The 113,692-nt window shown below is 70.6% G+C and carries 107 protein-coding genes, 3 tRNA genes and 1 pseudogene (2 of these 111 running past the window's edge); 65 read left to right on the top strand and 46 right to left on the bottom strand.

The features are described from left to right. Positions 1-88: the 3' end of a hypothetical protein gene (locus tag ACQY0Z_RS07205; protein ID WP_439811985.1), read on the top strand. It extends 995 nt beyond the left edge of the window; the window shows 88 of its 1,083 coding nt (coding positions 996-1,083); its start codon lies beyond the left edge, outside the window; the stop codon is at positions 86-88. Between the two features lie 62 nt (positions 89-150). On the opposite strand, the gene thiC is transcribed toward ACQY0Z_RS07205, so the two are convergent. After that, positions 151-1,947 carry a phosphomethylpyrimidine synthase ThiC gene (thiC, locus tag ACQY0Z_RS07200; RefSeq protein ID WP_189897132.1) on the bottom strand — a complete coding sequence of 599 codons (1,797 nt, stop codon included), beginning with the start codon at positions 1,945-1,947 and terminating at the stop codon, positions 151-153. Between the two features lie 254 nt (positions 1,948-2,201). On the opposite strand from thiC, the gene ACQY0Z_RS07195 reads away from it, so the two are divergent. Next, complete coding sequence (locus ACQY0Z_RS07195; RefSeq protein WP_439811984.1) at positions 2,202-3,773, top strand: YibE/F family protein; 1,572 nt, start codon at positions 2,202-2,204, stop codon at positions 3,771-3,773. 74 nt (positions 3,774-3,847) lie between these two features. Here the strand turns inward: ACQY0Z_RS07195 and ACQY0Z_RS07190 are convergent, their stop codons facing one another. The 4 genes from ACQY0Z_RS07190 to ACQY0Z_RS07175 all read right to left on the bottom strand — a co-directional run bounded on the left by ACQY0Z_RS07190 (position 3,848) and on the right by ACQY0Z_RS07175 (position 6,081). Then, on the bottom strand, positions 3,848-4,282 hold the full coding sequence (locus ACQY0Z_RS07190; protein ID WP_189897129.1) for an SsgA family sporulation/cell division regulator: 435 nt from the start codon (positions 4,280-4,282) through the stop codon (positions 3,848-3,850). Between the two features lie 98 nt (positions 4,283-4,380). Continuing rightward, complete coding sequence (locus tag ACQY0Z_RS07185; RefSeq protein ID WP_381727682.1) at positions 4,381-5,211, bottom strand: IclR family transcriptional regulator; 831 nt, start codon at positions 5,209-5,211, stop codon at positions 4,381-4,383. Between the two features lie 195 nt (positions 5,212-5,406). Beyond that, a complete protein-coding gene (locus ACQY0Z_RS07180) occupies positions 5,407-5,616 on the bottom strand; it encodes a DUF5326 family protein (RefSeq protein ID WP_019525342.1) in 210 nt (69 codons plus the stop codon). Between the two features lie 147 nt (positions 5,617-5,763). Then, positions 5,764-6,081 (bottom strand): cupin domain-containing protein, encoded by a 318-nt coding sequence (locus ACQY0Z_RS07175; protein ID WP_019525343.1) that lies wholly within the window; start codon positions 6,079-6,081, stop codon positions 5,764-5,766. Between the two features lie 57 nt (positions 6,082-6,138). Here ACQY0Z_RS07175 and ACQY0Z_RS07170 point away from each other — a divergent pair, with 57 nt between their 5' ends. The 6 genes from ACQY0Z_RS07170 (at position 6,139) to ACQY0Z_RS07145 (ending at position 10,853) form a co-directional block, all read left to right on the top strand. After that, a complete protein-coding gene (locus tag ACQY0Z_RS07170) occupies positions 6,139-6,516 on the top strand; it encodes a phage holin family protein (RefSeq protein ID WP_189897125.1) in 378 nt (125 codons plus the stop codon). Between the two features lie 5 nt (positions 6,517-6,521). Then, positions 6,522-7,013, top strand: coding sequence for a low molecular weight protein-tyrosine-phosphatase (locus tag ACQY0Z_RS07165; RefSeq protein ID WP_189897124.1), 492 nt, complete (start codon positions 6,522-6,524; stop codon positions 7,011-7,013). Then, entirely contained in the window at positions 7,010-8,158 is a 1,149-nt protein-coding gene (locus ACQY0Z_RS07160) for a cystathionine gamma-lyase (protein WP_254585705.1), read from the top strand. The genes ACQY0Z_RS07165 and ACQY0Z_RS07160 overlap by 4 nt, the downstream gene beginning before the upstream one ends. 216 nt (positions 8,159-8,374) lie before the next feature. After that, on the top strand, positions 8,375-9,280 hold the full coding sequence (locus ACQY0Z_RS07155) for a LysR family transcriptional regulator (RefSeq protein ID WP_254585706.1): 906 nt from the start codon (positions 8,375-8,377) through the stop codon (positions 9,278-9,280). A 138-nt stretch (positions 9,281-9,418) separates the two neighbouring features. Next, entirely contained in the window at positions 9,419-9,901 is a 483-nt protein-coding gene (locus ACQY0Z_RS07150) for an NUDIX domain-containing protein (protein ID WP_189897118.1), read from the top strand. Between the two features lie 88 nt (positions 9,902-9,989). Further along, positions 9,990-10,853, top strand: coding sequence for a GNAT family N-acetyltransferase (locus ACQY0Z_RS07145; RefSeq protein WP_254585707.1), 864 nt, complete (start codon positions 9,990-9,992; stop codon positions 10,851-10,853). A gap of 116 nt (positions 10,854-10,969) precedes the next feature. On the opposite strand, the gene ACQY0Z_RS07140 is transcribed toward ACQY0Z_RS07145, so the two are convergent. Next, entirely contained in the window at positions 10,970-11,389 is a 420-nt protein-coding gene (locus ACQY0Z_RS07140; protein WP_189897115.1) for a GlcG/HbpS family heme-binding protein, read from the bottom strand. A gap of 104 nt (positions 11,390-11,493) precedes the next feature. Then, positions 11,494-12,702 carry an MFS transporter gene (locus ACQY0Z_RS07135; protein ID WP_254585708.1) on the bottom strand — a complete coding sequence of 403 codons (1,209 nt, stop codon included), beginning with the start codon at positions 12,700-12,702 and terminating at the stop codon, positions 11,494-11,496. 140 nt (positions 12,703-12,842) lie between these two features. Here ACQY0Z_RS07135 and ACQY0Z_RS07130 point away from each other — a divergent pair, with 140 nt between their 5' ends. Both ACQY0Z_RS07130 and ACQY0Z_RS07125 read left to right on the top strand, forming a co-directional pair. Then, a complete protein-coding gene (locus ACQY0Z_RS07130) occupies positions 12,843-13,307 on the top strand; it encodes a MarR family winged helix-turn-helix transcriptional regulator (protein WP_189897112.1) in 465 nt (154 codons plus the stop codon). A gap of 10 nt (positions 13,308-13,317) precedes the next feature. Beyond that, entirely contained in the window at positions 13,318-13,770 is a 453-nt protein-coding gene (locus ACQY0Z_RS07125) for a GNAT family N-acetyltransferase (protein ID WP_439811983.1), read from the top strand. A gap of 66 nt (positions 13,771-13,836) precedes the next feature. Here ACQY0Z_RS07125 and ACQY0Z_RS07120 read toward each other — a convergent pair whose 3' ends face one another. Next, positions 13,837-15,231, bottom strand: coding sequence for a serine hydrolase domain-containing protein (locus ACQY0Z_RS07120; protein WP_439811982.1), 1,395 nt, complete (start codon positions 15,229-15,231; stop codon positions 13,837-13,839). 55 nt (positions 15,232-15,286) lie between these two features. Next, on the bottom strand, positions 15,287-16,765 hold the full coding sequence (gene dnaB / locus ACQY0Z_RS07115) for a replicative DNA helicase (RefSeq protein ID WP_026243900.1): 1,479 nt from the start codon (positions 16,763-16,765) through the stop codon (positions 15,287-15,289). 461 nt (positions 16,766-17,226) lie between these two features. Between dnaB and ACQY0Z_RS07110 the strand changes: the two genes are divergently transcribed. Then, positions 17,227-18,564 (top strand): MATE family efflux transporter, encoded by a 1,338-nt coding sequence (locus ACQY0Z_RS07110; RefSeq protein WP_189897107.1) that lies wholly within the window; start codon positions 17,227-17,229, stop codon positions 18,562-18,564. Between the two features lie 126 nt (positions 18,565-18,690). On the opposite strand, the gene rplI is transcribed toward ACQY0Z_RS07110, so the two are convergent. The 4 genes from rplI to rpsF form a co-directional block, all read right to left on the bottom strand. Then, positions 18,691-19,137, bottom strand: a complete 447-nt coding sequence (gene rplI, locus ACQY0Z_RS07105) for a 50S ribosomal protein L9 (protein ID WP_019525358.1) — start codon at positions 19,135-19,137, stop codon at positions 18,691-18,693. Between the two features lie 18 nt (positions 19,138-19,155). Beyond that, positions 19,156-19,392: a 30S ribosomal protein S18 gene (gene rpsR / locus ACQY0Z_RS07100; RefSeq protein WP_003949403.1), complete on the bottom strand. Its 237-nt coding sequence runs from the start codon at positions 19,390-19,392 to the stop codon at positions 19,156-19,158. A gap of 43 nt (positions 19,393-19,435) precedes the next feature. Further along, entirely contained in the window at positions 19,436-20,017 is a 582-nt protein-coding gene (locus ACQY0Z_RS07095) for a single-stranded DNA-binding protein (RefSeq protein ID WP_189897105.1), read from the bottom strand. Positions 20,018-20,091: 74 nt separating this feature from the next. Further along, on the bottom strand, positions 20,092-20,382 hold the full coding sequence (gene rpsF / locus ACQY0Z_RS07090; RefSeq protein WP_004985983.1) for a 30S ribosomal protein S6: 291 nt from the start codon (positions 20,380-20,382) through the stop codon (positions 20,092-20,094). Between the two features lie 313 nt (positions 20,383-20,695). Between rpsF and ACQY0Z_RS07085 the strand changes: the two genes are divergently transcribed. From ACQY0Z_RS07085 to ACQY0Z_RS07075, 3 genes are all read left to right on the top strand, one after another. Further along, positions 20,696-21,010, top strand: a complete 315-nt coding sequence (locus ACQY0Z_RS07085; protein ID WP_189897103.1) for a hypothetical protein — start codon at positions 20,696-20,698, stop codon at positions 21,008-21,010. Positions 21,011-21,180: 170 nt separating this feature from the next. Continuing rightward, positions 21,181-22,302 (top strand): peptidoglycan bridge formation glycyltransferase FemX, encoded by a 1,122-nt coding sequence (gene femX / locus ACQY0Z_RS07080; protein WP_189897102.1) that lies wholly within the window; start codon positions 21,181-21,183, stop codon positions 22,300-22,302. 101 nt (positions 22,303-22,403) lie between these two features. Then, positions 22,404-23,435 (top strand): alanine racemase, encoded by a 1,032-nt coding sequence (locus ACQY0Z_RS07075; protein WP_019525362.1) that lies wholly within the window; start codon positions 22,404-22,406, stop codon positions 23,433-23,435. Positions 23,436-23,529: 94 nt separating this feature from the next. Here the strand turns inward: ACQY0Z_RS07075 and ACQY0Z_RS07070 are convergent, their stop codons facing one another. Together ACQY0Z_RS07070 and ACQY0Z_RS07065 are read right to left on the bottom strand one after the other, a co-directional pair. Beyond that, positions 23,530-25,032: a glycosyltransferase family 87 protein gene (locus tag ACQY0Z_RS07070; RefSeq protein ID WP_439811981.1), complete on the bottom strand. Its 1,503-nt coding sequence runs from the start codon at positions 25,030-25,032 to the stop codon at positions 23,530-23,532. 99 nt (positions 25,033-25,131) lie between these two features. Continuing rightward, positions 25,132-27,414: a transglycosylase domain-containing protein gene (locus ACQY0Z_RS07065; RefSeq protein WP_189897099.1), complete on the bottom strand. Its 2,283-nt coding sequence runs from the start codon at positions 27,412-27,414 to the stop codon at positions 25,132-25,134. Positions 27,415-28,137: 723 nt separating this feature from the next. On the opposite strand from ACQY0Z_RS07065, the gene ACQY0Z_RS07060 reads away from it, so the two are divergent. The 4 genes from ACQY0Z_RS07060 to ACQY0Z_RS07045 all read left to right on the top strand — a co-directional run bounded on the left by ACQY0Z_RS07060 (position 28,138) and on the right by ACQY0Z_RS07045 (position 31,896). Further along, entirely contained in the window at positions 28,138-28,821 is a 684-nt protein-coding gene (locus ACQY0Z_RS07060) for a PadR family transcriptional regulator (protein ID WP_093764272.1), read from the top strand. 43 nt (positions 28,822-28,864) lie between these two features. Next, on the top strand, positions 28,865-29,947 hold the full coding sequence (locus ACQY0Z_RS07055) for an inositol-3-phosphate synthase (RefSeq protein WP_006134057.1): 1,083 nt from the start codon (positions 28,865-28,867) through the stop codon (positions 29,945-29,947). Positions 29,948-30,024: 77 nt separating this feature from the next. Then, entirely contained in the window at positions 30,025-31,287 is a 1,263-nt protein-coding gene (locus tag ACQY0Z_RS07050) for an MFS transporter (RefSeq protein WP_189897097.1), read from the top strand. A 123-nt stretch (positions 31,288-31,410) separates the two neighbouring features. Then, positions 31,411-31,896, top strand: a complete 486-nt coding sequence (locus ACQY0Z_RS07045) for an LppU/SCO3897 family protein (protein ID WP_189897095.1) — start codon at positions 31,411-31,413, stop codon at positions 31,894-31,896. A gap of 93 nt (positions 31,897-31,989) precedes the next feature. On the opposite strand, the gene ACQY0Z_RS07040 is transcribed toward ACQY0Z_RS07045, so the two are convergent. Then, positions 31,990-33,456, bottom strand: coding sequence for a CCA tRNA nucleotidyltransferase (locus tag ACQY0Z_RS07040; RefSeq protein WP_439811980.1), 1,467 nt, complete (start codon positions 33,454-33,456; stop codon positions 31,990-31,992). Positions 33,457-33,657: 201 nt separating this feature from the next. Here ACQY0Z_RS07040 and ACQY0Z_RS07035 point away from each other — a divergent pair, with 201 nt between their 5' ends. The 7 genes from ACQY0Z_RS07035 (at position 33,658) to trxA (ending at position 43,471) form a co-directional block, all read left to right on the top strand. Further along, positions 33,658-36,060, top strand: a complete 2,403-nt coding sequence (locus tag ACQY0Z_RS07035; RefSeq protein ID WP_439811979.1) for a DUF6049 family protein — start codon at positions 33,658-33,660, stop codon at positions 36,058-36,060. Between the two features lie 44 nt (positions 36,061-36,104). Continuing rightward, the gene (gene murJ / locus ACQY0Z_RS07030) at positions 36,105-38,420 is read left to right on the top strand and encodes a murein biosynthesis integral membrane protein MurJ (protein ID WP_189897092.1); all 2,316 of its coding nucleotides are present in this window, start codon (positions 36,105-36,107) and stop codon (positions 38,418-38,420) included. A gap of 142 nt (positions 38,421-38,562) precedes the next feature. Beyond that, complete coding sequence (locus ACQY0Z_RS07025) at positions 38,563-40,263, top strand: serine/threonine protein kinase (RefSeq protein ID WP_254585715.1); 1,701 nt, start codon at positions 38,563-38,565, stop codon at positions 40,261-40,263. A 28-nt stretch (positions 40,264-40,291) separates the two neighbouring features. Continuing rightward, entirely contained in the window at positions 40,292-41,017 is a 726-nt protein-coding gene (sigM, locus tag ACQY0Z_RS07020; protein WP_189897089.1) for an RNA polymerase sigma factor SigM, read from the top strand. Further along, positions 41,014-41,931: a hypothetical protein gene (locus ACQY0Z_RS07015; protein ID WP_439811978.1), complete on the top strand. Its 918-nt coding sequence runs from the start codon at positions 41,014-41,016 to the stop codon at positions 41,929-41,931. Before sigM ends, ACQY0Z_RS07015 begins: the two co-directional genes overlap by 4 nt. Positions 41,932-42,126: 195 nt before the next feature. Beyond that, positions 42,127-43,095 carry a thioredoxin-disulfide reductase gene (gene trxB / locus ACQY0Z_RS07010; RefSeq protein WP_189897085.1) on the top strand — a complete coding sequence of 323 codons (969 nt, stop codon included), beginning with the start codon at positions 42,127-42,129 and terminating at the stop codon, positions 43,093-43,095. A 43-nt stretch (positions 43,096-43,138) separates the two neighbouring features. After that, complete coding sequence (trxA, locus tag ACQY0Z_RS07005; RefSeq protein WP_003991504.1) at positions 43,139-43,471, top strand: thioredoxin; 333 nt, start codon at positions 43,139-43,141, stop codon at positions 43,469-43,471. Positions 43,472-43,560: 89 nt separating this feature from the next. Here the strand turns inward: trxA and ACQY0Z_RS07000 are convergent, their stop codons facing one another. From ACQY0Z_RS07000 to rpmH, 9 genes are all read right to left on the bottom strand, one after another. Beyond that, positions 43,561-44,178: a GNAT family N-acetyltransferase gene (locus ACQY0Z_RS07000; protein WP_189897083.1), complete on the bottom strand. Its 618-nt coding sequence runs from the start codon at positions 44,176-44,178 to the stop codon at positions 43,561-43,563. Positions 44,179-44,495: 317 nt separating this feature from the next. Next, positions 44,496-45,599, bottom strand: coding sequence for a ParB/RepB/Spo0J family partition protein (locus ACQY0Z_RS06995; RefSeq protein WP_189897081.1), 1,104 nt, complete (start codon positions 45,597-45,599; stop codon positions 44,496-44,498). Continuing rightward, positions 45,596-46,672, bottom strand: coding sequence for an AAA family ATPase (locus tag ACQY0Z_RS06990; RefSeq protein ID WP_189897348.1), 1,077 nt, complete (start codon positions 46,670-46,672; stop codon positions 45,596-45,598). The genes ACQY0Z_RS06995 and ACQY0Z_RS06990 overlap by 4 nt, the downstream gene beginning before the upstream one ends. Positions 46,673-47,040: 368 nt before the next feature. Further along, on the bottom strand, positions 47,041-47,760 hold the full coding sequence (rsmG, locus tag ACQY0Z_RS06985; protein WP_189897080.1) for a 16S rRNA (guanine(527)-N(7))-methyltransferase RsmG: 720 nt from the start codon (positions 47,758-47,760) through the stop codon (positions 47,041-47,043). Between the two features lie 121 nt (positions 47,761-47,881). Then, entirely contained in the window at positions 47,882-48,394 is a 513-nt protein-coding gene (locus ACQY0Z_RS06980) for a Jag family protein (RefSeq protein WP_189897078.1), read from the bottom strand. 15 nt (positions 48,395-48,409) lie between these two features. Next, positions 48,410-49,681 (bottom strand): membrane protein insertase YidC, encoded by a 1,272-nt coding sequence (gene yidC / locus ACQY0Z_RS06975; RefSeq protein ID WP_137208684.1) that lies wholly within the window; start codon positions 49,679-49,681, stop codon positions 48,410-48,412. Positions 49,682-49,684: 3 nt separating this feature from the next. Continuing rightward, positions 49,685-50,059, bottom strand: coding sequence for a membrane protein insertion efficiency factor YidD (gene yidD, locus ACQY0Z_RS06970; protein WP_078504598.1), 375 nt, complete (start codon positions 50,057-50,059; stop codon positions 49,685-49,687). Then, entirely contained in the window at positions 50,056-50,427 is a 372-nt protein-coding gene (rnpA, locus tag ACQY0Z_RS06965) for a ribonuclease P protein component (RefSeq protein ID WP_137208685.1), read from the bottom strand. The genes yidD and rnpA overlap by 4 nt, the downstream gene beginning before the upstream one ends. A 21-nt stretch (positions 50,428-50,448) precedes the next feature. Then, a complete protein-coding gene (rpmH, locus tag ACQY0Z_RS06960; RefSeq protein ID WP_003956500.1) occupies positions 50,449-50,586 on the bottom strand; it encodes a 50S ribosomal protein L34 in 138 nt (45 codons plus the stop codon). A 117-nt stretch (positions 50,587-50,703) separates the two neighbouring features. Here rpmH and dnaA point away from each other — a divergent pair, with 117 nt between their 5' ends. The 9 genes from dnaA (at position 50,704) to ACQY0Z_RS06915 (ending at position 63,890) form a co-directional block, all read left to right on the top strand. Beyond that, the gene (gene dnaA / locus ACQY0Z_RS06955; protein WP_439811977.1) at positions 50,704-52,959 is read left to right on the top strand and encodes a chromosomal replication initiator protein DnaA; all 2,256 of its coding nucleotides are present in this window, start codon (positions 50,704-50,706) and stop codon (positions 52,957-52,959) included. Between the two features lie 941 nt (positions 52,960-53,900). Continuing rightward, positions 53,901-55,031, top strand: coding sequence for a DNA polymerase III subunit beta (gene dnaN, locus ACQY0Z_RS06950; RefSeq protein ID WP_028960852.1), 1,131 nt, complete (start codon positions 53,901-53,903; stop codon positions 55,029-55,031). Between the two features lie 144 nt (positions 55,032-55,175). Continuing rightward, a complete protein-coding gene (gene gnd, locus ACQY0Z_RS06945; RefSeq protein ID WP_189897072.1) occupies positions 55,176-56,051 on the top strand; it encodes a phosphogluconate dehydrogenase (NAD(+)-dependent, decarboxylating) in 876 nt (291 codons plus the stop codon). Positions 56,052-56,138: 87 nt separating this feature from the next. Next, the gene (recF, locus tag ACQY0Z_RS06940; protein WP_189897070.1) at positions 56,139-57,260 is read left to right on the top strand and encodes a DNA replication/repair protein RecF; all 1,122 of its coding nucleotides are present in this window, start codon (positions 56,139-56,141) and stop codon (positions 57,258-57,260) included. Then, positions 57,257-57,799, top strand: a complete 543-nt coding sequence (locus ACQY0Z_RS06935) for a DUF721 domain-containing protein (RefSeq protein WP_439811976.1) — start codon at positions 57,257-57,259, stop codon at positions 57,797-57,799. The genes recF and ACQY0Z_RS06935 overlap by 4 nt, the downstream gene beginning before the upstream one ends. 433 nt (positions 57,800-58,232) lie before the next feature. After that, the gene (gene gyrB, locus ACQY0Z_RS06930) at positions 58,233-60,290 is read left to right on the top strand and encodes a DNA topoisomerase (ATP-hydrolyzing) subunit B (RefSeq protein WP_189897067.1); all 2,058 of its coding nucleotides are present in this window, start codon (positions 58,233-58,235) and stop codon (positions 60,288-60,290) included. Positions 60,291-60,332: 42 nt separating this feature from the next. Then, the gene (gene gyrA / locus ACQY0Z_RS06925; RefSeq protein WP_189897066.1) at positions 60,333-62,930 is read left to right on the top strand and encodes a DNA gyrase subunit A; all 2,598 of its coding nucleotides are present in this window, start codon (positions 60,333-60,335) and stop codon (positions 62,928-62,930) included. Positions 62,931-62,948: 18 nt separating this feature from the next. Next, a complete protein-coding gene (locus ACQY0Z_RS06920) occupies positions 62,949-63,692 on the top strand; it encodes a DUF3566 domain-containing protein (RefSeq protein WP_189897064.1) in 744 nt (247 codons plus the stop codon). Positions 63,693-63,813: 121 nt separating this feature from the next. Beyond that, positions 63,814-63,890, top strand: a tRNA-Ile gene (locus ACQY0Z_RS06915). 55 nt (positions 63,891-63,945) lie between these two features. Here the strand turns inward: ACQY0Z_RS06915 and ACQY0Z_RS06910 are convergent. Next, positions 63,946-64,356, bottom strand: a complete 411-nt coding sequence (locus ACQY0Z_RS06910) for a tyrosine-type recombinase/integrase (RefSeq protein ID WP_439811975.1) — start codon at positions 64,354-64,356, stop codon at positions 63,946-63,948. 96 nt (positions 64,357-64,452) lie between these two features. Between ACQY0Z_RS06910 and ACQY0Z_RS06905 the strand changes: the two genes are divergently transcribed. From ACQY0Z_RS06905 to ACQY0Z_RS06885, 5 genes and pseudogenes are all read left to right on the top strand, one after another. Further along, a complete protein-coding gene (locus ACQY0Z_RS06905) occupies positions 64,453-65,247 on the top strand; it encodes a GntR family transcriptional regulator (RefSeq protein ID WP_439811974.1) in 795 nt (264 codons plus the stop codon). After that, positions 65,244-65,909, top strand: a complete 666-nt coding sequence (locus ACQY0Z_RS06900; RefSeq protein ID WP_254585724.1) for a YdcF family protein — start codon at positions 65,244-65,246, stop codon at positions 65,907-65,909. The genes ACQY0Z_RS06905 and ACQY0Z_RS06900 overlap by 4 nt, the downstream gene beginning before the upstream one ends. 382 nt (positions 65,910-66,291) lie before the next feature. Then, the gene (locus ACQY0Z_RS06895) at positions 66,292-66,951 is read left to right on the top strand and encodes a DUF6461 domain-containing protein (RefSeq protein WP_347225621.1); all 660 of its coding nucleotides are present in this window, start codon (positions 66,292-66,294) and stop codon (positions 66,949-66,951) included. A 283-nt stretch (positions 66,952-67,234) separates the two neighbouring features. Continuing rightward, positions 67,235-67,693 (top strand): ASCH domain-containing protein, encoded by a 459-nt coding sequence (locus ACQY0Z_RS06890; protein WP_189897063.1) that lies wholly within the window; start codon positions 67,235-67,237, stop codon positions 67,691-67,693. A 78-nt stretch (positions 67,694-67,771) separates the two neighbouring features. Next, positions 67,772-68,150: pseudogene (locus ACQY0Z_RS06885) on the top strand (VOC family protein). A 240-nt stretch (positions 68,151-68,390) separates the two neighbouring features. On the opposite strand, the gene ACQY0Z_RS06880 reads toward ACQY0Z_RS06885, so the two are convergent. Continuing rightward, positions 68,391-68,816: a DUF6344 domain-containing protein gene (locus ACQY0Z_RS06880; protein ID WP_189897060.1), complete on the bottom strand. Its 426-nt coding sequence runs from the start codon at positions 68,814-68,816 to the stop codon at positions 68,391-68,393. A gap of 338 nt (positions 68,817-69,154) precedes the next feature. Here ACQY0Z_RS06880 and ACQY0Z_RS06875 point away from each other — a divergent pair, with 338 nt between their 5' ends. After that, complete coding sequence (locus ACQY0Z_RS06875; protein ID WP_003999697.1) at positions 69,155-69,283, top strand: DLW-39 family protein; 129 nt, start codon at positions 69,155-69,157, stop codon at positions 69,281-69,283. A 193-nt stretch (positions 69,284-69,476) separates the two neighbouring features. Further along, positions 69,477-70,766 carry a hypothetical protein gene (locus ACQY0Z_RS06870; RefSeq protein WP_439811973.1) on the top strand — a complete coding sequence of 430 codons (1,290 nt, stop codon included), beginning with the start codon at positions 69,477-69,479 and terminating at the stop codon, positions 70,764-70,766. 72 nt (positions 70,767-70,838) lie between these two features. Here the strand turns inward: ACQY0Z_RS06870 and ACQY0Z_RS06865 are convergent, their stop codons facing one another. After that, entirely contained in the window at positions 70,839-72,311 is a 1,473-nt protein-coding gene (locus tag ACQY0Z_RS06865; RefSeq protein ID WP_439811972.1) for a protein kinase domain-containing protein, read from the bottom strand. A 150-nt stretch (positions 72,312-72,461) separates the two neighbouring features. Then, the gene (locus ACQY0Z_RS06860) at positions 72,462-73,010 is read right to left on the bottom strand and encodes a helix-turn-helix domain-containing protein (RefSeq protein ID WP_019526636.1); all 549 of its coding nucleotides are present in this window, start codon (positions 73,008-73,010) and stop codon (positions 72,462-72,464) included. Between the two features lie 182 nt (positions 73,011-73,192). Here ACQY0Z_RS06860 and ACQY0Z_RS06855 point away from each other — a divergent pair. After that, positions 73,193-73,265 (top strand) — tRNA-Ala (locus ACQY0Z_RS06855). Positions 73,266-73,406: 141 nt separating this feature from the next. Here ACQY0Z_RS06855 and ACQY0Z_RS06850 read toward each other — a convergent pair. Next, the gene (locus tag ACQY0Z_RS06850) at positions 73,407-74,129 is read right to left on the bottom strand and encodes a DUF5324 family protein (protein WP_189897055.1); all 723 of its coding nucleotides are present in this window, start codon (positions 74,127-74,129) and stop codon (positions 73,407-73,409) included. 337 nt (positions 74,130-74,466) lie between these two features. Here ACQY0Z_RS06850 and ACQY0Z_RS06845 point away from each other — a divergent pair, with 337 nt between their 5' ends. Next, the gene (locus tag ACQY0Z_RS06845; protein WP_189897053.1) at positions 74,467-74,994 is read left to right on the top strand and encodes a peptidylprolyl isomerase; all 528 of its coding nucleotides are present in this window, start codon (positions 74,467-74,469) and stop codon (positions 74,992-74,994) included. Between the two features lie 103 nt (positions 74,995-75,097). After that, positions 75,098-75,985: a rhomboid family intramembrane serine protease gene (locus tag ACQY0Z_RS06840; protein WP_254585190.1), complete on the top strand. Its 888-nt coding sequence runs from the start codon at positions 75,098-75,100 to the stop codon at positions 75,983-75,985. Between the two features lie 301 nt (positions 75,986-76,286). On the opposite strand, the gene crgA is transcribed toward ACQY0Z_RS06840, so the two are convergent. Next, the gene (gene crgA, locus ACQY0Z_RS06835; protein WP_189897050.1) at positions 76,287-76,541 is read right to left on the bottom strand and encodes a cell division protein CrgA; all 255 of its coding nucleotides are present in this window, start codon (positions 76,539-76,541) and stop codon (positions 76,287-76,289) included. 140 nt (positions 76,542-76,681) lie between these two features. Between crgA and ACQY0Z_RS06830 the strand changes: the two genes are divergently transcribed. The 5 genes from ACQY0Z_RS06830 to ACQY0Z_RS06810 all read left to right on the top strand — a co-directional run bounded on the left by ACQY0Z_RS06830 (position 76,682) and on the right by ACQY0Z_RS06810 (position 80,401). Beyond that, the gene (locus tag ACQY0Z_RS06830) at positions 76,682-77,464 is read left to right on the top strand and encodes a DUF881 domain-containing protein (protein WP_189897049.1); all 783 of its coding nucleotides are present in this window, start codon (positions 76,682-76,684) and stop codon (positions 77,462-77,464) included. Positions 77,465-77,663: 199 nt separating this feature from the next. Next, on the top strand, positions 77,664-77,825 hold the full coding sequence (locus ACQY0Z_RS06825; protein WP_189897047.1) for a hypothetical protein: 162 nt from the start codon (positions 77,664-77,666) through the stop codon (positions 77,823-77,825). After that, positions 77,822-78,460 (top strand): aminodeoxychorismate/anthranilate synthase component II, encoded by a 639-nt coding sequence (locus ACQY0Z_RS06820; RefSeq protein WP_189897046.1) that lies wholly within the window; start codon positions 77,822-77,824, stop codon positions 78,458-78,460. The genes ACQY0Z_RS06825 and ACQY0Z_RS06820 overlap by 4 nt, the downstream gene beginning before the upstream one ends. Beyond that, positions 78,457-79,629 carry a class E sortase gene (locus tag ACQY0Z_RS06815; protein WP_189897044.1) on the top strand — a complete coding sequence of 391 codons (1,173 nt, stop codon included), beginning with the start codon at positions 78,457-78,459 and terminating at the stop codon, positions 79,627-79,629. The genes ACQY0Z_RS06820 and ACQY0Z_RS06815 overlap by 4 nt, the downstream gene beginning before the upstream one ends. 13 nt (positions 79,630-79,642) lie before the next feature. Further along, positions 79,643-80,401, top strand: coding sequence for a class E sortase (locus ACQY0Z_RS06810; RefSeq protein ID WP_189897043.1), 759 nt, complete (start codon positions 79,643-79,645; stop codon positions 80,399-80,401). 87 nt (positions 80,402-80,488) lie between these two features. Here ACQY0Z_RS06810 and pknB read toward each other — a convergent pair whose 3' ends face one another. The 6 genes from pknB to ACQY0Z_RS06780 all read right to left on the bottom strand — a co-directional run bounded on the left by pknB (position 80,489) and on the right by ACQY0Z_RS06780 (position 88,604). Further along, a complete protein-coding gene (gene pknB, locus ACQY0Z_RS06805; protein WP_189897041.1) occupies positions 80,489-82,459 on the bottom strand; it encodes a Stk1 family PASTA domain-containing Ser/Thr kinase in 1,971 nt (656 codons plus the stop codon). 169 nt (positions 82,460-82,628) lie between these two features. Beyond that, a complete protein-coding gene (locus ACQY0Z_RS06800; protein ID WP_189897040.1) occupies positions 82,629-84,104 on the bottom strand; it encodes a peptidoglycan D,D-transpeptidase FtsI family protein in 1,476 nt (491 codons plus the stop codon). Continuing rightward, positions 84,101-85,549: an FtsW/RodA/SpoVE family cell cycle protein gene (locus tag ACQY0Z_RS06795; RefSeq protein ID WP_189897038.1), complete on the bottom strand. Its 1,449-nt coding sequence runs from the start codon at positions 85,547-85,549 to the stop codon at positions 84,101-84,103. The genes ACQY0Z_RS06800 and ACQY0Z_RS06795 overlap by 4 nt, the downstream gene beginning before the upstream one ends. A gap of 27 nt (positions 85,550-85,576) precedes the next feature. Next, complete coding sequence (locus tag ACQY0Z_RS06790) at positions 85,577-87,118, bottom strand: Stp1/IreP family PP2C-type Ser/Thr phosphatase (RefSeq protein ID WP_254585219.1); 1,542 nt, start codon at positions 87,116-87,118, stop codon at positions 85,577-85,579. Between the two features lie 132 nt (positions 87,119-87,250). Beyond that, the gene (locus ACQY0Z_RS06785) at positions 87,251-87,754 is read right to left on the bottom strand and encodes an FHA domain-containing protein FhaB/FipA (protein ID WP_189897037.1); all 504 of its coding nucleotides are present in this window, start codon (positions 87,752-87,754) and stop codon (positions 87,251-87,253) included. A 10-nt stretch (positions 87,755-87,764) separates the two neighbouring features. Next, a complete protein-coding gene (locus ACQY0Z_RS06780) occupies positions 87,765-88,604 on the bottom strand; it encodes an FhaA domain-containing protein (protein ID WP_381725819.1) in 840 nt (279 codons plus the stop codon). Positions 88,605-89,181: 577 nt separating this feature from the next. On the opposite strand from ACQY0Z_RS06780, the gene ACQY0Z_RS06775 reads away from it, so the two are divergent. From ACQY0Z_RS06775 to ACQY0Z_RS06760, 4 genes are all read left to right on the top strand, one after another. After that, positions 89,182-89,265 (top strand) — tRNA-Leu (locus tag ACQY0Z_RS06775). A 364-nt stretch (positions 89,266-89,629) separates the two neighbouring features. Further along, positions 89,630-91,099, top strand: a complete 1,470-nt coding sequence (locus ACQY0Z_RS06770; protein WP_439811971.1) for a DUF2252 domain-containing protein — start codon at positions 89,630-89,632, stop codon at positions 91,097-91,099. Between the two features lie 167 nt (positions 91,100-91,266). Beyond that, the gene (locus ACQY0Z_RS06765) at positions 91,267-92,106 is read left to right on the top strand and encodes a J domain-containing protein (RefSeq protein ID WP_189897031.1); all 840 of its coding nucleotides are present in this window, start codon (positions 91,267-91,269) and stop codon (positions 92,104-92,106) included. Positions 92,107-92,179: 73 nt separating this feature from the next. Continuing rightward, positions 92,180-92,509, top strand: a complete 330-nt coding sequence (locus ACQY0Z_RS06760) for a rhodanese-like domain-containing protein (protein ID WP_189897344.1) — start codon at positions 92,180-92,182, stop codon at positions 92,507-92,509. A 94-nt stretch (positions 92,510-92,603) separates the two neighbouring features. Here the strand turns inward: ACQY0Z_RS06760 and paaE are convergent, their stop codons facing one another. Genes paaE through paaA form a run of 5 tightly spaced genes read right to left on the bottom strand, consistent with a single transcriptional unit; the run spans position 92,604 to position 96,235 of the window. After that, positions 92,604-93,665, bottom strand: coding sequence for a 1,2-phenylacetyl-CoA epoxidase subunit PaaE (gene paaE, locus ACQY0Z_RS06755; RefSeq protein ID WP_439811970.1), 1,062 nt, complete (start codon positions 93,663-93,665; stop codon positions 92,604-92,606). After that, a complete protein-coding gene (gene paaD, locus ACQY0Z_RS06750; RefSeq protein WP_189897028.1) occupies positions 93,665-94,207 on the bottom strand; it encodes a 1,2-phenylacetyl-CoA epoxidase subunit PaaD in 543 nt (180 codons plus the stop codon). Before paaD ends, paaE begins: the two co-directional genes overlap by 1 nt. Continuing rightward, positions 94,201-94,938 carry a 1,2-phenylacetyl-CoA epoxidase subunit PaaC gene (paaC, locus tag ACQY0Z_RS06745; RefSeq protein ID WP_019526616.1) on the bottom strand — a complete coding sequence of 246 codons (738 nt, stop codon included), beginning with the start codon at positions 94,936-94,938 and terminating at the stop codon, positions 94,201-94,203. The genes paaD and paaC overlap by 7 nt, the downstream gene beginning before the upstream one ends. Next, the gene (gene paaB, locus ACQY0Z_RS06740) at positions 94,935-95,222 is read right to left on the bottom strand and encodes a 1,2-phenylacetyl-CoA epoxidase subunit PaaB (RefSeq protein ID WP_028960834.1); all 288 of its coding nucleotides are present in this window, start codon (positions 95,220-95,222) and stop codon (positions 94,935-94,937) included. Before paaB ends, paaC begins: the two co-directional genes overlap by 4 nt. Continuing rightward, positions 95,219-96,235 carry a 1,2-phenylacetyl-CoA epoxidase subunit PaaA gene (gene paaA / locus ACQY0Z_RS06735; RefSeq protein ID WP_439811969.1) on the bottom strand — a complete coding sequence of 339 codons (1,017 nt, stop codon included), beginning with the start codon at positions 96,233-96,235 and terminating at the stop codon, positions 95,219-95,221. The genes paaB and paaA overlap by 4 nt, the downstream gene beginning before the upstream one ends. Before the next feature lie 312 nt (positions 96,236-96,547). On the opposite strand from paaA, the gene ACQY0Z_RS06730 reads away from it, so the two are divergent. The 3 genes from ACQY0Z_RS06730 to ACQY0Z_RS06720 are packed head-to-tail and all read left to right on the top strand — an operon-like array spanning position 96,548 to position 99,454. Next, complete coding sequence (locus ACQY0Z_RS06730; protein ID WP_254585198.1) at positions 96,548-97,381, top strand: DUF5819 family protein; 834 nt, start codon at positions 96,548-96,550, stop codon at positions 97,379-97,381. Further along, a complete protein-coding gene (locus ACQY0Z_RS06725; protein ID WP_439811968.1) occupies positions 97,378-98,640 on the top strand; it encodes an HTTM domain-containing protein in 1,263 nt (420 codons plus the stop codon). The genes ACQY0Z_RS06730 and ACQY0Z_RS06725 overlap by 4 nt, the downstream gene beginning before the upstream one ends. Before the next feature lie 10 nt (positions 98,641-98,650). Continuing rightward, the gene (locus tag ACQY0Z_RS06720) at positions 98,651-99,454 is read left to right on the top strand and encodes a TrmH family RNA methyltransferase (protein ID WP_439811967.1); all 804 of its coding nucleotides are present in this window, start codon (positions 98,651-98,653) and stop codon (positions 99,452-99,454) included. A 6-nt stretch (positions 99,455-99,460) separates the two neighbouring features. On the opposite strand, the gene paaN is transcribed toward ACQY0Z_RS06720, so the two are convergent. Next, a complete protein-coding gene (gene paaN, locus ACQY0Z_RS06715; RefSeq protein WP_439811966.1) occupies positions 99,461-101,152 on the bottom strand; it encodes a phenylacetic acid degradation protein PaaN in 1,692 nt (563 codons plus the stop codon). A gap of 161 nt (positions 101,153-101,313) precedes the next feature. Between paaN and ACQY0Z_RS06710 the strand changes: the two genes are divergently transcribed. The 3 genes from ACQY0Z_RS06710 to ACQY0Z_RS06700 are packed head-to-tail and all read left to right on the top strand — an operon-like array spanning position 101,314 to position 103,950. Beyond that, a complete protein-coding gene (locus tag ACQY0Z_RS06710) occupies positions 101,314-102,828 on the top strand; it encodes a 3-hydroxyacyl-CoA dehydrogenase (protein WP_439811965.1) in 1,515 nt (504 codons plus the stop codon). Next, positions 102,825-103,427, top strand: a complete 603-nt coding sequence (locus ACQY0Z_RS06705) for a TetR/AcrR family transcriptional regulator (RefSeq protein ID WP_189897015.1) — start codon at positions 102,825-102,827, stop codon at positions 103,425-103,427. The genes ACQY0Z_RS06710 and ACQY0Z_RS06705 overlap by 4 nt, the downstream gene beginning before the upstream one ends. 52 nt (positions 103,428-103,479) lie before the next feature. Then, a complete protein-coding gene (locus ACQY0Z_RS06700) occupies positions 103,480-103,950 on the top strand; it encodes a hypothetical protein (RefSeq protein ID WP_439811964.1) in 471 nt (156 codons plus the stop codon). Between the two features lie 20 nt (positions 103,951-103,970). On the opposite strand, the gene ACQY0Z_RS06695 is transcribed toward ACQY0Z_RS06700, so the two are convergent. Further along, entirely contained in the window at positions 103,971-104,456 is a 486-nt protein-coding gene (locus tag ACQY0Z_RS06695) for an Lrp/AsnC family transcriptional regulator (RefSeq protein WP_019525931.1), read from the bottom strand. A 189-nt stretch (positions 104,457-104,645) separates the two neighbouring features. On the opposite strand from ACQY0Z_RS06695, the gene pdhA reads away from it, so the two are divergent. From pdhA to ACQY0Z_RS06665, 6 genes are all read left to right on the top strand, one after another. Further along, a complete protein-coding gene (gene pdhA, locus ACQY0Z_RS06690; protein ID WP_439811963.1) occupies positions 104,646-105,788 on the top strand; it encodes a pyruvate dehydrogenase (acetyl-transferring) E1 component subunit alpha in 1,143 nt (380 codons plus the stop codon). After that, positions 105,785-106,789 (top strand): alpha-ketoacid dehydrogenase subunit beta, encoded by a 1,005-nt coding sequence (locus tag ACQY0Z_RS06685; RefSeq protein WP_189897010.1) that lies wholly within the window; start codon positions 105,785-105,787, stop codon positions 106,787-106,789. The genes pdhA and ACQY0Z_RS06685 overlap by 4 nt, the downstream gene beginning before the upstream one ends. Continuing rightward, positions 106,789-108,207 (top strand): dihydrolipoamide acetyltransferase family protein, encoded by a 1,419-nt coding sequence (locus ACQY0Z_RS06680; protein ID WP_439811962.1) that lies wholly within the window; start codon positions 106,789-106,791, stop codon positions 108,205-108,207. The genes ACQY0Z_RS06685 and ACQY0Z_RS06680 overlap by 1 nt, the downstream gene beginning before the upstream one ends. A 100-nt stretch (positions 108,208-108,307) precedes the next feature. Continuing rightward, positions 108,308-109,279 (top strand): NTP transferase domain-containing protein, encoded by a 972-nt coding sequence (locus ACQY0Z_RS06675; protein WP_439811961.1) that lies wholly within the window; start codon positions 108,308-108,310, stop codon positions 109,277-109,279. Further along, on the top strand, positions 109,276-110,709 hold the full coding sequence (locus ACQY0Z_RS06670; protein WP_439811960.1) for a molybdopterin molybdotransferase MoeA: 1,434 nt from the start codon (positions 109,276-109,278) through the stop codon (positions 110,707-110,709). Before ACQY0Z_RS06675 ends, ACQY0Z_RS06670 begins: the two co-directional genes overlap by 4 nt. Then, positions 110,706-111,797, top strand: coding sequence for an NAD-binding protein (locus ACQY0Z_RS06665; protein WP_189897004.1), 1,092 nt, complete (start codon positions 110,706-110,708; stop codon positions 111,795-111,797). Before ACQY0Z_RS06670 ends, ACQY0Z_RS06665 begins: the two co-directional genes overlap by 4 nt. Positions 111,798-111,906: 109 nt before the next feature. On the opposite strand, the gene ACQY0Z_RS06660 is transcribed toward ACQY0Z_RS06665, so the two are convergent. Beyond that, entirely contained in the window at positions 111,907-112,755 is an 849-nt protein-coding gene (locus tag ACQY0Z_RS06660) for an ABC transporter permease (RefSeq protein WP_189897003.1), read from the bottom strand. Further along, positions 112,752-113,692: the 3' portion of an ATP-binding cassette domain-containing protein gene (locus ACQY0Z_RS06655; protein ID WP_189897001.1), read on the bottom strand. Its footprint extends 94 nt past the window's final position; only the last 941 of its 1,035 coding nucleotides appear in the window; its start codon lies beyond the right edge, outside the window — the gene reads right to left on this strand; its stop codon occupies positions 112,752-112,754. Before ACQY0Z_RS06655 ends, ACQY0Z_RS06660 begins: the two co-directional genes overlap by 4 nt.

Genomic DNA, 113,692 nt, shown 5'->3' with positions numbered 1-113,692 from the left:
GACCGGTGAGGGTCAGAAGCCGTTCGCGGTGGGCTTCGACCAGGTGGATCGGGCGGGTCTGGTGGCCTGGAGAGCCGAAGGTCTCTGAGGCCTCCGGAACGGGGACGGCGCCGGCAGCCGTGTGGGCGCCGGCCGCCGCCTCCCCCTCGGTCAGTCCGCGATCGGCAGATACACCCGGTTGCCCGCCGCCGCGAATTCCCGCGACTTCTGGGCCATCCCCTCCTCGATCTCCGTGCGGCTGCCGCCGTGTTCGCGGCGGATGTCCTGGGAGATCTTCATCGAGCAGAACTTCGGCCCGCACATCGAGCAGAAGTGCGCCGTCTTCGCCGGCTCCGCCGGAAGCGTCTCGTCGTGGAACTCGCGGGCCGTGTCCGGGTCGAGGGCCAGGTTGAACTGGTCCTCCCACCGGAACTCGAACCGCGCGTCGGACAGCGCGTCGTCCCATTCCTGGGCTCCGGGGTGGCCCTTGGCGAGGTCGGCCGCATGGGCGGCGATCTTGTAGGTGATCACGCCGGTCTTCACGTCGTCCCTGTTGGGCAGACCCAGGTGCTCCTTCGGCGTGACGTAGCAGAGCATCGCCGTGCCCCACCAGGCGATCATCGCGGCGCCGATGCCCGAGGTGATGTGGTCGTACGCGGGCGCGACGTCCGTGGTGAGCGGGCCGAGCGTGTAGAACGGCGCCTCCTCGCAGATCTCCTGCTGGAGGTCGATGTTCTCCTTGATCTTGTGCATCGGGACGTGTCCCGGCCCCTCGATCATGGTCTGCACGTTGTGCCGCTTGGCGATGCTGTTGAGCTCACCCAGCGTCCGCAGCTCCGCGAACTGCGCCTCGTCGTTGGCGTCCGCGATGGACCCGGGCCGCAGACCGTCGCCCAGCGAGTACGTCACGTCGTACGCGGCGAGGATCTCGCACAGTTCCTCGAAGTGCTCGTAGAGGAACGACTCCCTGTGGTGCGCCAGGCACCACGCCGCCATGATCGACCCGCCGCGCGAGACGATCCCGGTCTTGCGGTTCGCGGTGAGCGGCACGTATGCGAGCCGGACGCCCGCGTGGACCGTCATGTAGTCCACGCCCTGCTCGGCCTGCTCGATGACCGTGTCCTTGTAGATCTCCCAGGTCAGCTCCTCGGCCTTGCCGTCGACCTTCTCCAGCGCCTGGTAGAGCGGCACGGTGCCGATGGGGACGGGGGAGTTGCGCAGCACCCACTCGCGGGTGGTGTGGATGTTGCGGCCGGTGGAGAGGTCCATGACCGTGTCGGCGCCCCAGCGGGTCGCCCAGGTCATCTTCTCCACCTCCTCCTCGATGGAGGAGGTGACCGCCGAGTTGCCGATGTTGGCGTTGACCTTCACCAGGAACCGCTTGCCGATGATCATCGGCTCGCTCTCCGGGTGGTTGACGTTGGCGGGCAGCACCGCGCGACCCGCCGCGATCTCCTCGCGGACCACCTCGGGGGAGACGTTCTCCCGGATCGCCACGAACTCCATCTCGGGCGTGATCTCGCCCCGGCGCGCGTACGCCAGCTGCGTGACGGCCTTCCCCTCCCGGCCCCGGCGCGGCAGCCGTGGCCGGCCGGGGAAGACCGCGTCGAGGTTGCGCAGTCCCCCGCGCGGCGAGGTGTGCTTGATCCCGTCGTCCTCGGGACGGACGGGACGGCCCGCGTACTCCTCCGTGTCGCCGCGGGCGACGATCCAGTTCTCGCGCAGCGGGGCCAGTCCCCGGCGGACGTCGGTGTCGACGAGTGGATCGGTGTACGGGCCCGATGTGTCGTACAGGGTGACCGACTGCCCGTTGGTGAGGTGCACCTGACGGACCGGCACCCGCAGGTCGGGGCGGCTGCCCTCGACGTACGCCTTGTGCCAGCCGATGGACTTCCCGGCCTCCACGGCCTCCGACGTCTCCGTCGGGTTCTGCGTGGAGGCAGGCGTGCGTGCGTCCTTGTTGGTCATGAGACCTACTCCCTACGCCGGCATTACCCGGTAACAGGTTCGGCGGTCGACGCAGCGGTTTCCGTCTGCCGACGTCCCGTGTGAAACATCACCCGCTGTCGGTGATGTTTCACGTGGAACATCGCTGAGACGGAGGTCAGCGCCCTCTCAGCCCGGTGCTCCGAGCTCCCGCGTGTACAAAAGGTGCCTCCACGCTAGCGTCATTTCTGGCGCGGTGAACAGAGGGCCCCCTTCCTTCTTGCGATGATCGGTCGGTGACTCCGAACTCTCCGCCTCCGTACCCGCCGTCCGAGCCACCGCGCGGTGCCGACGCCCCGCACGGGCACGGTCCCGGGCAGCCGCACGGGCACGGTCCCGGGCAGGGACGCACGGGCTCGCACGAACACACCGGCTCCCACCGGCGCTTGAGCCCGCCGGGGACGCCGGCTGATGCCCCGTCTCCGACGAGCGGGCAAGACCACGGGCACGGCCCCGCTCAGATCCACAGCCACGGGCACAGCCACAGTCACGGCCCCGCCGCCCCCGTCTCCCGCCACCTCCGCAAGGTCATCGCCGCGGTCCTCATCCCCTTCACCGCAGCGGTCCTCGTCGGCCTGGCCGTGTTGTGGCCGGGCGGCGCCCCCGCGCACGAGCGCACCGGCGTCGGCTTCGACCGCCAGACGCAGCAGGGCACGGTCACCGAGGTGGTCGCGATGGACTGCGCCTCGGCCAACCCCTCCGCCGGCGTCCCGACCGGTGACACCTCCACCGCCGAGGGTTCCTCGGCCCAGCAGCAGGCGAACGGCACCTGCAAGAAGGCGACGATCCGGGTCGACACCGGCAAGGACAAGGGCCGGACGTTCACGGAGATCGTGCAGCCGGACCAGTCACGGCAGTTGAGCGAGGGCCAGGGGGTCGTCGTCGCCTACGAGCCGTCGGCCCCGGAGGACCTCCAGTACTCGGTCGCCGACGTGAACCGCCGCTTCCCGCTCGCCCTGCTGGCCGGTGTCTTCGCGCTCGCCGTGGTGGCCGTGGGCCGTCTGCGGGGCGTCATGGCGCTGGTCGCGCTGGCGGTCAGCTTCCTGGTGCTCAACTTCTTCATCCTGCCGGCGATCCTGCAGGGCTCGAACCCGCTGGTCGTGGCGGTGGTGGGAGCGAGCCTGATCATGCTGCTCGCGCTGTACCTCTGTCACGGGCTGTCGGCCCGCACCTCGGTGGCGGTGCTGGGCACCCTGGTCTCGCTGTTGCTGATCGGCATCCTGGGGTCGGTGTTCATCGGCTGGTCGGCCCTCACCGGCAACACCGACGACAACACCGGCCTCATCCACGGCCTCTACCCGGACATCGACATGAGCGGCCTGCTGCTCGCGGGCGTCATCATCGGCTCGCTAGGCGTCCTGGACGACGTGACGGTCACCCAGACGTCCGCCGTGTGGGAGCTGCACGAGGCCAACCCTGCGATGGGCCGCCGCACGCTGTACCGCGCGGGCATCCGCATCGGCCGTGACCACATCGCGTCCGTGGTCAACACCCTCGTCCTCGCCTACGCGGGCGCCGCGCTGCCGCTGCTGCTGCTGTTCTCGGTGGCGCAGAGCAGCGTGGGGACCGTCGCCAACAGCGAGCTGGTCGCGGAGGAGATCGTGCGCACGCTGATCGGGTCGATCGGCCTGGTGGCCTCGGTGCCGGTGACCACGGCCCTGGCCGCGCTGGTCGTCTCGGCGGACCGCCCGGCGGACCGCGCCCCGGTGCCCGGACAGCCGGTGGCGCACGACCAGGCCGTCGGCCACGCACCGGAACCGCGGCCTGCCATGGCTCGGGGCGGGCGGGGCAGGCGCCGCAAGCGCTGACCACGCCGCCGCGAGAGGACGTCCGGAGCGCGCTGAAGCGTTACGCCACCGGCTCACCCGGTCGGCTCAACGCGTCAGCCGGCGCTCTGCTCCGCGAGGATGCGGTCGAGCGCGTCGTCGAGGTGGGCGTCGAAGTCGGCGAGCGCCCCTTCCTGCCCCAGCGGCACCAGTTTGTCGGTGCGGTCGAGGAAGGCCACGATCGGGGCGGTCGACGAGCGGAACAGGGCCTGGTCGCTGCCGACCTGGAGCCGGATCAGCACCTCGCCCAGGGTGTCGGGGTCGACCGGCGCGACCCGCACATCGCCCTCGCCGCAGGGCCTGCCCACGCCGTCGACCAGCAGCTCCCTGCCGAACGCCCAGGTCACGGGGGCGTCTCCGGGCAGATGGAAGGTCAGCCGCACCGCGTAGGGATCGCAGGTGTCATAACGCAGCTCCACCGGAATGCGGAAGGAAAGCTCCTCCGACACGAGAAAGCTCATCATGACCTCTGCCTGTACGGATTCGCGCATCGCCTACCCCGTCATTCGCCGCGGACTGGCCGGGCATGGACCCTGACTCTAGAGGGAATCTTGCTGAACGTACACAGCAGATCACAAGGAGTGAGTTTTCAAATACTGATAGACAGTGCGAGCGAGCCGAGCAGGCAGCGCATTTCGGCCTGCAGCCGCTGGACCGTCGGAAGGAGCCGGTCGCCCTGGTGCACAGGCAGTGAGACGGCCACAGTGGCCGCCGTCGCGCCGACCTTGAGGGGGATCGCGGCGCACACCGTCCCCAGCGCGTACTCCTGACGTTCGATCACCAGGTCCGTCTCCCGCACCCGTTCCAGGCGCCGCAGCAGGCTCGCGGCGTCGCGAACCGTGTACGGGGTGACCGGGCGCACCGGGTAGCGGCCGAGGTGGTCGCGCCGGGCCGCGTCGTCCAGCTGCGCGAGGAGACACTGGCCGAGGGCGTGGGCGTGGGCGGTCTCCCGGAAGTCGGTCCACTCCTCGACGGCCGGATTGCCCGGGGTGTCGGCGACGCCGATCAGGCCGATCTCGCCGTCGCGGTAGGCCGCGTAGTAGACGGGGACGCCGACCGCGTCCCGCCAGCGGGCGAGGGTGTCGGCCACCGTGCTGCGACGTTTCTGCCGGGCTCCGCTGCCGCCGAGCCGCTCGGCGGCCTCCCCGAGGTAGAACATCCCGCGGTCACGCCGCAGATAGCCCTCGTGCACCAGGGTGCGCAGCAGGTGGTAGGCCGTGGGGAGCGCCAGCCCGGTCTCTCGGGCGAGCTGCTTGGCGGGGGCGCCGTGCTCATGGGCGGCGACGGTCTCCAGCAGGCGCATGGCGCGCTGGACCGAGCCGATGAGGGTCGTGCCGGGGGGAGACGTGGGCGGGGCCGGCGAACGGGGCTGCGGGGGGACCGCGGTCCGAGATGCGGGGGCGGTGCCAGTCGTGGCCAAGGGTCACTCCCGTAGCGCGAGGGGGCAGCCCGTGCGGGGAACACGGGTGGTGGGGTCGCCGTTCGCGGGGACCGGCCCCGCGTCGAGTTCCGGACTCTAACCGTCCGTCACCGCACGCAGGAGGCCCTGTACGGAAACTTCCCCCACCCGAGGGAACCGGCGTATCCCGTTACCGCCCCGCCGGTTCCCGCCGGCTCACCAGTCGCGCGAGGAGGAGCTCGCCGTGAACTTCCGCACCACGTAGATGAGTCCGCCGACCAGGGCGACGAAGACCAGCGCCTTGAAGAGCAGGCCGATGACGAAGCCGACCACGCTCGCTATCAGGCCGCCGAACACCACCAGGGCGATGACCGGCACCGCGATCCACTTCACCCACCACGGCAGTCCCGTGAAGATCTCTCGCATGGCCTCGTCCTTACCTCTCCGCCCGCTGCCTGCCGGGTCCTGTCGATGACGTCCGCTCCCGATGCTAGGGCGGCCGGGGACCGGACGGGGCTCCCGGATCCCTTGTCCTCCCCTGACCCGTCCCCTAGGGAACCCCGGGGCCCGCCCTCAGCTCTCCGGCGGAGAGAACACCACGACGACCCGCAGGTCCTCGCTGATGTGGTGGAACTTGTGCGCCACCCCGGCCGGCACGTAGACGACGCTGCCGCGCGCGACCTCGGTGGTCTCCATGCCGACGGTGATCGAGGCACGGCCGCTGACCACGAGGTACACCTCGTCCTGGTGGTGCGGCTGCTGCGGGTCCTGGGCGCCCGCGTCCAGGGCGTAGAGACCGACCGACATGTTCCGTTCCCGCAGGAACTGCAGGTACGCCCCGTCGTTCGCGGCGCGCTCCGCTTCGAGTTCGTCCAGCCTGAATGCTTTCACGGGTCCCGCCCCTGCCCTCACTGCCCGATCACGATGCTGTCTGCCACGATCAGACACATGAAGAATTTCCTAGTCAAGACGATCGCCAACGCGGGAGCCCTCGCGGTCGCGGTCTGGCTCCTCGACAAGATCACCCTGACCGGGGACAGCACCGGCAAGGAGATAGGCACGCTGTTCCTGGTGGCGCTGATCTTCGGCGTGGTGAACTTCCTGGTCAAGCCGGTGGTCAAGCTGCTGAGCCTGCCGCTGCTCATCCTGACCCTGGGCCTGTTCACCCTGGTCGTGAACGCCCTGATGCTGCTGCTCACCTCCTGGCTCGCCGACCAGTTCGACCTGAGTTTCCACGTGGACGGCTTCTGGACGGCCGTGGTGGGCGGTCTCATCATCTCCGTGGTCTCCTGGGCCCTGAACGTGATCCTGCCCGACGGGGACTGACCACCATGACCTACCGCGTCTGCTTCGTGTGCACCGGCAACATCTGCCGCTCTCCGATGGCCGAGTTCGTCTTCCGCGCGCGCGTGGCCGAGGCCGGTCTGGAAGACCTGGTCGAGGTCGACAGCGCCGGCACCGGCGGCTGGCACGAGGGCGAGGGCGCGGACCCCCGCACCGTCGCCGTGCTGCGGGAGAACGGCTACGACGCCGAGCACACGGCCCGGCAGTTCGACCCGTCCTGGTTCGGCCGGCTCGATCTCGTCGTCGCCCTGGACGCGGGTCATCTCAGGGCGCTGCGCCGCCTCGCACCCACGGAGCGGGACGCGGAGAAGGTGCGGCTGCTGCGGTCGTACGACCCGGCGGCCGGCGACGACCTCGACGTGCCCGACCCGTACTACGGGGGTCCCGAGGGTTTCGACGCGTGTCTTGAGATGGTGGAGGCGGCGAGCCACGGGCTGCTCGCCGCGGTACGTGAGCAGGTGGAAGGACGGGCGGCATGAACGACGCGACGAGAGGCACGGGCGGGCCGGGCGACGGCACCCGTGCGGTGCGGGCCGGGCTGCCCGAGCCGGTGAAGCACGAGCCGACCCTGCCCGGGCCGGTGTTCGCGGCCCACTTCCATCTGCCGGGCGACCCCACCGGCCCGTACACCTACGGCCGGGACGAGAACCCGACGTGGACCCTGCTGGAGCGGGCGATCGGCGAGCTGGAGGGCCCGGGGCGGGACGGCGTCGAGACGCTGGTGTTCGCCTCGGGCATGGCCGCCATCTCCGCGGTGCTGTTCTCGCAGCTCCGCGCGGGGGACGCGGTCGTCCTGCCCGACGACGGCTACCAGGCGCTGCCGCTGGCGCGCGCCCAGCTGGAGGCGTACGGCATCGAGGTGCGCACCGCGCCGACCGGCGGGGACGCCCAGCTGGAGGTGCTGGACGGCGCGAAGCTGCTGTGGATCGAGACGCCCTCGAACCCGGGTCTCGACGTGTGCGACGTGCGGCGGCTCGCCGACGCGGCCCACGCGCAGGGGGCCCTGGTCGCCGTCGACAACACCCTGGCGACGCCGCTGGGCCAGCGTCCACTGGAGCTCGGCGCGGACTTCGCGGTGGCCAGCGGCACCAAGCAGCTGACCGGACACGGTGACGTGCTCCTCGGGTACGTCGTCGGCCGGGACGCCGAGGCGATGGCCGCGGTCCGGCGCTGGCGGAAGATCGTCGGCGCCATCCCGGGGCCGATGGAGGCGTGGCTCGCGCACCGGTCGATCGCCACGCTGCAGCTGCGGGTCGAGCGGCAGAACGCGACCGCGCTGCGGCTCGCCGAGGCGCTGCGGGAACGGCCGGAGGTCACGGGTCTGCGCTATCCGGGGCTGCCGGACGACCCGTCGCACAAGATCGCGTCGCAGCAGATGCGCCGCTACGGGTGCGTGGTGTCCTTCACGCTGCCGTCCCGCGAGCGTGCGGACGGCTTCCTGGACGCCCTGCGTCTCGTGGACGACGCGACGAGCTTCGGCGGTGTGCGGTCCACGGCGGAACGGCGCGGCCGCTGGGGCGGGGACGCCGTTCCGGAGGGCTTCGTCCGCTTCTCCGTCGGGGCCGAGGACCCGGAGGACCTGATCGCCGACGTACTGCGGGCTCTGGACGCGACAGCGGGCTGACCTGCGCACATCTGACGGACGACACCCCCTGCGGACGGTCCGAGCCTCCCCCCTCGTGGCTCGGACCGTCCTCGGTTCCGCGCGCGAAGAACCGCGCGACTCAGGCTAGTTGACTCAGTGTCAGTGTCCAATCACAGTAGCGACAGCGACCTATCGACAAATTTATAGTTGGCTCCGTCCGGTCTGCGGCGGGCCGACGAGGGAGGGGTGCGTGCCGTGGATCTGGCCTTGCTGCGGACCTTCGTGACCGTGCACCGGGCCGGTTCCTTCACGCGCGCGGCCGCCCTGCTGGGCCTCTCGCAGCCGGCCGTCACCTCGCAGATCAGAACCCTGGAGCGGCAGGTCGGACGGCCCCTGTTCCTGCGGCAGGCCCGCGGGGTGACGCCGACGACGATCGGCGACGAGCTCGCCCACAAGGCGGCGCCCCACCTGGACGCGCTGGTGGAGATAGCCGAGTCCGGGCTGGAGGAGGACTCCTCCTTACGCACCCTGCATCTCGCCGGGCCTCCCGAGTTCACCGCCGAGCGGGCGCTGCCCGCGCTCACGGAGCTGACCGGCGAGGACGGCCAGGGCTTCGCGCTCCGCGCCTCCTTCGGCACCGCCGACGAGGTCCTCGAAGGGCTCGCCGCCGGCCACCAGGACCTGGCCATCAGCACCGTCCGCCCGCGCGGCGCGCTGCTCTCGGCGACCGCGCTCTGCGACGAGGAGCACGTCCTGGTCGCCGCCCCGCGGTGGGCCGAGCGGATCGGCACCGGGACGCTGCGCCGGTCCGGTCCGGGCGCCCTCGAACGGGTCCCGGTCGTGGAGGTGCACGAGTCGCTGCCCTTCGTCGCCCGCTACTGGGCCTCCGTGTTCGACTCCCGTCCGGTCTGTCCGGGAACGGTGATCGTCCCGGACCTGCGCGCCGTGCTGGCGTGCGCTACGGCCGGGGCGGGTCTCGCCGTGCTGCCGCGCTATCTGTGCGCGGGCGCGCTGGAACGCGGCGAGGTGGTGGCCCTGCACGAACCGACGGTGCCTCCGCTGCGCACCTACTTCCTCGCCGTCCGTACCGGCACGCTGGCGATGCCGCACATCGCACGGGCCCATGAGTGGCTGGAGCGGGCGGCCGTCGGCTGGAGCTGACGAAGATGCCGCCGACCGGTCTGACGGGGGTACCGCCGACCGGTGCTGACGGGGGTGCCGTCGGCCCGGTGTCCCGGCGGCCGGAGCAAGGGCGTCCGGCGATGTTTCACGTGGAACCAGCTGGGCCACATTCCCCCCATGACCGTCCGACCCGTGGTCAAGCGCACCGCCCGAGCCGTTCTGCTGGACGGCGATCACCTGATCCTGATCAAGCGCACCAAACCTGGTGTGGACCCGTACTGGGTCACCCCCGGCGGCGGGGTCGAGCCGGAGGACCCGACCGTCGTCCACGCCCTGCACCGCGAGGTGTACGAGGAGCTCGGCGCCAAGATCACGGATGTGGTGCCGTGCTTCGTGGACACCGTGGAGCACATCGGCGAGGACGAGAGCTCCACCGGCGTGAAGGTGCAGCACTTCTTCGTCTGCCGTCTGGAGTCCATGGACCCGTCCCTGCGGCACGGCCCGGAGGTCGAGGAACCCGCCGGCGAGTACGAGATCGTGCGCGTGCCCTTCACCCGGGTCGGCATCGCCTCCGTCCACCTCGTACCGCTGTCCCTGCGGCACTACCTCGACGGCAACATCGAGGGCGTGCGTGCGCTGCACGCCTCCGACCTGGGCTGATCCCGGCCTGGACGGGATGGCCAAAAGCACGTACGCATCTGCGGAAACAGGTGGACGCCGAAGGCTCCGGTCGGACAGCCTGACCTGCGTGCCGACACCTTCTCTCGACTCCCTGCCCATCCGTCGTCTGACGCTCCGCGATCTCACCGCCTGCGCCGACCTGTCCGAGGACCGGGGGTGGCCCCGGGAGGAGCACAAGTGGGGACTCCTGCTCGCGGCCGGACGCGGCCACGGCGTCGACGCCCCTGACGGCGGTCTGGCAGCCGCCTGCGTCGTCACCGAGTACGGGCCCCGCGAGCGGCCCTCCCTGGCGGCCGTGGGCATGGTGCTCGTCGCGGAGCGCCACTCGCGTCAGGGCCTCGGACGCCGGCTGATGCGCCATGTCGTCGAGGAGGCGGGCATCACCCCCCTCACCCTGCACGCCACGCCTCTGGGCCGGCCGCTGTACGAGGAGCTCGGTTTCAAGGCCACCGGGCAGGCCGAGATGGTGCGCGGCCGCTTCGTCCCGTCCGGCCGGCCGGACGTCCTGACCCGCACGGCCACCGCCGACGACCTTCCGGCGATCCTGCGGCTCGACGAGGAGGTCTTCGGCACCGACCGGACCCACATCGTGACCCGCCTGCCCGCCTTCGCGGACCAGCTTCGGGTGGCCGAGGAGGACGGACGGATCATCGGCTACGCCGCCGCCTGGCCCAACATGGACACCCATGTCGTGGGCCCGCTGATCGCCCGGGACACCGCGACCGCCCAGGCACTCATCGTTTCTCTGGCCGCCCACACCAACCGGCCGCTGCGCACCGACATCGACGTCCGGCACCGTGAGCTGCTCGACTGGGTGAAGGAGCACGGCCTCGAACCGGTCGCGTTCAACGCCGTCATGACGCACGGGATCACGGAGCTGCCGGGGGACTGGAGCAGGCGGTTCGCCCCGGTGACGGTCGCGGCCGCCTGACGGTGTGCACGAACGGCGACGCCGGTCCCGCGTGTGCTGCGGGACCGGCGTCACTGTGCGGTGCGCCGTACAGGCGCGCTGTGCCACGTCGTACGGGGTTGGCGGCCCGTGCGCCGTCAGGCGAGGGACTCCACGGCGGCGGTGGCGAAGCCGTGGTCCTGTTCCGGGGCGCCGCCGCCGACGCCGACGGCGCCGATGAGCCGGCCGTCACGCCGTACGGGCACGCCGCCCGCGATGAAGAGCAGCGGCCGGTCGAGGGCGGTGGGCAGGGTGTGGAAGAGGCCGCCGGGCTGCACGGCGTCCACCAGGTCGGCGGTGGGCGTGTTCAGCTGCAGAGCGGTGTAGGCCTTGCGCGTGCTGGTCTCACCGGAGATCAGCACGGCCCGGTCGTCCCGGCGGAAGGCGAGCAGGTGCCCGCCCGCGTCGAGGACGGTGACGCTGACGGTGACACCGGCCTTCTCAGCGGCCTCGACGGCGGCGGTGACGAGGGCTTCGGCGTCCGCGGTGGTCAGCGGGGCGACGGCGGTGGTGGTCATGAGGCGGTTCTCCTTGCGGTTCGTGCGGTGTCCGACGTGACGGACGGAAGGGGGATCGGCGGGCGCGGGGACGGCCCTGGCCCCGCGCCCGGAGGCGCCGGGGGTCAGTGCATGACGACGGTCGGGTGCTCCGCGAGGACCGTGCCGGCGACCGGGGCGCCGGCCGCCCGCTCACGGCGCTCGAGGCCGGCCGAGAGGACGGCGAGCGCCAGGGCGGCCGCGGCGAGGACGGCGCCGACCCAGTTGGGGGCGGTGTAGCCGAGTCCGGCGGCGATCACGAGGCCGCCGAGCCAGGCGGACAGCGCGTTGCCCAGGTTGAAGGCGCCGATGTTGAGTGCCGAGGCCAGGGTGGGCGCGCCGTGCGCGTGGTCCAGGACTCGCTTCTGCAGCGGCGGGACGGTGGCGAAGCCGAGCGCGCCGACGAGGGCGATGGTGACGGCCGCGGCGATCTTGTTGTGGGCGGTCAGGGTGAACAGCGCCAGGACGGCGGCGAGGGCACCGAGGGACACGTACAGCATCGGCATCAGGGCGCGGTCGGCGTACTTGCCGCCGACGAGGTTGCCGCCGACCATGCCGAGGCCGAACAGCACCAGCAGCCAGGTGACGGAGCCGTCGGCGAAGCCCGCGACGTGCGTCATCATCGGCGCGATGTAGGTGATCGCCGCGAAGACGCCGCCGAAGCCGAGCACGGTCATCGCCATGGCGAGCAGGACCTGCACGTTCTTCAGCGCGGCCAGCTCGTGGCGCAGCCGCACGCCCTCGGGCTTGGGCATGTCGGGCACCAGCTTGGCGACGCCCAGCAGGCCGACCACGCCGAGCGCGGCGACGATGCCGAAGGTGACGCGCCAGCCCAGGGACTGGCCGACCAGGGTGCCCAGCGGCACACCGACGACGTTGGCGACGGTGAGGCCGGTGAACATCAGCGAGATGGCGCCGGCCCGCTTGTCGGGGGCGACCAGGTCGGCGGCGACCACGGAACCGATGCCGAAGAAGGCGCCGTGGGCCAGGGAGGCGACCACCCGTCCGGTCAGCATGAGGCCGAAGGTGGGGGCCAGCGCCGACAGCAGGTTCCCGACGACGAAGAGGCCCATCAGCAGCATCAGCATGCGCTTACGGGAGATCTTGGTGCCGAGCACGGTCATCAGGGGGGCGCCGAACATGACACCCAGGGCGTAGCCGGTCACGAGGTAACCGGCGGTGGGGATGGAGACACCGAAGTCGCCCGCGACCTCGGGCAGCAAGCCCATGATCACGAATTCGGTGGTGCCGATCCCGAAGGCCCCGATCGCGAGGGCCAGAAGCGCGAGAGGCATGAGGGAACAGACCTTCCGGAGATTGCGGGAGCACTTAACGAGACTCGACAATAATTGCAGACGCGGGATATTTGCAAGCGCGGGATATTTCGTTCGTGCTCTACCCTGGTGTCAGACCCTGCTGGACGGAGGACCACCCCATGACAGCCACGGATCCCGCACTCACCGCCCTCACCCAGGGCTGGTGCGCTCTCTCGCTGCTGCACGGGAGGATCGAGGCGCACATCGAGCGCGCCCTGCAGGCCAAGCACGATCTGAGCGTGCGGGAGTACTCGCTGCTCGACGTGTTGAGCCGGCAGCACTCCGGTGAGGGTGGACATCTGCAGATGAAGCAGGTCGCCGACGCGGTCGTACTCAGCCAGAGCGCCACCACCCGGCTGGTCACCCGGCTCGAGGACCGCGGTCTGCTGGAGCGCTACCTCTGCCCCACCGACCGGCGAGGCATCTACACCGACGTCACCGAGGCCGGCCTCAAGCTGCTGGAGGAGGCGCGGCCCACCAACGACACCGCGCTGCGCGAGGCGCTCGACGAGGCGGCGAAGAACCCCGACCTCGCCCCGCTGGTCCGCGTCGTGGAGACACTGAAGGCGCCTGTGCCCGCATAGGGTGCGCGGCATGGGAGATTTCGAGATACGGCCCGCGACCGCCGACGACGTCCCGGCGATCGTCGCCCTGCTCGCGGACGACCCGCTGGGTGCGCAGCGCGAGTCACCGGAGGACCTCGCGCCCTACCTGACCGCGCTGGAACGGCTGCGCGCCGACCCGAACCAGCACCTTGTCGTCGCCGTCCGGGAAGGACGCGTCGTCGGGACGCTTCAGCTCACGATCATTCCGGGACTGTCCCGGCGCGGCGCCACGCGGTCGGTCATCGAGGGCGTACGCATCCACGCGGACGAACGCGGCGGCGGTCTGGGCACCCGGATGATCGAGTGGGCGATCGACACCTCTCACCGCGAGGGCTGCCAACTGGTCCAGCTGACCTCGGACAACACCCGCACCGACGCCCGCCGCTTCTACGAGCGGCTCGGTTTCACGGCGTCGCACGTGGGCTTCAAGCTGGTGTTGTGAGGAAGCGGCCGTGTTTCACGTGAAACACGGCCGCTCTGCGTACGTCGGTGTCGCGCCCCGTCGGACCTACTGCAGGCCCCGCCACCCCTCCGCGTCCACGCCACCGGGCACCGGGGCGCCCTCCTCGTACGGCTGCCGGGTGAACACGAACGAGCCGAGGTCGAGGTGGCTGACCGTGCCGTCCGGGCGCCGTACGGGCTTCAGCACCTCCCCCGCGTAGTAGCCCTCGAGCCCCACCCAGCCGCCGTCACCGTCCGCCCGGAAGCGTGAGCGCCGCCCCTTCCCGGAGAGCGGCTCCAGCGCGAGCACCCCGTCGGCCGACAGCCGCAGCCCGAAGGCGTAGGTCCCCCAGTACCACTGGCCCACGAGGTCGAGCACGGCGGATTCCTCCTCCTGGACCTGCCGGAGCGGCCGCCACGGCGCGGGGATACGCGGCTCCGCCTCCGCGACGATCCGCACCAGGTCCGCGGCGACGGTGAACGGCGCGGGTCCGGAGGTGCAGTTGGCGAGGACCACCGCGCTGACGTCGTCCGCGAGGCCCATGGTCAGGCAGGCCAGGAACCCCGGGAGCGAGCCGGTGTGCCCGACGAGCGCCCTCCCTGCCTGATGGCGCAGCTCGAGCCCCAGGCCGTACGCGTACCCGTCGGTCACGTCCGCCGCCTCGGCCGGCGCCGCCGGTGTCCGCATCTCCCGGACCGACTCGGCGCTCAGCACCCGCTCGTCCCCCGCCGCCAGGAAGGCCGCGAAGCGCGCCAGGTCCCCGGTGGTGGACCACAGCTGCCCGGCGGGAGCCATCACGCCCAGGTTCTCCAACGGCTCGGGCTGCATCACGTCGGCCCACGGATGCACGGCCCAGCCGCCCGCGTGCGGCGCCACGGGCTCCACGGTCGTGCGGCGCAGTCCCAGAGGTTCGAGCACCTCGCGCCGCAGGACGTCCGGCCACGGCGCCCCGCGCAGCTCCTCGACCAGGGCGCCGAGGAGCGCGTAGCCGGGGTTGGAGTAGTGGAAGCGCCGGCCCACGGGATGGACGAAGGGACGGTCCCCCAGGATGTCGGCGAGTCCGGGACGCAGGGATCCGGGGGTCCGCTCCCACCAGGGGCCGGGCGTCTCAGCGGCCAGCCCGGCGCGGTGCGCGAGCAGATCGACGACGGTCACCTCGCCCACGCCGGTGCCGGGCAGGTGCTTCTCCAGCGGGTCGGCGAGGTCGAGCAGCCCCTCGTCGCGCAGCCGCATCATCAGGACGGCGGTGAAGGTCTTGGTGATCGACCCGATCCGGTACTGGACGTCGCCGTCCGGGACCTCCCCCTCCACCGAGCTCCTGGACCCGCTCCACACGGTCCTCCCGCCCCGCACGACAGCCGCGACGAGCGACGGAGCCCGCCCTTCCCTCTGCGCGACGGCGATCCGGTGCAGCAACGCCCGCCGGGTACCGGGCAGCAGTTCTTCCTGAGGTGACGTCATGCCACCAGTTCAGCAGGTGAGCCAGGCCGACGCGCCCAGCAGGTGGCGGGACGCCTCAGGTCTGCGCCATGTCCACGAAGCGCGAGTAGTGACCCTGGAACGCGACCGTGATCGTGGCCGTCGGGCCGTTGCGGTGCTTGGCGACGATCAGGTCGGCCTCGCCGGCGCGCGGGGACTCCTTCTCGTAGGCGTCCTCGCGGTGCAGCAGGATGACCATGTCGGCGTCCTGCTCGATGGAGCCCGATTCACGCAGGTCGGAGACCATCGGCTTCTTGTCCGTGCGCTGCTCGGGACCACGGTTCAGCTGGGACAGCGCGATGACCGGGATCTCCAGCTCCTTGGCGAGCAGCTTGAGGTTTCGGGACATGTCCGAGACCTCCTGCTGGCGGCTCTCGGCGCGCTTGGAGCCGCCCGACTGCATCAGCTGGAGGTAGTCGATGACCACCAGCTTCAGGTCGTTGCGCTGCTTCAGCCGACGGCACTTGGCGCGGATCTCCATCATCGACAGGTTCGGCGAGTCGTCGATGTAGAGCGGGGCGGCCGAGACGTCCGGCATCCGGCGCGCCAGGCGGGTCCAGTCCTCGTCGGTCATCGTGCCGGACCGCATGTGGTGCAGGGCGACGCGGGCCTCAGCCGACAGCAGACGCATCGCGATCTCGTTGCGGCCCATTTCGAGCGAGAAGATGACGCTGGGCAGGTTGTTCTTGATGGAGGCCGCCCGCGCGAAGTCCAGCGCGAGCGTCGACTTGCCCATCGCGGGACGAGCGGCGATGACGATCATCTGACCGGGGTGCAGTCCGTTGGTGAGCGAGTCGAAGTCGGTGAACCCGGTGGGCACACCCGTCATCTCGCCGCTGCGCGACCCGATCGCCTCGATCTCGTCGAGGGCGCCCTCCATGATGTCGCCGAGCGGCAGGTAGTCCTCGCTGGTGCGCTGCTCGGTGACGGCGTAGATCTCCGCCTGGGCGCGGTTGACGATCTCGTCGACGTCGTCGTCGGCCGCGTATCCCATCTGGGTGATGCGCGTCCCCGCCTCGACCAGGCGGCGCAGCACCGCCCGTTCGTGCACGATCTCCGCGTAGTACGCGGCGTTGGCCGCCGTCGGCACCGTCTGCACGAGGGTGTGCAGGTACGACGCCCCGCCCACCTTGTTGATCTCGCCGCGCTTGGTCAGTTCCGCGGCGATGGTGATCGGGTCGGCCGGCTCGCCCTTGGCATAGACGTCGAGGATGGCGGTGTAGATCGTCTCGTGGGCCGGCTTGTAGAAGTCGTGGCCCTTGAGGATCTCGACGACGTCGGCGATGGCGTCCTTGGACAGCAGCATGCCGCCCAGTACGGACTGCTCCGCCTCCAGGTCCTGGGGAGGAACCCGCTCGAAGGCCGAGCCTCCGCCGTCCCACACACCCCGGTCCGGGCCGCGGTCGTGCTGCTCGTCCCTGCCTCGGCCGTGATCACCCGTACGGCGGGAGGCGGGCAGACGATCACTGGGACCGCTGTCGGCCCACGGGTCGTCCAAGGGCTCGGAAATGCTCACCGAGCCACCTCCTCCCGTCCGCCGGAGCGGATCTCGCCGTGCCACTCAGTTCTACGGCACGACACTGACAAATAAGGGGGCCCAACTCCGCTTGACGGACGCCGGTTTTGTGACGTTTCCGAAACCGATGGACGGAGCAGGCGCCGGACCACCGTAGGCCCGTCGGCACCGTCAGCCAATCTGGTTATCCACAGGCCGTGTGGACAGCAGCCCCAGAGCTGTGGAGAACTCCGCGAAACCTGTGCACGAGCCGGTGGACAGCGCTGTGAACAAGCCCGTGAACACCCTGTGAAGAAGCACCTGACCTGCTGCTTTGCCGTCCACGGGCTGTGCAGAAGAAAAACTTCCCCCCGGGGATCACAATCCGTTCGACAGGTGTACGCAACCCCACACCCTGAGCCACAAAGTAAGGGGCACAAAGTGCTGGCATCTCTTACCTGTGGATGATTAGATTGGTGCACATGACACAGGCCCCCGCGCGCCCCAAGGCCGCCCGCCGCCGGCATGACCGAGAGATCGTCATGCTGGCCGTCCCGGCCTTCGGCGCCCTCGTCGCCGAGCCCCTGTTCGTGATGGCGGACAGTGCCATCGTCGGCCATCTCGGCACGGCACAGCTCGCCGGACTCGGCGTCGCGTCGGCCCTCCTGGTGACCTCGGTGAGCGTCTTCGTCTTCCTCGCCTACGCCACCACGGCGGCCGTCGCCCGTCGGGTCGGCGCCGGTGACCTCCCCGCCGCCATCCGCCAGGGCATGGACGGCATCTGGCTGGCGCTGCTGCTCGGCGCCGCCGTCATGGCCGTCGTCCTCCCCACCGCGCCCGCACTCGTGGACCTTTTCGGCGCCTCCGAGACCGCCGCCCCGTATGCCGTCACCTATCTGCGCATCTCGTCGCTCGGCATCCCGGCGATGCTGATCGTGCTCGCGGCGACCGGAGTGCTCCGCGGACTGCAGAACACCCGGACACCCCTCTACGTGGCGGTTGCCGGCTTCGTCGCCAACGGCATCCTCAACGTCGTCCTGGTCTACGGCGCCGGCCTCGGTATCGCCGGGTCCGCATGGGGCACCGTGATCGCGCAGTGCGGCATGGCCGCGGTCTATCTCGCCGTGGTGCTGCGCGGCGCACACACGCATGGCGCCTCTCTGCGACCTGACGTCGCCGGTATCCGGGCGTCGGCGCAGGCGGGTGCGCCGCTGCTGGTGAGAACCCTCTCGCTACGGGCGATCCTGATGATCGCGACGGCGGTGGCCGCCCGGCTGGGTGACTCCGACATCGCGGCCCACCAGATCATCCTTTCCCTGTGGAGCCTGCTCGCCTTCGCCCTCGACGCCATCGCGATCGCGGGGCAGGCCATCATCGGGCGCTACCTCGGAGCCGGTGACGCGCAAGGGGCACGGGACGTGTGCCGCCGCATGGTCGAGTGGGGCGTGGCCGTGGGTGTCGTCCTGGGCGTGCTGGTCGTCCTGGCACGGCCGGTGTTCCTGCCGCTCTTCACCAGCGACTCGGCCGTGAAGGACGCGGCGCTGCCCGCCCTGATCATCGTGGCGCTGTCCCAGCCGATCTGCGGCATCGTCTTCGTGCTGGACGGCGTCCTGATGGGCGCGGGCGACGGGCCGTATCTGGCCTGGGCCATGCTCGTGACCCTCGCCGTCTTCACCCCGGCCGCCCTGCTGGTGCCCGCCCTCGGGGGCGGACTCACCGCACTGTGGGCGACGATGACGCTGATGATGGCCGTGCGGATGCTGACCCTGTGGCTGCGGTCGCGCTCCGGCCGCTGGGTCGTGACGGGCGCGGCACGCTGAACGTTTCACGTGAAACATCGCGCTCATGCCGGTTTCATGCGAAACACCCTCCACGAGGAACAGCGATGGGGGCCGCACCCTCACGGGTACGGCCCCCATTGCTCACTGCTTCAGCGAGCGCTGCCCTCAGGCGGCGACGACCTCGATGTTGACCGTGGCGGCAACCTCGGGGTGCAGACGCACCGACGTCTCGTGGGCGCCCAGCGTCTTGATCGGCGCACCGAGCTCGATGCGGCGCTTGTCGACCTCGGGGCCACCGGAAGCCTTGATCGCCGAAGCGATGTCGGCCGGGGTGACAGAACCGAAGAGACGGCCGGCGTCGCCGGAGCGGACGGCCAGGCGGACCTTGACGCCCTCGAGCTGAGCCTTGACCTGGTTGGCCTGCTCGATGGTGTGGATCTCGTGGATCTTGCGAGCGCGACGGATCTGCTCGACGTCCTTCTCGCCACCCTTGGTCCAGCGGATCGCGAGCTTCCGCGGGATCAGGTAGTTGCGAGCGTAGCCGTCCTTGACGTCGACGACGTCGCCCGCGGCACCGAGGCCGGAGACCTCGTGGGTAAGGATGATCTTCATGAGTGGGTCACCCTTCCCTTATCGCGCGGTGGAGGTGTAGGGCAGCAGCGCCATCTCACGGCTGTTCTTCACGGCCGTGGCGACGTCACGCTGGTGCTGCGTGCAGTTGCCGGTCACGCGGCGGGCACGGATCTTGCCGCGGTCGGAAATGAACTTCCGCAGCATGTTCGTGTCCTTGTAGTCCACGTACGTGACCTTGTCCTTGCAGAATGCGCAGACCTTCTTCTTCGGCTTGCGCACAGGCGGCTTCGCCATGGTGATTCTCCTGTGTGATCAAGAAGTGTGGGTACGGCCCGCCCTAGAAGGGGGGCTCGTCCGAGTAGCCGCCGCCGCTGCCGCCGGAGCCACCGCCCCAGCCGCCGCCACCGCCCTGCTGGCCACCGGCGGGAGCACCGGTCGCCCACGGGTCGTCGGCAGGAGCGCCGCCGCCCTGCTGGCCGCCGCCGGGGCCGCCGCCCCAGCCGCCGCCCTGCTGGCCGCCGCCACCGCCGCCGTAGCCGCCCTGGCCACCGCGGCCGGTGGTCTTGGTGACCTTGGCCGTGGCGTTGCGCAGGCTGGCGCCGACTTCCTCGACGTCCAGCTCGTAGACCGTGCGCTTGACGCCCTCACGGTCCTCGTAGGACCGCTGCTTCAGCCGGCCCTGCACGATGACGCGCATGCCTCGCTGGAGCGACTCGGCGACGTTCTCCGCCGCCTGACGCCAGACGGAGCAGGTCAGGAACAGGCTCTCGCCGTCCTTCCACTCGTTCGTCTGACGGTCGAAGGTGCGGGGGGTCGACGCGACACGGAACTTCGCGACGGCCGCACCGGACGGGGTGAAGCGCAGCTCGGGGTCGTCGACAAGATTGCCGACGACCGTGATGACGGTCTCGCCTGCCATGGGGGAACCTCTCGGCGGGTTTGCTGCTGGCTGCTTGTGCTGCTACTCGGATCCCGGGATCAGCTGAGCGGAGCTCAGTGGGTCTCGGGACGGAGGACCTTGGTCCGGAGGACCGACTCGTTCAGGTTCATCTGGCGGTCGAGCTCCTTGACGACCGCAGGCTCGGCCTGCAGGTCGATGACCGAGTAGATGCCCTCGGGCTTCTTCTTGATCTCGTACGAGAGACGACGACGGCCCCAGGTGTCGACCTTCTCGACCTTTCCGCCGCCGTCACGGACGACAGAGAGGAAGTTCTCGATCAGCGGGGAGACAGCGCGCTCCTCGAGATCGGGGTCGAGGATGACCATCACCTCGTAGTGACGCATGTGGAACCCACCTCCTTTGGACTCAGCGGCCACGGTCGTTCCGTGGCAGGAGGGTCGTGATGCGTTGCGCAACGTTGCCTGTCAGTAGAACAGCCGCCACTGACAACGGGGTCGGGCGGCGGGTTTCCGGGCCGGACGGAGGGGCCGTGGCCCTCCCTGTTCCCGCCTGGCTCTGTCCGGACAGACACCGGTGCAGACGCTACAGAGTACCCGCACAGCGGCTTCCGGTTGAAATCCGGCCGTGAGGACCGTCAATCTGGACACATCGGGTGTGTACGGCGCTACGATGCGCCGCCCTTCGCAGGAGGTGCCCATGGCACAGGCAATGCGACCCAACACCGCCGGCGGACTCTTCGCCACCGACGGCAAGCCCCATCCGCTCCAGGACACCCTGCTGGCGGTGACCCTGGTGCTGGGGCTCACCGCCTTCATCTCGGCGCAGTTCCACCACCTGCACCTGCTCAGCTCCTGGACCGGCCTGATCGGCATCCTCACCGGGGCGTACGGCCAGTGGATCTCCGTCACGACGCGCGAGCGTTTCGGCCTGATCCTGGGCCTCGGCCTGTCGGCGGTCGGTTTCTTCCTGGGCATGGCGCACGGTGGACTGTTCGGCGGAGTCGTCGACTGACGCCGCCACCACCCGCGCACACCACACATCGTCGTGACGCCCCGGTCGGCCCCCGGCCGGGGCGAAGGTCCCGTGCGCCCAGACGGGCCGCACCCCGGGCGCAGTAGGCTTCGCGCGAGAGCCGGAGCCCCTGTACCCATGGGGACACACCAGCCCGAGGAGCGCCCCGAATGAGCCTGACCCTGAGGACCATCAGTCGCGAGCAGCATCTGGCATACATCCAGAGCCTGCCGTCGGCGAGCCACATGCAGGTCCCGGCCTGGGCAGACGTGAAGGCGGAGTGGCGCTCCGAGAACCTCGGCTGGTTCGACGAGCGCACGGGCGAGATGGTCGGCGCGGGTCTGGTGCTCTACCGGCAGCTGCCCAAGATCAAGCGGTACCTCGCCTACCTGCCCGAGGGCCCGGTCATCAACTGGTTCGCCCCGAACCTGCAGGAGTGGATCGAGCCGATGCTCGCCCACCTGAAGCAGCAGGGCGCCTTCTCCGTGAAGATGGGCCCGCCGGTGATCATCCGCCGCTGGGAGGCCTCGACCATCAAGCGCGGCATCCAGGACCAGGACGTGAAGCGCCTGCGTGACCTGGAGGCCGACTTCATCGAGCCCCGCGCCTTCGAGGTCGCGGACAAGCTGCGCCGCATGGGCTGGCAGCAGGGCGAGGACGGCGGCGCCGGCTTCGGCGACGTCCAGCCGCGCTATGTCTACCAGGTGCCGCTGGCGAACCGCTCGCTCGAAGAGGTCCACAAGAACTTCAACCAGCTGTGGCGCCGCAACATCAAGAAGGCCGAGAAGGCCGGCGTCGAGGTCGTGCAGGGCGGCTACGAGGACCTGGCCGAGTGGCAGCGGCTGTACGAGATCACCGCCGTGCGCGACCACTTCCGGCCGCGCCCGCTGTCGTACTTCCAGCGGATGTGGACGGCCCTCAACACCGAGGACCCCAACCGCATGCGGCTGTATTTCGCGCGGCACAACGGCGTGAACCTGTCCGCGGCGACCATGCTGATCGTCGGCGGGCACGTCTGGTACTCCTACGGCGCCTCCGACAACATCGGCCGTGAGGTCCGCCCCTCGAACGCGATGCAGTGGCGGATGCTGCGCGACGCCTACGCGCTCGGCGCCACCGTCTACGACCTGCGCGGCATCTCCGACTCGCTGGACGAGACCGACCACCTCTTCGGCCTGATCCAGTTCAAGGTCGGCACCGGCGGGCAGGCGGCCGAGTACCTCGGCGAGTGGGACTTCCCGCTCAACAAGCTGCTCCACAAGGCGCTCGACATCTACATGTCCCGCCGCTGACCCGCGCTTCGGCGCGGTATCCGTCTTCGTAGCCCGACGGGCTTCGTCGCCTCCCATACCTTTGTTACACCGCAGCCACGAGAAAGGTTCCAGGTCCGGCCATGGCGCTCACGCTCTACGTCGACACCGCGCGCTGGCGGGCGCATCACAAGCACGTGCAGGAGCAGTTCCCGGGACTCGTCCCCGTCTGCAAGGGCAACGGCTACGGCTTCGGCCACGAGCGGCTCGCCGAGGAGGCCACACGGCTGGGCACGGACGTCCTGGCCGTCGGCACGACGTACGAGGCCGCGCGGATCAAGGACTGGTTCGGCGGTGACCTGCTGGTGCTGACGCCGTACCGGCGGGGCGAGGAGCCGGTGCCGCTGCCCGACCGGGTCATCCGCTCGGTGTCGTCGGTCGACGGCGTGTACGGCCTGGTCGGCGCCCGAGTCGTCATCGAGGTGATGTCCTCGATGAAGCGCCACGGCATCAGCGAGCAGGACCTGCCCCAGCTGCACGCCGCGATAGAGAACGTCCGGCTGGAGGGCTTCGCCATCCACCTCCCGCTGGACCGCACCGATGGCTCCGACGCCGTCGAGGAGGTCATCGGCTGGATGGACCGGCTGCGGGCGGCACGTCTGCCGCTGCACACGATGTTCGTCAGCCACCTCAAGGCCGACGAGCTGGCCCGTCTCCAGCAGCAGTTCCCGCAGACCCGTTTCCGCGCCCGGATCGGCACCCGGCTCTGGCTGGGGGACCACGAGGCAACCGAGTACCGCGGTGCGGTCCTGGACGTCACCCGGGTCGCCAAGGGGGACCGGTTCGGCTACCGGCAGCAGAAGGCCGCCTCCGACGGCTTCCTGGTGGTCGTGGCGGGCGGAACGTCCCACGGGGTGGGTCTGGAGGCACCCAAGGCCCTGCACGGCGTCATGCCGCGCGCCAAGGGCGTCGCCCGGGCGGGCCTCGCGACCGTCAACCGGAACCTCTCGCCGTTCGTGTGGGCCGGCAAGCAGCGCTGGTTCGCCGAGCCTCCGCACATGCAGGTGTCCATCCTGTTCGTGCCGTCCGACGCCCCCGAGCCTCAGGTCGGCGAGGAACTGGTGGCGCATCTGCGGCACACCACGACCCAGTTCGACCGGCTCGTCGACCGCTGAGGCGGCACCGGGACCCCCACGCGAAGGGCCGTGCACGGACGTTGCCGTGCACGGCCCTTCGCGTGGTCCAGGGCTGCGCCTCCAGGCGGTTCGCTCAGAGCGAACCGCCCCTGGCCTCCGTCCTGCCCCAGTCGACCTGAAGCGTCTCGAACTGGGCCGCGTGCCGCGCGGGACGCGCCGCGGGGCCGAGCACGAAGACGTCCTCAGCGCTGTCCAGCACACCTCCTGAGGGGTCGTCATCGCCGGAGCGGCGCACCGGGTCCCGCTCGGGCATCAGGATGTCGCGGACGACCATGACGCACAGGAAGAGCGTCCCCGCCAGGTGCGCGCCGATGGCCCAGTGGTAGCCGTCGGTGGGCAGGCCCTTGTGGGCGTCCCCGCTGGTCGTGTAGGCGAGGTACATCCAGATGCCCAGGAAGTACGTCACCTCGCAGGCCTGCCAGATCAGGAAGTCACGCCACTTGGGCCGGGCCAGCGCCGCGAGCGGCACCAGCCACAGCACGTACTGCGGCGAGTAGACCTTGTTGGTGAGGATGAACGCCGCGACGATCATGAAGGCGAGTTGGGCGAAGCGCGGCCGACGTGGCGCCGTGAGCGTCAGGGCCGCCACGCCCACGCAGCACAGCAGCATCAGCAGCGTCGCGAGCGTGTTGACCGTATCGGTGGCGATCGGGTCGTCCGAGTTCTGCGCCAGGATCAGCCAGAAGGACCCGAAGTCGACGCCGCGTTCCTGGCTGAACGTGTAGAACTTCGACCAGCCGTCGAAGGCGAACAGCATCACGGGGCCGTTCACGACGATCCAGGCGACGGCAGCCCCGCCGAGCGCCGTGCCGTACTCCCGCCACCGGCCGGCGCGCCAGCACAGCACGAGCAGGGGACCGAGGAGCAGCACGGGATAGAGCTTGGCGGCCGTGGCCAGGCCCAGCAGGACGCCGAAGGCGAGGGCGCGGCCCCGCGACCACATCAGCATCGCGGCGGCCGTCAGAGCGACCGCCAGCAGGTCCCAGTTGATGGTGGCGGTCAGCGCGAAGGCCGGGGCGAGGGCAAGGAGCAGTCCGTCCCAGGGCCGCCGGGCGTGGGTCCGCGTGACGCACACGGCGATGACCGCCGCGCACGCCATGAGCATCCCGGCGTTGACCATCCAGTACCACTGCTCCTGGTGCTGGATGGAGCCGCTGCCCGGGGTCAGCCAGGCGGCGACCTCCATGAACACGCCCGTCAGAACCGGATACTCGAGGTACTCCATGTCCCCGGGGAGCCGGTCGAAGTACGGCACCAGCCCGTCGGCGAAGCCGCGTCCCTGGTACAGGTGCGGAATGTCCGAGTAGCAGGCGTGTGTGTACTGCGAGCTGGCGCCGAAGAACCAGGCGCCGTTGTAGCAGGGCGCCTTCTGCACCAGCCCGAGGGCGAACACACCGATCGCCACGAGCGCGATCACCCGCACCGGGGTCCACCAGGATCTGCCGAGCAGGGCACGCCGCCCGATCGGTCCCCCGATCAGTTCGCTGCCGGCCGCTGCGACCCGGTCCTCCTCCGTCGGCCGCACCGGCTCCGGCTCGTGGACGCTCGTCGTTTTTCCACTGGGCATGCCGCACATCCTGCCGTACCTGGCCGGTGATACGGCGAGGGCCGCCGTACCCGTCGGGTACGGCGGCCCATGTTTCACGTGAAACACCCACATCGGGCAGGGGACGGCTCAGCCGCTGCCTCCGAAGAGACCACCGCCGTTGCCGCCGCCCCGGGTGCCTCCGGGGTCCTCCGTCTCGGTGGGATCGGGCGACGTGGTCACGCCTCCGTCGGTGCCGCCGTTGTCGGCGCCCCCGTTCCCGGTTCCGCCGTCCTCTTCTTCCTCGTCCCGGCAACGGAAGTCGAAGGGACCACAGGTCTCGGTCTCCGTGGGCGACGGCGGAGCGGTCACCGTCTCGGTCGGCGTCGGAGTGGCCGACGGCGACGCCTCCTCGGTCTCCGTCTCGGTCGGGGTCGGCGACGGTGCGCCGACGCCGTCGGCGACCTCGCCGATCTTCTCGGCCTTGGGGAAGCCGGGGTCGGACTCCCCCTTCAGCGCGGCCTTCATGAATTCGGTCCAGACCTGGGTGGGGATGTCACCACCGTGGATCGAGTCCTTGCCCGCCGTTCCGTTCATGGAGAGCAGCTTGTGACTCTTGGGGTCCTCACGGAACATCGCGACCGAGGTCGACAGCTGTTGGGTGTAGCCGACGAACCAGGCGGACTTGTTCTCGTCGGTGGTACCCGTCTTGCCGGCCGCCCGGCGCCCCAGCTCCTTGGCGTGCTGGGCCGTACCGTTCTCGATCACGTTCTCGAGCACGTCGGTGACGTTGTTCGCCACGTTCTCGGGCATCGCCTGCTTGACCCGCGGCTTCTCGAAGCCGGGCAGCTCCGAGCCCCGGTACTTGACCTCGGTCACCGAGTACGGGTCGGCCTGCTTGCCCGAGGCCGCGAAGGTCGCGTACGCGTCCGCCATGCGGATCGCGCTGGGCGTGGACGTACCGAGCGCGAACGAGGCGTTCAGGCCGGCGAAGCTGGTCTTGAGGATGCCGGACTTCTGTGCGACGTCCGCCACCCTCGCCATCCCGACGTCCATACCGAGCTGCACGAACGGGGTGTTGACCGACTGCTCCATCGCCTTCCGCAGGGTGATGTAGCCCCACGGCTTGTCGCTCTCGTTCTCCTGGAAGAACGGCGTGTTGTCCTTCTTGAGAACGTAGGAGCCGTCGTTGTCCAGGATCTTCAGGTGGTCGTTGCCGTTGTACTTACTGGCCGGCGAGACGCCCACACCGTTGGTCTTGTACGTGCCGTGCTGCATCGCGGCGGCGAGCACGAAGGGCTTCCACGTCGAACCGACCGGGACGCCGGAGGTGTCGGCGTTGTTGTTGAAGTGGCCGTTCTCGTAGCCGGCGCCGCCGTACAGGGCGACGATCGCGCCGTCCTTGGGCTTGACCGTGGCCGCGCCGAACTGGACGTGCTGGTCCAGCTCGCGCTTCGGGTCGATGTTCTCCTTCTCGACCTTCTGCACGGCCTTGGCCAGCGCCTCGACCTTTTCCTTCTCGAAGGTCGTGTAGATCTGGTAGCCGCCCTGGTCGAACTGCGCCTCGGTGATGTCGGAGTTCTTCAGGACGTACCGCTTGGCCGTGTCGACCAGGTAGCTGATCTGGCCGGTCATGCCCTTGGTCGCCTTGCGGCCCTGGGGCATCGGGTACCTCTTGATCGCCTCCTGGTACTCGGCGGTCGAGAGGTGCTCGTCCTTGTGCATCTGCTCGAGGATCCAGGCCCAGCGCTCCTCGGAACGCTTGCGGTTGGCCTCGGGGGTGGCCGAGCTGTCGATGCTCGCGTTGCCGGCCGGGTCGTAGTACGTCGGGCCCTTGAGGAGGGCGGCGAGGAAGGCGCACTCGCTCGGCGTGAGGTCGACCGCGTCCTTGCCGTAGTACGTCTGGGCGGCGGCCTGGATGCCGTAGGCGCCGCGCCCGTAGTAGGAGGTGTTCAGATAGCCTTGGAGGATCTCGTCCTTGGAGAGCTTGGTGCCCACCTTGATCGAGATGAACATCTCCTTGAACTTCCGGGAGAGCGTCTGCTCCTGGCTCAGGTAGGTGTTCTTCACGAACTGCTGGGTGATCGTCGAACCACCCTGGGTGTCACCGCCGCGCGCCATGTTGCCGAGCGCGCGGGCGATACCCATGGGGTCGATGCCCGAGTCGCTGTAGAAGCTCTTGTTCTCGGCCGAGATCACCGCCCAGCGCATGGCCTCGGGGATCCGGTCGAAGCTGATGTTCTGCCGGTTCTGGCCGCTACCGGTGGCAACCATCTGGGTGCCGTCTTCCCAGTAGTAGACGTTGTTCTCGGACAGCGCCGCGGCGTTCTCCTCGGTGGGCACGCTCACCATCGCGTACCCGATGCCGGCCACGGCCACCAGGCCGCCGAAGAAGGCGAGGCACAGTCCGGACACGAGCTTCCAGGACGGCATCCAGCGACGCCAGCCGTCCTTGTCGTAGCGCGGATAGTCGATGATTCTCTTCCTGGCCGGAGGGGCCGCGCGCCCTCGTCCGCGGCCGGGACCGGCGGCACGGCGGGACCCTCCTCGCTGTGCCGCGCGTCGTGCCTCGGCACGGCTGCCGTAAGGACGGGCCTCACCCCCCGCGCCGCGGGTGCCCGACCCATAGGCATCGGACGGAGTTCCGGTGGCGCCTCGCGGTGCCGCTCGGCGGCCGGAGGACGAGCCGGACTGGCCGCGTCGGGCCGCGGCACGTCCGCCTCCCTGCGGCTGCGGCGGTTTGCGACGGTGCTCGCTCATCGAACGACTACTCCTCGGGCAGGCGCACCTCTGCGCGCCTGGAAACGGCGGCTGGTTTCCGGTCCCCCCGAAGTACGGATGCGACGCTCGACGCATTCATCCGTACTGCACCGGGGACAAGGACGCCCCCAGTCGTCACTCGGTTCCCGGTGGTCTGCATGGCGCACAGACTACGCACCGCCAAAACCCCCCGGGCCCAGAAGTTCACCTCAAATCAGGCAACTTGCCCGCAACGAAACAGTGATGTGATCCCGTTCACTCTTCCCCCTCTTGTCGGCCCCGGAAGGTCGTTCTATCGTCGTGATGTATCGAGTCGATACATCAGCGCGACATAAAGGCGGCCGTGAGCCGTACACGAGCCCATCACGGCACGAGCGGGGCAGAGGGGAGGCGACGATGAGCCGGCGTTCCGGAATCCTTGAGTTCGCCGTACTCGGCCTGCTCCGCGAGGCCCCGATGCACGGGTACGAGCTGCGCAAACGACTCAATACGTCACTGGGTGTGTTCCGTGCGTTCAGCTACGGGACGCTCTATCCCTGCCTCAAGACGCTGGTCGCCAACGGCTGGTTGATCGAGGAACCGGGGAACACCACCGAGGACGCCCTCGCCGCACCGCTGGCCGGGCGCCGCGCCAAGATCGTCTACCGCCTCACGGCGGAGGGCAAGGAGCACTTCGAACAGCTGCTCGCCCAGACGGGACCGGACGCGTACGAGGACGAGACGTTCGCCGCGCGGTTCGCCTTCTTCGGGCAGACGTCGCGCGACGTCCGCATGCGCGTGCTCGAGGGCCGCCGCAGCCGGCTGGAGGAGCGCCTCGAGAAGATGCGCGCCTCCCTGGCCCGGACCCGGGAGCGCCTCGACGACTACACGCTTGAGCTCCAGCGCCACGGGATGGAGTCCGTGGAGCGCGAAGTGCGCTGGCTGAACGAGCTCATCGAGAGCGAGCGGGCCGGCCGGGACCTCAAGGGGTCCGCCGCCGGGGGGCCCGCTCAGCAGGACACCACATCTGGAGCGACGGGCGACCTGCCCCGGTCCGGGGACGACCCCCGGCCGGATACGCCCGGCGACACCGCCACGTGAGAGTCCGCGAGGACCTCACTCGTACACACAGGGAGCAACCGGAATGGGTTCGGTTCGCGTAGCCATCGTCGGCGTGGGCAACTGCGCCGCATCGCTGGTGCAGGGAGTCGAGTACTACAAGGACGCCGATGCGGCGGCCAAGGTGCCGGGCCTGATGCACGTCCAGTTCGGCGACTACCACGTCGGTGACGTCGAGTTCGTCGCCGCCTTCGACGTGGACGCCAAGAAGGTCGGCCTCGACCTCGCGGACGCCATCGGCGCCTCCGAGAACAACACCATCAAGATCTGCGACGTTCCCCGCACCGGCGTGACGGTCCAGCGCGGCCACACGCTCGACGGTCTCGGCAAGTACTACCGCGAGACCATCGAGGAGTCCGCCGAGGAGCCGGTCGACGTCGTGCAGGTCCTCAAGGACAAGCAGGTCGACGTCCTCGTCTGCTACCTGCCCGTCGGCTCCGAGGACGCGGCGAAGTTCTACGCCCAGTGCGCCATCGACGCCAAGGTCGCCTTCGTCAACGCCCTCCCGGTCTTCATCGCCGGCACCAAGGAGTGGGCGGACAAGTTCACCGAGGCGGGCGTCCCGATCGTCGGCGACGACATCAAGTCGCAGGTCGGCGCCACCATCACGCACCGTGTGATGGCGAAGCTGTTCGAGGACCGGGGCGTCATCCTGGACCGCACGATGCAGCTGAACGTCGGCGGCAACATGGACTTCAAGAACATGCTCGAGCGCGACCGCCTCGAGTCGAAGAAGATCTCGAAGACCCAGGCCGTCACCTCGCAGATCCCCGACCGGGAGCTCGGCGAGAAGAACGTCCACATCGGCCCGTCCGACTACGTCGCCTGGCTGGACGACCGCAAGTGGGCCTACGTCCGCCTCGAGGGCCGCGCCTTCGGTGACGTCCCGCTGAACCTGGAGTACAAGCTCGAGGTCTGGGACTCCCCGAACTCCGCCGGTGTCATCATCGACGCCCTGCGCGCCGCGAAGATCGCCAAGGACCGGGGCATCGGCGGCCCCATCCTGTCGGCCTCCTCGTACTTCATGAAGTCGCCGCCGGTGCAGTACTTCGACGACCAGGCCCGTGAGAACGTCGAGAAGTTCATCAAGGGCGAGGTCGAGCGCTAAGCGCGACCACCGCGGGCAGTCGGGGGTCTCCGGGTCGTATGTCCCGGAGACCCCCGTCGTATGTGAGGCTGTGCCTCATGGCCGTCGTCCGTGACCTGCGCGTTCTGCTGCGCTTCCAAGGCTTCCGGCGCCTGCTCGCCGTCCGGTTGCTCTCCCAGGGCGCCGACGGCGTCTTCCAGGTCGCGCTCGCCGCCTACGTCGTCTTCTCGCCCGAGCGGCAGACCTCCGCCGCGGCCATCGCCTCGGCCATGGCCATCCTGCTTCTGCCCTACTCCGCGATCGGCCCGTTCGCCGGCGTCCTGCTGGACCGCTGGCGCCGCCGCCAGGTCTTCCTCTACGGCAATCTGCTGCGCGCCCTGATGGCGACGGTGACCGCCCTGCTGATCCTCGTCCGGGTGCCCGACTGGCTCCTGTTCGTGGCCGCGCTGTGCGTCACGGGCGTCAACCGCTTCGTCCTCGCCGGGCTGTCCGCCGCGCTGCCCCGGGTGGTGGACACCGAGCGGCTCGTCATCGCCAACGCCCTCTCCCCGACCGCCGGGACGCTGGCCGCGACCGCGGGCGGCGGGCTGGCCTTCGTGGTCCGGCTGGTCGTCGCGGACTCCGACGCGGCCGTGGTGCTCGTGGGCGCCGTTCTCTATCTGTGCGCGGCCCTGGCCGCGCTGCGCATCGCCAAGGAACTGCTCGGCCCGGACCGTGCGTTGGAGCACCCCCGGCTGTCCGCCGCCCTCTCCGGCACGGTCGCCGACCTGGTGGCCGGCGTACGTCATCTCGCGGCGCCCGCGCGCAGGGACGCGGCCTGGGCGCTCACGGGCATGTTCCTGATGCGCTTCTGCTACGGCGGCATGCTCGTCATGTTGCTGATGCTCTGCCGGTACCACCTGACATCGACCACGGACGAGGGACTCGCCCTGCTGGGACTGGCGTTGGGGGCGTCCGGCGCGGGGTTCTTCGCCGCGGCCGTGCTGACCCCGTGGGCCGCGGGGCGGATGGGGCCCGGCCGCTGGATCGTGACGTGCGCCGCGGCGGCGGCCGTGCTGGAGCCCGCGCTCGGCCTGCCGTTCACCTCCGGCCCGCTGCTGGCAGGGGCGTTCGTCCTCGGCCTCTCCACCCAGGGCGCGAAGATCTCCACCGACACCATCGTCCAGGCCTCCGTGGACGACGACTTCCGCGGCCGGATCTTCTCGGTCTACGACGTGCTGTTCAACGTCGCGTTCGTCGGGGCCGCAGCCGTGGCCGCCCTGGTGCTCCCGCCTGACGGCCGTTCAGTCACGCTGGTGGTAACAATCGCCGTTATCTACGGAGCAGTAGCAGTGGCTATGGCCCGGTTTGAGCGCCAGTAAGTGTCACATCAGCGCCACAGAGTCATATCTCGCTACAGAGTTGTCAGTCTGGGCCGGTAGCTTACGTGCGTCTTATCAACGCGTCTTTCGCGTCACGTGCCTATGTACTAGGGGGACCCCCAAGTGACCACTCCGCCGCCCCAGGGCAACCCGTTCGCCCAGGGCCAGCAGCAGCCCTACGGCCAGCCCCAGGGCCAGCCCCCCTTCCCGCAGCAGGCCGGTCAGCCCGGCTTCCCGCCGCCGGGAGCCCCGGTGCCCCCGCAGCAGCAGGGCCGCAAGATCAGCTTCAAGACGATCAAGAACGTCGTCATCGTTCTGATCGTCGCGGGTGTGGCCATCGGCGGGTGGATCGCCAGCCGTGACGACGCCGCCGCGGCCGCCGTGGGCGACTGCATGCACCGTGGCAGCACGGACGACAACAACCCGGACCTCGAGGTCGTCGACTGCGGCGACGCGAAGGCGCAGTACAAGGTGCTGGCCAAGGTCGAGGGCGACTACTCCGGCCTGACCGCCCAGAGCAAGTGCGAGGCCGAGGCCAAGGACTTCGAGTACGTCTACACGGAGACCAACGGCAGCAAGAGCTTCCTGCTCTGCCTGAAGGACAAGTAGGAACGACGTCGGGGGCGGTGTTTCACGTGAAACACCGCCCCCGACGCATGTGCGGGGTCATGTTTCACGTGAAACATGACCCCGCTTCCGTTCTCAGCCCTGCTGTGCGGCCCACCACTCCTTGAGGGCCTTCACCGCTTCGTCGTGCTCCATCGGGCCGTTCTCCAGCCGGAGCTCCAGCAGGTGCTTGTACGCCTTCCCGACCTCCGGACCCGGCTTGATGCCCAGGATCTCCATGATCTGGTTGCCGTCGAGGTCCGGGCGGATGGAGTCGAGCTCCTCCTTCTCCTGCAGCTGGGCGATGCGCTCCTCCAGTTGGTCGTACGCGCGGGAGAGAGCGGCGGCCTTGCGCCGGTTCCGCGTGGTGCAGTCCGAGCGGGTCAGCTTGTGCAGCCGGCTGAGGAGCGGTCCCGCGTCCCGGACGTAGCGGCGGACGGCGGAGTCCGTCCACTCTCCCGTGCCGTAGCCGTGGAACCGCAGGTGCAGCTCGACCAGCCGGGAAACGTCCTTCACCAGGTCGTTGGGGTACTTCAGCGCGGTCATACGCTTCTTGGCCATCTTCGCCCCGACCACCTCGTGGTGGTGGAACGAGACGCGGCCGTCCTTCTCGAAGCGGCGGGTGCGGGGCTTGCCGATGTCGTGCAGCAGGGCGGCGAGGCGGAGGGTCAGGTCGGGGCCGTCTTCCTCCAGGGCCATCGCCTGCTCCAGCACGATCAGGGTGTGCTCGTAGACGTCCTTGTGCCGGTGGTGCTCGTCACGCTCCAGGTGCAGGGCGGGCAGCTCCGGCAGGACATAGGAGGCGATCCCGGTGTCCACGAGCAGGGTGAGGCCCTTGCGGGGGTGCGGGGACAGGATCAGCTTGTTCAGCTCGTCCCGGATCCGCTCGGCGGAGACGATCTCAACACGCCCCGCCATGTCCTTCATCGCCGCGACGACCTCGGGGGCCACCTCGAAGTCGAGCTGGGCGGCGAAGCGCGCGGCCCGCATCATCCGCAGCGGGTCGTCGGAGAAGGACTCCTCGGGCGTCCCCGGCGTGCGCAGCACCCGCTCCGCGAGGTCGTTCAGCCCGCCGTGGGGGTCGATGAACTTCTTCTCGGGGAGGGCGACGGCCATCGCGTTGACGGTGAAGTCACGGCGGACGAGATCCTCCTCGATGGAGTCGCCATAAGACACCTCCGGCTTGCGCGACGTGCGGTCGTACGCCTCGGACCGGTAGGTGGTCACCTCGATCTGGAAGCTCCGGTCGGTGTCCCCGACCCGCGCCTCCTTCTGGGCCCCGACCGTGCCGAAGGCGATGCCGACGTCCCAGACGGCGTCCGCCCAGGGCCGCATGATCTTCAGGACGTCCTGCGGGCGGGCGTCGGTCGTGAAGTCCAGGTCGTTGCCGAGGCGGCCGAGCAGCGCGTCCCGCACCGAGCCGCCGACCAGGGCGAGTGAGAACCCCGCCTCCTGGAAACGGCGGGCTAGGTCGTCGGCGACAGGGGCGACCCGCAGCAGTTCACTCACGGCGCGGTCCTGCACCTGGCTCAGGGCACTGGTTGCTTCGTTGGCGTTCGGCACAACAGAAGAGGGTACGTGGCCCGCACGGCCCCGGGCGCCCGGAAAAAGACGCGGGGACGGACACCTGTGGCGATCATGGACAAGGCGCGCGCCGCTCGATCTTGGGCACCGGTCCGCGGCACTTCCCCTCCTCGCACCTCGTTACCATGCCTGGACGCACATTCCGACGACCACTGACGACGACAAGGGACGGGCGAGCGCGTGGCCGAGGCGGCAGACTTCCAGGGGACCAGTCCCTCACCTGCCCGCCGCTGGCTGCGGCGCACCGGTGCCGTGCTCGCCGGGACGCCCCTCCTGGCCGGGCTCCTCCAGCTTCCGGCGGGGTCTCCCGCGGAGGCCGCGGCCCAGGCCGCGCCGAAGGCCGCCTCCGACGAGGGTTCCGTGTCCGTCTCCGTGGACTCCCTCACACCCAGCGCCCCCTCCGAGGGCGACACCGTGACCGTCTCCGGGACGGTCACCAACAAGGGCAAGAAGGCCGTCACCGACGCCTCCGTCGGGCTGCGGGTGGGCTCCCTGCTGGACACCCGCTCGAGCATCGACACGGTCGCCAAGAACTCCGGTGACGTCGACAGCCCCGTCGGGGCGGAGATCGACGACAAGTACACCGAGAAGTTCTCCAAGCTCACCCCCGGCGTCTCGCAGCACTACACGATCTCGGTTCCGGCGGACGAGCTGGACCTGGGCAAGGACGGCGTCTACGACCTCTCCGTCACCCTCACCGGCGAGACCTCCGACCAGCCCTGGGAGCAGACGCTCGGCGTCCGCCACACGTTCCTGCCGTGGCAGCCGGACGAGCTGGACACCAAGACGAAGACCACCGTCATGTGGCCGCTGATCTCCACCGTCCACATGACGGCGGAGACCGGCTCCGACGAGGAGCAGACGCCCGTCTTCCACGACGACGAGCTCGCCGCGGAGATCTCCCCGGGCGGCCGGTTGGACCGGATGGTGGCCCTCGGCAAGGACCTCGACGTCACGTGGGTGATCGACCCCGACCTGCTCGCCTCCGTCGAGGCGATGACCACCCGCTACGAGATCCCCGGTGAGGACGCGGACGACAAGAACGCCGTCGGCGGCCACCAGGAGGTCGCCAAGCGGTGGCTCACCGAGGTGCAGAGGGCGGTGGCGGACAAGGAGGTCGTCGCGCTGCCGTTCGGCGACCCCGACCTCGCCTCGCTCGCCCACCACGGCACGTCGGTCACCGGCTCGCTGCGCCACCTCAAGGAGGCCACCGACGTCGCCGCCGGCACCGTCGAGTCGATCCTCCACGTCAAGCCCAGCACGGACTACGCATGGCCTGTCGAGGGCGCCGTCGACCCCTCCATCGTCAAGGTCTCCACCTCGGCCGGCGCCGACAAGCTGATCGTCCGCGGCGACACCTTCGAGACCGGCCACGACCTGACCTACACGCCCACCGCGCCCCGCCCCATCGGCGGCGGCACCACGGCCGTGGTCGCCGACGCACGGCTGTCCACCGTGTTCGAGGGCGACATGACGCGAGCCTCCTCCTCCACGCAGGCGGTGCAGCGCTTCCTGGCCCAGAGCCTCACCCTCGCCCAGCAGACGGACCGTCCGCGCAGCGTCGTGGTCGCCCCGCAGCGCACCCCGTCCGCCGCCCAGGCCCAGACGATGGCCGAGGCCGTCGGCGCCCTCCAGGACAGCACCTGGTCGCAGCCGCAGGACCTCACGGCGGCCGCGAAGTCCAAGCCGGACCCGGCCGCCGCCACCGAGGTACCCTCGGCGTCCGCGTACCCGAAGTCGCTGCGCAAGCAGGAGCTGCCGCGGTCGGCCTTCGAGCAGATCGCCAGGACGCAGGACAAGCTCGACCGCTTCAAGGTGATCCTCTCCGACCAGTCCCGCGTGGTGACGCCCTTCGGCCGCGCCCTCAACCGGGGCATGGCGGCGTCCTGGCGCGGACGGCCGGCCGAGGCGGCGATCTACCGCAGCGGCGTCGAGACGTACCTGGACACGCTGAGCGGCCAGGTCCGGCTGATCGAGAAGTCGGAGACCAAGCTCTCCGGCCGCAGCGCGACGATCCCCGTGACGGTCCAGAACAACCTGGTGCAGGGCGTCGAGCACCTGGTGCTCCGGCTCACCTCCACCAACCCGACCCGCCTGGAGATCGGCGGCAACGCCTACGAGGAGCAGCCCGTCGCCGTCTCCGGCGGCCACAGCCAGTCGGTGAAGTTCACCACGAACGCCAACGCCAACGGCCGGGCCACCGTGGTCGCCCAGCTGTACACGCAGGACGGCCGACCCTACGGTCAGCCCGTCACGTTCGACGTGAAGGTCACCGAGATCACCGCGACGGTGATGCTGGTCATCGGCGGCGGTGTGCTGCTGCTCGTCCTGGCCGGCTTCCGTATGTACACCCAGCGCAAGCGGACGGCGGGCCGCCAGGCCGAGAAGCGGGAGCAGGAGGACGCGGCGGACGAGGCGGACGCCGGCGACGCGCAGAACCCCGACGCCTCCGGGAGGCGTCCCACCGAGGAGTCCGCCCCGGACACCCGGGAGGACGCCCCGGAGCAGCCGAGTGACCCGGCCCCGGACACCGCTCCGGAAAGCGCCGACCCGTCCGGCACGGGTGAGAGAGTGGACCGTTGAGAAGGTCGTGGCCGGTGGGCCAGGGACGATGAGGTGGGGTAACCATGAACGCGCCGTACGACGGTGACCGCGGCGACGCCGCGGCCAACTCGGGCCATCCCGAGTCGGACCCCGCCGGGGGTCCGCCGCCCGGGCACGACCAGGCGTCACAGCCACCCGCCGACCCGTACGTCCAGGACGCCTACGCCCAGGACCCCTACCGGGCGCAGGACATCGACGCCCAGGACCCGGTCGCGGAGGCGCTCTACGACCGGTCGGCGCACCCGCCGCCCCCGCCCGGCGCGCAGCAGCCGCAGCAGCCCCTCTACGGGCAGCCGCCGCAGTCGCCGTACGCGCCCGACCCCCGGGTCTGGGCCAGGACGCCCGCCCCGGAGCCGGACGGCCCCACCCAGCACCTGCCGTACGGCGACGACCCGCGCACCACGCAGTACGTCGGTGTGGACGACCTCGTCGGCCAGGCGGGGGAGCAGCGCCACGAGCCGGACGCCTTCGCTCACCTCTTCCGCGACCAGCAGCAGAGCGGCGCCTTCCCCGACCAGCACGGCGGCCAGGCCCGTCCCCAGGGCGGCCCGCACCCCGGACAGCCGGCGGGCGGCCCGCCCCCGTACGCCTCCGCCCCGGTGCCCGGACCCGCGGCCCCGACGCCCGGCCACTACGCGGGCGCCACTCCGCCCCCCGCGGCGGAGCCGGCGGCCCCGGAACCCGCGTCCGCGCCCGCCCCGAAGAAGGGCGGCCGCGCCGGCGGCCTGCTGAAGTCCAGCGCCGTGATGGCGGCGGGCACGATGGTGTCCCGCCTCACGGGCTTCATCCGGTCCGCGCTGATCGTGTCGGCCCTGGGCCTCGGCCTGCTCGGCGACTCCTTCCAGGTCGCCTACCAGCTGCCGACGATGATCTACATCCTCACCGTCGGCGGCGGCCTCAACTCCGTCTTCGTGCCGCAGCTCGTGCGCGCCATGAAGGACGACGACGACGGCGGCGAGGCCTACGCCAACCGGCTGCTGACGCTGGTGATGGTGGCACTGGCGGTGCTCACCGCGGCCGCCTGGCTGGCCGCCCCGCTGCTGGTGCGTGCGCTGTCGAACCCCGTCGCCTCGGACCCCGCCGCCAACGACGTCGCGGTCACCTTCACCCGGTACTTCCTGCCCTCGATCTTCTTCATGGGCGTGCATGTGGTGATGGGTCAGATCCTCAACGCGCGCGGCCGGTTCGGCGCGATGATGTGGACCCCGGTCCTGAACAACATCGTCATCATCGTCACGCTCGGCACGTTCATCTGGGTCTACGGCACCGCCGCGGATTCGAAGATGCAGGTCTCGAACATCCCGCCGGAGGGTCTGCGGCTCCTCGGCATCGGCGTGCTGCTGGGTCTCGTGGTGCAGGCGCTCGCGATGATCCCGTACCTGCGGGAGACCGGCTTCCGCATGCGGCTGCGCTTCGACTGGAAGGGCCACGGCCTCGGCAAGGCGGCGATGCTCGCCAAGTGGACCATCCTGTTCGTCCTCGCCAACCAGGCGGGCGCGCTGGTCGTCACCCAGCTGTCCACCGCCGCGGGCCTGGACTCGGACGTCGAGGGCACCGGTTTCGCCGCCTACGCCAACGCCCAGCTGATCTGGGGTCTGCCGCAGGCCATCATCACCGTGTCCCTGATGGCCGCCCTGCTGCCGCGCATCTCCCGGTCGGCGGCGGAGGACGACGCGGGCGCCGTCCGCGACGACATCTCCCAGGGCCTGCGCACCACCGCCGTCGCGATCGTGCCCATCGCCTTCGGCTTCCTCGCACTCGGGATCCCGATGTGCACCCTGATCTTCGGGTCCTCGGGCACCAGCGAGGCAACCAACATGGGCTACATGCTGATGGCGTTCGGCCTCGGCCTGATCCCCTACTCCGTGCAGTACGTGGTCCTGCGCGCCTTCTACGCGTACGAGGACACCCGGACCCCCTTCTACAACACGGTCATCGTGGCCGCCGCGAACGCGGTCGCCTCCGGCCTCTGCTTCGTGGTGCTGCCGGCCCGCTGGGCCGTCGTCGGCATGGCCGCCTCGTACGGCGTCGCCTACGCCCTCGGGGTCGGCGTCGCCTGGCGCCGGCTGCGCAAGCGGCTGGGCGGCGACCTGGACGGCTCCCGGGTGCTGCGGACCTACGCCCGCCTGTGCATCGCGTCCGTCCCGGCCGCCCTGCTCAGCGGCGCGGCCTGTTACGGCATCAGCAACGCGCTGGGCCAGGAGGTCCTCGGCTCGTTCGCCGCGCTGCTCGGCGGCGGGGCCGTCCTGCTGGGCGTCTTCTACGTCGCCGCGCGCCGGATGCGCATCGAGGAGGTCAACTCACTGGTCGGTATGGTCCGGGGACGCCTGGGACGCTGAGGCAGGGGGTAGGCGCACAACCATCATCCGCCCCCGTGTGTCGTGCATAGCGGCGGACTGTGGGCACAATTGGGTTCGGCGTCGGACTGCGCGCGACGGACGCCGGGCCGACGCGCAACGGATGGGGAGGCAGGGAACGACGGTGGCGGAACGGAGCACAGCTGCCGTCGACGTGGCAGACAACAGCGGCGAGCAGTCGCTGACCGCGGAGGCGGACCAGTCCACGGCCGACGGGGTGGCCAAGAACCGGGAGCGGGACACGGACAACGACGAGGCACAGGAGAGCACCGGGACCGAGGGTCCCGCGACGACCTCGCCGCCGGAGCTGCACAGCGGCCACAAACTGGCCAGACGCTACCGTCTCGAGGAATGCGTCACCCGTCTGGACGGGTTCAGCAGTTGGCGTGCCGTGGACGAGAAGCTCCGCCGTGCCGTCGGCGTGCACGTCCTGCCCGCGGACCACTCGCGCGCCCGGTCCGTGCTGGCGGCGGCCCGCTCCTCGGCCCTGCTGGGCGATCCGCGCTTCGTCCAGGTCCTCGACGCCGTCGAGGAGAACGACCTCGTCTACGTCGTCCACGAATGGCTGCCCGACGCGACCGAGCTGACCACCCTCCTCGCCTCCGGGCCGCTGGAGGTGTACGACGCCTACCAGATGGTCAGTCAGGTCTCGAGCGCCATGGCGGCGGCCCACCGTGAGGGCCTCGCCCATCTCCGCCTCAACCCCAACGCCGTGCTGCGCACCTCGACCGGCCAGTGGCGCATCCGCGGTCTCGCCGTCAACGCCGCGCTCCGCGGGGCCGCCTCGGACACACCGCAGCGCACGGACACCGAGTCGATCGGCGCCCTGCTGTACGCGGCGCTGACCCAGCGCTGGCCGTACGAGAACGACGCCTACGGGATGTCAGGTCTGCCGAAGGACATCGGTCTGATCCCTCCCGACCAGGTCCGGGCCGGCGTCCACCGCGGTCTGTCCGAACTGGCCATGCGCGCCCTCGCCAACGACGGCGCCACCGCCTCCCGCCACGAGTCGCCGTGCACCACTCCCGAGGAGCTGGTGAAGGCGATCGGCGAGATGCCCCGCATCCGTCCGCCGGAGCCCGCCTTCACCGCCCCGCCGGACTACCAGCGCACCACGTACCAGCAGGGCTCCTACGGGCGCCCCGCCGCTTCTCCCCGTGTCACCCAGCCCACGCCGGTGCCGCCTCCGCCGCTGCAGAGCCGCACCGGCAAGGCGCTGAAGTGGGCCGTGTCGGCGCTGCTGATCGCCGCGCTGGGTCTGGGCAGTTGGCAGCTCGCGGACGCGCTCATGGACCAGGGCGGCAAGGGCGACGACACCACCAACACCCAGACGACGGACGGCGACGACAAGAACGCACCGAAGCCGGTGCGCGGAAAGCCGATCGCCATCTCGGAGCTGCACGACTTCGACCCGTTCGGCGCGGACGGGTCCGAGTACCCGGAGAACCTGCCCAAGATCCTGGACGGCGATCCGAAGAGCTACTGGCAGACCAGCTACTACGCGAGCTCCGACTTCGGCCGGCTGAAGCCGGGCGTGGGCGTCGTCGTCGACCTCGGCAAGGCCCAGGAGGTCGGCAAGGTCGACGTCACCTTCATCGGCAGCACGTCCGTCGAGCTGCGTGCGGCACCCGGGGACGCGGAGTCCCGGCCGACCTCCTTCGACTCGTACGACAAGGTCGCCGAGGGCTCGGGCACCACGGTCTCCCTCGCGCCCAAGGACACGGTGAAGACCCGCTACCTCCTGGTCTGGCTGACCGAGCTGCCCATGCAGGCCGACGACGGCCAGTGGCGTGGCCGGGTCGCGGACATCAAGGTGACCAGCTGAGGCCGGCTGCGTCGAGGGAGGGGATCCGATGGCGGACGGTGCCGCATACGACGGAGTGAGCGATCAGGAACTGCTCACCCGGCACGTCGAGGGCGACGCCGACGCCTTCGGCGAGATCGTGCGGCGGCACCGCGACCGGCTCTGGGCCGTGGCCCTCCGGACGCTGGGGGACCGCGAGGAAGCCGCTGACGCCGTCCAGGACGCCCTTGTCTCCGCCTATCGGGCCGCCCATACCTTCCGCGGCCAGTCGGCCGTCACGACGTGGCTGCACCGCATCACGGTGAACGCCTGCCTGGACCGCGCCCGCAAGGCCGCCTCCCGGAAGACCGCGCCGGTCGACGACACCGAGCGTCTGGAGCAACTGCTCGAGCCGCACGAGTCGGCCTCGGCTCCCGCGGAGCGCAACGATCTGCACCGGCAACTGATCGAGGCGATGGGCACCCTCCCGCCCGACCAGCGGGCCGCGCTCGTCCTGGTGGACATGCAGGGCTATCCGGTCGCCGAGGCGGCCCGCATCCTCGACGTGCCCACCGGCACGGTCAAGAGCCGGTGTGCCCGCGGACGCGCGAGACTCCTGCCCCTGCTCACCCACCTGCGCCCGGGAGGCACGGGTGAGGAGGAGCACAGAGGTGGGGGACGGAACCGGAAAGGGGGGACATCCGTCCCACCCGCAGCGGGTCCACGGCGACCGGACCCACCCGACACAGGATCGAACGACCCGGCTGCAGTGAAGGGCGGAGGTGGGCGAGCGTGACGTCGACGACCGACAAGGCGGAACACCCGGACGTCGCGGAGATCTCCGACCTCACCGAAGGTCTCCTCCCGGCGGACCGCAGGGACGACATCCAAAGGCATGTGGACCGGTGCGAGCTCTGCGCCGACGTCCACGCCTCCCTGGAGGAGATCCGGGGACTCCTCGGCACGGTTCCCGGTCCGCCGCGTATGCCGGCGGACGTCGCGGGACGCATCGACGCGGCGCTGGCCGCCGAGGCCCTTCTGCACGCCACGGCACCCGCGACCGACGACGAGGACGAGACCGCCACCGCCACAGCAGCGACGGCCGACGGCGAACCACTCCATGTTCCACGTGAAACATCGGCGCCCTCGTCCGACCGTCCCGCCGGCCGCCCTCGCTCTTCGACCACAGGGCCGGGCCGCAAGCCGCGCCTGCGGATTAGGAGCCGCAGGGCCGTCCTGGGGGCCGCGTTCGCCGTGGCCGCTCTCGGTCTCGGCTCCGTGGTGCTGTCGTCGCTGAACGGCGGCGGAGGCCCGGACGACGAGCAGCGGACGACGACCGCGGCGGACACCTTCTCCGAGGGCAAGCTGGAGGAGAAGGTCGACAATCTCCTCGCACGCAGCCCCGGGCAGAACAAGGGAGCCCGCTCCCCCCACACCTTCGGCACGGAGCCGGAGTCCTCCGGAGCGAAACCCAGGGTGCTGACAAAGCCCGAGGTGCCGCAGTGCGTCCAGGAGGGCATCGGCCGCAACGACACCGCGCTAGCCACCGAGCAGGGTGTCTACGAGGGCAAGGCCGCGCTGCTGGTCGTGCTGCCCGACGCCTCGGACGCCACGCGCGTGACCGCCTACATCGTCGACGCGACCTGCGTGGAGAACACCTCTCCGTCCACCACCGCGAAGGTGCTGCTGGAGCAGTCCTACGCGCGCTGACCGCAGACGCGTGGTCTTGGCTCTGCGTGGTATCCCGTACGGTGTGTGGCCCCGGCGTGCCCGCCGGAGCACCCTCCGCGTGTGCCCGGGCACGGCGGGAATGCGGGCCCCTTAGGATCCGTTGGGTGGGGTGAGAGTTCCGAAAGAAGCTCCCACCGGTCGAACGACGCCAGACCAGAGACGAGGAATTCAGCCGTGAGCGACGTCCGTAACGTGATCATCATCGGCTCGGGGCCCGCCGGCTACACGGCGGCGCTCTACACCGCCCGTGCGTCGCTGAAGCCCCTCGTGTTCGAGGGCGCTGTCACCGCCGGCGGTGCGCTGATGAACACCACCGAGGTGGAGAACTTCCCCGGTTTCCAGGACGGCATCATGGGCCCGGAGCTCATGGACAACATGCGGGCCCAGGCGGAGCGCTTCGGCGCCGAGCTCGTTCCGGACGACGTCGTGGCTGTCGACCTGACCGGTGAGATCAAGACCGTCACGGACACCGCCGGCACGGTGCACAAGGCGAAGGCCGTGATCGTGACGACCGGTTCGCAGCACCGCAAGCTCGGGCTGCCGAACGAGGACGCCCTCTCGGGCCGCGGTGTCTCGTGGTGCGCCACGTGTGACGGCTTCTTCTTCAAGGACCAGGACATCGCCGTCATCGGCGGCGGTGACACCGCCATGGAGGAGGCGACCTTCCTGTCGCGCTTCGCCAAGTCGGTGACGATCGTCCACCGCCGTGACACCCTGCGCGCCTCCAAGGCGATGCAGGAGCGCGCCTTCGCCGATCCGAAGATCTCGTTCGTCTGGGACAGTGAGATCGCGGAGATTCTGGGCGACCAGAAGCTCTCGGGGCTGAAGCTGCGCAACGTCAAGACGGGTGAACTCTCCGACCTGGCGGTGACCGGCCTGTTCATCGCGATCGGTCACGACCCGCGGACCGAGCTCTTCAAGGGCCAGCTCGAGCTGGACGAGGAGGGCTACCTGAAGGTCGACGCACCCTCGACGCGCACCAACGTCACGGGCGTCTTCGCGGCTGGTGACGTGGTGGACCACACCTACCGCCAGGCGATCACCGCGGCCGGTACCGGCTGTTCGGCAGCCCTCGACGCGGAGCGCTTCCTCGCCGCTCTCGCCGACGAGGACAAGGCCGAGCCCGAGAAGACCACTGTCTGACCTGACCCCCTCTCCCCACGCACCAACGATTAAGGAGCCCGCTGTGGCCGGCACCCTGAAGAACGTGACCGACGACTCCTTCGAGCAGGACGTCCTGAAGAGCGACAAGCCTGTCCTGGTGGACTTCTGGGCCGCCTGGTGCGGTCCGTGCCGTCAGATCGCCCCGTCCCTCGAGGCCATCGCCGCCGAGTACGGCGACAAGATCGAGGTCGTCAAGCTGAACATCGACGAGAACCCGGGCACGGCCGCCAAGTACGGCGTCATGTCCATCCCGACCCTGAACGTGTACCAGGGTGGCGAGGTCGCCAAGACCATCGTCGGTGCCAAGCCGAAGGCCGCGATCGTCCGCGACCTTGAGGACTTCATCGCCGAATAAGGCGGTGAGCCGCCTTCACGGCGGTGCATGTTTCACGTGAAACACGAATGGGCCGGCCCTCTTGGGTCGGCCCATTCGTGTGAGCGGGATCAGAGCGGCCGCAGGGCCGGTTCCTTCTGCACGGCCCCCAGCAGCCGGTCGAGCGCCATCTCCACGTCTTCCTTCCAGGAGAGCGTCGACCTCAGCTCCAGACGCAGCCGGGGGTAGGCAGGGTGCTGGCGGACGGTCTTGAAGCCCACGGCAAGCAGATGGTCTGCGGGAAGCACACACGCCGGTTCCTTCCACCGGGCGTCGCCGAAGGCTTCGATCGCCTTGAACCCGCGGCGCAGCAGATCCTTCGCCACCGTCTGCACCATCACGCGGCCGAGCCCCTGCCCCTGGTAGTCGGGCAGGATGAAGGCGGTCATCAACTGGACCGCGTCGGGGGACACCGGGCTGGTGGGGAACGCCATGGAGCGCGGCACATAGGCCGGGGGCGCGTAGAGGACGTAGCCGACGGGGACCTCGTCCACGTAGACGACGCGTCCGCAGGAGCCCCAGTCGAGCAGGACCGCCGAGATCCAGGACTCCTTCTCCAGCGCCGCGCTGCCCGCCTTTACCGCTGCTTCGCCGCTGACGGGGTCGAGCTCCCAGAAGACGCACGACCGGCAGCGCTGGGGAAGGTCCGGAAGGTTGTCCAGCGTGAGCGGTACGAGCCGACGGCCCATGAAGGCTGTTCCTCGCTTCCTTCGCCCGCTGCCGCCCGGGCGGCGGTCAGAGCACTCCGTTCCCTGAGCAGGCTGCCGATGAAGCCGCTGACGACACCCACCCCCAGCCCCGCGCTCATCAGTCCGGTGCGGCTCGTCATTCGCATGGCCCCTGCCTAGCTCTCAGAGGTGTTGCCGGGTGGATGCGCCATATACGAACGCATCGTATCCATGAAGCGATTCCCCCGATACCGACACAAGGCAAAGGGCGGACCGTGTTCCGGTAGGTACCGGACACGGTCCGCCCTGGCGGCTTTCAGGCCGAGCGGAGCGATTCCTCAGGAATCGGTCTCCTCGGTCTCGTCGTCCTCGTCCACGAGGCTCTTCTGGAGCACCGGGCCCTCTCCCGGGGCGAGGGTGCCGAGGATGCGCTCCAGGTCCTCCATCGAGGCGAACTCGACAGTGATCTTGCCCTTCTTCTGACCCAGGTCGACCTTCACCCGCGTCTCGAAGCGGTCCGAGAGTCGCGTCGCCAGCTCGGACAGGGCCGGGGAGACCCGGGCGCCCGCGCGCGGCCCCTTGGAGCGCTGGGCCTTCTGCGGCCGCGAACCCATCAGGGTCACGATCTCTTCGACGGCCCGCACCGAGAGGCCCTCGGCCACGATGCGGTGGGCCAGCCGGTCCTGCTCCTCGGAGTCCTCGACGGAGAGCAGCGCGCGGGCATGCCCGGCGGACAGCACTCCGGCGGCCACACGACGCTGCACGGTCGGGGACAGCTTCAGCAGACGGAGGGTGTTGGACACCTGCGGCCGGGACCGGCCGATGCGATCGGCCAGCTGGTCGTGCGTGCAGTTGAAGTCCTTGAGCAGCTGGTCGTAGGCGGCTGCCTCTTCCAGCGGGTTCAGCTGCGCACGGTGCAGGTTCTCCAGCAGCGCGTCCAGGAGGAGCTTCTCGTCATCCGTGGCGCGCACGATCGCCGGGATGGCCTCCAGGCCGGCCTCGCGGCAGGCACGCCACCGGCGCTCACCCATGATGAGCTCGTAGCGGCCACCGCCCACCTGTCGCACGACGACCGGCTGGAGCAGACCCACCTCCTTGATGGAGGTGATCAGCTCGGCCAGGGCGTCCTCGTCGAAGACCTCACGGGGCTGCCGCGGGTTCGGCGTGATGGAGTCGAGGGGGATCTCGGCGAAGTGGGCGCCCATCGGCGCGGCAGGCACCGAAGGGGTCGTCGCTGCCGTGTCTTCGGTTTCACGTGAAACAGCGGCCAGAGTGGCGACCTTCGCGGCCGCCACTCCGCGCTCGTTCGGCAGCACCGGGACCGCTGCGGGCGACGGGGAGGCCGTCCCGCCCAGTGCGGCCGGCGGCACCGTCTTCTCTGTCGGGGCAGCGGGGATCAGTGCTCCGAGCCCACGACCCAGCCCCCTCCGTCGCTCACTCACTGCACGCCCTCCACCATGTTCGGATCAGTCTGCTGTGCGCCGATGTGCGCCTGCGACGCGTCGTACCGGACGCCGACGCCCCTCAGTGCGATCTCGCGTGCCGCCTCGAAGTACGAGAGAGCACCGCTCGATCCAGGATCGTAAGTCAGCACCGTCTGTCCGTAGCTCGGCGCCTCGGAGATACGGACGGAGCGGGGGATGCTGGTGCGCAGCACCTCGTCGCCGAAGTGGGTGCGCACCTCCTCGGCAACCTGGGAGGCGAGCCGCGTCCGGCCGTCGTACATGGTGAGCAGGATCGTCGAGACGTGCAGGGCCGGGTTGAGGTGGCCCCGCACCAGGTCGACGTTCCGCAGCAGCTGCCCAAGCCCCTCCAGCGCGTAGTACTCGCACTGGATCGGGATGAGCACCTCCTGGCCGGCCACGAGCGCGTTGACCGTGAGGAGGCCGAGCGACGGCGGGCAGTCGATGAGGATGTAGTCCAGCGGCTGCTCGTAGGCCTGGATGGCCCGCTGCAGCCGGCTCTCCCGCGCCACCAGCGACACCAGCTCGATCTCCGCACCGGCGAGATCGATGGTGGCGGGGGCGCAGAAAAGGCCCTCGACATCGGGGACGGGCTGAACGACCTCGGACAGAGGCTTGCTCTCCACCAGCACGTCGTAGATGGAGGGCACCTCGGCGTGGTGGTCGATCCCCAGGGCGGTGGACGCGTTGCCCTGTGGGTCGAGGTCGATCACCAGGACGCGGGCGCCATGCAGAGCGAGCGAGGCGGCCAGGTTGACGGTGGTCGTCGTCTTCCCGACGCCGCCCTTTTGGTTGGCGACCACGATGACGCGGGTCTGCTCGGGTCGCGGCAGTCCCTCACCGGCACGGCCCAGAGCCTCCACCGCCAGTTGGGCAGCGCGACCGATGGGAGTGTCGTCCATCGGAGGCGGTGTTTCACGTGAAACATCCGCCCCCATCGATTCGGTACGGGGACCGGGGACCGGATCGGTCATCGGTCCCGCGATGTTGGCGTCGGACCGCAAGGATTCACTCTCCTCGACTTCAGGCTCGCAATGAACAGAGCCTCCCATGCCGTCGGGGTCGCGAACCAGTGAGGCCTGACGTTCTGTGGAGAAATCCACCTCTGTGGACATCTCCGTGCCCCGTGAGGGGGGAGGTGACTCGCGTGGAGCGGAGCTCTCGCCGAGGGAGCCCAGAGGCTTCCGTTCACGAGGTTCGGCCGCAGCGCGGCCCCGACTGATGATGCCGTGCAGCAGTGAGCGACGTTTCACGTGAAACACGATGCACAGCGGCGGAGGCGGCGCTGGCGCGACACTCCGGCATGTGTGGCTGAGGCAGCTTGTGTGGAGTACGCCCGGCCTCGAGGACCGGGCGCGTCGTCCCGACGTATGTCTTCGCCGCACGGGACCCCTCGCGCTCCACCGCGAGGGAGAGACAGCTATCCGCGCCGGCGCCGTGCTCGTCCGGTGCGGGCGGCCTTGGCGCGCTTGGCGGCGAAGCGGACCCCTCCGGGGCTCTCCCCGACCTCGACCCGCACCACCGTGGACAGGGGGTCCACGACGCCCTCACCCACGTGGACGATCGACGTGGTGACGGCGCCGAGTTTGGTCAGGGCGGTGGCGGCGCTCTTCAGCTCCTCCTCCGCGGTGTCACCCTTGAGCGCGAGCATCTCGCCGTACGGCCGCAGCAGGGGGATGCCCCAGGTGGCCAGACGGTCGAGCGGCGCGACGGCGCGGGCGGTGACCACATGTACGGGAGGCAGCTTGCCCATGACCTCCTCGGCGCGTCCCCGCACGACCGTCACATGATCCAGGCCGAGCAGTTCCACGACCTCGGTCAGGAAGTTGGTGCGGCGGAGCAGCGGCTCCAGCAGAGTGATCTTCAGGTCCTCCCGGACCAGCGCCAGCGGGATGCCCGGCAGACCGGCCCCCGAGCCGACGTCGCACACGGTGACGCCCTCGGGCACGACCTCCGAGAGCACCGCGCAGTTCAGCAGATGCCGCTCCCACAGGCGGGGCACCTCGCGCGGCCCGATCAGACCGCGCTGCACGCCCGCCTCGGCGAGCAGTTCGGCGTACCGGACCGCGTCCGCGAAGCGTTCACCGAACACCTCACGGGCCTGCTCGGGCGCGGGGGGAAGCTCCGCTGCCTCCGTCACGGGGGACCGTCCTTCCGTACCGTGCCGGCGCGGGGCGCCGACACCAGAACCAGAACTACCAGGCTGACAAAGAGCGGCCCCGCCTGCGCAACAGACGGGGCCGGTGGAACGGTGGAGCCGCTCAGGCGGGAAGCACGACGACGAAGCGCTGCGGCTCCTCGCCCTCGGACTCGCTGCGCAGGCCGGCCGTCTTGACCGCGTCGTGCACGACCTTGCGCTCGAACGGGGTCATCGGGTCGAGCCGCACGGGCTGTCCGCTGCTCTTGGCCTCGGCCGCGGCCTTGGCGCCGAGGTCGGCGAGCTCGGTGCGCTTGCGGGCGCGATAGCCGGCGATGTCGAGCATCAGACGGCTGCGGTCGCCGGTCTCCCGGTGGACCGCGAGGCGCGTGAGCTCCTGGAGAGCCTCCAGTACCTCGCCGTCACGGCCCACGAGCTTCTGCAGATCGCGGCTGCCCGTGTCACTGATGATCGAGACAGAGGCGCGGTCGGCCTCGACGTCCATGTCGATGTCGCCGTCGAGATCGGCGATGTCGAGCAGACCCTCAAGGTAGTCCGCCGCGATCTCGCCCTCCTGCTCGAGGCGGGTCAGGGTGTCTGCGCCCTCGGCAGCGGCCGCGGTGGTGCCTTCCGTCACGGGATGGACTCCTTCTTACTTCTTCGACGGGGACTTGGGCCGCTGCGGGCCCTTGCGCTGTCCGGACTGGGCCCTGCTGCGCGTGGAGCCGTTGCCGGCGGGCTTGGCGTTGCCCTTGCCGCCGGTGGGCTTGGCGTCCTGCGGGTCGTCGGCCTTGGTCAGCGAGGTGGGTTCGCCCGCCGGCTTGGCCGCGCCGGGGTTGTGGCGCTTGGACTTGGGCTGCCGCTTGGGCTGCTGCCGCTTGGGGGCGGCGGTGGCGGTCGTCGTACCACCCTCGGCCTGGGCGGCGGCACTGCTCTCGCTCTTGATCACGGTGCCGTCGGACTGGGCGGCGAGACCCGCCTTGTTCAGGCCGTTGATGAACTTGCGCTCGTACTCGTTGCGGTCGCGGCCCTTCGCGACAATCGCCTTGACGATGGCGCGCTCCCGGCGGTTGCGGGTCTTGCCGTGCTTGGCGACGTGCTTGGAGAGGCGATCCAGGTAGGCGGCCTGGGCCTTGGAACCCGGCGTCGGGTTGTTGTGGATGACATACATCTGCTGGCCCATGGTCCACACGTTGGTGGTCAGCCAGTAGACGAGGACACCGACGGGGAAGTTGATGCCGAAGACCGCGAAGATGACGGGGAAGACGTACATCAGCATCTTCTGCTGCTGCATGAACGGCGTCTTCACCGTGGTGTCGACGTTCTTCGTCATCAGCTGGCGCTGCGTGTAGAACTGCGACAGCGACATCAGGACGATCATGATCGCCGTGACGACGCGCACGTCGGTCAGCGACGAGTTGAGCGCCTCGACCTTCTCGGGGCTGTCCGTGAACTTCGCGGCGAGCGGGGCGCCGAAGATGTGGGCCTTCTGGGCGCTCTCCAGCAGCCGCTCGTTGATCACGCCGATGGTGTCGTTCGACGCGATGCTGTTGAGCACGTGGTACAGGGCGAAGAAGAACGGCGACTGCGCCAGGATGGGAAGGCACGAGGAGAGCGGGTTGGTGCCCGTCTCCTTGTAGAGCTTCATCATCTCTTCGGACTGGCGCTGCTTGTCGTTCTTGTAGCGCTCCTGGATCTTCTTCATCTCCGGCTGGAGCGTCTGCATGGCGCGCGTCGCCTTGATCTGCTTCACGAAGAGCGGGATCAGGCAGATGCGGATGAGAATCACCAGGGACACGATGGACAGGCCCCAGGCCCATCCTGTGTCAGGCCCGAAGAGGGAGCCGTACACGCTGTGGAACTGGACGATGACCCAGGAGACAGGTGTCGTGATGAAGCTGAAGAGGCTGGCAATCGTGTCCACTAATCATGCTCCTTGGGCATGGGACGGGGTCTCTGCGGCCGGGCCCGACGGACTCGTAGGACTTGTGGGAGAAGCCTGTCCCTCGGTGGCCGGTTCGGCGGCGGAGGTCCCGCCCTTGCGTGCACGCCAGGCGTTACGCAGCATTTCGTGCCACCGCGGGCGCTTACGCGGCGGGACATGATCCACACCGCCCAGCGACCACGGATTGCACCGCAGGATGCGCCAGGCCGTGAGTGCTGTTCCCTTGACGGCACCGTGCCGGTCGATGGCCGTGTAGCCGTAGTGGGAGCACGACGGGTAGTACTTGCACACCGGGCCCAGCAGTGGACTGATCGTCCACTGGTAGAGCTTGATCAGTGCCAGCAGCGGGTACTTCATCGCGCGCCCCCTCCCAGCAGCCGCTGCAGAGCGGCGTCCAGGTCTCGGGCCAGCTGTGCGTGGTCGGCGTCGCCCGCGGGGGGCAGCGCTCGTACCACTACCAGGCTACCGGGGGGCAGCTGGTCGATCCGCTCGCGCATCAGATGGCGAAGCCTCCGCTTCACCTTGTTGCGCGCCACCGCTCCGCCCACGGCCTTGCTCACGACGAAACCCGCACGCGCCGGGGGAGCGCTCTCCCCAGGCGCATGCGGGTCCGTTGCACCGCTACGAAGATGGACGACGAGGTGCTGGCGCCCGGCCCGGCGTCCTCGTCGTACCGCGGTCGCGAAGTCCTCGCGCCGCCTCAGCCGGTTCTCGGTGGGCAGCACGACGTCATGACCTGATCGGGATCAGGCGGACAGACGGGCGCGACCCTTGCTGCGGCGGGACGCGAGAATCGCGCGGCCGGCACGGGTGCGCATACGCAGCCGGAAGCCGTGGGTCTTGGCGCGACGACGGTTGTTCGGCTGGAAGGTGCGCTTGCTCACTCGGGGGCTCCAGAAAGAATCGGTGTTTGCGGGGTGCCGTCCTGGCTGTCACCGTGCGCCCACGAGTAGCTCGCGTTACGCCCGAGTGCACCGCTGACCGATCATCTTGCGCGATCTGTGCCCATCGGAGGCAGGCGGCAGCAGCCATCGACAACTCGACCTGGTTACGGTACGCGCGGCTGCGCCATTCGGTCAAACCGGCGGTCGCCGGGAGACACTTGTCCACAGCCTGGGGACAACAACTTGAACCGTACCGGTCGCGCTGACTACCGTGACTGGACTCCGATTCGTTCCCTTGACCCTTCACCACCCGATTTACATCCCGACCCGTCCCCCGGATCACACGATCGAGGGACCTGTGAGAGAGCGTGCCCTGTGGCTGACGTACCTGCCGATCTTGCCGCAGTGTGGCCACGCGTACTGGAGCAACTGCTCGGCGAGGGCCGTGGCCAAGGTGTCGAGAGCAAGGACGAACACTGGATCCGGCGCTGCCAGCCGCTGGCCCTGGTCGCCGACACCGCGCTGCTCGCCGTGCCGAACGAGTTCGCCAAGGGCGTGCTCGAGGGCCGGCTGGCCCCGGTCGTCAGCGAGAGCCTGAGCCGCGAGTGCGGCCGCCCGATCCGCATCGCGATCACGGTCGACGAGACCGCCGGCGAGCCGCCGGCCACTCCCGCGCCCGCTCCCCGTCCGCAGCCGCGCTACGAGGAGCCGGAGCTGCCCTCCGCGCACCAGGAGCGTCCGGAGCACCAGGACCACCGCGGGCGTCCGGACCACCGCGAGCGCCCGGACCATCGCGACCGCCAGGAGCGCGAGCCGTACCAGGACCGTGAGCCGTACGGCGGATACGACCGCCGCCGCGGCGACCAGCAGGGCCGTCCGGACGACCAGCTGCCCTCGGCGCGTCCCGCCTACCCGTCGGAGTACCAGCGCCCCGAGCCCGGCTCCTGGCCGCGTCCCTCGCAGGACGACTACGGCTGGCAGCAGCAGCGGCTCGGCTTCCCCGACCGCGATCCGTACGCCTCGCCGTCCCAGGACGCCTACGGCGCGCAGGACCCGTACGGCAGCAAGGATTCGTACGGCTCGGACTCCTACGGGGGTCCGTCGTCCCAGGACTACCGTCCCCAGCCTGTGGAGCGCCCGTCCTACGACCAGCGCTCCGACTACGAGGCGTCCCGCGGCGACTACGACCAGCGCGACGACCGCCGCCGCGACCTGCCCGAGCCGCCGCCCGGCTCGGGGCACGTGCACCGCGGCGGCCCGGTCGGCCCGAACCTGCCGACGACCGGCGCGCCCGGCCCGCTGGCGGCGCAGCCGGCCCCGGCGACGGGTCCCGGCGAGCCGACCGCCCGGCTGAACCCGAAGTACCTCTTCGACACGTTCGTCATCGGCGCGTCCAACCGCTTCGCGCACGCGGCCGCGGTGGCCGTCGCGGAGGCGCCGGCGAAGGCGTACAACCCCCTGTTCATCTACGGGGAGTCGGGCCTCGGCAAGACGCATCTGCTGCACGCCATCGGGCACTACGCGCGGAGCCTCTACCCGGGCACGCGCGTGCGGTACGTGAGCTCCGAGGAGTTCACCAACGAGTTCATCAACTCCATCCGCGACGGCAAGGGCGACAGCTTCCGCAAGCGCTACCGCGAGATGGACATCCTGCTCGTCGACGACATCCAGTTCCTGGCGGACAAGGAGTCGACGCAGGAGGAGTTCTTCCACACCTTCAACACGCTCCACAACGCCAACAAGCAGATCGTGCTGTCCTCCGACCGGCCGCCCAAGCAGCTGGTGACGCTGGAGGACCGGCTGCGGAACCGTTTCGAGTGGGGCCTGATCACCGACGTCCAGCCGCCGGAGCTGGAGACGCGCATCGCGATCCTGCGCAAGAAGGCGGTGCAGGAGCAGCTCAACGCCCCGCCGGAGGTGCTGGAGTTCATCGCCTCCCGGATCTCGCGCAACATCCGCGAGCTGGAAGGCGCGCTGATCCGGGTGACGGCCTTCGCGTCGCTCAACCGGCAGCCGGTGGACCTGGGGCTCACGGAGATCGTCCTCAAGGACCTGATGCCCGGGGGCGACGACTCGGCCCCGGAGATCACCTCGACGGCCATCATGAGCGCGACCGCCGACTACTTCGGGCTCACCGTCGAGGACCTGTGCGGCACCTCGCGCGGACGCGCGCTGGTGACCGCCCGGCAGATCGCGATGTACCTGTGCCGCGAGCTGACGGACCTGTCGCTGCCGAAGATCGGCGCGCTGTTCGGCGGCCGGGACCACACCACGGTGATGCACGCCGACCGGAAGATCCGCAATCTGATGGCCGAGCGGCGGTCCATCTACAACCAGGTCACCGAGCTGACCAACCGCATCAAGGCCGGCTGACGGCCCGCACGCACCCCTGAGGGCGCCCTCGGAGAGATCCGGGGGCGCCCTTCTTCGTGTTCCGGACGTCCCTGCTTCGTGTCGCAGACGGCCTTCTTCGCGCTCCGGACCCCCGGCGGGCGACGACGGACGTCCACACCGCGACGCCGGCCCCGCGCGCTGTTCGATTTCCGCCACGGGTTACGGCCTTCCTCCACAGATTCGGCGACTTTTTTCCGTCCACACGCTGGGGACCGGAAAGTTGTCCCGACACCGTCCACAACCGCCCCTGGTGAGAAGCTGTCTGCGCAGGTCACCTGCCTGTGGATCCGTGGACGAACGATCTCCACAGACTGTGGACGACGGGATGATCCACAGGCTGTGCATCAAGTTGTCCACGGGCTTCCCACAGGCTGAGGCCGGTTGTCCCCAGTGACCGGCCGCTTCTCCACATGGCTGTCCACTGTTCGGCAACGCGACGCGCCCTCTCACCGCCCCGAGTGAAAGGCGTCACACCGAGGTGCCGGAGGGGGCTGTGGGAAAGGACCTCAAACCTGGGGACGTGTCTGGGGAGAACTCGGCCTCCCCTGTGCACGGGATGTGCAGAACTTTCCGTTCTCCACAGCAGGGCCCGGTTGTCCACCGCCCCCACCCACAGGACCCGTGGACAAAAAACCGGCCTTGAGCTGCGAAAACGAGGTTATCCACGGTATCCACAGGCCCTACTACTACTCCCGACTAGAGAGAGCGAGGAATTCGTTTCGAAGGGGGCCCTGTGCACAACTCGCTGTCCCGGCCTCGACTGCCACTCGTCACGACTTGACCCCGACGGGCACCTACTGTCAGTGCGGTGCGTCAGACTGGACCCCGGTGTCCTTCCCCTCCGAGGGGCCGACGACACCGAGTCAGACGACGAAGCCAGGCAGGGCGAGAAGCGCCGGCAACAGCAGGAGGCGGCAACAGTGAAGATCCGGGTGGAACGCGACGTACTCGCGGAGGCAGTGGCCTGGGCGGCTCGCAGCCTCCCGGCCCGTCCGCCGGCGCCTGTCCTCGCCGGCCTGCTGCTCAAGGCCGACGACGGCCAGCTGAGCCTGTCCAGCTTCGACTACGAGGTCTCCGCGCGCGTGTCGGTCGAGGCCGAGGTCGAGGAGGAGGGCACGGTCCTGGTCTCCGGCCGCCTGCTCGCCGACATCTCCCGCGCCCTTCCCAACCGTCCGGTGGAGATCTCCACGGACGGTGTGCGGGCGACGGTGGTTTGCGGCTCCTCGCGGTTCACACTCCACACACTGCCTGTGGAGGAGTACCCGGCCCTGCCCCAGATGCCGAACGCGACGGGCACGGTCCCCGGCGAGGTCTTCGCCTCCGCCGTGCAGCAGGTCGCCATCGCGGCCGGCCGTGACGACACGCTGCCCGTCCTCACCGGTGTGCGCATCGAGATCGAGGGCGACACGGTGACGCTGGCCTCCACCGACCGCTATCGCTTCGCGGTCCGCGAGTTCCTGTGGAAGCCGGAGAACCCGGAGGCGTCCGCGGTCGCCCTGGTGCCCGCCAAGACCCTGCTGGACACGGCCAAGGCGCTGACCAGTGGCGACCAGGTCACCCTGGCGCTGTCCGGCTCCGGCGCCGGTGAGGGCCTGATCGGCTTCGAGGGCGCCGGCCGCCGCACCACCACGCGTCTGCTGGAGGGCGACCTCCCGAAGTACCGCACGCTGTTCCCGACGGAGTTCAACAGCGTCGCCGTGATCGAGACCGCCCCCTTCGTGGAGGCCGTGAAGCGCGTGGCCCTGGTCGCCGAGCGCAACACCCCGGTGCGGCTGAGCTTCGAGCAGGGCGTGCTGATCCTGGAGGCCGGTTCCAGCGACGACGCACAGGCTGTGGAAAGGGTCGACGCCCAGCTCGAGGGCGACGACATCTCCATCGCCTTCAACCCGACGTTCCTGCTGGACGGCCTGAGCGCCATCGACTCCCCGGTGGCCCAGCTGTCGTTCACCACGTCCACCAAGCCGGCGCTGCTCAGCGGCCGCCCGGCGATGGACGCGGAGGCGGACGAGGCCTACAAGTACCTGATCATGCCGGTGCGGCTCAGCGGCTGATCCGTGGCCCGCGGCGAAGCCGCAGGTGGGGACGGGCGTGTGAGCGCGTATGCCCACAGATGTGCGCGAGCGTCCGGGTTTAGGCTCGGACGCCGGTACGACAAGTGCCGGCACGTCCCGTCGCAACCTTAAGGAACACATCTGATGGAGCTCGGTCTCGTCGGTCTCGGCAAGATGGGCGGCAACATGCGCGAGCGGCTGCGCCGCGCGGGCCACACCGTCGTCGGTTACGACCGCAACCCGGACCTCGCCGACGTCCACAGCCTGCGAGAGCTTGTGGACAAGCTCAGCGGGCCCCGCGTGGTGTGGGTGATGGTCCCGGCCGGTGCGGCGACCCAGTCCACCGTCGACGAGCTGGCCGAGCTGCTGGAGCCCGGCGACGTCGTCGTGGACGGCGGCAACTCCCGCTGGACCGACGACGAGAAGCACGCCGCGGAGCTGGCGGCCAAGGGCATCGGCTTCGTCGACTGCGGCGTCTCCGGCGGCGTCTGGGGCCTGGAGAACGGCTACGCGCTGATGTACGGCGGCTCCAAGGAGGACGTCGCCAAGGTGCAGCCGATATTCGACGCCCTCAAGCCGGAGGGCGACTTCGGCTCGGTGCACGCCGGCAAGGTCGGCGCGGGCCACTTCGCGAAGATGGTCCACAACGGCATCGAGTACGCCATGATGCAGGCCTACGCCGAGGGCTGGGAGCTGCTGGAGAAGGTCGACTCGGTGACCGACGTCCGGGAGGTGTTCCGCTCCTGGCAGGAGGGCACCGTCATCCGCTCCTGGCTGCTCGACCTGGCGGTCAACGCCCTCGACGAGGACGAGCACCTGGACGAGCTCCGGGGTTATGCACAGGACTCCGGTGAGGGACGCTGGACTGTGGAGGCCGCCATCGACAACGCGGTCCCGCTGCCGGCGATCACCGCCTCGCTGTTCGCGCGGTTCGCCTCGCGCCAGGAGGACTCGCCGCAGATGAAGATGATCGCGGCGCTGCGGAACCAGTTCGGCGGCCACGCGGTCGAGAAGAAGTAGTCCACAGGGACGTCATCCGTCCACGGGACCGATGTCCACAGGACCGCGCGGCGGTCCACAACGCCGGAGGAGGTCGGCGGAACGACCATGCACGTCACGCATCTGTCGCTGGCCGACTTCCGCTCCTACCCCCGGGTCGAGGTCCCGCTCGACCCCGGGGTCACGGCCTTCGTCGGTCCCAACGGGCAGGGCAAGACGAACCTCGTCGAGGCGGTCGGCTACCTCGCCACCCTCGGCAGCCACCGGGTGTCCTCGGACGCTCCGCTGGTGCGCATGGGAGCCGACCGCGCGATCGTCAGGGCCCAGGTCCGCCAGGGCGACCGGCAGCAGCTGGTCGAGCTGGAGCTCAACCCGGGACGTGCCAACCGCGCCCGCATCAACCGGTCCTCGCAGGTGAGGCCGCGTGACGTGCTGGGCATCGTGCGGACGGTGCTGTTCGCGCCCGAGGACCTGGCACTGGTCAAGGGCGATCCGGGTGAGCGCCGGCGCTTCCTGGACGAGCTGATCACGGCGCGCTCCCCGCGCATGGCGGGCGTGCGCTCCGACTACGACCGGGTGCTCAAGCAGCGCAACACGCTGCTGAAGTCGGCGGCGCTGGCCCGCAGGCACGGCGGCCGCACCCTGGACCTGTCCACGCTCGACGTGTGGGACCAGCACCTCGCCCGCGCGGGCGCCGAGCTGCTGGCGCAGCGCCTGGACCTGCTGGCCGCGCTGCAGCCGCTGGCCGACAAGGCGTACGAGCAGCTGGCGCCCGGCGGAGGTCCGGTGGCGCTGGAGTACAAGCCGTCGGCGCCCGGCGAGGCGCACACCCGGGAGGATCTCTTCGAGCAGCTGATCGCCGCGCTCGCGGAGGTCCGCAAGCAGGAGATCGAGCGCGGGGTCACCCTGGTCGGCCCGCACCGCGACGACCTGCTGCTCAAGCTGGGCCAGATGCCCGCCAAGGGCTACGCGTCGCACGGCGAGTCCTGGTCGTACGCGCTGGCGCTGCGGCTGGCCTCCTACGACCTGCTGCGGGCCGAGGGCAACGAGCCGGTGCTGGTGCTCGACGACGTCTTCGCGGAGCTGGACGCGCGCCGCCGGGAGCGACTGGCCGAACTGGTGGCCCCCGGTGAGCAGGTGCTGGTGACGGCCGCCGTCGACGACGACGTGCCGCACGTGCTGGCGGGCGCGCGGTTCGCCGTGTCCGAGGGGACGGTGGAGCGCGCGTGAGTGGACAGCAGCCGCCCGCGGGCGGCACCGGCAAGGAACCTGAGCCCTCGGGCGTCGACCTGGCGCGGGTGGCGCTGCGTGCGGCCCGGGAGGCGGCACGCGCGCGTGGCGACGCGGCGCAGCAGAAGAAGCAGGCGCGGCGCGGGGGCCTGCGCTCCGGCGCGCGGGGCGACCGGCGCGATCCGATGGCGCTGGGCGCGGCGATCAACCGGCTGCTGACCGAGCGCGGCTGGGAGGCCCCGGCGGCGGTCGGCGGGGTGATGGGGCGCTGGTCGGAGATCGTCGGCGAGGACGTCGCCAAGCACTGCGAGCCGGAGCGCTACGACGAGGACGAGCGCGTGCTGGTGGTGCGCTGCGACTCGACGGCCTGGGCGACCAATCTGCGGCTGCTGGCGCCGACGCTGGTGGCCCGTCTCAACGACGACCTCGGGCACGGCACCGTGCGGCTGATCAAGGTCGTCGGACCCACCGGTCCGGCCCGCCGTTACGGCCCGCTGAGGGCCCCCGGCAGCACCGGTCCGGGCGACACGTACGGGTGATCCGGGGCTTTTTCCGCCTCGCCGCGCACACGTGAGAGACATCACATCCGGGTGTCCGAGCACCGCGTTCGCGGGCCGGATGCCCGCTTCGCCGTGCCGTCGGACGCGGTCGCGAATCGCCACCTGACTCCTAAGTAGCCAAGGGTTGACGGCCGGAAGCGCTGAGTGCCCTCGTGGGGCCTCTGGAGCCCCCATCCGCATATCGGGAGTCGGGCGAGGCCGTTTCCGGGCGGCACATGCGGACTCAGTGGCCCGCAAACCCCCATCGATGTCAGCGCTACCGGTAGACTGGAAGACAATCCCGCCCCGATCGTGGGGACCGCCCGGGAAGACGCTGAGCAACGCTGATCAAGGCTTACCAACGCAACATGCCGCAGCCGCTCCGGCAACCTGCCGACGAGCCCGGCTCGTGCTGTGCCAGAAAGGGCGCTTCGTGGCCGATTCCGGCAACCCCAACGAGAACATCCCGTCCACCGACACCGCCGCCGGCGACGCGGCAGGCTCCCCGACCGGAGACGCCACGTCGTACGACGCGAGTGCCATCACCGTCCTCGAGGGCCTGGACGCGGTCCGCAAGCGCCCCGGCATGTACATCGGGTCGACGGGCGAGCGGGGCCTGCACCACCTGGTGCAGGAGGTCGTCGACAACTCGGTCGACGAGGCGCTGGCCGGTTACGCGGACACCATCGACGTGACGATCCTGGCCGACGGCGGCGTCCGCGTCGTCGACAACGGCCGTGGCATCCCCGTGGGCATCGTCCCCTCCGAGGGCAAGCCCGCCGTCGAGGTGGTCCTGACCGTGCTGCACGCGGGCGGCAAGTTCGGCGGCGGCGGTTACGCGGTCTCCGGCGGTCTGCACGGCGTGGGCGTGTCCGTGGTCAACGCGCTGTCGACGCGCGTCGCCGTCGAGGTGAAGACCGACGGCTACCGCTGGACGCAGGAGTACAAGCTGGGCGTGCCCACCGCGCCCCTGCAGCGGCACGAGCCGACGGAGGAGACGGGCACGTCGGTCACCTTCTGGGCCGACCCCGACATCTTCGAGACCACGGACTACTCGTTCGAGACGCTCTCCCGGCGCTTCCAGGAGATGGCGTTCCTGAACAAGGGCCTGCGGATCAACCTCACCGACGAGCGTGAGTCGGCGAAGGCGACCGCCGGCGCGGACGAGGCAGGCGAGGACGAGAAGCACGAGGTCAAGAGCGTCTCGTACCACTACGAGGGCGGCATCGTCGACTTCGTGAAATACCTCAACTCCCGCAAGGGCGAGGTGATCCACCCCACCGTCATCGACCTCGAGGCGGAGGACAAGGAGCGGCACCTGTCGCTCGAGGTCGCCATGCAGTGGAACAGCGGCTACACGGAGGGCGTGTACTCGTTCGCCAACATCATCCACACCCACGAGGGCGGTACGCACGAGGAGGGCTTCCGTGCGGCGCTGACCTCGCTGATCAACAAGTACGCGCGCGACAAGAAGCTGCTCCGCGAGAAGGACGACAACCTCACCGGTGACGACATCCGCGAGGGTCTGACCGCGATCATCTCGGTCAAGCTGAGCGAGCCGCAGTTCGAGGGCCAGACCAAGACCAAGCTGGGCAACACCGAGGTGAAGACCTTCGTGCAGAAGGTCGTCTACGAGCACCTCGCCGACTGGCTGGACCGCAACCCGAACGAGGCCGCGGACATCGTCCGCAAGGGCATCGCGGCGGCCACCGCGCGCGTGGCGGCCCGTAAGGCGCGCGACCTGACGCGCCGCAAGGGCCTGCTGGAGTCGGCGTCGCTGCCGGGCAAGCTGTCCGACTGCCAGTCGAACGACCCGACCAAGTGCGAGATCTTCATCGTCGAGGGTGACTCCGCCGGCGGCTCGGCCAAGTCCGGCCGTAACCCCGAGTACCAGGCGATCCTCCCGATCCGAGGAAAGATCCTCAACGTCGAGAAGGCGCGCATCGACCGGATCCTGCAGAACCAGGAGATCCAGGCGATGATCTCCGCGTTCGGCACCGGCGTGCACGAGGACTTCGACATCGAGAAGCTCCGCTATCACAAGATCATCCTGATGGCGGACGCCGACGTCGACGGCCAGCACATCAACACCCTGCTGCTGACGTTCCTGTTCCGCTTCATGCGGCCGCTCGTCGAGGCCGGGCACGTGTTCCTCTCCCGTCCCCCGCTCTACAAGATCAAGTGGGGCAAGGACGACTTCGAGTACGCGTACTCCGACCGCGAGCGCGACGCGCTGATCGAGATGGGCCGCAACGCCGGCAAGCGCATCCGTGAGGACTCCGTCCAGCGCTTCAAGGGCCTCGGTGAGATGAACGCCGAGGAACTGCGCATCACCACGATGGACCAGGAGCACCGGGTCCTCGGCCAGGTCACCCTGGACGACGCCGCCCAGGCCGACGACCTCTTCTCCGTCCTGATGGGCGAGGACGTCGAGGCCCGCCGCGCGTTCATCCAGCGCAACGCCAAGGACGTCCGCTTCCTCGACATCTGAGTCGGTCTCAGCTGACCGCACCAGGAAGGACCTTCACCAGCAATGACCGACGAGAACACTCCCGTCACGCCCCTCGAGGACCCGGACGCGGCCGGCATGCGCGTCGAGCCGGTCGGGCTCGAGACGGAGATGCAGCGCTCGTACCTCGACTACGCGATGTCCGTCATCGTGTCGCGTGCGCTGCCCGACGTCCGTGACGGCCTCAAGCCCGTCCACCGCCGTGTGCTGTACGCGATGTACGACGGCGGCTACCGCCCCGAGCGCGGCTTCTACAAGTGCGCCCGCGTCGTCGGCGACGTCATGGGCAACTACCACCCGCACGGCGACTCCTCGATCTACGACGCGCTGGTCCGCCTGGCGCAGCCGTGGTCGATGCGGATGCCGCTGGTGGACTCCAACGGCAACTTCGGCTCCCCGGGCAACGACCCGGCGGCGGCGATGCGCTACACCGAGTGCAAGATGGCGCCGCTGTCGATGGAGATGGTCCGTGACATCGACGAGGAGACCGTCGACTTCACGGACAACTACGACGGCCGCTCCCAGGAGCCGACGGTCCTGCCGGCCCGCTTCCCGAACCTGCTGATCAACGGCTCGGCGGGTATCGCGGTCGGCATGGCGACCAACATCCCGCCGCACAACCTGCGCGAGGTCGCCGCCGGCGCCCAGTGGTACCTGGAGAATCCCGAGGCGTCGCACGAGGAGCTGCTGGACGCGCTCATCGAGCGCATCAAGGGCCCCGACTTCCCGACCGGCGCCCTCGTGGTGGGCCGCAAGGGCATCGAGGAGGCGTACCGCACGGGCCGCGGCTCGATCACCATGCGCGCGGTGGTCGAGGTCGAGGAGATCCAGAACCGCCAGTGCCTGGTGGTCACGGAGCTGCCGTACCAGACCAACCCCGACAACCTCGCGCAGAAGATCGCCGACCTGGTGAAGGACGGCAAGATCGGCGGCATCGCCGACGTGCGCGACGAGACGTCCTCGCGGACCGGCCAGCGCCTGGTCATCGTGCTGAAGCGGGACGCGGTCGCCAAGGTCGTGCTGAACAACCTGTACAAGCACACCGATCTGCAGACCAACTTCGGCGCCAACATGCTGGCCTTGGTCGACGGGGTGCCCCGCACGCTGTCCCTGGACGCGTTCATCCGCCACTGGGTGACGCACCAGATCGAGGTCATCGTCCGCCGTACGCGCTTCCGGCTGCGCAAGGCCGAGGAGCGGGCGCACATCCTGCGCGGTCTGCTGAAGGCCCTGGACGCCATCGACGAGGTCATCGCGCTGATCCGGCGCAGTGACACCGTCGACGTCGCGCGCGGCGGCCTGATGGACCTGCTGGAGATCGACGAGATCCAGGCCAACGCCATCCTCGAGATGCAGCTGCGCCGGCTGGCCGCCCTGGAGCGCCAGAAGATCGTCCAGGAGCACGACGAGCTCCAGGCGAAGATCAGTGAGTACAACGAGATCCTGGCCTCCCCGGTCCGCCAGCGCGGCATCGTCAGCCAGGAGCTGGCCGCGATCGTCGAGAAGTACGGCGACGACCGCAAGACGAAGCTGATCCCCTACGAGGGCGACATGTCCATCGAGGACCTGATCGCCGAGGAGGACATCGTCGTCACGGTCACGCGGGGCGGCTACATCAAGCGCACCAAGACCGACGACTACCGGGCGCAGAAGCGCGGCGGCAAGGGCGTGCGCGGGGCGAAGCTCAAGGAAGACGACATCGTCAACCACTTCTTCGTCTCCACCACGCACCACTGGCTGCTGTTCTTCACCAACAAGGGCCGCGTGTACCGGGTGAAGGCGTACGAGCTCCCCGACGCGGGCCGCGACGCGCGCGGGCAGCACGTGGCGAACCTGCTGGCCTTCCAGCCGGACGAGACCATCGCCCAGATCCGCGCCATCCGCGACTACGACGCGACGCCCTACCTGGTCCTGGCCACCAAGGGCGGCCTGGTGAAGAAGACCCCGCTGAAGGACTACGACTCCCCGCGGTCCGGCGGTGTCATCGCGATCAACCTGCGTGAGCGCGAGGACGGATCCGACGATGAACTGATCGGCGCCGAACTCGTCTCGGCCGAGGACGATCTGCTGCTGATCAGCAAGAAGGCACAGTCGATCAGGTTCACGGCGACGGACGAGGCGCTGCGGCCCATGGGCCGTGCCACCTCGGGTGTCAAGGGCATGAGTTTCCGCGAAGGGGACGAGCTGCTCTCGATGAATGTTGTTCGACCCGGTACGTTCGTGTTCACTGCCACAGACGGCGGGTACGCGAAGCGGACCGCTGTCGACGAGTACCGCGTCCAGGGCCGCGGCGGCCTCGGCATCAAGGCCGCCAAGATCGTCGAGGACCGCGGTTCCCTCGTCGGCGCGCTGGTGGTCGAGGAGAACGACGAGATCCTCGCCATCACGCTGTCGGGTGGTGTGATTCGCACGCGAGTCAACGAGATCAGGGAAACCGGCCGTGACACCATGGGCGTCCAACTGATCAACCTGAGCAAGCGCGATGCCGTGGTCGGCATCGCCCGTAACGCCGAAGCAGGACGCGAGGCGGAGGAAGTCGACGGCGACGTGGTCGTCGACGAGTCCGCCGACGGGGACGCGACCACCGGTACGGACCAGGGCGAGGCGCCCTCGTCCGAGTAGCACGAGGAGTGAGTCAGCGTGAGCGGAGCCACGGGCGCCGGACCGGCCGGTACCAGTACGGGAACGGACGGCGGCGGCCGTGGCTCCGCCGCGCGGGCGACAGATCCGCACACGACCAATCTCAAAGCGATCAAGGCGCCGGTCCCCGACGCCTCCTCGTCCACCAGGCAGGGATCCCAGGGGGGAACCGTGACGGACACCCGAGGCCCGCAGGCCGCACCCGGTCAGGGTGCTGCCGCTCCGGCGGCCTCACCGCTGCCGGGGGAACGGCAGCCGCAGCAGCAGGCGGGCCCGTACCACCCGCCGCAGGCCTACCCGGCCCAGGCCGGCGCGGCCGCCGCCCGCACGGGAGCGGTGCGCCGTCCCCGCACGGGCGCCAGCACCACCCCGCGCGTGCGCAAGGCGCGTCTGCGGGTGGCGAAGGCCGACCCGTGGTCGGTGATGAAGGTCAGCTTCCTGCTGTCGATCGCGCTCGGCATCTGCACGATCGTCGCGGCCGCGGTGCTGTGGATGGTCATGGACGCCATGGGCGTCTTCTCGACCGTCGGCGGCACGATCTCGGAGGCGACCGGCTCGGAGGGCTCGAACGGCTTCGACCTGCAGTCGTTCCTGTCGCTGCCGAACGTTCTGATGTTCACCACGGTCATCGCCGTCATCGACGTCATCCTGGCGACGGCGCTGGCGACCCTGGGCGCGTTCATCTACAACCTCTCGGCCGGTTTCGTGGGCGGCGTCGAGCTGACCCTGGCCGAGGACGAGTGACCAGCTCACCGGTCGCGCCCGGGCCGCGCTGACGCCCCGCGGGAAACCGATTTTGGGACTGCCCCGGTCGTGCGCTAATCTTCAGGAGTCAGCGCGCGGGACACACCCCGCACAGCGCGGCGGGGCTATAGCTCAGTTGGTTAGAGCGCATCCCTGATAAGGATGAGGCCACAGGTTCAAATCCTGTTAGCCCCACCAGCGAAGAGACCCCCAGTCGATCCCGGCTGGGGGTCTTTGACATCCATGGCTGACATCAGCCGATGAGCGGATCTTCCAGAAGCTCGGCGAGCATGCCCACCGCTTCGCGCTCACTGTCGCCGACGACGTGCGTGTAGACGTCCATGGTCATGCTGATCTGGCTGTGCCGGAGGATCGCCTGAGCGACCTTGGGATGCACCTTCAGGAAGGCGAGCAGGGTCCCGCAGGTGTGCCGGGCGAGGCGGACCGGGATTCGGCGCACACCGGCCCGCCTGACGAGCCGATCGAAGGTGCGGGAGAAACCCACCGGGTCGATCATCCCGTCGTGCTCGGAGGAGAAGATCAGGTCTTGGTCCGGTGCCTGAGCCCAGTGTTCACCGGCGATCTTCCGCTCCAGCTCCTGTAGCTCCCGGCGCTCATCAGTTCTCCCAGCGTTGAAGACGAGGCAGCCCAAAGCGGACTGCATGACGCTCGCTGTTCTAGGACTGCGAGCCGCTGAGAGAGATAGTGCACCGCAGTCCTAGGACTATGTTTCACTAGACCTCGTTGAGAGGGATTCGAGATGGCGTCCAAGTGGCGGGAGCTGGCGGACAAGCTGGCCGAGCAGATCAGAAGGGGTGACTACGCCCCTGGCCAGCGCTTGCCTCACATCCGAGAACTCGTCGACGCCGGCGAAGGCTCCAAGGCAACCGTGCACGCGGCCTACAAGGCTCTGGAAGCCGAGGGCCTGGTCACCTCTTCACGCGGCCACGGCACGATCGTGCGCCAACAGGTCCCCCTTAAGCGCTTGGGCATCGCCCGCTACGACAAGGCCAAGTGGCGAGACGGCGACGAGGTCGCGTTCATCGCGGACCGCGTGGCATCGGGCCGCACCTACCGCCGGAACGAGCAGACCCAGACGGTGAGCCGCGTCGTGGCACCGCCGGAGGTCGCAGCCGCACACGGGCTGCCGGAAGCCGCGGAGGTCTACGCACGCGCCCGCCTGGTCAAAGAAGGCGACCAGCCGACGCACACGCTCACCAGCTACTACCGGCCCGAGCACGTGGAAGGGACGCGACTGGTCGATCCCACCCCGGGCCCCGCCAGCCGAGGCGGCGGATTCCGCGTGCTGCACGACGCGGGTTACGAGATCGACCACATGAAGGAGCAGTTGTTCGCTCGCGCCGCCACACCGGCCGAGGTGAAGCAGCTCCAGTTGCCGCCGGGCGAACCGGTGGTCGAGCTGCACCGGACGATCTACACGGCGGACGGCACCGTCGTGGAGTTCGCCATCGGGGTACACGCGGCATCACGCTTCGCGTGGGAGTACGACTTCAAGGTGCCCGACTCGGCGAGGGACGGAGAAGGACAGCAGTGATCTCGACGCAGGATTGGGCCGACGCCCGGCGTGTATGGGACTACCACCAGATGGGCCATGCACCCCGGCCGTGCTCGGTGGCCATCGGACTCGGCAGTCACGACCTGGGAGTGGCTGACACTGCCGTGGACCTGTACAAGCGCGGCATGGCCCCTCTGCTCGTGTTCACCGGAGCCACCAGCCCGACGACGCGGAAGCGCATGCCCCGCGGCGAAGCCGTCCACTACCGCGAGCGGGCACTGGAGCTGGGGGTTCCCAGTAAAGCCATCCTCGTGGAGCCGCACGCCCGGAACACCGGGGAGAACATCCGCTTCTCCCGGAAGGTATTGGAGGAGAGCGGGGTGGAGGTCGCCTCCGTGCTGCTGATCAGCAAGCCGTACGAGGAGCGGCGCGCGTACGCCACGGCACGCAAGCTTTGGCCCGAGGTCGAAGTCGTCAGCGCTTCCACGCCTATGACCTTCGCCGAGTACGTCGACTCCATCGGCGACGCCCGCTTGGTGATCGACATGCTTGTCGGTGCCCTGCAACGGCTGATGATCTACCCGGATCAGGGATTCATGATCCGCCAGCCAGTACCCGGTGACGTGGCCGAGGCGTACGAGCGCCTGTGCCAAGCCGGGTACACGAGCCGACTCACGACCGCCGCGACATCTTCGACCTGACCAGCGGAACGAGAGCTGTTACAGGTTTCTCTACCTCATCAAGCACCCGTCGTCGCTTCGCTCCTCCGGGCGGGAGCGGGTGGCCGGCGGCGCCCGCGCTCATGTCTCCGCCCCGCTCGGCACCGCCGGCCACCCGCTCCCGCCCAAGAGGCAGGCACAGAGTGCATGAGGTCAGAACACGTCGTGGCTGGGGCGGTCGGCTCCGCGACTTTAGCCAGCCACTTTGGCGCGAGCCTCGAAGATCATGGCCCCAACGTCGTGCTTTAACGGGCAGGTCCACAGACTGCCCGACGCGCCGGAAGCTTACGGGGCCATGATCACTCGCGCCAAAGCAGCTCCCGGCCAAAGTCGCTACGCCGACCGCTCTGTAGGGTGCGGCACCATGACTCCTGACGTGCCTCGGGACCCGAAGCGCAGCGACGCTGCGAGGTGGGAAGAGCTCGTCGCCCGATACGCGTGGGCCGATGCCGATGAGCCCGATGCGTACACCTTCTCCGTGATTGCAGGAAAAACGGAGAGCGAGGTGATCCGGGCGTTCGGTGGCGATCCCGAGGCGTCGCGGCTCATGACCTCCGCCGAGACCGCCGGCGAGCTGGCGGCTCAGCTCTATATGGAGGACTACGAGCTGCTTCAAGTGGTCACCGTCGACCGACGCGTCATCGCCATCGAATGGGGCTACCACGGCAGCATCCCGGAGATCGCCCGACGAGCGTCCGCTGGCGGAGGCGGGTTCTTCAGCGTCTACCGCAGTGTTAATGCCCGGTACCAGGTCATGCACGCCGTTGACGGCCGCGTAGAGGGGATGTTCGACCCCTTCGAGCTGGAGGACGCGGAGTGGATGGACCCGCAACCGGAGGTCCCCGCCTGGGCAGAAGGGGTCGCCTTCCACATGGAGACCCTGTGCGCCGAGTCATTCGCGCTGATGGAACGCACCATGGGTGTGGCCGTCGATCCCAGGTGGATGGACATCGCGCTTCGCACCGTGCGGCTCACCTCACCCTCTGAGCTCTTCGGCCAATCAGACGCGGCATGGCTCCCATGAGCTCGGTTGCGATGGACTGATCTGTCAAGAGGACAACTGCCGCCTGACATCAGCGGCTGACACCAACAGGCGCGATCAGCGGCGGTAGGCGGCGAACCCCAACGGACGATCAGCCAAGGCTCAGAGCCGGTTGGCCGACGCCAACGAATCCCAATGCTCGACCTGATAAGGATGAGGCCACAGGTTCAAATCCTGTTAGCCCCACAGCAAGGAAACCCCCGGTCCACTCGGACCGGGGGTTTTTGCACTGCGCGGGCCGGCAGCGGCCGGTTACGGTCGCCGGATGACATCCGATCCCACGCCGCCCGCCGCGGACGTCGCGGCGCTGCCCACGGCGGAGTTCGCCTTTCCCGGCCCGCTGCGCGACCGGCTGGTCGCGGCGGTCCTCGACGGCTCCAAGACCGCCACGACAGGGCTCGTCGCCGAGTACGAGCGCGAGGGGGAGCCCCTGCCCGAGGTCGGGGACCGTTCCGTGCTCGTCGACTCGGGCGGCCGGCCGGTGGCCGTCCTGGAGGTGACGGACGTGCGTGTCGTCCCGCTGGCGCGGGTGGATCTCGCCCATGCGGTGGACGAGGGCGAGGGGCACGGTGGCGTGGACGAGTGGCGCGCCGGTCACGAGCGGTTCTGGGGCGGCGAGGAGATGCGTGCGGCGCTGGGCGACCCGGACTTCGCCGTGGACGACGCGACGCCGGTCGTTCTGGAGCGCTTCCGCGTCGTCGCCGACCTGCGCGGCTCCGGCTGAGCCGCGCCACCCCTCGCGTGGCGCGATGGCCGGCGGTACGGTCGCGGGCCCGTGGTGCCGATGGGAAGGTGGGGCCTCATGGCGAGTCGGATCAGGGAACTGGTGCTGGAGTTGCCGTGACCCTGAGCTGCTCGCGCGGTTCTGGTGCGAGGTGCTCGGCTTCGCGGAACTGGACCGGGACGGCGAGGACATCGAGATCGGTCCGCGTGAGGGGTTCGGCGGGGCGCGGCCGACGCTCGTCCTCAGCAAGCAGGAGCGTCCGCGGCCGGACAGGACACGGCTGCACATCGACGTGAACGCCACCGACCGTCACCAGGACGCCGAACCGGGGCGTCTGCCGGCGCCCGGGGCGCGGCCGGCCGACGTGGGGCAGACCGGCGAGGAGCCGTGGCATGTGCTCGCTGACCCGGAGGGCAATGTGTTCTGCCTGCTGAGGAGGCGTCTCGGCCCGCTCTGAGAGCTTGTCGAGGGCCCTGTGGTGCCGGAGGCTCCACGGAAGCCTCACAGAGGCCCACGCCGCCGTGTGCGGGCGCTGAGTCCGGACATGACCCGGACCCCGGTCGGAGGGCGACCGGGGTCTTCGTTCTCTCTGCTCGTGTCGTGCCGTTGTGCTGTACGCAAGTTCGCCAGGACTCCGGTGAAGCAGCGACGGCACGAGGAGGGTCGGGTCAGGAAGAGCAGCGGGGGCGCGGTGGCCTCAGCGTTGCAGGGGGATCCGTGCGGAGGCGGGTGCGGGAAGCGTGGTCACGGTGTCCGGGGAGCAGTGCGCGGGAACCAGCTCGGACTCGGGGCGTTCGGAGGAACGGGCCTGTTCCGCCTCGGCGTCGGATTCCGCGGCCGTGTCCTCGAGGGGCCGGTGCCGGCAGCTGGGGGACTTGCCGTGTGCCTCGGCGTGGATGCGCTGCTTCATCGTGGGGGGCAGTGCTCTGATCAACGACCAGGACCACAGGGAGACCGCCGGCGCGGGCGCCTCGGTCTTCGGCGCGCTGTCGCTGTTGCGCGTCTTCTGGGTCTGGGGTACGGCCGCCGCGGCGGCCGTGGTGACGAGACCGAGCGCCGTGCACAGCGCGAGGAAGGCGGTGACAACGGCGTTCCACAGCTGCATGACCTTGTTCCTGGCCATGGCCCCTCACTTTCGGGTTGGGCGATTTGCGTACTTTCCTCATGATGTGTATGAGGGCCTCGAAGTGGTGGACCGACGCCCGTGCCGCGTGGATGTTCAGATGAACACCACTCGGATGGGCGCATGAAGTAAGAAAATCCCTGGTTACGGGAGGAAAGGGAGCGAAAACACCGTGCGTGCGGGTGTGATCACCCTCCGATCGGACCGTCCGCGTCCCGTCGATCCGGTTGTCTCCGGCGGCAGTTGGAGGCGGCGACGTAGGTCACCGATCGGTATCGACCGGTGTGTATAGTCGGGCGCCAGAGGTCCCCTACGTCAAGGAAAGACGAGGTCGCGCGGTGAAGAAGCTTCTCCTGGTCGCACTGGCCGCCATCGGCGGGCTCCTCGTGTACCGCCAGATCCAGGCGGATCGCGCCGAGCAGGATCTGTGGACGGAGGCGACTGACTCCGTGCCCACGGGTTCGTGAGTACCGACATACGACGCTGAACAGACCCCGGCCGCCTGTGCGGTCGGGGTTTTGTGCGGCCGGGACCTTGTGGGCGGGCCGCGCCCCCGGTGCAGGATGGGCGGCGGCAGGCAGCGGGACCCGGCGGCGACGAGGGGGGCGCGTGAGGGGACGGCAGGGCACGGCGCGGCGGACGACGGCACGGAGCCGGTACGTGGGACGCCTGGGCCTGGCGGCCGCGCTCGGACTGGGGACCGCGGCGACCGCCCTCACGGGGCAGCACGCCCAGGCCGCGGGCGAGGACACCGGCCTCATGTACGCCTTCGCCGAGGACGCCCGCCGGATCGAGGGCGCGGGGAGCACCGCGGACGCCGTGGAACTGGAGCCCGGCCGGACCTACCGCAGCACCCTCCCGCCCCACGCCAAGGTCTTCTTCCGTCTGGAACTGGACGACACCGAGACCGCGTACGCCTCCGCCACCGCCGTCCCGCCGTCCGGAACCGGCGTCTCCGTCGCCGACGGCGTCAAGGTGACCGTGGAGGACGCAGACGGCCGCTCCTGCGATACGGACACGGCGACCTTCGGAGCGCCGGGCAGCCCCCGTCCGGTCGCCGCATGGGCCATGCGGGAGATCTCCCCCAGGAGAAGCCTCTGCGCCGAGGCCGGGACGTACTACGTGATGGTCGAGCGCGCCGCCCCCGACGCGCGCGGTGCCTCGCCCGACCCCTGGGAGCTGGAGATCGGCACGGTCTCCGAGCCCGGGACGGAGACACCGGCCGGCACGAGGGCGCCCGAGGCGTGGGACTCGGCCACGCCCGCCCCCGTCCAGGGAACCGCTCAACGCCGCCCGGGCGGCGCGGGGTTCGCCCAGGCCACCCCGCTCGGCGAGGGCGTGTGGCGCGACGACATACGGCCGGGCCAGACGCTCTTCTACCAGGTCCCCGTCGACTGGGGCCGGCAGCTCCACGCCACCGCCGAACTGGGCAGCTCCGGCACGGACGCCTCCGGCTACGTCGCCTCCGCGCTCACCCTCGACCTCTACAACCCGGTGCGCGGGGAGGTCGACGACCTGTCCCTCGGTTACAACGGCGGGCAGAAGTCCAAGGCGCTGAAGCCCCTGCCGCCGGTCGCGTACGAGAACCGGCACGCCTCCGGGCAGCAGATCTCGGCGGTGCGGTTCGCCGGCGCCTACTACCTCGTCGCGCACCTGTCCCCGGAGGTCGCGGAGGACTTCGGCGACGGGCCCGTGCCGCTGACGCTGCGCGTGCGGCTGGGCGGGCCGGCGCAGGACGGGCCGGACTACGCGGGCGGGACCGTGCCCGCGGACGTCTTCACCGTCGGCGGCGGGGACGGCCTGACCTCCGGCGGGGGCGGTGACGCGGGCGACGAGACCCTGTACCGGGTGCTCGCGGCGGGCGGCATCGGCACCGGGAGCGCCCTGGTGATGGGGCTCGGGGTGTGGACGGTGGTGGCCCGGCGCCGGGGGGCGGGCCACCCGGGGTGACCCTGTGACGCCGCGACCCGGTGCGCCGTTGCCACTGGTGGTTCCGGTGGCGCGTGCTTGCGGCGGTGGCCGTCAGATGCGGGTGAGCGCCCAGAAGCCCACGGCGTAGCAGGCCAGCGCCAGCAGCAGTACGGGCACGGCGACCCGCGCCGGCGGACCGGGCCTGCGGACGCCGCGCCGGCGGTGGGAGCGAGGGGCCGGTGCCTTCTGTGCGGTCACCGTGTCCGGGTGCGGAACCTGGGACGACCGGGCGGTGTATTCAGCAGTGGAGGGTTCGGGACGCACGGCCGGTGGCGGCGGCAGGGGGGAGCGCAGCTGATGGGTGACTTCGTGGGCGGCGGCCTCGGGCGCCTGCTGCTGGTGGCCGTACGGGGGGTGGGGCACGTATTGCGGGGGGTGTGGCGGCTGCTCGGGGGAGCGCGGGAGGGGGACGGAGGAGGGCTTGGGCGGCGGCAGGGTGAAGCTGCCGGTGTCCGACAGGGCGGCGGACTGCGGGGCCGCGTCGGGTGGCGTCGCGGGGGAGCCGTGGGTGGTAGCGGTCGGGGTCGCGTGCCGTGGGTCGGCAGGAGCCCCGCCGCTCCCTGCGCTCTGCCCCGCCGTCCCGCTCGCGCCTTCGCCCGCACCCGCCGGCCCACCGACCTCCGGAGGCAGCCCGGACGCCCTCTTCTCCGGGCCGTCCTCCGTGAACCCGGGCGGCAGCGGGCCGAGTTGGTCGAAGATCTCGATCAGTTCGTCGTCGGGGCAGGGCTCCGGCAGCAGCTCCGCCGCCGCGGCGAGCGCCTTCCGCGCCCCTGTCGCCGTGCGGAAGCGCGCTGCCGGGTCGGGCTGCAGCAAGGTGGCCACCACCTGCCACAGCGGCTCGGGGATGCCCTTCGGGGCACCCGGCGTCCCGTGATCGGCGAAATACTGGATGAGGGCCTTGGCGTCCGGCTTCGCGCCCTCGAGCAGATACAGGGCGACCAGGCCCACGGCGAAGAGGTCGGCGGGGAAGTCCGGCTCCGCGCCCATCATCTGCTCGGGCGCGAGATACCCCGGGGTGCCGACGACCAGGTCGGTCTCCGTCAGCCGGGGCTCGCCCAGCCGCATCGCGATGCCGAAGTCGGACAGCCGGAGCTTCGGTCTGCCCCGGCCGGTGGCCTCCAGCAGCACGTTGGCGGGCTTGACGTCGCGGTGCACCACGTCCTCCGCGTGCACCGCGGCGAGCCCTGAGAGGAGCTGGTCGAGGAGGGTGCAGACGAACGCGGGTGGCAACGGTCCGTAGTCGCCGACCAGGTGCACCAGGGAGCCGCCGGCCACCAGGTCCATGGTGAACAGGACCTTGTCGTCGTCGGCGGCCCAGCTGGTGGGGGCGAGCACATGCGGGTGGTCGATCCGCAGAGCCTGCTCGCGCACGAAGCGCAGCAGCGAGTGGGCGTCGCTCTGCAGCAGCACCTTCGCGGCCACATAGCGGCGACGGCGGTGGTCCCAGGCGCGCCAGACCGCGCCCACACCCCCACGTCCGATCGGGTCGACCAGCTCGTACCGGCCGGCGAAGACCTCACCCATGGCTGTGCGTCGCTCCTCCCCCTGAGGTGTCCCCCGGTCTCTCCCCCACGACGAGCAATACGACTCCCCCCGAGCCTCGGCGTCCCCCGTGTCCCCCTGACCCCCACGTGTCACCGGCGGCCGAACCCCCTTCGGCCGCCGGGCGGTGCATCAGCTCTGGTGCGCCTGGTAGTGCGTGACCGCGTCGGCCGTGCGGCCGGCGCCGTAGACCCGGAGGAACTCCGCCAGCTCGGGGTGGGTGGGTGCGAGGGAGTCCGCGGCGTCGAGGATGTCGCCGGCGGCGGCCACCGAGCGCAGCAGGGACTGGATCTCGCGGACCACGCGCTTGACCGTGGGAGCACCTGAACTGCTCGTGGTCTGCGTGGTGTTGGTGAGGACGGAACCCCCCTGGGACTTCTTGATCTCCTCCATGCGCTCCGTCGCCTCGGCCGCGCTGACGCTGCCGTCCGCGACCTGCCCCGCCAGGTCCTGGAGCAGCTGCACGCGCTGGACCACCGCCGGATTGCCGATCTTCGCCCGCTGGCCGCTCATCAGCTGCGACAGCATCGGAGCGGACAGTCCGAGCACCCCCGCCAGACGGGCCTGGTTGAGACCCAGGTCGTCTATGAGCCTACGGAAGAGCGCCCCCAACGGCTCCCCGTACCAATTCCGCTGCAGTTCCCGCGCTCTGGCGGTGGCTTCCTGCTGTGCGGCGTCCATTGCGTCTCCCCATCGCTTCCCCATGAACCGTGGGTTCGCTAGAGCGAACCACGCCACGCATCTTACGGAGAGTGGTTGGTCACGGGGACCCCCAATCTTTTTGCGGAATCCCCGGGGGGACCCGGTACTCTTGTCCCGGACGCCTGCCGGGATCTGTTCTCCCTGGTGGACGCATTCCCTCCGGGGCCTTAGCTCAGTTGGTAGAGCGCTGTCTTTGCATGGCAGATGTCAGGGGTTCGACTCCCCTAGGCTCCACAGAAAAGACCCCTCCACCTGCGGAAACGCGGTGTGAGGGGTCTTGTTTCACGTGAAACGACGCGGCGGGACGGAGGATCAATTCCTCTGTCCCGCCGCGTCGTTCGCGCTGTTCCTCGTGATGACGGTGATCTTGCGCGGTCACTCCTCGTCGCGCTTGGCGGCCTCTTCCTCGGCCTCCTTGGCCGCGACCTCGGGGTCCAGGGAGGACCCCACGTCGCTGCCGTCCACGGAGGTCAAGGTGGTCGAGCCGGACACGTCCGTCGCGGCCGGCGGTTCCACCAGCCAGTCGGGGTTGGCCTGCTTGTCCCACCACTTCCACGCGGCGTAGGCGCCTCCGGCCACGGCGCCCAGGATCAGGACGACCTTGGCCGCACGGCCGGCCGCGGCCCGCCGCTGCTGCTTGCGCACGAGCTTCTGGATCTGCCGGGCCGTGACCTGGCCCCGCAGAGCGGCGAGCGCGGCGGCGCTCCTGGCCGCGGCCTCCTCCCGCGCGGGTCCGGCGGCGGCCACCGCCTGCTCGAGCACCGGCCGGGAGTACTCCGCGGCCTGGCGCGCGGCAAGGCGCGTGCGGACGGCGGCCTGGTGGGCGGCCTTGTCGACCTTCGGCGGCACGTGGGTCCGGGCCTGTTCCAGATACGGCTGCACACGGGCGTCGTACTGCACACGGGCCTGTTCCGCGGCCACGCGTGCCTGCTCCGCGGCCTGCGACACCTTGGGCGCGAGCCGTACGCGGGCCTCCTGTGCGTAGTGCGCGGCCCTGACCTTGGCCGTGTCGGCGTAGGGCGCCACCACTTCCGCGGCGTGCAGCACGCTGTCCTTCGCCGAACCGGTCGCGGCGCGCACGCTGTCGATGCGGGTCACGAGTTCCTCCTCCTCGGTGGCGTACGGTAATTCGACTTTCCACCCTTTTCCGGATCATGCCTGCCGGGTCGGCGCGCGGCATGCGTGGACGGGCGAACGGGTGCCGTCCCCGGTGACCGACGGCGGTATCGAGGGCAAGGCGGGCGAAACGGTGCAACGGGTGCCAGTCGCCGACGATGCCACGGATCGGCACGATGTGCCCCCGGCGCGGAAGGACTCGTGACGGTTTCCGCAAGCGGTACGGCCCCGGACGCCCCCTGTGCACCGAGGCCGGGCGACTGCGGGGCCGGTCCGTGCGAGGATCAGGGAGTCACGGAAAGACAACGGAAGGCACATCGTGGCTACGCAGCTCTACGCCACCCTGAAGACCAATCACGGCGACATCCAGGTCCAGCTCTTCCCGGACCAGGCGCCGCAGACGGTCAAGAACTTCGTCGAGCTCGCCAAGGGCGAGCGGGAGTGGACCAACCCCAAGACGGGGCAGAAGACCACGGACAAGCTCTACGACGGCACGGTCTTCCACCGGGTGATCAGCGGTTTCATGATCCAGGGCGGTGACCCGCTGGGCAACGGCACCGGCGGCCCCGGCTACCAGTTCGGGGACGAGTTCCACCCGGACCTGCGCTTCGACAAGCCCTACCTGCTGGCGATGGCCAACGCCGGCCCGGGCACCAACGGCTCGCAGTTCTTCATCACGGTCTCCCCGACGGCCTGGCTGAACCGCAAGCACACGATCTTCGGCGAGGTGGCCGACGCCGCCAGCCAGAAGGTCGTCGACAGCATCGCCTCGACGCAGACCAACCCGCGCACCGACCGTCCGGTGCAGGACGTCGTCATCGAGTCGGTCGAGATCCGCGAGGGCTGAGTCCCCCGCTCCCCGGGGCGCGAAAGCCTCCAAGGGAACCAATCGCCCCGCTCATCCGTAAGGATGGGCGGGGCGGGGCTTTTCCAACGACCTAGGGGATCTCATGGACGACCAGGCCGCCGGCGGCCGGCAGGACGCCCAGCGCGTCCCCGGCTGTTATCGCCATCCGGACCGCGAGACCGGCGTCCGCTGCACCCGGTGCGAGCGGCCGATCTGCCCCGAGTGCATGGTCGAGGCCTCGGTCGGCTTCCAGTGCCCGGAGTGCGTACGCGGTGGCGGGGGCACGGGTCATGCGCCGTCCGCCTCCATGCCCCGCACGCTGGCCGGCGGGACCATCGCCGGGGATCCCCGGCTGGTCACCAAGATCCTCATCGGGATCAACGTCGCGGTCTTCCTCGCGGTGATGATCGAGAGGTCGCTGCTGTCCGATCTCTACCTGGTGGGCGCCTGGCCGCCGGCGCCGTTCACGCCCACCCAGGGCGTGGCGGACGGTGAGTGGTACCGCCTGGTGACCTCGATGTTCACGCACGAGGAGATCTGGCACATCGGCTTCAACATGCTCAGCCTCTGGCTGCTGGGCGGACCGCTGGAGCAGCATCTGGGCCGGGCGCGCTATCTCGCGCTGTATCTGATTTCCGGCCTGGCGGGCAGCGCCCTCACGTATCTGCTGGCCGGCGGAAGCACGGCCTCGCTGGGCGCGTCGGGCGCGGTGTTCGGGCTGTTCGGCGCGATGGCCGTCCTGATGCGCCGCCTCCGCTACGACATGCGGCCGATCGTCGCCCTGCTGGCGGTCAACCTCGTCATCACCTTCACCTGGAGCGGCATCGCCTGGCAGGCCCACATCGGCGGTCTGGCCGCCGGTGTCGTCATCGGCTACGCGATGGTGCACGCCCCGCGGGAGCGGCGGGCGCTGGTGCAGTACGGCACGTGTGCGCTGGTCCTGGGTGTGGTCGTGCTGCTCACACTGCTGAGGACCGCGCAGCTCACCTGAGCCGGAGTTTGTCCACAGTCGGTGCCGGATCTTGTGCACATCGTGCGAGAAGCGTGCCCTGAGCGGTCACAGACCGCTGTTTCCGCAGGTCAGGCTACATACGAACAGGCTTTCGGTTGGTGGTGTTTCTGTCACACCGGCGTCAACCTGAAAGAGGGTTATCCACAGATCGGGTCGCCTATCCACATGTGGACAGGGCTGTGGATAACTCAGGGGATAACCCTGCCCAGAGCTGTGGACCTCTCCGGGCAGGGCAGGGCTCAGCGGCAGGCCGGAGCCGTGCGCGGAGCCCGGTCCGGCGCTACTTCCACTGTGTGGAGACGCCGAACCCGGCGGCGATGAAGCCGAAGCCCACCACGATGTTCCAGTTGCCCAGCTTGTCGATGGGCAGCGAGCCGTCCGTGACGTAGAAGACGACGATCCAGGCCAGGCCGATGAGGAACAGGGCCAGCATCACCGGCGCGACCCAGGCGCGGTTGGTCAGCTTGATCGCGGTCGTCTGCTTGGCCGGAGGCGGCGTGTAGTCGGCCTTCTTGCGGATACGTGACTTCGGCACGAGGGTCTCTCCTGTCGATGCGCTGCGTGGCCGCGCAGGGTCTGGGTCGGGCTCGGGGCAGCGTACAAGGGGACTCTGAGTGCTCCCCCGGGCGTCCGTTAGCGTAGTGCTTCTACGGCGCCGAAGGAGATAAGGGTACGTTGAGCAATTCTGCCGACTCCCCGGGGACGGAATCCAGTCCCGCGGCCCGCCCACGCCGTCTGCGTCCGGTACGGGCGCTCACCGCGGGCATCTTCGCCCTCGCGGGCCTCCTCTTCTTCGTCAGTTTCGACACGGCCAAGGGCACGAACATCCGCACGGACGCCTCCCTCCTGAAGCTGTCCGACCTGATCCACGAGCGCAGCCGCAAGAACGCCGAGCTCGACGAGTCCAACGGCGCGTTGCGCAAGGACATCGAGGCCCTGGCCGAGCGGGACGACGGCAGCACCGAGGCCGAGGACGCCCGGCTCGCCGCGCTGGAGGAGCGGGCCGGCACCCAGAAGCTCAAGGGTGAGGCGATCACCGTCACGCTGAACGACGCGCCGCCGGACGCCACCGCCAAGCTCCCCGGCTACCCCGAGCCGCAGCCGGACTATCTGGTCATCCACCAGCAGGACCTCCAGGCCGTGGTGAACGCCATGTGGCAGGGCGGCGCCGAGGGAATCCAGGTCATGGACCAGCGGCTGATCTCCACCAGCGCCGTCCGCTGCGTGGGCAACACCCTGATCCTCCAGGGCCGCGTCTACTCCCCGCCGTACACGATCACAGCGGTCGGGGACCCGGAGAAGCTGCGGAAGGCGCTCGCCTCGTCGCCGGCGATCCAGAACTACATGGTCTACGTCAACGTCTACGGCCTCGGCTGGAAGGTCGAGGACGAGGGGACCACGACCCTGCCCGGCTACTCCGGCACGGTGGACCTGCACTACGCCGAACCCGTGGACTGACACCCGCCGCGCCGGTTTCACGTGGAACATGCGCCCGGTATCGAGGCGATCGGCCCCGCGGCACGTACTCAAGGGTGTGGACAGCGGACCGGTCGGCTTGTCACACAGCCTGTGGAGGCCGGGAAACAGAGGGCGTTGCGCCGTTAGTCTGGTGGCGTACGGCGTGGGTCTGGTGCCGTGGTACGACGGAAGGGACGGCATGTACAGCTGGATCTGGCGGCATCTGCCGGGCAACGGATGGGTCAGGGCACTCATCTCACTCGTGCTGGTCACCGTCGTGGTCTACGTCCTCTTCCAGTACGTCTTCCCGTGGGCGGAGCCGCTGCTGCCCTTCAACGATGTGACGGTGGACAACCAGTGAGCGCGCGCATTCTCGTCGTCGACAACTACGACAGCTTCGTCTTCAACCTGGTCCAGTACCTGTACCAGCTGGGCGCCGAGTGCGAGGTCCTGCGCAACGACGAGGTGTCGACCTCGCACGCCCAGGACGGATTCGACGGCGTGCTGCTGTCCCCCGGCCCCGGGACCCCCGAAGAGGCCGGCGTCTGCGTGGACATGGTGCGGCACTGCGCCGCGACCGGCGTGCCCGTCTTCGGCGTCTGCCTCGGCATGCAGTCGATGCAGGTGGCGTACGGCGGTGTCGTCGACCGCGCCCCCGAGCTGCTGCACGGCAAGACCTCCCCGGTGACGCACGAGGGCAAGGGCGTCTTCGCCGGGCTGCCCTCCCCGTTCACCGCCACCCGGTACCACTCGCTGGCCGCCGAGCCGGCCACGGTGCCGGCCGAGCTGGAGGTCACCGCACGCACCGAGGACGGCATAGTGATGGGCCTGAGGCATCGTGAACTCGCCGTGGAGGGGGTGCAGTTCCACCCCGAGTCGGTGCTGACCGAGCACGGCCACCGGATGCTGGCCAACTGGCTCGCGGAGTGCGGTGACCCGGACGCTGTGGCGAGGTCCGCCGGGCTCGCCCCGGTGGTGGGCAGGTCCTCGGCGTGACGGCGCTGCGCCCCGAGCGCGAGTCCGGCGCCCACGGATACGGCGCCGGCGACCAGGGCACCTCGTACGGCGGGCAGCCGTACGGGGCCCAGGGTGCGTACGGGGTCGATGGCGCGCACGGGGTCAATGGTGCGTACGGGGACGGCTGGTACGGCCGGGCGGCGACGCCCGATCCCTACGCGGGCGGCGCCGGGGACGCGACCACGCAGCTTCCGCCGGTCGACGACGCGACCACGCAGCTTCCGCCGGTCGACGACGCGACCGTCGCGCTGCGCATCCCGGACCCGCCCCCGCGGCCGGCGCGCGAGGAGGCTCCGCCGACCGGAGGCCGCGCGGCCCGCAGGAAGGCCGCCAGGAAGCGCCACGGGCGCCGTGGAGGCTCCCACAAGGCCGGGGACGGCCCGACTTCCGGAAGAGCAGGTGGCAGCGCCTCTGAGAGGGCGCCACGGGCTCCGCTGTCCCGGGTCGAGGCGCGCCGACAGGCACGGGCGCGCAAGCCCAGCCCCGCGGTCATGGCGAGCCGGGCCATCGGCGAGGTGTTCATCACCACCGGCGTGCTGATGCTGCTGTTCGTGACCTACCAGCTGTGGTGGACGAACGTGCGCGCGCAGGCGCAGGCCGGCAAGGAGGCCAGCGACCTCCAGCAGGACTGGGCGAACGGCGAGCGCAGACCCGGCGCGTTCGAGCCCGGGCAGGGGTTCGCGCTGCTGCACATACCGAAGCTGGACGTGGTCGTGCCGATCGCCGAGGGCATCAGCAGCAAGAAGGTGCTCGACCGGGGCATGGTCGGCCACTACGCGGAGGGCGCGCTGAAGACGGCGATGCCGTACGACAAGACCGGCAACTTCGGTCTGGCGGGGCACCGTAACACGCACGGGGAGCCGTTCCGGTACATCAACCGGTTGCAGCCGGGCGACCCGATCGTCGTGGAGACGCAGGACAAGTACTTCGTCTACAAGACGGCGTCGATGCTGCCGGTGACGCCGCCGAGCAACGTCAGCGTCCTCGAACCGGTGCCCAAGGGCTCGGGCTTCACCGGACCGGGCCGCTACATCACGCTCACCACCTGCACACCTGAGTTCACCAGCAAGTACCGCTTGATCGTCTGGGGTCAGATGGTCGAGGAACGGCCGCGCAGCAAGGGCAAGCCGGATGCGCTCGTCAGTTAAGGGCAGAGGAAACGTGGCAGCGACCGCCGACGACACCGCACAGCACACACACGCGTCCCCGCCTCCCCGGGGGCGCCGCCGTCTGGGCCCGGTGGCCATGGTGATCAGCTTCTTCGGGGAGATGCTGATCACCGCGGGCGTGGTGCTCGGCCTGTTCGTCGTCTACTCGCTGTGGTGGACGAACGTCGTCGCGGACCGCGCGGCGGACCGGCAGGCGGACAAGGTCCGCGACTCCTGGGCGCAGGAGTCCGACGGCGCCGAACGCGAGGCCCCCGCCGTCTACGACAGCAAGAACGGCATCGGCTTCCTGCACGTGCCCACGATGAGCGGCGACGACATCCTCGTGGAGAAGGGCACGTCGATGAAGGTCCTCAACGACGGCGTGGCCGGCTACTACACGGACCCCGTGAAGGCGACGCTGCCGACGTCCGGCAAGAAGGGCAACTTCTCGCTCGCCGCGCACCGGGACGGCCACGGCGCCAAGTTCCACGGCATCCACAAGATCAAGAAGGGCGACCCGATCGTCTTCGAGACGAAGGACACGTGGTTCGTCTACAAGGTCTACGGCATCCTCCCGGAGACCTCGAAGTACAACGTCGGCGTCCTCGGCAAGGTCCCCGCGGAGTCCGGCCGTGAGAAGGCCGGCCACTACATCACGCTGACGACCTGCACGCCGATCTACACCAGCAAGTACCGCTACATCGTGTGGGGCGAACTGGTGCGCAAGGAGAAGGTGGACGAGAACCGCACGCCGCCGGAGGAGCTGCGCTGAGCGTCTTCCCCTACGGGAACAGCAAGGAGCCCCGGTCCCCTCCGAAGAGGGGGCCGGGGCTCCTGTCGTACTACGGGGATCCGCGGGTCAGCCGAAGATGCCGCCGTCGCCGCCGCCGCCGTTACCGCCGCCGATCGTGAACAGGGTCACTCCGGTGCCCTTGTCCACCTGGCTGTCCTGGGCCGGGTTGGAACCGAACACGCGGGCGTTGGGGTCGTTGGGGCCCTGCACACCGGCGACGGAGAGTCCCGCCTCCGAGAGCATCCGCTGGGCGTCCTCGAGCCGCTGGCCGTTGACCTTGGGCACGGCTACCTTCTCGGCTTCCTTCGCCTTGCCGATGAAGATCTGGACCTGGGTGCCCTTGGAGACCTGGGTGTTCGCAGCAATCGAGGTGCGGATGACCCTGTCGACCAGGTTCGGGTCGTCGGTCGGCTCCTGAACACAGGTGCCGGTGAGGTTGTTCGCCGTCATCTGGGCCGTGGCCTCGTCACACGTCTTGCCCGTGACGTCCGGCACCGTGACCTTCTCCTCCGCCTTCGCGACCGTGAGGGTGACCGTGGTGCCCTTCTCCACCTCTTCGCCGAGGTCCGGGTTCTGCTCGATGACCGTCCCCGGCTCCTCGCCGCTGACCTCTTCCTCGACCTCGACGACGAAGCCGTACTTGTCGCCCTCGAGTTCGGCCTTGGCGTCCTCGAGCTTGTCCCCGATCACGCTCGGCACCGCGACCTTCGGCGCGCCGGTGGAGACGACCAGGCCGATGGTGTCGCCCTTCTCCACCTTGGTCCCCGCCTTGGGGTCCTGGTCGCAGATGTTGCCCTTGACCTGGTCCTCGCAGGGCTTGTCCGTGAAGCTCAGCTTCAAGTCGGTGTTGTCGGCGAGTTTTTGCGCGTTCGCCTTCGTCTCACCGATGAAGTTGGGGGTCGGGACGGTGGTGTTGTCCACACCGCCGCCGCTGATGGCCCACCGGCCGATCAGGATGGCGCCGATCAGGACCAGGACACCGGCCACGACCAGCAATATCGTGCTGGTGTTGTTCTTCTTCTGCGGACGGCGCCGGCTCTGGCGCTCGTCGTAGCCGTAGCCGCCGTCGTCCGGGTTCATGGGCGGCAGCATCGAGGTGGCGCCCGCGCCGGCGTCCGCGCGCAGTGCCGTCGTCGGCTGGTCGTCGGGGTAGCCGCCGTAGCCGACGGCGCCCATGGCCGCGGTGGCCGCGACGGGCTGGCCGTCGAGGCAGGCCTCGATGTCGGCGCGCATCTCGTCGGCCGACTGGTAGCGGTAGTCGGGGTCCTTGACCAGCGCCTTCAGCACGATCGCGTCCATCTCGGGCGTGATCTCGGGGTCGAAGACGCTCGGCGGCTGCGGCTCCTCCCGCACGTGCTGGTACGCGACCGCGACCGGGGAGTCGCCGACGAACGGCGGCCGCACGGTCAGCAGTTCGTACAGCAGGCAGCCGGTGGAGTACAGGTCGGAACGCGCGTCGACCTGCTCGCCCTTGGCCTGCTCCGGGGAGAGGTACTGGGCGGTGCCGATGACGGCGGCGGTCTGGGTCATCGTCATGCCGGAGTCGCCCATGGCGCGGGCGATGCCGAAGTCCATGACCTTGACCTGGCCGTTGCGCGTCAGCATGACGTTCGCGGGCTTGATGTCGCGGTGGACGATGCCGGCCCGGTGCGAGTACTCGAGCGCCTGGAGGATGCCGATGGTCATCTCCAGCGTGCGCTCGGGCAGCAGCTTGCGACCGCTGTGCAGCAGCTCACGGAGCGTGGAGCCGTCGACGTACTCCATGACGATGTACGGGATGGAGACCCCGTCGATGTAGTCCTCGCCCGTGTCGTAGACCGCGACGATCGCGGGATGGTTGAGCGAGGCGGCCGACTGGGCCTCCCGGCGGAACCGGGCCTGGAAGGACGGGTCACGCGCCAGATCGGCGCGCAGCGTCTTCACTGCCACGGTGCGGCCGAGCCGGGTGTCGTGCGCGAGGTAGACCTCCGCCATTCCACCGCGACCGAGCACCTGGCCCAGTTCGTACCGGCCGCCGAGGCGACGCGGCTCTTCCATAGCTACCTACCAGCCCTCTCCGTCGGTCCCGACCGGCACCCTTGTGCGATCGGAGGCTGCGTTCCGGGCCTACCGTACCCGGCTCTTTTTCTGTGCCCTGGCAAAGTGCGTCAGCCGATACAGGACCGGTACCGCAACGTGCACCGATGTGAAGCAGACGTGACCGGGGTCACTGCTTGCTCTTGAGGACCGCCTCCATCACGCTCTTCGCGATCGGCGCCGCGAGACCGCCACCGGAGATGTCACCTCGCACCGCGTTCTCGTCCTCGATGACGACGGCCACGGCGACGGGCGCGCCGCCGTCGCCGGTCTTGGCGTAGGAGATGAACCAGGCGTAGGGGTTCTTGCTGTTGTTCTCGCCGTGCTGGGCGGTACCGGTCTTGCCGCCGACCGTGACACCGTCGATCTTGGCGTTGCCACCGGTGCCGTCGTTGACGACGGTCTCCATCATCGACTGGAGGATCTGCGCGTTCTCCGGCGAGAGCGGCTCGCTCAGCTTCTCCGGGTCCGTCTTCTCGACGGTGTCCAGGCTCGGGGTCTGCAGCTCGTCGACCATGTACGGCTTCATCAGCGTGCCGTTGTTGGCGACGGCGGCGGCGACCATGGCCATCTGGAGCGGGGTGGCCGCGGTGTTGTACTGGCCGATGGAGGACAGCGCGACCTGCGACGGCTCCATGTCCTTGTCGAACAAGGAGGCGCTGGTGCGGACCGGCGTGAAGTGCTCCTGGCCGAAGCCGAACTTCTCGGCCGTCTCCAGCATCTTGTCGTTGCCGAGGTCGGTGCCGAGCTTGCCGAAGACGGTGTTGCAGGACACGCGGAGCGCCTCGCGGAGGCTGGCGTCCTTGCAGGGCAGGTCGCCGTCGTTCTTCAGCTCGGTCGTGGTGCCCTTCATGATGTAGGGCAGCGGGGTGTCGGTCTTCTGGTCCGCGTCCTCGACCATGCCGTGCTCCAGCGCGGCGGCCGCCGTGACGACCTTGAAGGTCGAGCCGGGCGGGTACACCTCACGGAGCGCCCGGTTCAGCATCGGGTCGTCCGGGTTGTTCTTCTTCTGCAGCTTCTCCCACGCCTTGGCGTCCGTCTCCAGGCTGTTGCCCGCGATCGTGGACGGGTCGTACGACGGGTACGAGGCCAGTGCGAGGATCTTGCCGGTGGACGGCTCGAGAGCGACGACGGAACCCTTGCCGCCCTGCTTCTTCAGGCCGTTGTAGGCGGCCTTCTGGGCGGCGCTGCTCAGCGTGGTGACGACGTTGCCGCCCTGCTTGTTCTTGCCGGTCAGCATGTCGAGCGTGTTGCGGAAGAACAGCCGGTCGTCGTTGCCGGTGAGGATGCCGTCCTCGATGGACTCCAGCTGGTTGGCGCCGAAGGCCTGGGAGACGTAGCCGGTGACCGGCGCCCACATGGCGCCGTCCTTGTACGTCCGCTTGTACGCGAAGTCGCCTCCGGTCGCCTTGTGGCCGGTGATGGGCTCGCCGTCGACGATGATGTCGCCGCGTGGGGAGGCGTAGCGCTCGATGGCCACGCGGCGGTTCTTCTCGTCCGTCCGCAGCTTGTCGGCCTGGGCGTACTGGATCCAGTTGTTCCTGACGAGCAGGGCGAGCATGAGCAGGCCGCAGAAGATGGCGACCCGGCGCAGGGGCTTGTTCACGGGCGGACCACCTGGGTCATCTCGGCGTCGGGGTTGGACACGGGCGCGGGCGCCGGACGGCGGGCGGTGTCGCTGATCCTGAGCAGGATGCCGATCAGGGCCCAGTTGGCGATCACGGAGGAACCTCCGTAGGCCAGGAAGGGCATCGTCATACCGGTCAGCGGGATGAGGCCCATGACGCCGCCGGCCACCACGAAGACCTGGAGCGCGAAGGCGCCGGAGAGGCCGATGGCGAGCAGCTTGCCGAACGGGTCGCGGGCGGCGAGGGCGGTGCGCACGCCCCGCTCCACGATCAGCGCGTAGAGCAGCAGCAGCGCCATGACGCCGGCCAGGCCCAGCTCCTCGCCGAAGGTGGCGAGGATGAAGTCGGAGTTGGCGGCGAAGCCGATCAGGTCGGAGTGTCCCTGTCCCCAGCCGGAGCCGAGCGTGCCGCCGGAGCCGAAGGCCCACAGTGCCTGCATGGCCTGCTCGGAGTGGACGATGCCGTCCTGGACGCCGGCGCGGCTGAGGTCGAACTCGCGCTCCGGGTTCAGCCATGCCTGCACACGCGTCTGGATGTGCGGCTCGAAGCTGGCCACGCCGACGGCGCCGACCGCGGACATCAGCAGGCCGAACACGATCCAGCTGGTCCGCTCGGTGGCGACGTACAGCATGATCACGAACATGCCGAAGAACAGCAGCGAGGTACCGAGGTCGGTCTCGAAGACCAGGATCAGGATCGAGATGATCCAGACCACGATGATCGGGCCGAGGTCACGGCCGCGGGGCAGGTAGAGGCCCATGAAGCGGCGGCTGGCGAGCGCCAGGGCGTCGCGCTTCACCATCAGGTAGCCCGCGAAGAACACCGCGAGGACGATCTTGGCGAACTCGCCGGGCTGCAGCGTGCCGAGACCCGGGATCTTGATCCAGATCCGCGCGCCGAAGACGTTGTGGCCGATGCCCGGGACCAGCGGCAGGAGCAGCAGCACCAGCGCACCGGCCATGGAGATGTAGGTGTAGCGCTGCAGGACGCGGTGGTCCTTGAGGAAGAACAGCACGGCCACGAAGAAGGCCACGCCGATCGCCGAGTACATCAGCTGGCGCGGCGCCGCCTCCACGAAGGTCCGGCTCGCCTGGAGGCGCTCGGACTGGTCCAGACGCCAGATGGCGACCAGTCCCAGGCCGTTGAGCAGCGTGGCGAGCGGCAGCAGCAGCGGGTCCGCGTACGGCGCGAACTTGCGCACGGCGAGGTGGCCGAGGCCCGCCATCAGACCGAGGCCCAGGCCGTAGCTCAGCAGCCCGGCGGGCACCTGGTCGTCGAGGGCGAGACCCACGTTGGCGTAGGCGAAGACCGGGATGACGACGGCGAACACCAGCAGCGCCAGCTCGGTGTTGCGGCGGCTGGGCGCGCCGATGGCACCGATCGTGGACGTGTGCTGCGTCGACGGGTTGGAAGTACTGCTCATCGTGTGACAGGGCCTCTCACGGCTTGCCTACTGCTTACCGCACAGCGAGACGACCTTCTGCTCTTCCTCCGAGAGGCTGGGGCCGGGGCTGGTAGTGGGTGCGGTCGTGGACGGGGTCGTGGACTGCTCCGGGTCAGGGTCCTTCGCCGAGCCGGAAGGGTTCGGCGACGGCGACGCCTTGGACGCGAAGGAGGCGGGAGTGGTTCCCGTGGTGCCTCCGGCCTGGCCCTCGCCGGTGCGTGCGCTCTTCTCGGTGTCGGCGGCGCGCCGCTCGGCCTGCTTCTTGCACGCGGAGGCCTGGACGGCCAGTTCCTCGATCTTCTCCCGCGCGCCGTAGAGATCGCCCTCGACGATGGTCGCCTCGACCTGCTTGCGCTGGTAGGGCGGCAGGTACTTGAGTTCGATCTCGGGGTGGTCCTTCTCGACCTTCGAGAGGGACACCCAGGCCAGATCCTGGTTGATGCCCCGGTACAGCGCGACGTGCTCGCCCTTGGCGCCGACGTAGTACTGCGTCTGCGTCCAGCGCCATCCGCCGTACATGCCGGCGCCGATGACGGCCAGCGTGAGCAGGCTGTACACGGACCTCTTGATCCACCGGCGGTTCTTGGCGGGCTTGACGAAGTCGTCGTCGCCGTAGCCGAAGCCGTCGGTCTGGATGAAACCGGTGACGTCGCCGCTGCCGGGCGGGCCGAACTCGCCGCCCCCGCCGCGCCGCCGCCCGAGGCCGGAGGCACGGCCCGCGGGCGTCTGCATGATGCCGTTGTCGTGCAGCTGGTTCTGGTTCTCCGCGACGGCGCCGACCACGACCGGGGTGTCGGACAGCTGACCGGCCAGGGTGTCCCCGGTGTCCAGGTCGAGCACGTCGGCGACGATCACGGTGATGTTGTCGGGCCCTCCGCCGCGCAGCGCCAGCTCGATCAGGTTCTGGACCGTCTCCTCGGGGCCCTGGTAGCTGGCCAGGGCCTCCTCGAGGGTCTGGTGGGAGACCACGCCGGACAGGCCGTCGGAGCAGATCAGGTAGCGGTCGCCGGCCCGGACCTCGCGGATGGAGAGGTCGGGTTCGACGTGCTCGCCGCTGCCCAGGGCCCGCATCAGCAGGGAGCGCTGCGGGTGGGTGGTGGCCTCCTCCTCGGTGATCCGGCCCTCGTCCACCAGACGCTGCACCCAGGTGTGGTCCTGGGTGATCTGGGTGAGGACGCCGTCGCGCAGGAGGTAGGCGCGGGAGTCGCCGACGTGCACCATGCCGAGGCGCTGGCCGGTCCACAGCAGCGCGGTCAGGGTGGTGCCCATGCCCTCGAGCTGGGGGTCCTCCTCGACCATCATGCGCAGCTGGTCGTTGGCCCGCTGGACGGCCGTGCCGAGGGAGGTGAGCAGGTCGGAGCCGGGCACGTCGTCGTCGAGGGCGACGATGGTGGAGATCGCCTCGGAGGAGGCGACCTCACCGGCGGCGGCGCCGCCCATGCCGTCGGCGATGGCGAGCAGGCGGGGACCGGCGTAACCGGAGTCCTCGTTGCCCTCCCGGATCATGCCCTTGTGCGATCCGGCGGCGAAGCGCAGGGACAGACTCATGCGCACCTCGCCCGTCGGCTCCGGGTACAGCCGGTCGTGTCGAGCCACACTGCCCACCCTCCGGTCGGGAGCGCGCCGGGACCCTGGGTGAGGACCCCCACTGCGTGCTCGCTCCGCTCGCTCATTCTCGTACTACTTCCGCAGCTCGATGACGGTCTTGCCGATGCGGATCGGTGCGCCCGGCGAAATCGGTGTGGGGGTCGTCAGCCGGGTCCGGTCCAGGTAGGTGCCGTTGGTGGAGCCCAGGTCCTCGACGATCCACTGACCGTCGCGGTCCGGGTAGATCCTGGCATGGCGGCTGGAGGCGTAGTCGTCGTCCAGCACGATCGTGCTGTCGTGCGCCCGGCCCAGGGTGATGGTCTGGCCCTGGAGCGCGACGGTGGTCCCGGTCAGGGTGCCCTCGGTCACGACCAGCTTGGTGGGGGTGTTGCGGCCGCGGCGGCCGCCGGACTGCTGGCGCTGCTGCGGCGGCGCCTGGCGGGCCGCCTGCTGCCGGCCGGCCTCGCGCCGGGATCCGCGCTGGGTGACGCGAGTGCCGAACAGGTCACTCCGGATGACCTGCACGGCCACGATCACGAACAGCCACAGAACGGCCAGGAAACCCAGCCGCATGACCGTGAGGGTCAGCTCTGACATTGCCCCCGCTTCACCCTTCGGCTTGCCTATAGATAACGGTGGTGCTGCCCACGACGATCCGCGAGCCGTCGCGGAGCGTAGCGCGGGTGGTGTGCTGTCCGTCCACCACGATGCCGTTGGTGGAGCCGAGATCCTGGATCGTCGAGGGCGTTCCGGTCCGGATCTCGCAGTGCCGGCGGGAGACGCCGGGATCGTCGATCCGCACGTCGGCCTCGGTGCTGCGGCCCATCACCAGGGTGGGGCGGGAGATCTGGTGGCGGGTGCCGTTGATCTCGATCCAGTAGCGGGTGCGTCCGCCGGGCACGGGGCCGGGGGCCGCGGCCGGCGGGTAGCCGTAGCCGCTGGGGCGGCCGGGAGGAGGCGCGGCGGGCATGGGCGGGACGCCCGCGGGGGCGGCCGGCGGGTAGCCGTAGCCTCCGGGACGGCCGGCGGGCGGGGCCGCGGGGGCCGCGCCGGGCGCCGCCGCCTGGCTGGCGGACGAGGCGAGCGTGCGGCTGCGTACCCGGTACAGGCCGGTGTCGAGGTCCTCGGCCTTCTCCAGGTGCACCTTGATCGGACCCATGAACGTGTAGCGCTGCTGCTTGGCGTAGTCGCGGACCATGCCCGCGAGCTCGTCGCCGAGCTGCCCGGAGTACGGGCTCAGCCGCTCGAAGTCCGGTGTGCTCAGTTCCACGATGAAGTCGTTGGGCACGACGGTTCGGTCGCGGTTCCAGATGGTGGCGTTGTTGTCGCACTCCCGCTGGAGCGCACCGGCGATCTCCACGGGCTGGACCTCGGACTTGAACACCTTGGCGAAGGTGCCGTTGACCAGACCTTCGAGACGCTGCTCGAACTTCTTCAGGACTCCCATGGGGCACCTCCTCCGTCGCTGCCGTCCTGTGTACTGCCCCGTGCACGCCTGCGTGCACCGCTTACCTGGTACTGCTTACTGATCGTATCCACGCGCCGCCCGATCGGCTGGTTCCCCCTGTCCGCCCGGCCGCCGGGTGTCGGCGCCTGACGAAGTTCCCTCCGAGGCTCCTCTTCGAACTCCGCCGGCCGTGGTGGTGCCCGTCGTTCTGCCATGGATCGTAGAGGGGGCCACAAACCAGTGTCCCGCACCCGGCGGCGGACTCGGTCCGCCTCCTGGGGAGACGGACGCCACCGGTACGAGGTTGATACGTGGAGCGGTCATGGCCGCGACAGAACGAGCGTGCGGGTCGCCGCTGTGAACGGCGGCGGGCCAGGGCGGATGCCGTCCCGGCCGGCGAGCGGGGGCCATGGGCAGATGTGAACGGGACGCCTCGTGGGGGGCCGTGGCGGCGTCGCCGCCGGTCGGAGGCGGTCCCCGGAGAAGGGATGTGAATCCACCCCGGCCAGCGTGCTAATGTTCTCGATGTCGGAAGGCGCCAGGCCCCACGGGGCAAGGACCGGAAGACACACCCAATGCGCGGGTGGCGGAATAGGCAGACGCGCTGGATTCAGGTTCCAGTGCCCGAAAGGGCGTGGGGGTTCAACTCCCCCCTCGCGCACACCGTCGAAACGGGCGGCATCCATCGGATGCCGCCCGTTTCGCGTGTCCGGGATCACGGGGCGGCGGGTGCGTGTGTGAGGAACATCTCATGATCCAATTGCGGCCGCCGGGGCGGTGCAGGGGCGGCAAGAGGGGTGAACTCCGGTCGTAACGGACCGGGGGCGGGGTGCGGTTCGGGGTCGGCCGGGCAGGGTGTGGTCGAACGGGCGGTCGACCGGAGGGTGTTGTCGTCGCGCCCGACTGTCCACAGGCTGTGCGTCGTCCACAGGGCTGCCGCCCGCGCGGCCGCCGGTTGTACGGTCTGCTCGATCGATGTCGGCGGGTGTGCACCGCACACATGTGCATGGGGGGAGGCGGTCGTGATGAGCGACGCCCGAGCCGGAGGGGTCGACGCCGGAGGGGTCGAAGGGGACGCCGGAGTGCCCGGGGCCGAGGGCGCCGGGAGCGGACCGCGGCTGCCGCGGGTGCCGGGATTCGGCCGCCGGCCCGCTGCCGGGACGCCCAAGCGGGAGGGCAAGGCGCTGCGCGCCCGGGTCCCCCGGAGCGCCCACGCCGCCCTCGACCTGGACGCGTCCCGCCCCGGCGCCGTGACCGCCGTCGAGGAGTCCGGCCGCGGCCGGCTGCCCGAACTGACGCCGATCCGTGTCGGCCGGATGGCGGCCACCCCGTTCGCCTTCCTGCGCGGCTCCGCCGGCCTCATGGGCCACGACCTCGCCCGCACGCCCGTCACCGGGATCGGCGCGCAGATCTGCGGCGACGCCCACGCGGCCAACTTCGGCCTTTACGGCGACGCCCGCGGCGGCCTGGTCATCGACCTCAACGACTTCGACGAGACCGTGCACGGCCCGTGGGAGTGGGACCTCAAGCGGCTCGCCGCCTCCCTGGTGCTCGCCGGGCGGGAGGCCGGAGCGGACGAGGACGTCTGCCGCGCGGCCGCCCACGACGCGGTGGGCGCCTACCGCCGCACCATGCGCCTGCTGGCAAAGCTGCCCGCCCTGGACGCGTGGAACGCCATCGCGGACGAGGAGCTGGTCTCCCACACCGACGCGCACGATCTCGTCGGCACCCTGGAGCGGGTCGCCGAGAAGGCCCGCGCCAACACCAGCGGCCGCTTCGCCGCCAAGTCCACCGAGCGCACCGAGGACGGCGGACGCCGCTTCGTCGACGCCCCGCCCGTGCTGCGCCGCGTCCCGGACGCCGAGGCCTTCGCCGTCGCCTCCTCCCTCGAGCAGTACCTCGCCACGCTCCCGGCCGACCGCCACCCCCTCCTCGCCCGCTACGCCGTGCACGACGTGGCGTTCCGGGTCGTCGGCACCGGCAGCGTCGGCACCCGCTCCTACGTCGTGCTCCTTCTCGACCACCGGGGCGAGCCGCTCGTCCTCCAGGTCAAGGAGGCCCGTCCCTCGGCGCTGGTGCCGCACCTCCCCGCCGCCGGCTTCGACGCCCCCGCGCCGGAGCACGAGGGCCGCCGTGTGGTCGAGGGGCAGAAGCGGATGCAGGTGATAAGCGACAGCCTGCTCGGCTGGACCACCGTCGACGGGCGGCCGTACCAGGTGCGCCAGTTCCGCAACCGCAAGGGCAGCGTGGACCCGGCCGCGCTGGCCGCCGACCAGGTCGACGACTACGCCCGCATGACCGGCGCCCTGCTGGCCCGCGCCCACAGCCACAGCGCCGACCCCCGCCTGATCGCCGGGTACTGCGGCAAGAACGACGAGCTGGACGAGGCGGTCGCCGCGTTCGCCGTCTCCTACGCCGACCGCACCGAGGCCGACCACGCGGACCTGGTGGCGGCGGTGCGCGCGGGGCGGATCGCCGCGGAGATGGGGGTCTGAGGCGGTCCTGGGCCGGTCCGGAGCCGTTCCTGGGCCGGTCTTGGGCCGGTCTTGGGCCGGTCCCGGTCCGGTCCTGGGCCGGTCCGTCACGGGACGTCCCGGCCCGGCGACGGCGCAGGTCCCGGTGACAGGGCGTGCCGTCGCCGCAGGTGGCCTACGCTGTCCGGGTGACGACCTCGGAAGGTGAGCAGGGTGAAGGCGCCGGCGCGCAGCGTACGCCCGCCGGCGGTGGCGCGACGCGGCCCGAGGAGCGGCTGGAACAGGCCGTGCGGGCGGCGGAGAAGGCGCTGATCGAGTTCGAGATCGCCGTGGAGACGTTCCGCGTCGAGGTCGAGAACTTCGCCCGGCTGCACGAACAGAAGCTGGGCCCCATGTACGCCCGCCTCGAGGAGCTGGACGCCCGGATCCTCGAGATCAAGGCGGCCCGCAGCGACGACCCCGAGGACCGGCGCAGGGCCGACGAGGCGCGCGCCCGGCTGATGCCGATCCCCGGTGTCGAGGAGCTGATGAACGGCTGGATGGACGGGGACGGTCTGTTCCCCGAGGCCACCGCCATGCTCACGGACCAGCCGGTGCGTCCCCCGCAGCGGGTGCGGCCCAGCGAGGAGGCCCGCAAGCTCTACCGCGAGCTGGCCCGCAAGGCGCACCCCGACCTGGCGCAGGAGGACAAGGAGCGCGCCCGCCGCGAGGAGTTCATCACCCGCGTCAACGCCGCCTACGCCCGCGGCAGCGCGGAGGAGCTGCGCGAGCTCGCCGAGGAGTGGGCCGCCGGACCTGAGCTCAAGCTCACCCCCAGCCCCGCGGACGAGCTCTACGCCCGCCTGGAGTGGCTCTCCGAGCGCAAGGAACTGCTCACGCTGCTCGCCAGGAACCTGGAGGAGAGCGCCATCGGCTCCATGCTGCGGCTGGCGCCCGACGACCCCGACGGGCTGCTGGAGGACATCGCCGCGCAGCTGCGGGCCCAGGTGGCCGAGCGCGAGGCGGAGCTGGCGGCGCTGCAGGACTGAGCCGGCCCCGTGGACGACGGCCGGTGGGCGTGCCCGGTCCGGTAGCGTCGGAGGCATGAGTTTTGGAGCTGGTGTGCCCACGGTCCAGGTCGGCGACCTCAAGGACGACGACTTCCTGCTGGACGTCCGTGAGGACGACGAATGGAAGGCCGGTCACGCCGAAGGCGCGCTGCACATCCCGATCAGCGAGTTCGTCGCCCGCTACGGCGAGCTGACCGAGGCCGCCCCGCAGGACGGGCGGATCCATGTGATCTGCCGCTCCGGCGGACGCTCGGCCCAGGTCACCATGTACCTCGCCCAGCAGGGCATCGACGCCGTGAACGTGGACGGCGGTATGCAGGTGTGGGAGGCCGCGGGGCGTCCCGTCGTCACGGACGACGGACAGCCGGGGCACGTGCTCTGACGGTCCCCCAGCACGTCCGGGGACGCCCAGGAGGTGTCCTGCGAGCCGGTCCCGCCCGGCGGGACGGGACCGGCGCCGTCAAGGTGTCAGAGTCTCAGCGGTCGAAGTCCAGCTCGACCTTCTCCGTGACCGGGTGCGACTGGCAGGCCAGGACGTATCCCGCCTCCGTCTCCTCCGACTCCAGGGCGAAGTTGCGGTCCATGCGCACCTCGCCGGAGACCAGGAACGCACGGCAGGTGCCGCACACGCCGCCTTTGCAGGCGTAGGGCGCGTCGGGGCGGTTGCGCAGCACCGTGTCCAGCAGGGACTCGCCCGCCTGGACGGGCCAGGTGCCGCCGCGTCCGTCGAGCCGCGCCGTCACCGTGCTGTGCGCGGGGGCGGCCGAGGCGCCGGCGGAGGCGGACGGTCCGGAGTCCACGTGGAAGATCTCCTGGTGGATGCGGGAGCGGGAGACGCCCAGCCCGCGCAGCGCCCGCTCGGCGCCCTCCACCAGTCCGTACGGTCCGCACAGGAACCAGCCGTCGACCCGGTCCACCGGCAGCAGCGCCGGGAGCAGCGAGACCAGCCGCTCCTGGTCCAGCCGTCCGGACGGCAGCCCGGCCTGCTGCTCCTCCCGGGAGAGCGCCGTCACCAGCTGGAACCGGTCGGGGAAGCGGTCCTTCAGGTCGGCGACCTCCTCCAGGAACATCGTCGAGGCGGTCGTCCGGTCGCTGCGTATCAGGCAGAACCGGGCCTTCGGCTCACGGGCCAGGAGTGTCGAGGCGATCGACAGCACCGGGGTGATGCCGCTCCCCCCGACCACGGCCGCGTAGAGCCCGGGGGCCGGGGGGAGAGTGAAGCGGCCCGCGGGGGTCATGACCTCCAGCTCGTCGCCGAGGCCGATCTCCTTCAGCGCGTACGTGGAGAACGCGCCGCCCTCCACCAGCCGCACGCCCACCCGCAGGGTGCCGGGCGCCTCGCCGTCGGGGGCGGGGGAGCAGATCGAGTAGGTGCGGCGGATCTCCTCGCCGTCGGCGACGCGGCGCAGCGTGAGGTGCTGGCCGGGCAGGTGGCGGTACTCCTCGCGGAGCTCCGGGGGAACGGCGAGGGCGATCGCGACGGAGTCGTCGGTGAGCCGGTCGACCGCGGCCACCCGGAGCCGGTGGAAGCGGGCCATCACAACTCCTTGAAGTGGTCGAACGGTTCACGGCAGGCCAGACAGCGGCGCAGCGCCTTGCACGCGGTGGAGGAGAAGCGGCTGAGCAGTTCGGTCTCGGGGGAGCCGCAGTGCGGGCAGAGGATGGGCTCCCGCGTCCCGTCGGCGCTGTCGCCGTCGCGGCTGCGTGTGGGTCCCAGCTCGACCCGCACGGGCCCGGAGGAGGCGCCTGTGCGTGGTGGGGCTATGCCGAACTCCCGCAGTTTGCGGCGGCCTTCGTCGGTGATGTCGTCGGTCGACCAGGCGGGGGCGAGGACCGTGCGCACCGTGACCTCGCGGACGCCGTGCTCGCGCAGCACGCGCTCTATGTCGAGGCTCATCACCTCGACGGCCGGGCAGCCGGTGTAGGTCGGGGTGAGGTCGACCTCGACGCTGTCGGTGCCGTGCGCCCGCACCGCGCGGACCACGCCCAGCTCGCGCAGGGTCAGCACGGGCAGCTCCGGGTCGGGCACCGAGCCGGCGAGCTCCAGCAGTTGCTCCTCCAGGGGCGTGGTGGTCACCATGTCGCCCCCGGGTGGCTGCGGTGCAGATGCTGCATCTCGGCGAGCATCCGGCCGAACGGCTCGGTGTGCAGGCCCTGGCGGCCCGCGCCGGCCCTCCAGGCTCCCGTGCGGGGGCCGTCGGGCACGGTGAGCGTGGCGCGGCCCAGCACGTCCTCGATCACGCCCAGCCAGTCGCGCTCCAGGGCGGGCCAGTCGACGCCGTCGATCCCCTCGACGGGCTGGAACATCTCGCCGGTGAAGCGCCACAGCGCGTCCACGGCCCGCTGCATGCGCGCGTGGCTCTCGTCCGTGCCGTCGCCGAGGCGCAGGGTCCACTGCTCGGCGTGGTCGCGGTGGTAGGCGGCCTCCTTGACGGCCTTGCCGGCCAGCGGGGCGAAGGGGCCGTCGCCGGAGGCCAGGCGGTCGTGCAGAAGGTGCTGGTAGACCGAGAAGTACAGCTGGCGGGCGATGGTGTGGGCGAAGTCGCCGCCTGGCTGCTCCACCAGCTGGAGGTTGCGGAAGGCGCGCTCCTCGCGGAGGAAGGCCAGCTCGTCCTCGTCGCCGGCCATCGACAGCAGCACCCGGGCCTGGCCGAGCAGGTCGAGCGCGATGTTGGCGAGGGCGACCTCCTCCTCCAGCACGGGGGCGTGCCCGGCCCACTCGCCGAGGCGGTGGGAGAGCACCAGGGCGTCGTCGCCGAGGGCGAGCGCGGCGGCCGTGGGGACCGTGTCCGCGGCGGGTGTCGTGGTCACAGGTGCTGCACCCCCTCGGGGATCTCGTAGAAGGTCGGGTGCCGGTAGGGCTTGTCGGCGGACGGCTCGAAGAAGGGGTCCTTCTCGTCGGGCGAGGAGGCCGTGACGGCGGAGGACGGCACGACCCAGATGGAGACGCCCTCGCCGCGGCGGGTGTACAGATCGCGCGCGTTGCGCAGGGCGAGCTCCGCGTCCGGGGCGTGCAGGCTGCCGGCGTGGGTGTGGGACAGGCCCCGGCGGGAGCGCACGAAGACCTCCCACAGCGGCCAGTCGGTGTGGGTCATGCGCGCGTCGCTCCCGTCGTGTCGTCGCTGTGCTTGGCGGCGTGGGCCGCTGCCGCCTCCCGGACCCAGGCGCCGTCCTCGTGGGCCTGCCTGCGCCGGGACAGGCGCTGTTCGTTGCACGGGCCGTTGCCCTTGAGCACGTCCCAGAACTCCGACCAGTCGATGGCGCCGAAGTCGTAGTGCCCGCGCTCCTCGTTCCACTGCAGGTCCGGGTCGGGGAGGGTGAGGCCGAGGGACTCCGCCTGCGGGACGCAGATGTCGACGAAGCGCTGGCGCAGCTCGTCGTTGGAGTGCCGCTTGATCTTCCAGGCCATCGACTGCGCGGAGTGCTGCGACTCGTCGTCGGGCGGGCCGAACATCATCAGCGACGGCCACCACCAGCGGTCCACCGCGTCCTGCGCCATCGCGTGCTGCTCCGGGGTGCCCTTGCTGAGGGCCAGCAGCAGCTCGTACCCCTGGCGCTGGTGGAAGGACTCCTCCTTGCAGATACGGACCATCGCGCGGGCGTACGGGCCGTAGGAGCAGCGGCACAGGGGCACCTGGTTGGTGATCGCGGCGCCGTCCACCAGCCAGCCGATGGCGCCGACGTCGGCCCAGTTCAGCGTCGGGTAGTTGAAGATGGAGGAGTACTTCTGGCGGCCGGCGTGCAGCTTGTCGAGCAGCTCGTCGCGGCTCACGCCGAGGGTCTCGGCCGCGCTGTACAGATACAGCCCGTGTCCGGCCTCGTCCTGGACCTTCGCCATGAGGATGGCCTTGCGGCGCAGGGAGGGGGCGCGGGTGATCCAGTTGGCCTCCGGCTGCATGCCGATGATCTCGGAGTGCGCGTGCTGGGCGATCTGCCGCACCAGCGTGGCGCGGTAGGCGTCCGGCATCCAGTCGCGCGGCTCGATCCGCTCGTCGGCGGCCACGGCCGCGTCGAAGGCGCGCCGGAAGGCGTCGGTGTCGCCGGGGCCCGCCGGCGCGTCGTACGCCGTCGGACTGCCGGCCGTATCGCGGGCGGCTGCTGTCGCCATGGGGTCCCCCTCGACCTGGTGCTTCCCGGAGCACGCTCCCGACCGATCGTTCGGTTCGTGCGGTTCCATGGTGAGACGGGGGCCGCGAGGTGTCAACCGCTGTGGATAACCTGCCGGTGCCGGCCGCCGGCGCCCGTCGGCCGGCCGGATGTGGTGACCGCCACGGGACGGAGCGCCGACGGGACTGTGTCCGGGCGGCCGGGGCTGAGTACCGTTCCGTGCGACGCGGCGGAGCCGTCGTGGCCCCGCACGGCGAGGCCTCAGGGCGGGGCGGACGCGGCAAGGGACCGGGGACTCGGGGATCGGGGCGGAATGGACGCGCAGGACAAGGGCTCGGACGCCCGGCACGGGCCCGCGGAGCCGGGCGTGCCGGGACCGCGCGCCCCGCTGCCGGGGCCCGTGGTGCCGGCGGACGAGCCTCCCGCGACGGAGGAGCCGCAGCCGTCACCGGAAGCCGAGGGGACGGCCGAGCCGCCGACGGACCCCTCCGACGGCCCCCGCACCGGCGTCGCCGCCCTCTCCTTTCGCTACCAGGTCGGCGCCGCCCTCGCCCTCGCGGCCGTCGCCGTCGGGGTCTGCGTGCACCTCGGCATGACGTTCCTGCATGTGGCGCCGCCGAACACGGTGAGCAAGAAGCACAGCGAGACGATCGCCGACTGGATCTACCCGGAGTTCGAGCAGAACTGGAAGCTGTTCGCCCCGAACCCGCTCCAGCAGAATGTGTCCGTGCAGGTCAGGGCAGAGATCCGCACCCCGGACGGAACGAGCCGCACCACCGGCTGGTACGACCTCTCGGCGCAGGACGGCCGGGACATCGACGGCAACCCGGCGCCCAGCCACACCCAGCAGAACGAGCTGCGCCGCGCCTGGGACTTCTACGTCTCCACGCACGACGACGACAACCGCCCGGTGGGCCTGCGCGGGGCGCTGTCCGAGTCGTATCTGCGGCGGATCATGGCGATGCGGCTGGACCGGGCCGACGCGGCGGGGGCGGACGGCGAGGTCGCGCGCGTCCAGGTGCGCTCGCGCACCACCCAGGTGCCGCCGCCTTCGTGGAGCGGCGAGAAGGTGTCGGACAAGGCCGTGTACCGGGTGCTGCCCTGGTGGCTGCTGCCGGAGGGCGAGACCCGGGGAGGCATCGGATGAACCGCCTGTCGCTGGCGGTCTCCCGGGCGATCGCCCGGGTCACCGACTTCGCGCTCGGCCCGTACCAGACCGCCGTGCTGCGCATCGGCCTCGGCCTGACCTGGCTGCTGTTCCTGCTGCGGGAGTACCCCCACCGGCAGGAGCTCTACGGCCCCGCCGGCCCCTGGTCCTGGGACCTCGCCGCGCAGCTGGTCGGGGAGAACGACGCCTTCACCGTGCTGCTCTGGTCGGACAGCCAGGTCTGGTTCGAGGCGGTCTACGCGCTGGCGGTGCTGTTCAGCCTTCTGCTGCTGCTCGGCTGGCGCACCCGCACCATGGCGGCGCTGTTCATGGTGGGCGTCCTCACCCTGCAGAACCGCAGCGTGTTCATGGGCGACGGCGGCGACAACGTCGTGCACATCATGGCCGTCTACCTGGTCTTCACCCGCTGCGGCCGGGTCTGGTCGCTGGACGCGCGGCGGGCGCGCCGGGCCGCGGAGGCACGCGCGCGTGGGGAACGGACGCCCGACCGGGCGGGCCCCGCGCTCTGGGCGGTCCTCGGCTTCGTGCTGCTCCTGGGGTCGCTGTCGGGCCGGACGGACGGCGACTGGTTCATACCCGCGCTGCTGTGGGCGGTGTGGCTCGGGCAGGCCGTGTGGTGGCTGGTCGGGCGCCTGGCGAGGACGGACCAGCCGCGCGTCCTGCTGGACGTGGTCGCGAACGTCGTGCACAACGGCGCGCTGCTCGTGATCATGGCGGAGGCGTGTCTGATCTACGCCACGGCGGGCTGGTACAAGGTCCAGGGCTCCCGCTGGCAGGACGGCACCGCGGTCCACTACCCGCTGAACCTCGAGTACTTCTCCCCCTGGCCGTCTCTGGCGGAGCTGTTCACCGCGAGCGGCACGCTGGTGATGCTGGTGACCTATGTGACCGTGGTGGTGCAGGTCGCCTTCCCGTTCACGCTGTTCAACCGGCGGGTCAAGAACGTCCTGCTGGCCTTCATGATCCTGGAGCACGCGGTGATCGCCGTGGTGCTCGGACTGCCCTTCTTCTCCCTGGCGATGATCGCGGCCGACGCGGTCTTCCTCCCCACGGCCTTCCTGCGCCGTGTCGGCCGCCTGGCCGTACGCGCGCGGGAGCGGCTGCGGTCGGGCGGGCACGGGACTGCGGCTGCCGTCCCGCAGCAGCGGCGCCCGGACGGTGCTCCCGGCGGTCCGCCCGCCGTGGGTCCGGCGGAGGCCGCTCCGGTGACCGGCAAGGTGCCCGGCCCGCGCACGTAGGCTGCTCGGCATGACCGACCCCGCCCACGACCCGTCCGCCGCGACCTCGGAGGACCCGGAGAACCAGGTGGATCCGGTGGCCGTATGGCGCCGGGCCGCGCCGGACGCCGTGCTGCTCGACGGCTTCCACGCGCTCAAGCACGCCGTGCGCTTCGGGGCCGAGGTGCTCGTCGCGGTCACCGCCGACCGGGCCGCCGCCCTTGCGCTCGCCGACGAGCTGGCCGCGGACGTACGGGACGCGCTGGCGGAGCTGCTCGCGGAGGTGTCGCACGCGACGTACGCCTCGCTGGTGCCGCGGCCGCACCCCACGGCCGTCGCGGCGCTCGCCGTACGGCCGGACCGCGCGGGCAACCTGGCGAAGCTGGCGTACGCGCCGCGCACCGCGCCCGTGGTGGTCCTGGACCAGCCGCGCAACCTGGGCAACGCGGGCGCCGTGGTCCGGCTGGCCGCCGGCTTCGGGGCGACCGGCGTGGTCACCACCGGGACGCTGGACCCCTGGCACCCCACCGTGGTGCGCGGGGGCGCGGGGCTGCACTTCGCCACCGCCGTGGAACGCCTGACCGTGGACGAGCTGCCGCCCGGGCCGCTCTTCGCGCTGGACCCGGAGGGCGAGGACATCCGCTCCCTGAAGCTGCCGGACGAGGCGCTGCTCGCCTTCGGCTCCGAGCGCACCGGGCTCTCGGCGGAGCTGCGGGCGCGGGCCGACCATCTGGTGGCGCTGCCGATGCGCCCCCAGGTCTCCAGTTACAACCTCGCGACCAGTGTGGCCATGACGCTGTACCACTGGAGCGCCACCGGGGGCGCACCCGCCTGAGGAGGCTCAGGCATCCTTGCGCACCTCGACCACCCGGAAGCGGTTGGCGACGAAGGCGCCGTCGCACAGGGCCGCGTTGGCCGCCGGGTTGCCGCCGGAGCCGTGGAAGTCGGAGAAGGCGGCCGTCTGGTTGACGTAGACCCCGCCGGTGAGGTTCAGCGAGAGCTGCGCGGCCTCCTCCAGGCAGACCTCCGTCACGGCCTCCTCGACCTCCGGGGAGGTCGTGTACGCGCCGACGGTCATCGCGCCCTTCTCACGGATCGTGCGCCGCAGCAGCTCCGTCGCGTCGGCGGCCGAGTCCACGGCGACCAGGAAGGAGACCGGGCCGAAGCACTCGCTCATATAGGCGGCCTCGGCGTCCGGCTTGGAGCCGTCCAGCTTCACGATCACCGGCGTGCGCACCACCGCGCCCGGGAATTCCGGGTTGGTGATCTCACGGGAGGCGAGCGCGACCTCGCCGAGACCGGCGGCGGCCTCCAGGCGTGCCTTCACGTCCGGGTTGACGATCGCGCCCAGCAGGGCGTTCGCCCGGGCGTCGTCGCCGAGCAGGCCGTCGACGGCCTTGGCCAGGTCGGCGGCGACCTCGTCGAAGGACTTCGGGCCCTGGTCGGTGGTGATGCCGTCGCGGGGGACCAGCAGGTTCTGCGGGGTGGTGCACATCTGGCCGCTGTACAGGGACAGGGAGAACGCCAGGTTGGACAGCATCCCCTGGTAGTCGTCGGTGGACTCGACGATCACCGTGTTGACGCCGGCCTTCTCCGTGTACACCTGCGCCTGGCGCGCGTTGCTCTCCAGCCAGTCGCCGAACTCCGTCGAGCCCGTGTAGTCGATGATCCGGATCTCCGGGCGCGTGGCGAGCGTCTTGGCGATGCCCTCGCCGGGCCGCTCGGCGGCCAGCGCCACCAGGTTCGGGTCGAAGCCGGCCTCGGCGAGCACCTGGCGGGCGACCTGCACGGTGAGCGCGAGCGGCAGCACCGCGCGCGGGTGCGGCTTGACCAGGACCGCGTTGCCCGTGGCCAGGGAGGCGAACAGGCCCGGGTAGCCGTTCCACGTCGGGAAGGTGTTGCAGCCGATGACCAGGCCGATGCCGCGCGGCACCGGGACGAACCGCTTGGTGAGGGCGAGCGGGTCCCGCTTGCCCTGCGGCTTGGTCCACTCCGCGGTGTCCGGCGTGCGCACCTGCTCCACGTACGCGTAGGCGGCGGCCTCCATGCCGCGGTCCTGCGCGTGCGGGCCGCCGGCCTGGAAGGCCATCATGAACGCCTGGCCGGAGGTGTGCATGACCGCCTGGGCGAACTCCATGGTCCGGTCGCTGATCCGCTTGAGGATCTCCAGACAGACCACCGCGCGGGTCTCCGCGCCCGCGTCACGCCAGGCGCGCATCCCGGCCTTCATCGCCGGCAGCAGCACGTCCAGGTCCGCGTGCGGGTAGCTGACGCCCAGTTCGACGCCGTACGGGGAGGTCTCGCCGTCCACCCAGCCGTCCGTCCCGGGCTGGTCCAGCTCGATGCGGCTGCCGAGCAGGGCGTCGAAGGCGGCCTTGCCCGCGGCCATGTCCAGGCTGCCGTTCTCCCCGTACGCCTTCGGGTGCTCGGGGTGCGGGGACCAGTACGCGCGCGTGCGGATCGCTTCCAGGGCCTGGTCCAGGGTGGGACGGTGGCGGGCGATCAGCTCGTGCGCGGTGAGTTCGGCGGCCATGGGGGACCAACTCCTCGTCTGGAGAACTCTTCGTCGAGCTCTAGGACCTGTGCGGAAACGTAGTCAGGAACGGGCGGTCAGAGTTAGAGTAACCGAACGATCGGTCGGGACAAGGGGGTCCGCCGCATCTGTGGAAAACACCGTGCGGGAGGATCGCGCACATGACAGCACTCGACCTCAGCAGTCCCGTGGCCGTGGTCGGCACCGGCACCATGGGGCAGGGAATCGCCCAGGTCGCGCTGGTCGCGGGCCATCCCGTGCGGCTCTACGACGCCGCCCCGGGCCTGGCCCGCAAGGCCGCCGACACGATCGGTTCCCGGCTCGACCGGCTGGTGGAGAAGGAGCGCCTCACCGCGGACGAGCGGGACGCGGCGCGTGCCCGGCTGACTCCCGTCGACGAACTCTCCGGGCTCGCCGGCTGCTCCCTCGTCGTCGAGGCGGTCGTGGAGCGCCTCGACGTCAAGCAGGAGCTGTTCCGGGCGCTGGAGGACGTCGTCGCCGACGACTGCCTCCTCGCCACCAACACCTCGTCCCTGTCGGTCACCGCGATCGGCGGCGCGCTGCGCGTGCCCGGCCGTTTCGTCGGCCTGCACTTCTTCAACCCGGCGCCGCTGCTGCCGCTCGTCGAGGTCGTCTCCGGCTACGCCACCGACTTCGGCGCCGCCACGCGCGCGTACGAGACCGCCCGCGCCTGGGGGAAGACGCCCGTCGCCTGCGCCGACACCCCCGGCTTCATCGTCAACCGTGTCGCGCGCCCCTTCTACGCCGAGGCCTTCGCGGTGTACGAGACGCAGGCCGCGGACCCGGCGACCGTCGACGCGGTGCTGCGCGAGTCCGGCGGCTTCCGGATGGGCGCCTTCGAGCTGACCGACCTCATCGGGCAGGACGTCAACGAGGCGGTGACGCACTCGGTGTGGCAGGCGTTCTTCCAGGACGTGCGCTTCCGGCCGTCCCTGGCGCAGCGCCGGCTGGTCGAGTCCGGCCGCCTCGGCCGTAAGACGGGCCGCGGCTGGTACGACCACCGGGAGGGCGCCGAGCGCCCGGAGCCGCACACCGCCGAGCCCGCCGAGCCGCCCGCCTACGTCGTCGCCGAGGGCGGTCTGGGGCCCGCCGCGGAGCTGCTCGACCTGATCCGCGAGGCGGGCATCGAGGTCCGGGAGGCCGAGGAGGACGAGGGCACCCGCCTGGTTCTGCCGAGCGGCGGCCAGCTCGTCCTCGCCGACGGGCAGCTCTCCGCGGAGTTCGGCGACGTCGTCCACTTCGACCTGGCGCTGGACTACCGCAGGGCCACACGCGTCGCCCTCTCCCACGCCGCGCACACCTCGGCGGAGACCGTCGCGCAGGCCACCGGGCTGTTCCAGGCGCTCGGCAAGAAGGTGAGCGTCATCGGGGACGTCCCCGGGATGATCGTGGCGCGGACGGTGGCCCGGATCATCGACCTCGCCGTCGAGGCGGTCGCCCAGGGCGTCGCCACCGAGGAGGACGTCGACACCGCGATGCGCCTCGGTGTGAACTACCCCCTCGGACCGTTCGAGTGGAGCCGCCGCCTCGGCCGGGGCTGGGCCGGGGCCCTGCTGGACGAGATGCACGGGGTGGACCCGTGCGGCAGGTACGCGCCGTCCCTCGCGCTCCACCGGTACGCGTGCGCCACCGACCAGCGGGAGGACACCCCATGACGACCGCCAAGCGGGACACCTACACCCCGGAGACGCTGCTGAACGTGGCGGTCCAGGTGTTCAACGAACGCGGCTACGACGGCACGTCCATGGAGCACCTCTCCAAGGCCGCCGGCATCTCCAAGTCGTCGATCTACCACCACGTGGCCGGCAAGGAGGAGCTGCTGCGCCGCGCGGTGAGCCGGGCGCTCGACGGTCTCTTCGGGATCCTCGACGAGGAGGACGCGCGCGTGGGGCGTCCCGTCGAGCGCCTGGAGTACGTCGTACGGCGCATGGTCGAGGTGCTGATAGCGGAGCTGCCGTACGTGACGCTGCTGCTGCGCGTGCGGGGCAACACGGACACCGAGCGGTGGGCGCTGGAGCGGCGGCGGGAGTTCGACCACCGGGTGGCCGAGCTGCTGAAGGCCGCGGCGGCCGACGGGGACGTGCGCGAGGACATAGAGGTGCGGCTGGTGACCCGGCTGGTCTTCGGCATGATCAACTCCATCGTGGAGTGGTACCGGCCGGACGGACGCGGCATGAACGAGCGCGAGGTGGCCGACGCGGTGGCGCAGCTCGCCTTCGGGGGACTGCGCAAGGCGGGCGACGGACGCGGGTGACCGCCGCCCCGGTGGAAACCGGCGGGCGGCCGGAGGCCTACTCTCGCCGCTGATGGAGATGTCCTTCCGGAAGCTGCCGGACGACCAGCACGGGATCCTGGTACGGCGTGACGAGTGGCCGGACGTACGGCTCCCCGCCCAGCCCGCCGGACCGTCGATGCCGCACGACCTGGTGCACGCGGTGGTGGAGACCGCGCTCGGGATCGACGACGGCTTCTGGGGCGCGACGGCGCGCGGCGCCACCTTCCAGGGCTTCGAAATCGTCACCCCCGGCCGGCACCGCCGGTCCGGGATGAAGGTGCTGCGCCGGGGCGGGGACGCCGTGCTGGACGCCGAGCTGCGCGTGGCCTGGGCCTACCGGGCCTGGAGCGGCCAGCCCACCGAGGGCCACGGGGTCGGTCCCGCGCTGCTCGACGCGGAAGCGCGGGCCAGGACGGGGCCGCGGCTGGACGCCGCCGCGAAGCGCTGGACCGCCGTACCCGTCGGCGGGGAACTGGTGTGGCGCTGGGGAGTGGACAGCTGAGGGCCCTCTGCGGCTCCTGGTCACCACTGCGGCTCCAGGTCCTCCTCCTCGAACACCAGCAGCGTGCGGGTGCTGAGCACCTCGGGAATGGCCTGAAGTCGCGTCAGGACGAGCTCGCGCAGCGCCCGGTTGTCCGGCGTGTGCACCAGCAGCAGGACGTCGAAGTCCCCGCCCACCAGGGCGATGTGCGAGGCGCCGGGGAGCTGCCTGAGTTGCTCGCGCACCGTGCGCCAGGTGTTCTGCACGATCTTCAGCGTGATGTACGCCGATGTGCCGTGACCGGCGCGTTCGTGGTCGACGCGGGCGCCGAAGCCCCGGATGACCCCGTCCTCGACGAGCCGGTTGATCCGCGCGTAGGCGTTCGCGCGGGACACGTGCACGCGCTCGGCGACCGACCGTATCGACGCGCGGCCGTCGGCCTGCAGCATGCGCAGGATGTCCTGGTCGATCGCGTCGAGGGGCCGCGCCGGCGGCAGCGGCCCCGTCCCTTCCTGTCCCTCGGCCATTTGTTCAGATGCCACCCGCCCCCACCTCTCAGCCGTGGACGTCCTGCATCCATCCCACGATGTGGAGAACCGTTTGTCCACAGCCTGACGCCACCCGTAGCCAAAATGTGCCGGCGACCGAACAATCGGTTGGTGAGGCGCGTCACAGACGCCGCGCCTCCGTCAGCCGTCCCACGAGGAGGTGCCGTCATGACGGTCATGGAGCAGCGGGGGGCCTACCGGCCGACCCCGCCGCCCGCCTGGCAGCCCCGTACCGACCCCGCCCCCCTGCTGCCCGACGCGGAGCCGTACCGCGTGCTCGGCACGGAGGCGGCGGCCGAGGCGGACCCGGAACTGCTGCGCAGGCTGTACGCGGAGCTGGTGAAGGGCCGCCGTTACAACGCGCAGGCCACCGCCCTCACCAAGCAGGGCCGTCTCGCGGTGTACCCCTCCAGCACGGGCCAGGAGGCGTGCGAGGTCGCCGCCGCCCTGGTGCTCGAGGAGCGCGACTGGCTGTTCCCGAGCTACCGCGACACCCTCGCGGTCGTCGCGCGTGGCGTGGACCCGGTCGAGGCGCTCACCCTGCTGCGCGGCGACTGGCACACCGGCTACGACCCCTACGAGCACCGGGTGGCCCCGCTGAGCACCCCGCTCGCCACCCAGCTGCCGCACGCCGTGGGTCTCGCCCACGCGGCCCGCCTCAAGGGCGACGACGTGGTGGCGCTCGCCATGGTGGGCGACGGCGGCACCAGCGAGGGCGACTTCCACGAGGCGCTGAACTTCGCGGCCGTCTGGCAGGCCCCGGTCGTCTTCCTCGTCCAGAACAACGGCTTCGCGATCTCCGTCCCGCTCGCCAGGCAGACCGCGGCCCCGTCGCTGGCCCACAAGGCCGTCGGATACGGGATGCCCGGCCGTCTGGTCGACGGCAACGACGCGGCCGCCGTGCACGAGGTCCTCGCCGACGCGGTGCGCCGTGCCCGCGCGGGCGGCGGCCCGACCCTGGTCGAGGCGATCACCTACCGCGTGGACGCCCACACCAACGCCGACGACGCGACCCGCTACCGCGGCGACGCCGAGGTCGAGGCGTGGCGGGAGCACGACCCCATCGCGCTGCTGGAGCGGGAGCTGACCGGCCGCGGCCTGCTGGACGAGGCCGGTGCCGAGACCGCCAAGCAGGACGCCGAGACCATGGCCGCCGATCTGCGCGCCCGGATGAACCAGGACGCGGAACTCGACCCCATGGACCTGTTCACCCACGTCTACGCGGAGCCCACGCCCCAGCTGCTGGAGCAGCGGGAGCAGCTGCGGGCCGAGCTGGCGGCCGAGGCCGAGTCGGAAGGAGAGCGGCCATGACCACCGTCGCCGTGAAGCCCGCCACCATGGCGCAGGCCCTCACGCGCGCGCTGCGCGACGCCATGGCCGACGACCCGTCCGTGCACGTCATGGGCGAGGACGTCGGCACGCTCGGCGGCGTCTTCCGCATCACGGACGGCCTGGCCAAGGAGTTCGGCGAGGACCGCTGCACGGACACCCCGCTGGCCGAGGCGGGCATCCTCGGCACGGCCGTCGGCATGGCCATGTACGGGCTGCGGCCGGTCGTGGAGATGCAGTTCGACGCCTTCGCCTATCCCGCGTTCGAGCAGCTCGTCTCGCACGTGGCGAAGATGCGCAACCGCACCCGCGGCAAGATGCCCCTCCCCCTGACGATCCGCATCCCCTACGGCGGCGGCATCGGCGGTGTCGAGCACCACAGCGACGCGTCCGAGGCGTACTACATGGCGACTCCGGGGCTCCATGTCGTCACGCCCGCGACCGTCGCCGACGCCTACGGCCTGCTGCGGGCCTCCATCGCCTCCGACGACCCGGTCGTCTTCCTGGAGCCCAAGCGGCTCTACTGGTCCAAGGACGCCTGGAACCCGGAGCAGCCGGCGGCCGTTGAGCCGATAGGCCGTGCCGTGGTCCGGCGCACCGGGCGGAGCGCGACCCTCGTCACCTACGGGCCGTCCCTCCCCGTCTGCATGGAGGCGGCCGAGGCCGCCCAGGCCGAGGGCTGGGACCTGGAGGTCGTCGACCTGCGCTCGCTGGTGCCGTTCGACGACGAGACGGTGTGCGCCTCGGTGCGGCGGACCGGACGTGCGGTCGTCGTCCACGAGTCGGGCGGCTTCGGCGGCCCGGGCGGTGAGATCGCGGCCCGGATCACGGAGCGCTGCTTCCACCATCTGGAGGCGCCGGTGCTGCGCGTGGCCGGGTTCGACCTGCCGTACCCGCCGCCGATGCTGGAGCGTCACCACCTGCCCGGTGTGGACCGGATCCTGGACGCCGTGGGGCGTCTGCAGTGGGAGGCCGAGAGCTGATGGCACAGGTGCTGGAGTTCAAGCTGCCCGACCTCGGTGAGGGGCTCACCGAGGCGGAGATCGTGCGCTGGCTGGTCGAGGTCGGCGACGTGGTCGCCGTGGACCAGCCGGTCGTCGAGGTCGAGACGGCCAAGGCGATGGTGGAGGTGCCCTGCCCCTACGGCGGTGTGGTCACCGCCCGCTTCGGCGCGGAGGGCACCGAACTGCCGGTCGGCGCCCCGCTGCTGATGGTCGCCGTCGGCGAGACGGCTGACGGCCGCCCCGCCGGTGACGCGGGCACCCCTGCCACCGCGGGAGCCGGCCGCGCGAGCGGCCGGGAGCCGGCCGCCGAGGGCTCCGGCAACGTGCTGGTCGGCTACGGCACCTCCGAGGCCCCGGCCCGGCGCCGCCGGGTGCGCCCCGCCGCTCCCGCGGTGAACGGACGGCCGAGGACGCCGGAGCCGGTGCGGGAGACGCGGCCGGCGGACACCCCGCAGGCCGCCCCGAGCGCGCGGACCGCACGCCCGGCGCCGGAGGACGGTCCGGTCCCGGTGATCTCCCCGCTGGTGCGCAGGCTGGCCCGGCAGAACGGCCTGGACCTGCGGAAGCTGACCGGTTCCGGCCCCGACGGACTGATCCTGCGCAGGGACGTGGAGCACGCGCTGCGGGCCGCCGGCGCCCAGGACCGCACGGACACGACGGAACCCGCCGCCGCCCCGGCTGCCGCCGCCCCTTCCGCGAGCACCGCCTCGGTCACCCGCGTCCCCCTCAAGGGCATCCGGGGCGCCGTCGCCGACAAGCTCTCCCGCAGCCGCGCCGAGATACCGGACGCGACCTGCTGGGTGGACGCCGACGCGACGGAGCTGATGCGGACCAGGGCCGCGATGAACGCGGCGGGCGGGCCCAAGATCTCCGTGCTGGCGCTGCTGGCCCGGATCTGCACGGCCGCGCTCGCCCGCTTCCCGGAGCTCAACTCCTCGGTGGACACCGAGGCCAGGGAGATCGTCCGGTACGCGGACGTGCACCTCGGGTTCGCGGCGCAGACCGAGCGGGGGCTGGTCGTCCCCGTGGTCCGCGACGCGCACACGCGGGACGCGGAGTCGCTCACGGCGGAGTTCGCCCGGCTGACCGAGGCGGCGCGCGAGGGCACGCTGACCCCCGCGCAGCTCACCGGCGGCACGTTCACCCTGAACAACTACGGGGTGTTCGGCGTCGACGGGTCCACTCCGATCATCAACCACCCCGAGGCCGCCATGCTGGGCGTCGGCCGCATCGTCCCCAAACCGTGGGTGCACGAGGGCGAGCTGGCGGTCCGGCAGGTCGTGCAGCTCTCGCTCACCTTCGACCACCGGGTGTGCGACGGCGGCACGGCGGGCGGGTTCCTGCGGTACGTGGCCGACTGCGTGGAACAACCGGCGGTGCTGCTGCGGACGTTGTGACCGTCACGGCCTGACCTCGCCCACCCCCGGCGGGCCGGGGTCGCCTCTTCCCGCGTGCCCCTGCGTTCCCTGTGATCGCGGGGGCACGCATACTCGGGGGGTGACCGAGTACCAGCCACCCGCCGCCGCGCACGGCGTCCCGCCCGATGCGCACGGCGACCCGAACGCCACGGCTCACGCGACCGTGTACGACGCCGTCGTGCTCGCCGGCGGTGCGGCCCGGCGGCTGGGCGGCGCCGACAAGCCGGCCGTGCGGGTCGGCGGACGCCCTCTGCTCGACCGGGTGCTCACGGCCTGCGCCGACGCCCGCGCCACGGTGGTCGTGGCCGGTCCCCGCCCCACCGCGCGCCCCGTCACCTGGGCCCGCGAGGACCCGCCGGGCGGCGGCCCCGTCGCCGCGCTCGACGCCGGACTGCGGCACGTCACCGCCGGGCACGTCGTGCTGCTCTCCGCCGACCTGCCCTTCCTCGACGCCCGTACCGTCGCCGCGCTGCTGGACACCCTGCGCCGGAGCGCGGCCGACGGTGTGCTGCTGACCGACGCCGACGGCCGGGACCAGCCGCTGGTGGCCGCGTACCGCGTGCCGTCCCTGCGCCGTGAGCTGGCCGGGCTCTCCGTCGCGCACGGCGGGACGGCCGGGCTCCCCCTGCGCCGGCTCACCGGTGCCCTCGACCTTCTCCGTATCTCCGACCCGGTGGCGTCCTTCGACTGCGACACCTGGGACGACATCGCCACTGCCAGGGCACGCATCAGGGAGCATGGACACGTGTTGGACGAATGGATCTCCGCAGTCAAGGACGAGCTGGGCATCGACCTGGACGTCGACACCGGCGTGCTGCTCGACCTCGCCCGTGACGCCGCCCACGGGGTGGCACGGCCGGCCGCCCCGCTGACCACCTTCCTGGTCGGCTTCGCCGCCGCGCGGGCGGGCGGTGACGCCGACGCCGTGGCCGAGGCGGCCCGCAAGGCCGCGGCGCTGGCCAACCGCTGGGCCGAGGAGGACGCACAGGACACGGCGGACGCATCGCCCTCCGGCGGCGCGGAACCCGAAACCCGCACGGACGCCGGATGACCCCGCGCACGCCCCGGGCCGGTGAGGACGCCGACGACCTCGACGTCGAGGAGGCGCTCGCCCTCGTGAACGACGCCCACACCCCCGGCGACCGCCCCTCCGGCGACCGCACGCACGGCGACGACGGCGCAGGTGGCAGCGGTTCGCACGGCAGCGGCTCGCACGGCGCCTCTGCCTCCGGAGCCCCCGCGCACCGCGACGGCACCGACTGGGCGGAGGCCCGCGCGACCGCCGCGCACGCCCCCCGCCGGGGCGGCGGCCACCGCGGCGGACACCTTCCGCCCGTCTCGGTCCCGCTGTCCTCCGCGCTCGGCCTCACCCTGGCCGCCCCGCTGATCGCGCTGACCGACCTGCCGTCGTTCGACACCTCCGCCATGGACGGCTGGGCGGTCTCCGGTCCCGGTCCCTGGGACGTGCGGGAGGAGGGCGTCCTCGCCGGGCACACCGCGCACGCGCCGTTGACCGACGGGGAGGCGGTGCGGATCGCCACCGGCGCGCGGGTCCCGCCGGACACCACCGCCGTGCTCCGCAGCGAGCACGGCCGTACCGACGACAAGGGCCGGCTGCACGCCACCGCCGCGACCCGGGCGCCGCACACCGTCTCGCACGGCCAGGACATCCGCCCCCGAGGCCAGGAGTGCCGCAACGGCGACCAGTTGCTGCCGGTGGGCACGCTGGTGACCCCGCCGGTGCTCGGCATGGCGGCGGCGGCCGGGTACGACACGCTCACCGTCGTCCCCCGGCCCCGTGCGGCCGTCTTCGTGCTCGGTGACGAGCTGCTGGGCGAGGGGCTGCCGCACGAGGGGCTGATCCGGGACGCGCTGGGCCCGCTGCTGCCGCCGTGGCTGCGCGCGCTGGGCGCCGACGTGGTCGACGTACGGCGGGTCGGGGACGAGGAGGACGCGCTGCACCAGGCGCTGAAGGGCTGCGACGCCGACGTCGTGGTCACCACCGGCGGCACGGCCGCGGGCCCGGTCGACCATGTGCACCCCACGCTGCGGCGCCTCGGGGCCGAGTTGCTGGTGGACGGGGTCGCGGTGCGTCCCGGGCACCCGATGCTGCTGGCGCGGATCTCGGAGAAGCAGTACCTCGTCGGCCTGCCGGGCAACCCGCTCGCCGCCGTGTCCGGGCTGGTCACGCTCGCCGAGCCGCTGCTGCGCACCCTGGCGGCCCGCCCCGCCCCGGAGGGGTACACGCTGCCGCTCAGGGACGCGGTGCAGGGGCATCCGTACGACACCCGGCTGGTGCCCGTCGCCCTGCGCGGTGACCGGGCGCTGCCTCTGCTCTACAACGGTCCTGCGATGCTGCGTGGGATCGCCGCGGCGGACGCGCTGGCCGTCGTACCGCCAGGGGGCGCCAAGCCCGGGTACGAGGCGGAACTGCTGGACCTGCCCTGGGCGTCCGGGGGAATCGGGGTGTGTTTCACGTGAAACTTCCGGGCCAGGACGCCATCGCCCGTCAGGCCGACGAGCATCTGGTCACCTACCGGGTCAAGCTGCCGCGCAAACTGGTGGAACACCCGATCCGCCAGGTCGCCAAGCGGCTGTCGATGGCCCTGCTGGTGCTCGTGGTGACGGCGTTCATCGTGTACGCCGACCGGGACGGGTACACGGACAACTCGGACGGTTCCCTCGACCTGCTCGACGCGTTCTACTACGCGACCGTCACCCTCTCGACCACGGGCTACGGCGACATCACCCCGGTGACGGACGGGGCCCGGCTCACCAACATCTTCGTCATCACGCCGCTCCGGGTGATGTTCCTGATCATCCTGGTCGGCACCACCCTCGAAGCCCTCACCGAACGCACCCGGGAGGAATGGCGACTGAACCGCTGGAGGTCCACGTTGCGCGATCACACCGTAGTCGTCGGGTTCGGGACCAAGGGCAGGTCCGCGATCAGGACGGTCTGTGCGACGGGACTCCGCAAGGAGCAGGTCGTGGTGGTCGACCCCAGCGCCAAGGCGATCGAGGCGGCCACGGCGGACGGGTACGCCGGTGTCATAGGGGACGCGACGCGCAGCGAGGTGCTGAAGCGCGCCGAGCTCCAGCGGGCCCGCCAGGTCATCATCGCCACCCAGCGCGACGACACCGCGGTCCTGGTGACGCTGACGGCACGCCAGCTCAACCGGAACGCCAAGATCGTCGCCGCGGTCCGCGAGGAGGAGAACGCGCCGCTGCTCAAGCAGTCGGGCGCCGACGCGGTCATCACCAGCGCCAGCGCGGCCGGACGCCTGCTGGGCCTCTCCGTGCTGAGCCCTGCGGCGGGCATGGTCATGGAGGACCTGATCCAGCAGGGCACCGGTCTCGACGTCGTGGAACGGCCGGTCATAAAGTCCGAGGTGGGCAAGACCCCGCGGGAGCTGGACGACCTGGTGGTGAGCGTGGTGCGCGGGCACCGGGTGCTCGGCTACGACGACCGGGAGGTCGGGACGCTGGAGCTGACGGACCGGCTGATCACGATCGTGCGGGCCACACCGGTCACGCAGATCGCGCCGGATGTGCGGCCGTTGCGTTAGTCGGGACGCTGCGAGGCTGAGACGCTCCGCGGCCAGGACGCTTCGGTGCCAGGGCGCGGTACGGCCCCGAGGGTTCGGTCCCCGGGGCCGTTTCCATGCCGTGAGCCGTCTACTTCCGGTTGTACAGCCGCATCGTCACCGGGCCGAAGACCAGCACGAGCGCCGCCGCCCAGCCCAGGGTCCACATGATGTCCGCGGCCGGCCAGTCGCCCGCCATCAGTCCGCGGACCGCCGACGCCAGGTGGGTCACCGGGCTGTTGTTCACGAAGGCCTGGAGCCAGCCGGGCATGGTGCGCGGGTCGACGAAGACGTTGGACAGGAAGGTGAGCGGGAAGATCACCATCATGCTGACGCTCATCACCGACTTCTCGGTGCGCAGCAGCAGCCCGAACATCGTCCAGATCCAGGAGAACGCGAACGAGAACACCAGCAGCAGGGCGATCCCGGCGACCACTCCGGGGAAGCCGCCGTCGGGCCGGTACCCGAGCAGCAGGCCCATGGCCAGCATGATCACGGACGCGATGGTGTAGCGCAGGGCGTCGCCGAGCAGGTAGCCGACCATCGCCGAGGGCCGCCAGATCGGCAGCGAGCGGAAGCGGTCGAAGACGCCCTTCTCGATGTCGATGTTCACCGAGACACCCGTGTACATCGTGATCATGACGACCGACATCACGAGGATGCCCGGCAGCACGAACTGGATGTAGTCCGTCGGCGAACCCGCCAGCGCACCGCCGAAGAGGTACGTGAACATCAGCAGGTTCATGATCGGGAAGGCGGTGACGTCGAAGAGCTGCTCGGGCACATGTTTGATCTTCAGCATGGCGCGCCAGCCGAACGTGAGGGACGTGGACAGCGAGCTGGGCCGCTGCGGCCGCTCCTCGGCGACCAGCAGCGCCGCCAGGGACTCGGTGCTGACGGGCGCGAGTTCCTTGGTCTCGGTGCTCGTGGCCGTGCTCATGCCGCCACCTCGTCCTTCGTGTCGTCGCCGGTGCCGTCCGTGCCGTCCGTGCCGTCCGCCGAGCCGGTGTCGTGGCCGGTCAGCGCGAGGAAGACCTCGTCGAGGCTCGGCTGGCCGAGGGAGAAGTTGTCGACGGTGACGCCGGCCCGGGACAGCTCGGTGAGCGCCCGCGCCGCCTGGTCGGCCGCGCTGTCGCTGGTCGCTGCGTTGAGCCTCGCGGTGAGCGCCACGGGGTCGGGTTCGAGCTGCACCTCGGCGAGCAGCAGGTCGCGCAGCAGCCGCTCGGCGTCCGGGCGCCGCTCCGGGTCGCGCAGCCGCACATGGACGGACCCCGCGCCCACGGACGCCTTGAGCTCGCCCTTGGTGCCCTCGGCGATGACCCGGCCTTTGTCGATCACCGCGATCCGGGAGGCGAGCTGGTCGGCCTCGTCCAGGTACTGCGTGGTCAGCAGCACGGTGGTGCCCTGGGCGACGACCGCCCGCACGATGTCCCAGACCTGGTTGCGGCTGCGCGGGTCGAGTCCGGTGGTGGGCTCGTCGAGGAACAGCAGGTCCGGGGTGTTGAGGATGGAAGCGGCGATGTCGATGCGGCGCCGCATGCCGCCCGAGTAGTGCTTGACCTGTTTGCCCGCTGCCTCGGTGAGACCGAACGCCTCCAGCAGCTGCGCGGCGCGCTCTCGGGCCGCGGGCTTGCGGTGGCCCAGCAGGCGGCCCAGCAGGACCAGATTCTCCGTGCCGGTGAGGTCCTCGTCGACCGACGCGTACTGGCCGGTGAGGCTCACCCTGGAGCGGACCGCGTCGGCGTCGCGCACGACGTCGTGACCGAAGACGCGGGCCTCGCCGCCGTCCGGGCGGAGCAGGGTGGCGAGCATCTTCACGGTGGTGGTCTTGCCGGCGCCGTTCGGGCCGAGGACGCCGTAGACGGTGCCCGTGGGCA

Origin of the sequence: Streptomyces sp. P9-2, assembly GCF_051903975.1 — a bacterium.
In the GTDB taxonomy this organism is placed as follows: domain Bacteria; phylum Actinomycetota; class Actinomycetes; order Streptomycetales; family Streptomycetaceae; genus Streptomyces; species Streptomyces cellulosae.
The sequence above is the reverse complement of the archived record's forward strand: the minus strand, read 5'-3'. Positions and strand labels throughout refer to the sequence as shown.

Coding starts and splice junctions, on each gene's coding strand:
- ACQY0Z_RS06895 (WP_347225621.1), top strand. CDS start 66,292: ATGACTCCTGACGTGCCTCGGGACCCGAAGCGCAGCGACGCTGCGAGG.
- ACQY0Z_RS06660 (WP_189897003.1), bottom strand. CDS start 112,755: ATGAGCACGGCCACGAGCACCGAGACCAAGGAACTCGCGCCCGTCAGC.
- ACQY0Z_RS06840 (WP_254585190.1), top strand. CDS start 75,098: ATGGACGACCAGGCCGCCGGCGGCCGGCAGGACGCCCAGCGCGTCCCC.
- ACQY0Z_RS07110 (WP_189897107.1), top strand. CDS start 17,227: ATGACACAGGCCCCCGCGCGCCCCAAGGCCGCCCGCCGCCGGCATGAC.
- ACQY0Z_RS07190 (WP_189897129.1), bottom strand. CDS start 4,282: ATGCGCGAATCCGTACAGGCAGAGGTCATGATGAGCTTTCTCGTGTCG.
- rpsF (WP_004985983.1), bottom strand. CDS start 20,382: ATGCGTCACTACGAGGTGATGGTCATCCTCGACCCCGATCTCGAGGAG.
- ACQY0Z_RS06680 (WP_439811962.1), top strand. CDS start 106,789: ATGGCACAGGTGCTGGAGTTCAAGCTGCCCGACCTCGGTGAGGGGCTC.
- ACQY0Z_RS06730 (WP_254585198.1), top strand. CDS start 96,548: ATGGACGCGCAGGACAAGGGCTCGGACGCCCGGCACGGGCCCGCGGAG.
- ACQY0Z_RS06685 (WP_189897010.1), top strand. CDS start 105,785: ATGACCACCGTCGCCGTGAAGCCCGCCACCATGGCGCAGGCCCTCACG.
- ACQY0Z_RS06770 (WP_439811971.1), top strand. CDS start 89,630: ATGAGCGACGCCCGAGCCGGAGGGGTCGACGCCGGAGGGGTCGAAGGG.
- ACQY0Z_RS06795 (WP_189897038.1), bottom strand. CDS start 85,549: ATGAGCAGTACTTCCAACCCGTCGACGCAGCACACGTCCACGATCGGT.
- thiC (WP_189897132.1), bottom strand. CDS start 1,947: ATGACCAACAAGGACGCACGCACGCCTGCCTCCACGCAGAACCCGACG.
- murJ (WP_189897092.1), top strand. CDS start 36,105: ATGAACGCGCCGTACGACGGTGACCGCGGCGACGCCGCGGCCAACTCG.
- ACQY0Z_RS07055 (WP_006134057.1), top strand. CDS start 28,865: ATGGGTTCGGTTCGCGTAGCCATCGTCGGCGTGGGCAACTGCGCCGCA.
- ACQY0Z_RS07180 (WP_019525342.1), bottom strand. CDS start 5,616: ATGCGAGAGATCTTCACGGGACTGCCGTGGTGGGTGAAGTGGATCGCG.
- ACQY0Z_RS07075 (WP_019525362.1), top strand. CDS start 22,404: ATGGCGCTCACGCTCTACGTCGACACCGCGCGCTGGCGGGCGCATCAC.
- ACQY0Z_RS06695 (WP_019525931.1), bottom strand. CDS start 104,456: ATGGCCGAGGGACAGGAAGGGACGGGGCCGCTGCCGCCGGCGCGGCCC.
- sigM (WP_189897089.1), top strand. CDS start 40,292: ATGGCGGACGGTGCCGCATACGACGGAGTGAGCGATCAGGAACTGCTC.
- ACQY0Z_RS07165 (WP_189897124.1), top strand. CDS start 6,522: ATGACCTACCGCGTCTGCTTCGTGTGCACCGGCAACATCTGCCGCTCT.
- ACQY0Z_RS07070 (WP_439811981.1), bottom strand. CDS start 25,032: ATGTGCGGCATGCCCAGTGGAAAAACGACGAGCGTCCACGAGCCGGAG.
- paaB (WP_028960834.1), bottom strand. CDS start 95,222: ATGACCCACACCGACTGGCCGCTGTGGGAGGTCTTCGTGCGCTCCCGC.
- ACQY0Z_RS06720 (WP_439811967.1), top strand. CDS start 98,651: ATGACCGACCCCGCCCACGACCCGTCCGCCGCGACCTCGGAGGACCCG.
- ACQY0Z_RS06990 (WP_189897348.1), bottom strand. CDS start 46,672: ATGGGAGGCTCTGTTCATTGCGAGCCTGAAGTCGAGGAGAGTGAATCC.
- ACQY0Z_RS06670 (WP_439811960.1), top strand. CDS start 109,276: ATGACCCCGCGCACGCCCCGGGCCGGTGAGGACGCCGACGACCTCGAC.
- ACQY0Z_RS06910 (WP_439811975.1), bottom strand. CDS start 64,356: ATGCAGTCCGCTTTGGGCTGCCTCGTCTTCAACGCTGGGAGAACTGAT.
- rpsR (WP_003949403.1), bottom strand. CDS start 19,392: ATGGCGAAGCCGCCTGTGCGCAAGCCGAAGAAGAAGGTCTGCGCATTC.
- ACQY0Z_RS06725 (WP_439811968.1), top strand. CDS start 97,378: ATGAACCGCCTGTCGCTGGCGGTCTCCCGGGCGATCGCCCGGGTCACC.
- ACQY0Z_RS06700 (WP_439811964.1), top strand. CDS start 103,480: ATGGAGATGTCCTTCCGGAAGCTGCCGGACGACCAGCACGGGATCCTG.
- gnd (WP_189897072.1), top strand. CDS start 55,176: ATGGAGCTCGGTCTCGTCGGTCTCGGCAAGATGGGCGGCAACATGCGC.
- ACQY0Z_RS07065 (WP_189897099.1), bottom strand. CDS start 27,414: ATGCCGTCCTGGAAGCTCGTGTCCGGACTGTGCCTCGCCTTCTTCGGC.
- ACQY0Z_RS07085 (WP_189897103.1), top strand. CDS start 20,696: ATGGCACAGGCAATGCGACCCAACACCGCCGGCGGACTCTTCGCCACC.
- ACQY0Z_RS07140 (WP_189897115.1), bottom strand. CDS start 11,389: ATGACCACCACCGCCGTCGCCCCGCTGACCACCGCGGACGCCGAAGCC.
- ACQY0Z_RS06825 (WP_189897047.1), top strand. CDS start 77,664: ATGTACAGCTGGATCTGGCGGCATCTGCCGGGCAACGGATGGGTCAGG.
- gyrA (WP_189897066.1), top strand. CDS start 60,333: ATGACCGACGAGAACACTCCCGTCACGCCCCTCGAGGACCCGGACGCG.
- ACQY0Z_RS07050 (WP_189897097.1), top strand. CDS start 30,025: ATGGCCGTCGTCCGTGACCTGCGCGTTCTGCTGCGCTTCCAAGGCTTC.
- rplI (WP_019525358.1), bottom strand. CDS start 19,137: ATGAAGATCATCCTTACCCACGAGGTCTCCGGCCTCGGTGCCGCGGGC.
- ACQY0Z_RS07120 (WP_439811982.1), bottom strand. CDS start 15,231: ATGACGTCACCTCAGGAAGAACTGCTGCCCGGTACCCGGCGGGCGTTG.
- recF (WP_189897070.1), top strand. CDS start 56,139: ATGCACGTCACGCATCTGTCGCTGGCCGACTTCCGCTCCTACCCCCGG.
- ACQY0Z_RS07060 (WP_093764272.1), top strand. CDS start 28,138: ATGAGCCGGCGTTCCGGAATCCTTGAGTTCGCCGTACTCGGCCTGCTC.
- ACQY0Z_RS06705 (WP_189897015.1), top strand. CDS start 102,825: ATGACGACCGCCAAGCGGGACACCTACACCCCGGAGACGCTGCTGAAC.
- paaD (WP_189897028.1), bottom strand. CDS start 94,207: ATGGTGACCACCACGCCCCTGGAGGAGCAACTGCTGGAGCTCGCCGGC.
- ACQY0Z_RS07125 (WP_439811983.1), top strand. CDS start 13,318: ATGGGAGATTTCGAGATACGGCCCGCGACCGCCGACGACGTCCCGGCG.
- ACQY0Z_RS07130 (WP_189897112.1), top strand. CDS start 12,843: ATGACAGCCACGGATCCCGCACTCACCGCCCTCACCCAGGGCTGGTGC.
- ACQY0Z_RS06865 (WP_439811972.1), bottom strand. CDS start 72,311: ATGGGTGAGGTCTTCGCCGGCCGGTACGAGCTGGTCGACCCGATCGGA.
- paaE (WP_439811970.1), bottom strand. CDS start 93,665: ATGGCCCGCTTCCACCGGCTCCGGGTGGCCGCGGTCGACCGGCTCACC.
- paaN (WP_439811966.1), bottom strand. CDS start 101,152: ATGGCCGCCGAACTCACCGCGCACGAGCTGATCGCCCGCCACCGTCCC.
- ACQY0Z_RS06860 (WP_019526636.1), bottom strand. CDS start 73,010: ATGGACGCCGCACAGCAGGAAGCCACCGCCAGAGCGCGGGAACTGCAG.
- ACQY0Z_RS07170 (WP_189897125.1), top strand. CDS start 6,139: ATGAAGAATTTCCTAGTCAAGACGATCGCCAACGCGGGAGCCCTCGCG.
- ACQY0Z_RS06790 (WP_254585219.1), bottom strand. CDS start 87,118: ATGAGTCTGTCCCTGCGCTTCGCCGCCGGATCGCACAAGGGCATGATC.
- ACQY0Z_RS07160 (WP_254585705.1), top strand. CDS start 7,010: ATGAACGACGCGACGAGAGGCACGGGCGGGCCGGGCGACGGCACCCGT.
- ACQY0Z_RS07000 (WP_189897083.1), bottom strand. CDS start 44,178: ATGGGCCGTCGGCTCGTACCGCTCACGCTGGACAACCTTCCGGACCTT.
- pdhA (WP_439811963.1), top strand. CDS start 104,646: ATGACGGTCATGGAGCAGCGGGGGGCCTACCGGCCGACCCCGCCGCCC.
- ACQY0Z_RS06780 (WP_381725819.1), bottom strand. CDS start 88,604: ATGGGAGTCCTGAAGAAGTTCGAGCAGCGTCTCGAAGGTCTGGTCAAC.
- pknB (WP_189897041.1), bottom strand. CDS start 82,459: ATGGAAGAGCCGCGTCGCCTCGGCGGCCGGTACGAACTGGGCCAGGTG.
- ACQY0Z_RS06710 (WP_439811965.1), top strand. CDS start 101,314: ATGACAGCACTCGACCTCAGCAGTCCCGTGGCCGTGGTCGGCACCGGC.
- yidD (WP_078504598.1), bottom strand. CDS start 50,059: ATGAAGTACCCGCTGCTGGCACTGATCAAGCTCTACCAGTGGACGATC.
- paaA (WP_439811969.1), bottom strand. CDS start 96,235: ATGGCGACAGCAGCCGCCCGCGATACGGCCGGCAGTCCGACGGCGTAC.
- ACQY0Z_RS06890 (WP_189897063.1), top strand. CDS start 67,235: ATGACATCCGATCCCACGCCGCCCGCCGCGGACGTCGCGGCGCTGCCC.
- ACQY0Z_RS07150 (WP_189897118.1), top strand. CDS start 9,419: ATGACCGTCCGACCCGTGGTCAAGCGCACCGCCCGAGCCGTTCTGCTG.
- ACQY0Z_RS07095 (WP_189897105.1), bottom strand. CDS start 20,017: ATGGCAGGCGAGACCGTCATCACGGTCGTCGGCAATCTTGTCGACGAC.
- ACQY0Z_RS06905 (WP_439811974.1), top strand. CDS start 64,453: ATGGCGTCCAAGTGGCGGGAGCTGGCGGACAAGCTGGCCGAGCAGATC.
- femX (WP_189897102.1), top strand. CDS start 21,181: ATGAGCCTGACCCTGAGGACCATCAGTCGCGAGCAGCATCTGGCATAC.
- ACQY0Z_RS06785 (WP_189897037.1), bottom strand. CDS start 87,754: ATGTCAGAGCTGACCCTCACGGTCATGCGGCTGGGTTTCCTGGCCGTT.
- ACQY0Z_RS06880 (WP_189897060.1), bottom strand. CDS start 68,816: ATGGCCAGGAACAAGGTCATGCAGCTGTGGAACGCCGTTGTCACCGCC.
- ACQY0Z_RS07135 (WP_254585708.1), bottom strand. CDS start 12,702: ATGCCTCTCGCGCTTCTGGCCCTCGCGATCGGGGCCTTCGGGATCGGC.